The 112,276-nt window shown below is 72.6% G+C and carries 103 protein-coding genes and 1 pseudogene (2 of these 104 cut by a window edge); 44 read left to right on the top strand and 60 right to left on the bottom strand.

All coding sequences use genetic code 11. The annotated features are described in order from the left end of the window. Nucleotides 1-852, bottom strand: the 5' portion of a protein-coding gene (gene dapE / locus ACGFIR_RS19400) for a succinyl-diaminopimelate desuccinylase (protein WP_392998737.1). 222 nt of this gene lie to the left of the window's left edge; only the first 852 of its 1,074 coding nucleotides appear in the window; the start codon lies at nt 850-852; the stop codon falls past the left edge of the window. A gap of 118 nt (nt 853-970) precedes the next feature. Here dapE and dapD point away from each other — a divergent pair, with 118 nt between their 5' ends. After that, the gene (dapD, locus tag ACGFIR_RS19395; protein WP_392998735.1) at nt 971-1,927 is read left to right on the top strand and encodes a 2,3,4,5-tetrahydropyridine-2,6-dicarboxylate N-succinyltransferase; all 957 of its coding nucleotides are present in this window, start codon (nt 971-973) and stop codon (nt 1,925-1,927) included. Nucleotides 1,928-1,980: 53 nt separating this feature from the next. On the opposite strand, the gene ACGFIR_RS19390 is transcribed toward dapD, so the two are convergent. After that, the gene (locus ACGFIR_RS19390; RefSeq protein ID WP_393146297.1) at nt 1,981-5,316 is read right to left on the bottom strand and encodes a S8 family serine peptidase; all 3,336 of its coding nucleotides are present in this window, start codon (nt 5,314-5,316) and stop codon (nt 1,981-1,983) included. A 143-nt stretch (nt 5,317-5,459) separates the two neighbouring features. Between ACGFIR_RS19390 and ACGFIR_RS19385 the strand changes: the two genes are divergently transcribed. Then, the gene (locus ACGFIR_RS19385) at nt 5,460-6,017 is read left to right on the top strand and encodes a sugar O-acetyltransferase (protein ID WP_392998731.1); all 558 of its coding nucleotides are present in this window, start codon (nt 5,460-5,462) and stop codon (nt 6,015-6,017) included. Nucleotides 6,018-6,119: 102 nt separating this feature from the next. Then, on the top strand, nt 6,120-8,780 hold the full coding sequence (locus ACGFIR_RS19380; RefSeq protein ID WP_393146295.1) for a hypothetical protein: 2,661 nt from the start codon (nt 6,120-6,122) through the stop codon (nt 8,778-8,780). An 85-nt stretch (nt 8,781-8,865) separates the two neighbouring features. On the opposite strand, the gene ACGFIR_RS19375 is transcribed toward ACGFIR_RS19380, so the two are convergent. From ACGFIR_RS19375 to fdxA, 5 genes are read right to left on the bottom strand one after another with little or no spacing between them, the layout of a single operon-like run. Further along, complete coding sequence (locus ACGFIR_RS19375; protein ID WP_393146293.1) at nt 8,866-9,513, bottom strand: nucleoside/nucleotide kinase family protein; 648 nt, start codon at nt 9,511-9,513, stop codon at nt 8,866-8,868. After that, nucleotides 9,513-10,157 carry an SIMPL domain-containing protein gene (locus ACGFIR_RS19370; protein ID WP_392998725.1) on the bottom strand — a complete coding sequence of 215 codons (645 nt, stop codon included), beginning with the start codon at nt 10,155-10,157 and terminating at the stop codon, nt 9,513-9,515. Before ACGFIR_RS19370 ends, ACGFIR_RS19375 begins: the two co-directional genes overlap by 1 nt. A 41-nt stretch (nt 10,158-10,198) precedes the next feature. After that, the gene (locus ACGFIR_RS19365) at nt 10,199-11,230 is read right to left on the bottom strand and encodes a prephenate dehydrogenase (RefSeq protein ID WP_393146291.1); all 1,032 of its coding nucleotides are present in this window, start codon (nt 11,228-11,230) and stop codon (nt 10,199-10,201) included. 19 nt (nt 11,231-11,249) lie between these two features. Next, nucleotides 11,250-12,353, bottom strand: coding sequence for a succinyldiaminopimelate transaminase (gene dapC, locus ACGFIR_RS19360; protein WP_393146602.1), 1,104 nt, complete (start codon nt 12,351-12,353; stop codon nt 11,250-11,252). Beyond that, the gene (gene fdxA / locus ACGFIR_RS19355) at nt 12,350-12,676 is read right to left on the bottom strand and encodes a ferredoxin (RefSeq protein ID WP_091422126.1); all 327 of its coding nucleotides are present in this window, start codon (nt 12,674-12,676) and stop codon (nt 12,350-12,352) included. The genes dapC and fdxA overlap by 4 nt, the downstream gene beginning before the upstream one ends. Nucleotides 12,677-12,755: 79 nt before the next feature. Between fdxA and ACGFIR_RS19350 the strand changes: the two genes are divergently transcribed. Continuing rightward, a complete protein-coding gene (locus tag ACGFIR_RS19350; RefSeq protein WP_392998721.1) occupies nt 12,756-13,715 on the top strand; it encodes a GNAT family N-acetyltransferase in 960 nt (319 codons plus the stop codon). Nucleotides 13,716-13,924: 209 nt separating this feature from the next. Here ACGFIR_RS19350 and ACGFIR_RS19345 read toward each other — a convergent pair whose 3' ends face one another. The 3 genes from ACGFIR_RS19345 to mshB form a co-directional block, all read right to left on the bottom strand. Then, nucleotides 13,925-14,392 (bottom strand): hypothetical protein, encoded by a 468-nt coding sequence (locus ACGFIR_RS19345; protein ID WP_392998719.1) that lies wholly within the window; start codon nt 14,390-14,392, stop codon nt 13,925-13,927. Between the two features lie 79 nt (nt 14,393-14,471). Further along, entirely contained in the window at nt 14,472-14,909 is a 438-nt protein-coding gene (locus ACGFIR_RS19340; protein ID WP_392999406.1) for a hypothetical protein, read from the bottom strand. A 17-nt stretch (nt 14,910-14,926) separates the two neighbouring features. Continuing rightward, on the bottom strand, nt 14,927-15,853 hold the full coding sequence (gene mshB / locus ACGFIR_RS19335) for an N-acetyl-1-D-myo-inositol-2-amino-2-deoxy-alpha-D-glucopyranoside deacetylase (RefSeq protein WP_392998717.1): 927 nt from the start codon (nt 15,851-15,853) through the stop codon (nt 14,927-14,929). Between the two features lie 87 nt (nt 15,854-15,940). Here mshB and ACGFIR_RS19330 point away from each other — a divergent pair, with 87 nt between their 5' ends. Continuing rightward, nucleotides 15,941-18,085, top strand: coding sequence for a prolyl oligopeptidase family serine peptidase (locus ACGFIR_RS19330; protein WP_392998715.1), 2,145 nt, complete (start codon nt 15,941-15,943; stop codon nt 18,083-18,085). Nucleotides 18,086-18,185: 100 nt separating this feature from the next. Here ACGFIR_RS19330 and ACGFIR_RS19325 read toward each other — a convergent pair whose 3' ends face one another. The 5 genes from ACGFIR_RS19325 to ACGFIR_RS19305 form a co-directional block, all read right to left on the bottom strand. Then, a complete protein-coding gene (locus ACGFIR_RS19325) occupies nt 18,186-19,931 on the bottom strand; it encodes an ABC transporter substrate-binding protein (RefSeq protein ID WP_392998713.1) in 1,746 nt (581 codons plus the stop codon). Between the two features lie 108 nt (nt 19,932-20,039). After that, a complete protein-coding gene (locus ACGFIR_RS19320) occupies nt 20,040-21,026 on the bottom strand; it encodes an ABC transporter permease (RefSeq protein ID WP_392998711.1) in 987 nt (328 codons plus the stop codon). A gap of 12 nt (nt 21,027-21,038) precedes the next feature. Beyond that, entirely contained in the window at nt 21,039-22,040 is a 1,002-nt protein-coding gene (locus ACGFIR_RS19315) for an ABC transporter permease (protein ID WP_392998709.1), read from the bottom strand. Next, on the bottom strand, nt 22,037-23,122 hold the full coding sequence (locus ACGFIR_RS19310; RefSeq protein WP_392998707.1) for an ABC transporter ATP-binding protein: 1,086 nt from the start codon (nt 23,120-23,122) through the stop codon (nt 22,037-22,039). Before ACGFIR_RS19310 ends, ACGFIR_RS19315 begins: the two co-directional genes overlap by 4 nt. A 115-nt stretch (nt 23,123-23,237) precedes the next feature. Further along, on the bottom strand, nt 23,238-24,341 hold the full coding sequence (locus tag ACGFIR_RS19305) for an ABC transporter ATP-binding protein (RefSeq protein ID WP_393146289.1): 1,104 nt from the start codon (nt 24,339-24,341) through the stop codon (nt 23,238-23,240). A gap of 219 nt (nt 24,342-24,560) precedes the next feature. Here ACGFIR_RS19305 and ACGFIR_RS19300 point away from each other — a divergent pair, with 219 nt between their 5' ends. The 4 genes from ACGFIR_RS19300 (at nt 24,561) to ACGFIR_RS19285 (ending at nt 28,824) form a co-directional block, all read left to right on the top strand. After that, on the top strand, nt 24,561-24,692 hold the full coding sequence (locus tag ACGFIR_RS19300; RefSeq protein ID WP_392998703.1) for a hypothetical protein: 132 nt from the start codon (nt 24,561-24,563) through the stop codon (nt 24,690-24,692). Between the two features lie 261 nt (nt 24,693-24,953). Beyond that, entirely contained in the window at nt 24,954-25,760 is an 807-nt protein-coding gene (locus ACGFIR_RS19295; RefSeq protein WP_392998701.1) for a hypothetical protein, read from the top strand. A 12-nt stretch (nt 25,761-25,772) separates the two neighbouring features. Then, nucleotides 25,773-27,722, top strand: a complete 1,950-nt coding sequence (locus ACGFIR_RS19290) for a fumarate reductase/succinate dehydrogenase flavoprotein subunit (RefSeq protein ID WP_393146287.1) — start codon at nt 25,773-25,775, stop codon at nt 27,720-27,722. A gap of 4 nt (nt 27,723-27,726) precedes the next feature. Continuing rightward, nucleotides 27,727-28,824 (top strand): succinate dehydrogenase/fumarate reductase iron-sulfur subunit, encoded by a 1,098-nt coding sequence (locus ACGFIR_RS19285; RefSeq protein ID WP_393146285.1) that lies wholly within the window; start codon nt 27,727-27,729, stop codon nt 28,822-28,824. Nucleotides 28,825-28,900: 76 nt separating this feature from the next. On the opposite strand, the gene ACGFIR_RS19280 is transcribed toward ACGFIR_RS19285, so the two are convergent. Next, nucleotides 28,901-29,338 (bottom strand): (deoxy)nucleoside triphosphate pyrophosphohydrolase, encoded by a 438-nt coding sequence (locus ACGFIR_RS19280; protein WP_392998695.1) that lies wholly within the window; start codon nt 29,336-29,338, stop codon nt 28,901-28,903. A gap of 183 nt (nt 29,339-29,521) precedes the next feature. Here ACGFIR_RS19280 and ACGFIR_RS19275 point away from each other — a divergent pair, with 183 nt between their 5' ends. Beyond that, the gene (locus ACGFIR_RS19275; protein ID WP_392998693.1) at nt 29,522-29,827 is read left to right on the top strand and encodes a 4a-hydroxytetrahydrobiopterin dehydratase; all 306 of its coding nucleotides are present in this window, start codon (nt 29,522-29,524) and stop codon (nt 29,825-29,827) included. A 56-nt stretch (nt 29,828-29,883) separates the two neighbouring features. Here the strand turns inward: ACGFIR_RS19275 and ACGFIR_RS19270 are convergent, their stop codons facing one another. Beyond that, nucleotides 29,884-30,276, bottom strand: coding sequence for a VOC family protein (locus ACGFIR_RS19270; RefSeq protein WP_393146283.1), 393 nt, complete (start codon nt 30,274-30,276; stop codon nt 29,884-29,886). Beyond that, nucleotides 30,273-30,635 carry a DUF1801 domain-containing protein gene (locus tag ACGFIR_RS19265; protein ID WP_392998689.1) on the bottom strand — a complete coding sequence of 121 codons (363 nt, stop codon included), beginning with the start codon at nt 30,633-30,635 and terminating at the stop codon, nt 30,273-30,275. Before ACGFIR_RS19265 ends, ACGFIR_RS19270 begins: the two co-directional genes overlap by 4 nt. A gap of 86 nt (nt 30,636-30,721) precedes the next feature. On the opposite strand from ACGFIR_RS19265, the gene ACGFIR_RS19260 reads away from it, so the two are divergent. The 4 genes from ACGFIR_RS19260 (at nt 30,722) to ACGFIR_RS19245 (ending at nt 33,731) form a co-directional block, all read left to right on the top strand. Next, nucleotides 30,722-31,606, top strand: a complete 885-nt coding sequence (locus tag ACGFIR_RS19260; RefSeq protein ID WP_393146600.1) for a LysR family transcriptional regulator — start codon at nt 30,722-30,724, stop codon at nt 31,604-31,606. Between the two features lie 33 nt (nt 31,607-31,639). Beyond that, complete coding sequence (locus ACGFIR_RS19255; protein ID WP_393146281.1) at nt 31,640-32,377, top strand: class I SAM-dependent methyltransferase; 738 nt, start codon at nt 31,640-31,642, stop codon at nt 32,375-32,377. A 35-nt stretch (nt 32,378-32,412) separates the two neighbouring features. Then, on the top strand, nt 32,413-32,775 hold the full coding sequence (locus tag ACGFIR_RS19250; protein ID WP_088998502.1) for a PH domain-containing protein: 363 nt from the start codon (nt 32,413-32,415) through the stop codon (nt 32,773-32,775). 224 nt (nt 32,776-32,999) lie between these two features. After that, nucleotides 33,000-33,731 (top strand): class I SAM-dependent methyltransferase, encoded by a 732-nt coding sequence (locus ACGFIR_RS19245; RefSeq protein ID WP_392998685.1) that lies wholly within the window; start codon nt 33,000-33,002, stop codon nt 33,729-33,731. Nucleotides 33,732-33,807: 76 nt separating this feature from the next. On the opposite strand, the gene ACGFIR_RS19240 is transcribed toward ACGFIR_RS19245, so the two are convergent. The 3 genes from ACGFIR_RS19240 to ACGFIR_RS19230 form a co-directional block, all read right to left on the bottom strand. Beyond that, nucleotides 33,808-35,052 (bottom strand): RNA polymerase sigma factor, encoded by a 1,245-nt coding sequence (locus tag ACGFIR_RS19240; protein ID WP_392998683.1) that lies wholly within the window; start codon nt 35,050-35,052, stop codon nt 33,808-33,810. Continuing rightward, on the bottom strand, nt 35,045-35,380 hold the full coding sequence (locus ACGFIR_RS19235) for a YciI family protein (RefSeq protein ID WP_392998681.1): 336 nt from the start codon (nt 35,378-35,380) through the stop codon (nt 35,045-35,047). The genes ACGFIR_RS19240 and ACGFIR_RS19235 overlap by 8 nt, the downstream gene beginning before the upstream one ends. 76 nt (nt 35,381-35,456) lie before the next feature. Then, entirely contained in the window at nt 35,457-35,720 is a 264-nt protein-coding gene (locus ACGFIR_RS19230; protein WP_392998679.1) for a hypothetical protein, read from the bottom strand. Nucleotides 35,721-35,876: 156 nt separating this feature from the next. Here ACGFIR_RS19230 and ACGFIR_RS19225 point away from each other — a divergent pair, with 156 nt between their 5' ends. Further along, the gene (locus tag ACGFIR_RS19225) at nt 35,877-36,293 is read left to right on the top strand and encodes a GntR family transcriptional regulator (RefSeq protein WP_392998677.1); all 417 of its coding nucleotides are present in this window, start codon (nt 35,877-35,879) and stop codon (nt 36,291-36,293) included. A gap of 28 nt (nt 36,294-36,321) precedes the next feature. Here ACGFIR_RS19225 and ACGFIR_RS19220 read toward each other — a convergent pair whose 3' ends face one another. Together ACGFIR_RS19220 and ACGFIR_RS19215 are read right to left on the bottom strand one after the other, a co-directional pair. After that, entirely contained in the window at nt 36,322-36,933 is a 612-nt protein-coding gene (locus ACGFIR_RS19220; RefSeq protein WP_392998675.1) for a tyrosine-protein phosphatase, read from the bottom strand. Nucleotides 36,934-37,038: 105 nt separating this feature from the next. Further along, on the bottom strand, nt 37,039-37,449 hold the full coding sequence (locus tag ACGFIR_RS19215; protein WP_392998674.1) for a cupin domain-containing protein: 411 nt from the start codon (nt 37,447-37,449) through the stop codon (nt 37,039-37,041). 239 nt (nt 37,450-37,688) lie between these two features. On the opposite strand from ACGFIR_RS19215, the gene ACGFIR_RS19210 reads away from it, so the two are divergent. From ACGFIR_RS19210 to ACGFIR_RS19200, 3 genes are all read left to right on the top strand, one after another. Beyond that, nucleotides 37,689-38,024, top strand: a complete 336-nt coding sequence (locus tag ACGFIR_RS19210) for a YnfA family protein (protein ID WP_392998672.1) — start codon at nt 37,689-37,691, stop codon at nt 38,022-38,024. A 54-nt stretch (nt 38,025-38,078) separates the two neighbouring features. Then, a complete protein-coding gene (locus tag ACGFIR_RS19205; RefSeq protein WP_392998670.1) occupies nt 38,079-38,507 on the top strand; it encodes a hypothetical protein in 429 nt (142 codons plus the stop codon). An 85-nt stretch (nt 38,508-38,592) separates the two neighbouring features. Then, nucleotides 38,593-39,531, top strand: a complete 939-nt coding sequence (locus tag ACGFIR_RS19200; RefSeq protein WP_392998668.1) for an MBL fold metallo-hydrolase — start codon at nt 38,593-38,595, stop codon at nt 39,529-39,531. 53 nt (nt 39,532-39,584) lie between these two features. Here the strand turns inward: ACGFIR_RS19200 and ACGFIR_RS19195 are convergent, their stop codons facing one another. From ACGFIR_RS19195 to ACGFIR_RS19175, 5 genes are all read right to left on the bottom strand, one after another. Then, nucleotides 39,585-40,058 carry a hypothetical protein gene (locus ACGFIR_RS19195; protein WP_392998666.1) on the bottom strand — a complete coding sequence of 158 codons (474 nt, stop codon included), beginning with the start codon at nt 40,056-40,058 and terminating at the stop codon, nt 39,585-39,587. A 355-nt stretch (nt 40,059-40,413) separates the two neighbouring features. Continuing rightward, the gene (locus ACGFIR_RS19190) at nt 40,414-40,878 is read right to left on the bottom strand and encodes a hypothetical protein (RefSeq protein ID WP_392998664.1); all 465 of its coding nucleotides are present in this window, start codon (nt 40,876-40,878) and stop codon (nt 40,414-40,416) included. 181 nt (nt 40,879-41,059) lie between these two features. Continuing rightward, the gene (gene ychF / locus ACGFIR_RS19185) at nt 41,060-42,145 is read right to left on the bottom strand and encodes a redox-regulated ATPase YchF (protein WP_392998662.1); all 1,086 of its coding nucleotides are present in this window, start codon (nt 42,143-42,145) and stop codon (nt 41,060-41,062) included. Between the two features lie 154 nt (nt 42,146-42,299). After that, entirely contained in the window at nt 42,300-43,037 is a 738-nt protein-coding gene (locus tag ACGFIR_RS19180; protein ID WP_393146278.1) for a Type 1 glutamine amidotransferase-like domain-containing protein, read from the bottom strand. A 123-nt stretch (nt 43,038-43,160) separates the two neighbouring features. Then, complete coding sequence (locus ACGFIR_RS19175) at nt 43,161-43,643, bottom strand: hypothetical protein (RefSeq protein WP_392998658.1); 483 nt, start codon at nt 43,641-43,643, stop codon at nt 43,161-43,163. A 140-nt stretch (nt 43,644-43,783) separates the two neighbouring features. Here ACGFIR_RS19175 and ACGFIR_RS19170 point away from each other — a divergent pair, with 140 nt between their 5' ends. The 3 genes from ACGFIR_RS19170 (at nt 43,784) to valS (ending at nt 48,433) form a co-directional block, all read left to right on the top strand. Further along, a complete protein-coding gene (locus ACGFIR_RS19170; RefSeq protein ID WP_393146276.1) occupies nt 43,784-45,232 on the top strand; it encodes an AlkA N-terminal domain-containing protein in 1,449 nt (482 codons plus the stop codon). After that, nucleotides 45,229-45,729, top strand: coding sequence for a methylated-DNA--[protein]-cysteine S-methyltransferase (locus ACGFIR_RS19165; protein ID WP_392998654.1), 501 nt, complete (start codon nt 45,229-45,231; stop codon nt 45,727-45,729). The genes ACGFIR_RS19170 and ACGFIR_RS19165 overlap by 4 nt, the downstream gene beginning before the upstream one ends. 139 nt (nt 45,730-45,868) lie before the next feature. Continuing rightward, a complete protein-coding gene (gene valS / locus ACGFIR_RS19160; protein WP_393146274.1) occupies nt 45,869-48,433 on the top strand; it encodes a valine--tRNA ligase in 2,565 nt (854 codons plus the stop codon). 108 nt (nt 48,434-48,541) lie between these two features. Here the strand turns inward: valS and ACGFIR_RS19155 are convergent, their stop codons facing one another. From ACGFIR_RS19155 to ACGFIR_RS19135, 5 genes are all read right to left on the bottom strand, one after another. After that, nucleotides 48,542-49,228 carry a hypothetical protein gene (locus ACGFIR_RS19155; RefSeq protein ID WP_393146272.1) on the bottom strand — a complete coding sequence of 229 codons (687 nt, stop codon included), beginning with the start codon at nt 49,226-49,228 and terminating at the stop codon, nt 48,542-48,544. A gap of 96 nt (nt 49,229-49,324) precedes the next feature. Beyond that, entirely contained in the window at nt 49,325-50,035 is a 711-nt protein-coding gene (locus ACGFIR_RS19150; RefSeq protein ID WP_392998648.1) for an ABC transporter permease subunit, read from the bottom strand. 4 nt (nt 50,036-50,039) lie between these two features. After that, entirely contained in the window at nt 50,040-50,999 is a 960-nt protein-coding gene (locus ACGFIR_RS19145) for an ABC transporter ATP-binding protein (RefSeq protein ID WP_393146269.1), read from the bottom strand. Further along, complete coding sequence (locus ACGFIR_RS19140) at nt 50,996-51,877, bottom strand: ABC transporter permease (protein WP_392998644.1); 882 nt, start codon at nt 51,875-51,877, stop codon at nt 50,996-50,998. The genes ACGFIR_RS19145 and ACGFIR_RS19140 overlap by 4 nt, the downstream gene beginning before the upstream one ends. Further along, the gene (locus tag ACGFIR_RS19135) at nt 51,870-52,784 is read right to left on the bottom strand and encodes an ABC transporter ATP-binding protein (protein WP_392998642.1); all 915 of its coding nucleotides are present in this window, start codon (nt 52,782-52,784) and stop codon (nt 51,870-51,872) included. Before ACGFIR_RS19135 ends, ACGFIR_RS19140 begins: the two co-directional genes overlap by 8 nt. 187 nt (nt 52,785-52,971) lie before the next feature. On the opposite strand from ACGFIR_RS19135, the gene ACGFIR_RS19130 reads away from it, so the two are divergent. The 4 genes from ACGFIR_RS19130 (at nt 52,972) to galT (ending at nt 57,160) form a co-directional block, all read left to right on the top strand. After that, the gene (locus tag ACGFIR_RS19130) at nt 52,972-53,523 is read left to right on the top strand and encodes a DM13 domain-containing protein (RefSeq protein WP_393146267.1); all 552 of its coding nucleotides are present in this window, start codon (nt 52,972-52,974) and stop codon (nt 53,521-53,523) included. Nucleotides 53,524-53,630: 107 nt separating this feature from the next. Further along, on the top strand, nt 53,631-55,160 hold the full coding sequence (gene cysC, locus ACGFIR_RS19125) for an adenylyl-sulfate kinase (RefSeq protein ID WP_392998638.1): 1,530 nt from the start codon (nt 53,631-53,633) through the stop codon (nt 55,158-55,160). Nucleotides 55,161-55,265: 105 nt separating this feature from the next. Further along, entirely contained in the window at nt 55,266-56,087 is an 822-nt protein-coding gene (locus ACGFIR_RS19120) for a DeoR/GlpR family DNA-binding transcription regulator (protein WP_392998636.1), read from the top strand. After that, on the top strand, nt 56,084-57,160 hold the full coding sequence (gene galT / locus ACGFIR_RS19115; protein WP_393146265.1) for a galactose-1-phosphate uridylyltransferase: 1,077 nt from the start codon (nt 56,084-56,086) through the stop codon (nt 57,158-57,160). Before ACGFIR_RS19120 ends, galT begins: the two co-directional genes overlap by 4 nt. Nucleotides 57,161-57,731: 571 nt before the next feature. Here galT and ACGFIR_RS19110 read toward each other — a convergent pair. Continuing rightward, nucleotides 57,732-58,949, bottom strand: coding sequence for an NADP-dependent isocitrate dehydrogenase (locus tag ACGFIR_RS19110; RefSeq protein WP_132231004.1), 1,218 nt, complete (start codon nt 58,947-58,949; stop codon nt 57,732-57,734). A gap of 137 nt (nt 58,950-59,086) precedes the next feature. Here ACGFIR_RS19110 and ACGFIR_RS19105 point away from each other — a divergent pair, with 137 nt between their 5' ends. Continuing rightward, complete coding sequence (locus tag ACGFIR_RS19105) at nt 59,087-59,893, top strand: MBL fold metallo-hydrolase (protein ID WP_393146263.1); 807 nt, start codon at nt 59,087-59,089, stop codon at nt 59,891-59,893. 56 nt (nt 59,894-59,949) lie between these two features. Here ACGFIR_RS19105 and ACGFIR_RS19100 read toward each other — a convergent pair whose 3' ends face one another. Continuing rightward, nucleotides 59,950-60,900: a malate dehydrogenase gene (locus ACGFIR_RS19100; protein WP_392998630.1), complete on the bottom strand. Its 951-nt coding sequence runs from the start codon at nt 60,898-60,900 to the stop codon at nt 59,950-59,952. Nucleotides 60,901-61,067: 167 nt separating this feature from the next. Continuing rightward, nucleotides 61,068-61,928 carry a bifunctional methylenetetrahydrofolate dehydrogenase/methenyltetrahydrofolate cyclohydrolase gene (locus tag ACGFIR_RS19095; protein ID WP_393146261.1) on the bottom strand — a complete coding sequence of 287 codons (861 nt, stop codon included), beginning with the start codon at nt 61,926-61,928 and terminating at the stop codon, nt 61,068-61,070. Between the two features lie 430 nt (nt 61,929-62,358). Here ACGFIR_RS19095 and ACGFIR_RS19090 point away from each other — a divergent pair, with 430 nt between their 5' ends. The 5 genes from ACGFIR_RS19090 to ACGFIR_RS19070 all read left to right on the top strand — a co-directional run bounded on the left by ACGFIR_RS19090 (nt 62,359) and on the right by ACGFIR_RS19070 (nt 68,120). Then, nucleotides 62,359-63,963 (top strand): ABC transporter substrate-binding protein, encoded by a 1,605-nt coding sequence (locus ACGFIR_RS19090; RefSeq protein ID WP_393146259.1) that lies wholly within the window; start codon nt 62,359-62,361, stop codon nt 63,961-63,963. Nucleotides 63,964-64,048: 85 nt separating this feature from the next. After that, nucleotides 64,049-64,987, top strand: a complete 939-nt coding sequence (locus ACGFIR_RS19085; RefSeq protein WP_392998624.1) for an ABC transporter permease — start codon at nt 64,049-64,051, stop codon at nt 64,985-64,987. A gap of 33 nt (nt 64,988-65,020) precedes the next feature. Further along, entirely contained in the window at nt 65,021-65,977 is a 957-nt protein-coding gene (locus tag ACGFIR_RS19080) for an ABC transporter permease (protein WP_392998622.1), read from the top strand. 93 nt (nt 65,978-66,070) lie between these two features. Then, the gene (locus ACGFIR_RS19075; RefSeq protein WP_393146257.1) at nt 66,071-67,108 is read left to right on the top strand and encodes an ABC transporter ATP-binding protein; all 1,038 of its coding nucleotides are present in this window, start codon (nt 66,071-66,073) and stop codon (nt 67,106-67,108) included. Beyond that, nucleotides 67,092-68,120 (top strand): ABC transporter ATP-binding protein, encoded by a 1,029-nt coding sequence (locus ACGFIR_RS19070; protein WP_393146255.1) that lies wholly within the window; start codon nt 67,092-67,094, stop codon nt 68,118-68,120. The genes ACGFIR_RS19075 and ACGFIR_RS19070 overlap by 17 nt, the downstream gene beginning before the upstream one ends. A 143-nt stretch (nt 68,121-68,263) precedes the next feature. On the opposite strand, the gene purH is transcribed toward ACGFIR_RS19070, so the two are convergent. Then, nucleotides 68,264-69,835, bottom strand: coding sequence for a bifunctional phosphoribosylaminoimidazolecarboxamide formyltransferase/IMP cyclohydrolase (gene purH, locus ACGFIR_RS19065; protein WP_393146253.1), 1,572 nt, complete (start codon nt 69,833-69,835; stop codon nt 68,264-68,266). Continuing rightward, entirely contained in the window at nt 69,832-70,452 is a 621-nt protein-coding gene (gene purN / locus ACGFIR_RS19060) for a phosphoribosylglycinamide formyltransferase (RefSeq protein WP_393146251.1), read from the bottom strand. Before purN ends, purH begins: the two co-directional genes overlap by 4 nt. Before the next feature lie 181 nt (nt 70,453-70,633). On the opposite strand from purN, the gene ACGFIR_RS19055 reads away from it, so the two are divergent. Together ACGFIR_RS19055 and ACGFIR_RS19050 are read left to right on the top strand one after the other, a co-directional pair. After that, a complete protein-coding gene (locus ACGFIR_RS19055; RefSeq protein WP_392998612.1) occupies nt 70,634-70,933 on the top strand; it encodes a CD225/dispanin family protein in 300 nt (99 codons plus the stop codon). Between the two features lie 20 nt (nt 70,934-70,953). Beyond that, a complete protein-coding gene (locus ACGFIR_RS19050; RefSeq protein ID WP_392998610.1) occupies nt 70,954-71,562 on the top strand; it encodes a DUF4190 domain-containing protein in 609 nt (202 codons plus the stop codon). Between the two features lie 60 nt (nt 71,563-71,622). Here the strand turns inward: ACGFIR_RS19050 and ACGFIR_RS19045 are convergent, their stop codons facing one another. Further along, on the bottom strand, nt 71,623-72,897 hold the full coding sequence (locus ACGFIR_RS19045) for a DUF6350 family protein (protein WP_393146249.1): 1,275 nt from the start codon (nt 72,895-72,897) through the stop codon (nt 71,623-71,625). 158 nt (nt 72,898-73,055) lie between these two features. On the opposite strand from ACGFIR_RS19045, the gene ACGFIR_RS19040 reads away from it, so the two are divergent. Then, nucleotides 73,056-73,322, top strand: a complete 267-nt coding sequence (locus ACGFIR_RS19040; RefSeq protein ID WP_392998606.1) for a DUF4190 domain-containing protein — start codon at nt 73,056-73,058, stop codon at nt 73,320-73,322. Between the two features lie 93 nt (nt 73,323-73,415). Here ACGFIR_RS19040 and sucD read toward each other — a convergent pair whose 3' ends face one another. The 3 genes from sucD to ACGFIR_RS19025 form a co-directional block, all read right to left on the bottom strand. Next, the gene (gene sucD / locus ACGFIR_RS19035; protein ID WP_392998604.1) at nt 73,416-74,303 is read right to left on the bottom strand and encodes a succinate--CoA ligase subunit alpha; all 888 of its coding nucleotides are present in this window, start codon (nt 74,301-74,303) and stop codon (nt 73,416-73,418) included. A 2-nt stretch (nt 74,304-74,305) separates the two neighbouring features. Next, nucleotides 74,306-75,484, bottom strand: a complete 1,179-nt coding sequence (gene sucC / locus ACGFIR_RS19030) for an ADP-forming succinate--CoA ligase subunit beta (RefSeq protein WP_392998602.1) — start codon at nt 75,482-75,484, stop codon at nt 74,306-74,308. 467 nt (nt 75,485-75,951) lie between these two features. Further along, on the bottom strand, nt 75,952-76,356 hold the full coding sequence (locus ACGFIR_RS19025) for a cobalamin B12-binding domain-containing protein (RefSeq protein WP_132230988.1): 405 nt from the start codon (nt 76,354-76,356) through the stop codon (nt 75,952-75,954). A gap of 431 nt (nt 76,357-76,787) precedes the next feature. Between ACGFIR_RS19025 and ACGFIR_RS19020 the strand changes: the two genes are divergently transcribed. Continuing rightward, entirely contained in the window at nt 76,788-77,504 is a 717-nt protein-coding gene (locus tag ACGFIR_RS19020) for a M23 family metallopeptidase (protein ID WP_392998600.1), read from the top strand. Between the two features lie 272 nt (nt 77,505-77,776). Further along, nucleotides 77,777-78,547: a peptidoglycan DD-metalloendopeptidase family protein gene (locus ACGFIR_RS19015; RefSeq protein ID WP_392998598.1), complete on the top strand. Its 771-nt coding sequence runs from the start codon at nt 77,777-77,779 to the stop codon at nt 78,545-78,547. A gap of 220 nt (nt 78,548-78,767) precedes the next feature. Here the strand turns inward: ACGFIR_RS19015 and pcrA are convergent, their stop codons facing one another. Beyond that, nucleotides 78,768-81,161: a DNA helicase PcrA gene (gene pcrA, locus ACGFIR_RS19010; RefSeq protein ID WP_392998596.1), complete on the bottom strand. Its 2,394-nt coding sequence runs from the start codon at nt 81,159-81,161 to the stop codon at nt 78,768-78,770. Between the two features lie 189 nt (nt 81,162-81,350). Here pcrA and ACGFIR_RS19005 point away from each other — a divergent pair, with 189 nt between their 5' ends. Together ACGFIR_RS19005 and ACGFIR_RS19000 are read left to right on the top strand one after the other, a co-directional pair. Then, nucleotides 81,351-83,201 carry a bifunctional metallophosphatase/5'-nucleotidase gene (locus tag ACGFIR_RS19005; RefSeq protein WP_392998594.1) on the top strand — a complete coding sequence of 617 codons (1,851 nt, stop codon included), beginning with the start codon at nt 81,351-81,353 and terminating at the stop codon, nt 83,199-83,201. 268 nt (nt 83,202-83,469) lie between these two features. Then, entirely contained in the window at nt 83,470-83,859 is a 390-nt protein-coding gene (locus tag ACGFIR_RS19000; protein ID WP_392998592.1) for a chorismate mutase, read from the top strand. Between the two features lie 109 nt (nt 83,860-83,968). On the opposite strand, the gene ACGFIR_RS18995 is transcribed toward ACGFIR_RS19000, so the two are convergent. The 8 genes from ACGFIR_RS18995 to ACGFIR_RS18960 form a co-directional block, all read right to left on the bottom strand. Next, the gene (locus ACGFIR_RS18995; protein ID WP_392998590.1) at nt 83,969-84,982 is read right to left on the bottom strand and encodes an ABC transporter ATP-binding protein; all 1,014 of its coding nucleotides are present in this window, start codon (nt 84,980-84,982) and stop codon (nt 83,969-83,971) included. Further along, nucleotides 84,975-85,997 carry an ABC transporter ATP-binding protein gene (locus ACGFIR_RS18990; RefSeq protein ID WP_392999402.1) on the bottom strand — a complete coding sequence of 341 codons (1,023 nt, stop codon included), beginning with the start codon at nt 85,995-85,997 and terminating at the stop codon, nt 84,975-84,977. Before ACGFIR_RS18990 ends, ACGFIR_RS18995 begins: the two co-directional genes overlap by 8 nt. Nucleotides 85,998-86,023: 26 nt before the next feature. Then, on the bottom strand, nt 86,024-87,001 hold the full coding sequence (locus ACGFIR_RS18985; protein ID WP_392998588.1) for an ABC transporter permease: 978 nt from the start codon (nt 86,999-87,001) through the stop codon (nt 86,024-86,026). A gap of 72 nt (nt 87,002-87,073) precedes the next feature. Next, the gene (locus ACGFIR_RS18980) at nt 87,074-88,000 is read right to left on the bottom strand and encodes an ABC transporter permease (RefSeq protein WP_392998586.1); all 927 of its coding nucleotides are present in this window, start codon (nt 87,998-88,000) and stop codon (nt 87,074-87,076) included. Nucleotides 88,001-88,146: 146 nt separating this feature from the next. Then, nucleotides 88,147-89,790, bottom strand: coding sequence for an ABC transporter substrate-binding protein (locus ACGFIR_RS18975; RefSeq protein ID WP_392998584.1), 1,644 nt, complete (start codon nt 89,788-89,790; stop codon nt 88,147-88,149). A gap of 698 nt (nt 89,791-90,488) precedes the next feature. Beyond that, a complete protein-coding gene (locus ACGFIR_RS18970) occupies nt 90,489-91,646 on the bottom strand; it encodes a Cys-Gln thioester bond-forming surface protein (RefSeq protein ID WP_392998582.1) in 1,158 nt (385 codons plus the stop codon). Between the two features lie 190 nt (nt 91,647-91,836). Further along, a complete protein-coding gene (locus tag ACGFIR_RS18965) occupies nt 91,837-92,523 on the bottom strand; it encodes a response regulator (protein WP_392998580.1) in 687 nt (228 codons plus the stop codon). After that, a complete protein-coding gene (locus tag ACGFIR_RS18960; RefSeq protein WP_392998578.1) occupies nt 92,523-93,788 on the bottom strand; it encodes a PspC domain-containing protein in 1,266 nt (421 codons plus the stop codon). Before ACGFIR_RS18960 ends, ACGFIR_RS18965 begins: the two co-directional genes overlap by 1 nt. Nucleotides 93,789-93,959: 171 nt before the next feature. Here ACGFIR_RS18960 and ACGFIR_RS18955 point away from each other — a divergent pair, with 171 nt between their 5' ends. The 3 genes and pseudogenes from ACGFIR_RS18955 to ACGFIR_RS18945 all read left to right on the top strand — a co-directional run bounded on the left by ACGFIR_RS18955 (nt 93,960) and on the right by ACGFIR_RS18945 (nt 97,802). After that, complete coding sequence (locus ACGFIR_RS18955; RefSeq protein ID WP_392998576.1) at nt 93,960-95,615, top strand: PspC domain-containing protein; 1,656 nt, start codon at nt 93,960-93,962, stop codon at nt 95,613-95,615. Next, nucleotides 95,612-95,872, top strand: a pseudogene (locus ACGFIR_RS18950) (hypothetical protein); the annotation flags it as partial. The gene ACGFIR_RS18955 and the pseudogene ACGFIR_RS18950, both read left to right, overlap by 4 nt. A gap of 676 nt (nt 95,873-96,548) precedes the next feature. Next, nucleotides 96,549-97,802 (top strand): phosphatidylserine decarboxylase, encoded by a 1,254-nt coding sequence (locus ACGFIR_RS18945; protein ID WP_392998574.1) that lies wholly within the window; start codon nt 96,549-96,551, stop codon nt 97,800-97,802. Between the two features lie 57 nt (nt 97,803-97,859). Here the strand turns inward: ACGFIR_RS18945 and ACGFIR_RS18940 are convergent, their stop codons facing one another. From ACGFIR_RS18940 to ACGFIR_RS18930, 3 genes are all read right to left on the bottom strand, one after another. After that, complete coding sequence (locus ACGFIR_RS18940) at nt 97,860-98,774, bottom strand: CDP-alcohol phosphatidyltransferase family protein (protein WP_392998572.1); 915 nt, start codon at nt 98,772-98,774, stop codon at nt 97,860-97,862. 362 nt (nt 98,775-99,136) lie between these two features. Continuing rightward, on the bottom strand, nt 99,137-100,051 hold the full coding sequence (locus ACGFIR_RS18935) for an NUDIX hydrolase (RefSeq protein WP_393146247.1): 915 nt from the start codon (nt 100,049-100,051) through the stop codon (nt 99,137-99,139). Nucleotides 100,052-100,167: 116 nt separating this feature from the next. Beyond that, on the bottom strand, nt 100,168-101,115 hold the full coding sequence (locus ACGFIR_RS18930) for an NUDIX domain-containing protein (protein WP_392998568.1): 948 nt from the start codon (nt 101,113-101,115) through the stop codon (nt 100,168-100,170). Nucleotides 101,116-101,259: 144 nt separating this feature from the next. Here ACGFIR_RS18930 and ACGFIR_RS18925 point away from each other — a divergent pair, with 144 nt between their 5' ends. Further along, complete coding sequence (locus ACGFIR_RS18925; RefSeq protein ID WP_393146245.1) at nt 101,260-101,565, top strand: PspC domain-containing protein; 306 nt, start codon at nt 101,260-101,262, stop codon at nt 101,563-101,565. Between the two features lie 7 nt (nt 101,566-101,572). Here the strand turns inward: ACGFIR_RS18925 and guaA are convergent, their stop codons facing one another. Then, nucleotides 101,573-103,129, bottom strand: coding sequence for a glutamine-hydrolyzing GMP synthase (gene guaA / locus ACGFIR_RS18920; protein ID WP_393146243.1), 1,557 nt, complete (start codon nt 103,127-103,129; stop codon nt 101,573-101,575). Nucleotides 103,130-103,249: 120 nt separating this feature from the next. Continuing rightward, complete coding sequence (locus ACGFIR_RS18915; protein ID WP_392998562.1) at nt 103,250-104,947, bottom strand: FAD-dependent oxidoreductase; 1,698 nt, start codon at nt 104,945-104,947, stop codon at nt 103,250-103,252. 135 nt (nt 104,948-105,082) lie between these two features. Between ACGFIR_RS18915 and ACGFIR_RS18910 the strand changes: the two genes are divergently transcribed. Further along, nucleotides 105,083-106,207, top strand: coding sequence for an LCP family protein (locus ACGFIR_RS18910; RefSeq protein ID WP_393146241.1), 1,125 nt, complete (start codon nt 105,083-105,085; stop codon nt 106,205-106,207). A 62-nt stretch (nt 106,208-106,269) separates the two neighbouring features. Here the strand turns inward: ACGFIR_RS18910 and ACGFIR_RS18905 are convergent, their stop codons facing one another. The 4 genes from ACGFIR_RS18905 to guaB all read right to left on the bottom strand — a co-directional run bounded on the left by ACGFIR_RS18905 (nt 106,270) and on the right by guaB (nt 112,061). Next, nucleotides 106,270-107,736: a M1 family metallopeptidase gene (locus tag ACGFIR_RS18905; RefSeq protein WP_393146239.1), complete on the bottom strand. Its 1,467-nt coding sequence runs from the start codon at nt 107,734-107,736 to the stop codon at nt 106,270-106,272. A gap of 154 nt (nt 107,737-107,890) precedes the next feature. Further along, nucleotides 107,891-109,300: a M1 family metallopeptidase gene (locus ACGFIR_RS18900; protein ID WP_393146237.1), complete on the bottom strand. Its 1,410-nt coding sequence runs from the start codon at nt 109,298-109,300 to the stop codon at nt 107,891-107,893. A gap of 49 nt (nt 109,301-109,349) precedes the next feature. Next, entirely contained in the window at nt 109,350-110,468 is a 1,119-nt protein-coding gene (locus ACGFIR_RS18895) for a GuaB3 family IMP dehydrogenase-related protein (protein ID WP_392998554.1), read from the bottom strand. 30 nt (nt 110,469-110,498) lie between these two features. Next, entirely contained in the window at nt 110,499-112,061 is a 1,563-nt protein-coding gene (guaB, locus tag ACGFIR_RS18890) for an IMP dehydrogenase (protein WP_392998552.1), read from the bottom strand. Between the two features lie 186 nt (nt 112,062-112,247). On the opposite strand from guaB, the gene ACGFIR_RS18885 reads away from it, so the two are divergent. Next, nucleotides 112,248-112,276: the beginning of a DUF5319 domain-containing protein gene (locus ACGFIR_RS18885; RefSeq protein WP_334607541.1), read on the top strand. Its footprint extends 382 nt past the window's final position; 29 of the gene's 411 nt are visible here — the first part of the coding sequence; the start codon lies at nt 112,248-112,250; its stop codon lies off the right edge, out of view.

The following is a 112,276-nucleotide window of genomic DNA, read 5'->3' as shown; positions in this document are numbered from 1 at the left end:
CCCGGGCGGGGCGCCGGCGGCCGAGTCCGTGATCCGCACCTCGAAGCCGGCGAAGACCTCCCGCAGGTGCGCCTCGGCCTCCTCCGGGGTGCGGTCCGGCGCGAACCGGTAGTTGACCTCGACCTCGCACCGGTCGGGCACCACGTTGCCGGCCACGCCGCCGTGGATGCGGACCGCGTTCATGCCCTCCCGGTAGTCGCAGCCGTCGATGGTGACCCGGCGCGCCTCGTACGCGGTCAGCCGGTCGAGCACCTCGCCGGCCGCGTGGATCGCGTTCACGCCGTGCCAGGAGCGGGCCGAGTGGGCGCGTACGCCGGTGGTGGTGACGACCGAGCGCATGGTGCCCTGGCACCCGGCCTCGACGATGCCGTGCGTCGGCTCCAGCAGCACCGCGAAGTCCGCCTCCAGCCACTCCGGGTACGCCTCGGCGACCAGGAAGAGGCCGTTGTACTTCTGCTCGATCTCCTCCGCCTCGTAGAAGAAGTACGTCACGTCGTAGCGCGGGTCCGGCAGGTGCACCGCGAGGTTCAGCGCGTACGCCACCCCGGACTTCATGTCGGAGGTGCCGCAGCCGTACATCAGGTCGCCGCGCGTGGTCGACGGGAAGTTGTTGTTCAACGGCACCGTGTCCAGGTGACCGGCGAGCACCACCCGCTGGTCGCGGCCCAGTTCGGTCCGGGCCATCACCGTGTTGCCGTGCCGGTACGTCCTCAGGTGCGGCACGCCCCGCAGCACCTGCTCCACGCAGTCGGCGATGGCCTTCTCGTTGAGGGAAACGGACTCCATGTCGACCAACGCACGGGTCAGCGCCACCGGATCGGCCAGGACCTCGGGGGTCAGCGGGTTCTCCATGGTTCGCACGGTACCGTCAGATCCGGCGAGCGCGGGAAGCGAGCGTTCCGGGGAGGCCCGGGTGCGACGCGGGACGCGCGGGATTCGCCGGCCCGCAGCACGAACGAGAGGTGAATCAGTGACGTCCGAATCCGCCTGGGGCATCGGCCTGGCCACCGTGACCGCTGACGGCCAGACGCTCGACACCTGGTACCCGACCGGCAAACTGGGCCTCGGCGAACTGCCGCTGGTGGCCGGCGAGGACGAGGCGGACGTGCTGGACCTGCCGCCGGGAGCGGTCGGCGACCGGGCGCTGCCGGGCCTGCGTACCGTCCAGGTGGTCACCGTGATCGGCTCGCTGGACGACCCGATCAAGGATGCCGCCGACGCGTACCTGCGGCTGCACCTGCTCTCTCACCGCCTGGTGCGACCCAACGAGCTCAACCTCGACGGCATCTTCGGCAAGCTGGCGAACGTGGCCTGGACCTCCGCCGGGCCGTGCCCGCCGGAGCGGGTGGACGAGCTGCGGGTCATCGAGCGGGCCGCCGGCCGCCACCTGGCCGTCTACGGGGTGGACAAGTTCCCCCGGATGACCGACTACGTGGTGCCGTCGGGCGTACGGATCGCCGACGCGGACCGGGTGCGGCTCGGCGCGCACCTGGCGGCCGGCACCACCGTCATGCACGAGGGCTTCGTCAACTTCAACGCCGGCACGCTCGGCACCTCCATGGTCGAGGGCCGGATCGTGCAGGGCGTCGTGGTCGGTGACGGCTCCGACATCGGCGGTGGCGCCTCGATCATGGGCACCCTCTCCGGCGGCGGCACCGACCGGGTCCGCATCGGCGAGCGCAGCCTGGTCGGCGCGAACGCGGGCGTGGGCATCTCGCTCGGCGACGACTGCGTGGTGGAGGCCGGCTGCTACATCACCGCCGCCTCCAAGATCACGTTGCCGGACGGCCGGGTGGTCAAGGCCCGCGAACTCTCCGGCGTGGACAACCTGCTGTTCTGGCGCAACTCGGTCACCGGTGCGCTGGAGGCGAAGCAGCGCGCCGGCCGGGGCATCGAACTCAACGCCGCGCTGCACGCCAACGACTGACGGGTCGACCCCGCCGGGCCCGCGGTCGGCCGCGGACCCGGCGGGGGTACGCCTCAGCGCAGGCGGTACGCCTGGATGACGCGCTGGGTGACCGTGTTGCCGGCGGTGTCCCGGGCGGTGGCCCGCAGCGAGACGTGTCCGGCGCCGGACGGGTGCCGCACGGTGGCCGCCCAGCCCTGGCCGTCGGGCCGGACCCGGGCCTGCTGCCAGGTCTTCCCGCCGTCGTAGGAGACGTCGACGGTCAACGCGGCCACCCGGGCCGGGGGCGCGCCCGGCTGCCGCTGCACCGTCACCGGGATCACGAAGCTCCGGCCCGCCGGGGCGGTGTTGTCCCGGTCCAGCCGGGGCGCGAACCGGATCGCCGACGCCGGCAGCACGGCCGGGTCGTCCCCGGTGACGTGCCGGGACCGGAACGTCCAGGTGGCCGACACCTCGGTGGCGAGGTCGGTGAAGCTCCGCTTCGACGACGTCTCCAGCCGGTAGTCGGCCGCGCCCGGCGGCACCTCGAACCTGCCGTACGCCGGCTCGGGCGTCTGGCCGACCAGCGCCCCGTTGCGGTAGAGGGCGGTGCGGGCGGTGTCGGCGAGCGAGCCGCCCGGGTGCCCCTCGGCGTCACTGTGCAGCGGCAGGCTCACCTCGATGTGGTCGCCCTGCCGGACGATCCCGGCCGCCGGGAACGACGGCCCGTACGGCGCGCTGTTCCAGCTCTCCCGGTAGTGCCGCCCGGCCCGCAGGCTCCGCTCCTCGGAGTACAGGACGGCCTTGGTGTCGGGCCAGCCGTCCGGGTTCGGCACCCCGAAGAGCAGCTCGGTCGACCAGCGCACGTCCCGGGTGCTGTAGTGCTCGACCCGCTGCCCCGGCGTGGCGGTGGGCACGCCGACCGCCCAGCCGCCGAGGTCGGGATCCCGGTGCGCGAAGACCAACCGGTCGGTGACCAGGCCCGGGCTGCCGCCGTTGAACCGGTGGGTGACGGTGGCCAGGTCCTTCGCCCGGTAGTGCCGTACGAAGCCGGTCGGCAGCCGGCCGGGCACGGCCTCGCTGAGGGCGTAGAGGTAGGGGCTGCTCGCCGCCTCCAGGTCGGCCCACTGGCTGCTGACCGTGGAGAAGAAGCGGTCCCCCGGCGCCGGCTGCCCGAGCCCGGCGGTGAAGAGACCGTCGAAGTCGGAGTCGAGCAGGCCGAAGGAGTAGCCGCCCCCGTCGACGAGGAAGTTCGCCTCGACGACCACGAGCGCCGGGGTGGCCGAGCGCTGCGGGACGCTCATCCGGACCGGCTTGCCCCGCCGGGCGTCGAGGGTGAGCCGGGTGTCCCCGGCGACCGCCAGCTCCGGCTGGACGAGCTGGGTGGCCGCGACGTACTCCTCGCCCTCGACGTCGTACACCCAGCTCGCCAGCCCGTAGCGGCCCTTGGGGACGCGCAGTTCGGCGGTGCCGTCCGCGTCGTACAGCTCGTACGCGTCGAAACTGTCCAGCGAGACCAGCGTGGTGCCGTGCGCACCGGTGACCGCGCCGGCGCGGTTCAGGTGCCGGACGGTGACCGTGTAGCTCTCCACCTCCCGGTACACGGCCAGCGGCGTGCTGGCCACCACCGAGCCGGCGGAGCGGGCGACGATCCGGCCGGTGTAGTGGCCGTCCGGGCCGTCGACCCGGGTGTCGGCGGTGACGGTGGCGCTCGCCGTGCCACCGCCCGGCACGCTGATCCGGCTCGCGCCGAGGGTGAACATGCCGGCCGGCGCGGGTCTGCCGTCCGGACCGGTCGCCTCGACCGCCAGCTCCAGGTCGATCGTCGCGCCGTCGCTGCGCCAGGTCACGGTGCGGGTGATCGGGGTGTCGTCGTCGTGCGGCCAGAGTGCCCGACCCAGCGACACGCTCGGCGGGTCAGTGGTCAGGTTCTGCCAGACCGCCTTCGACAGGTCGACCCGCCCGGCCCCCTGCTCGTACGCGGTCAGCTCCGGGTTGGGCTTCGCCGAGGACATCAGGAGCGCCTTGAGCCGGCCGCCCTTGTGGTCGGGGTGCTTCTGGGCCATCAGCGCCGCCGCGCCGCTGACGTGCGGGGCGGCCATCGAGGTGCCCGACAGCGCCACGTACCCGTCGCCGGCCGGCTCGCCGATCACCCCGTCCCGGCTGCGCGCCGCCACGATCCCCACCCCGGGGGCGGTGATGTCGGGCTTGATCGCGTCGTCGCCCGTACGGGGACCACGGCTGGAGAAGTCGGCGAGGCTGTCGTCCCGGTCGACGGCGCCCACCGAGAGGGCGGCGTCGGCGGTGCTGGGGGAACTGACCGGGGCGAACCGGCCGGAGTTGCCGGCGCTGATGACGAAGAGGGCGCCGGTCTGCGCGGTGAGCGTGTTGACGGCCTCCTCCAGCGGGTCGAGCTGCGGGGTGTCGAAGCCGCCGAGGCTCAGGTTGATCACGTTGGCCCGCTGGTCGACCGCCGCCCACTGCATGCCGGCGAGGATCGCCGACTCCGGGCAGCCGTACGTCTCGCAGACCTTGCCGTCGAGCAGCGTCGCGTCCGGGGCGACGCCCCGGTGCCGCCCGTTGGACGCGGCGCCCGTGCCGGCGATGGTCGCGGCGACGTGCGTGCCGTGCCCGACCACGTCACCCGGCGCGGACTCCTCGGTGAAGTTCTGCCGCTGCGCCACCCGACCGGTCAGGTCCGGGTGCGTGGCGTCGATCCCCGTGTCCAGCACGGCGACGCGGATCCCCCGGCCGGTGAATCCGGCGCGGTGCGCCTCCGGCGCGCCGATCTGCGGCACGCTGCGCTCGAGCGTGAGCTGCCGCCGGCCGTCGAGCCAGATCCGGTCGGCGCCCCCTGCCGCGCCGACCCTCGCGCCGGGGGCGGCGACCGCCGCCCAGACCTCCGCCGCCCGCCGCTTGCTGGCGGTGGCGGCGAGCCCGCCGACGGCGGGCAGCTCGCGGGTGACCGTCACCCCGCCGGGCACGGCCGAGCGCCGGGCCGCGCCCTTGCCGCCGGTGATCAGCAGGGGCAGGTCGTCGCGCCGGGCGTCGTCGTAGCCGGCGGCGACCAACTCGGTGACGTCGAACAGCCGCGGGTCGACCCGCCCCTCGCGGATCGGCGCCACGGCGTCCTCGGGCACCACCGAGAGGTGGCCCCGGTCGCGTCGGGTCAGGAAGCGGACGTCCTCGCGCCCGGGTGCGGGACGCACGCTGGCCCGGGTGCCGGTGAGGGTGACGCGGTCGCCGGTGAGCAGTGTGACGGTGACCGGGCGGCTGGCCGCGCCCGCCGCCGGAGACGACGCGGCGGGGCCGGCGGTCGGCTCGGGACGGGCGGCCGGATCGGCGGGTGCCTGGGCCACGGCCATGCCGGGGGTGCCGAGCACCATGCCGAGCACCAGACCGAGACCGACCAGTTTTCTTCTTCGCTGCAACGGATCCTCCTCGTCGGGCGTTACTACCTGTAGAGAGAGACGCATTGACAGTCATCAGGGTTGCATACCGAGTATGCAAAATGAAGACACGAAGATGACGGACCAGCCAACAACCGGCCCCCCGCTTCGGGGATGATCGGCCGGTGACCTCCATGAAGGAACGCATGCTGGCCGGCGAGCCCTACATCGCCGAGGGCCCGGAGATCGCCGCCGACCTGGACCGGGCCACGCGGCTGATGGAACGCTTCAACACCAGCCCCGCCGCCGACCCCGAGGCCCGGCTCGCCGCCCTGCGCGACCTGCTCGGCGAGGTCGGCGAGGGCACCAACGTCCGGCCACCGCTCTACGTCGACTATGGCCGGCACGTCCGGATCGGGCCGCGCAGCTTCGTCAACTTCAACGCCGTCCTCCTCGACGTCGCCCCGATCACCATCGGCGCCGACGTCCAGATCGGACCCAACGTGCAACTGCTCACCCCCACCCACCCCGTCGAGCCCGGCCCCCGCCGCGACAAGTGGGAGGCGGCCAAGCCGATCACCATCGGCGACAACGTCTGGCTCGGCGGCGGGGCCATCGTGCTCGCCGGCGTCACCATCGGGGAGAACACCGTCGTCGGCGCGGGCGCCGTGGTGACGAGGGACCTGCCGGCGAACGTCGTCGCCGTCGGTAACCCGGCCCGGGTCGTACGCCAGCTCGACTGACCACGATCAAGCCCACCACCTGCACAAACACCCTCCGACCACTGGCGCGACACGCATGCCACCCGGCACTGTGGGTGGTGACGTCGTCACCAGGGGGCGGGCATGGACGATCGGGTTCTCGAACTGCGCGTACACGGGGTCTCGAACACTCCCCCGGGTCAGATCCTCGGCCTGCGTCCGGCGCCGGGGGCCGACGCGCCGCCCCCGCCGTGGCTCGTCGCGGGTGGACCGGTCACCGGTTTCTACCGCTCCCCTGCCGCCGAGCCGGCTGACCCGGTCGTCGTCGAGGCGTACAGCTGGGGGCAGTTGACCTCCGGCGCGCGGACTGCGCGGGACGTGGAGCGCGCACTGTGGACGCTGCTGCTCCCGTTCACGTTGGCCAACGTCGCGCTGCACGCCCGGCCGTCCGTCCCGGCCGACGCCGCCGCCGAACGCTGGAACAGCACCTCGGGGACCACGGCCTGGCTCATCCGGCTGTTCTGCCTGAGCCTCACCGGCACCCTCGCCCTCACCCTCACCGCCGTCGGGGTCGACCTCGTGGGCTGGCAGTGCGTCGACACGGACTGCCTGCGCCGCGTCCCCGGCCCGTGGGAGTTCCTGGGGCAGGGCTGGTGGAGCGAGGGCGCGCGATCGTTGGCCGTCGGCCTGCTCCTACCGCTCGGCGTGCTGGCCCTGATCGGGCTGGTGACCTGGCGGACCTACCAGTACGAGGCGCAGATGCCCGCCGAACCGGTGCTCCCGTCGGGGGCCCCGCAGCCGACCGGCGTACCCGCGGACGGGTCGGCGCAGCCCGCGTCGGGCCCGGCCACGCCCGAGCCGCCCCCCGGCCCGCCCGACAATCCGTTGCAGGACCGCACCTTCTGGATCGGCGAGGGCCAGTTACGCAGGGGTGCGGTGCTGCACCTGTGCACCGGCGTGGTCGTCTCCGCCGCCGTACCGCTGGGCGCGGTCCTCGCGATGGACCCGCCCCGGGGCGTACGGGCGGCCGTCGCCTGGACCACCGTGGCGGCGCTCGTCGCCGTCGTGCTGGTCGCGGTCGTGGCGCTCGCGAGACCCGGCCTGACCCGGCGCGCGGGAGCCACCCCGCTCGGCGGGTGGAGCGTCACGGTCGCCGTGCTCACCGCCGCGGGGCTGGTCGGGACGGTGCTGATCCTGCTGCTGCCCGAGGGTGCGGCGGGCACGCCCCTGCCCAACCTGCGCCCGGCGCCCGACTGCCTCCCGGACGCCGTCGCGTCGGCCGCGCCCGGATCGTCCGGCGGTCCGGGCACCTGCCCGACCGACCGGTCGTTGCCGGGCCTCGACTGGATCGTCGCCTGGCTCGGCACGGGACAGTTGCTGCTGCTGATCGCGATCGGCGCGGTGGCCCGCTCCGGGCGGCGGGCGCTGGCCGCGCCGGCGGCGGGCGGCCTGCTGCTCGTTCTCGGGTTCGCCTGGTTCACCGGCTGGCTGCCCGCGCTGCCGCCCCCGCCCGCGACGCTGGATTTCTGGGCGGTCGTCGTCCCGGTCGTCGCCCTGGCCGCCACCGGACTGCTGCTGCCGCGCATCCCTGCGCCGGCCGGGCGACAGCCCCTGTCACCCCACACCGACCTGGCCTGGGGCGGTCGCGCCCCGGCCGTCATCGCCGGCTTCGGCTGGGTCCTCTGCGTCTCCTACAGCGCCGGGCTGCTCTACTGGATCACCGGCCGACTGAACGGCGACCCGCACCCCGACGGGCCCGTGGTGACGCCCCCGGTCCCCGTGATGTGGGCCGGGCTCGCGTTCGCCGGCGCCCTGCTCGCGCTCGCCGCCACGGCCGCCCGGGCCGGTCTGCTCTACCTCCGCCTGCGCCGGCACGAGTACGCGGAGGCGACGGCACGCACCGCCACTCCCCTCTCGGCGCACGAGCTGCGGCGCTGCCGCGACGTCAGCGCGTGGCGGGCGCTGCACCGGCTGGTCGGCGACCATGCCGTACGGCTGGTCGGGTGGTACGCCGTCGTGTCCCTCGTGCTGACGGCCCTCGCCTGTGCCGCCCTGCTCGCCCGCAAACCGCCGCACCCCACGGACGCGACCGGCGGCGCGGCGGTGATCGCCTGGATCTCCGAGATGGGCGACCGGCTGCTCGGCTGGCTGCCGGTGCTGATCGCCACGGTGGGCCTGCTGGTCTACCGCAACGACGTCGTCCGCCGCTCGGTCGGCGTGGTCTGGGACGTGGGCACCTTCTGGCCCCGGACCGCGCACCCGCTGGCCCCGCCCAGCTACGCCGAGCGGGCGGTACCCGAGTTGCAGACCCGCGCCGCCGGGCTGCTGGCGCTCGCCGAGCACGATCCCCGCAGCGTGGACGGGATCATCCTCTCCGGGCACAGTCAGGGCACGGTGATCTGCGCGGCGGTGCTCCTCCAACTGCCCGCCCGGTCGCGGCGGAGGATCTGGTTCTTCTCGTACGGCTGCCAGCTGACCCGGCTCTACGGGCGGGTCTTTCCCGGATACTTCGGCCCGGACCGGCTGCCGGTGCTGGCCGAGGCGTTGACCTCGCCCGACGGCCGGATCCGCTGGACCAACTTCTGGCGGGACACCGACCCGCTCGGCTGGCCGGTCACGGCCGGGGAACGGGACCTGCCCGTACGCGACCCGGAGGCGCTGCACCCCAGCGACGGGGAGGTGGCCGACCCACCGATCCGCAACCACAGCGGCTATCCCGAGGCGCCCGAGTTCCACCGGGAACGCTCGCGGGTGGCGTGGCTGCTGCGCCGGGGCGTCCCGGCACCGAGGCGCGGCTCCGGCTGACCCCGCCTGACCCCGTCAGGACTGAGCGCGGCTCCTCGTCAGGGCTGAGCGCGGCTCCTCGTCAGGGCTGAGCGCGGCTCCTTCGTCAGGGCGGCGGTGGCTCGGCGAGCCGGACCACCAGGTCGGCGCGGCGCGCGGTGTCGGCCACCAGGGCGGCGTTGGCCTCGTCGCTGCCCGTCGCCCACTCCCGCGCCTGCTCCGGCGACCGCCCGTACGCCTCGTGCCGGGCGGTCAGCCGGCGCAGCCGCAGCTCGGCGTCCAGGTCCAGGAACCACGCCTCGTGCAGCAGCTGCCGCACCTCGTCCCAGGGCGTCCCGGCCATCAGCAGGTAGTTGCCCTCGGTGATTACCAGCCGCACCGACGGCGGCACCTCGATCGAGCCGGCCACCGGCTCCTCCAGGTCCCGGCGGAACGCCGGCGCGTAGACCGCCGTCGGCTCCAGCCGCCGCAGGCGGCGCAGCAGCGAGACGTAGCCGTTGGCGTCGAAGGTGTCCAGCGCCCCCTTGCGCTCCGCCCGGCCCAGGCGGCGCAGCTCGGCCTGGGCGAGGTGGAACCCGTCCATGGGCACCAGCCGGGCCGTCGCGCCGACCGCCTCGACGATCCGCTCCGCCAGCGTCGACTTGCCCGCGCCGGGCGGCCCGGCGATGCCGAGCAGTTGCCGCGGGCCGGCCTCGGCGAGGGCCTGCGCCCGCTTCACCAGTTCGTCGATCCCGACGACCCGGGGCGCGGCCATCAGCCGAGGACCGGCTCGCTGATCGCGAACCGCGCCTGCACCGCGGCGTGCACGGTCTGCGGTTGCGGGTCGAGTTCCAGCTCCGGCGTGCCGCCGCCGGCACCGCCGGCCGCGTACGCCATCCGGCTCATCATCGGCTGCTCCATGGCACCCGCGTCGGACAGCTCGATCAGGGCGGTCACCTGGGCGCCGAGCGCCTCGGCGTATTCGCGGGCACGCAGCAGGGCGTCGGCGAGGGCGGCGTGCCGGGCCTCCCGGTGGGCCGGGCTGTCCGGCCGCAGCGACCACCACGGCCCGGCGACCTCGACCTGGTCCTGGTCCGCCAGGCGCAGCATCAACTCGCCGAGCGCGGTGAAGTCGCTGACCGTCACGGTCGTGGTCACACTGCCGCTGTACGCCACCACCCGCTCGCCGGATCGCCGCGTCTCCGGCCGCACCCGCAGCTCGCCGGTCTCCCGCCGGTCGATGCCGGCGCCCTCGCCGTCGAGCAGCACCCGCACGGCGGCGGCCCGCTCCGCGAGCCGGGTCAGCGTGGCCTCCCGGTCCCGGTCGCGTGCCCTGGCGGTCACCGAGAACCGGGCGACCTCCGGAGCCACCTCCCGGTACGCCTCACCGCGCACCGTAACCACCGGCCCGTCCACCATGCCCTCACCCTAACCGCGCGTCCACCGGCCCGCCCGCCGTCTCAGCGCACGCCGGCCGGCGCTGCCGGCGGGAGGTGGCCCGTGTAACCCACCCGGCCGCCGTCGATCCGGCACCCGGTGAGGTAGCCGCCGGCGGCCCCCAGGCCCATCAGGTACGCGACCTCGGCGCGGTGGTCACCGTCGGCGGGGAACTCCCGCCGGTGGGCGAGCAGGTCACGGTCGAGAAAGGCGGTACGCAGGCCCTGCGCCCGCTGGAGGAGAGCGACCAGGGCGTCGTCGTCCCGGGCGCGTAACGCGGCGGCCAGCCCGTCGAGGAACGCGCTGACCTGGCCGAGTTGGCGTACCACCTGCTCGCGGTTGTCGAGCAGCATGTTGGCCGTACGCCGGGCCGGGGTGCCGGCCACCCGGGTGCCGTCACGGAAGCTGCCCGCCGCGAGGCCCAGCACGGCATCCGTGACGTCCGACCCCGCGACCGCGCCGGCGAGGCTGCCGGCGAGCAGGTGCGGGATGTGGGACGCGAGCGCCACCACCGAGTCGTGCACCGTCGGCGACATCGGCACCACCCGGGCGTCGAAGACGTCCACGATGAGGCTCGACAGCATCCGGAACGGCCCGATGCCCTCGGCCGCCGGGCAGAGCACCCACGCGGCGCCCGCGAAGAGGGCCGGCACGGCGGCGGTGATCCCGGACCGCTCGGTACCCGCCATCGGGTGGCCGGGGACGAACCGGTCGGTCAACCCGTGGGCGGCGGCGAAGGCGGCCACCGCGCCCTTCGTGCTGCCCACATCGGTGAGGACGCACCCGTCCCGGGTGTGCCGCACGGCGCTGAGCAGGGTCTCCGGCAGGCTCGGCAGCGGACCGCAGAGGAACACGACGTCGCGGTCACGGACCGCCTCGCCCAACTCGTCGGGGAAGGCCACCCCGCGTTCGCGGCCCGCCGCCCGGGTGGCCCGGTCCGGGTCCCAGCCGACGACGTCCAGCCCCGCCTCGTGCAGCCGGAGCAGGATCGAGCCGCCGATCAGGCCGGTGCCCACCACGGCGACCCGAAGCCGTCCTCGGGGACTGTCCGCCATCACGCGCCGCCGGTCCCGCTCAGGCGAGCCGGCCGGCGACCGCCGCCACGTGCTCGTCGGACTCGGTCAGGGCCACCCGCACGTGCTGCCGGCCGCCCGGACCGTAGAAGGCTCCGGCGGCGACCAGGATGCCCCGCCGGGCCAGCCAGTCGACCGTCTCCCAGCAGTCCTCCCCCCGGGTCAGCCAGAGGTAGAGCCCGGCCTCGGAGTGCTCGACGGTGAAGCCCGCGCCGGTGAACGCGGCGTGCAGGACGTCCCGCCGGGCCCGGTAGCGCTCCCGCTGCTCGTCGGCGTGCCGCTCGTCGCGCAGCGCGGCCACCATCGCCGCCTGCACCGGCGCCGGCACGATCATCCCGGCGTGCTTGCGGATCTTGAGCAGCTCCGCCACCAGCGCCGGGTCGCCCGCCACGAACCCCGCCCGGTAGCCGGCCAGGTTGGAGCGCTTCGAGAGCGAGTGCACGGCCAGCACCCCGTCGTACGACCCGCCGCAGACCTCGGGCGAGAGCACCGAGACGGGTGCGGCGGACCAGCCCAGCGGCAGGTAGCACTCGTCGCTGGCGACCACCGCGCCGCGCTCCCGGGCCCAGTCGACCACCTTGCGCAGGTGGGCGGCGGGCAGCACCCGGCCGGTGGGATTGCCCGGCGAGTTGACCCAGACCAGGCGCACCCGGGAGGTGGGGCCGACGGCGGTCAGCGAGTCGGCGCGTACGACGGTGGCGCCGGCGAGCCGTACCCCGTCCTCGTACGTCGGGTAGGCGATCGAGGGCACCACGACGACGTCGCCGGGGCCGATCCCGAGCAGGGTGGGCAGCCAGGCGACGAGTTCCTTCGAGCCGATCGTCGGAAGCACGCCGAGACCGTCGACCCCGGCGCCGCAGGCCCGCGCGGTCCAGGCCGCGATCGTGTCGCGCAGCACCGGGGTGCCGGCCGTCAGCGGATAGCCGGGGGCGTCGGACGCGTCGGCCAGCGCCTGCCGGATCACCCCGGGCACCGGGTCGACCGGCGTACCCATGGAGAGGTTGATCAGACCCTCAGGGTGCGCCGCGGCCAGCGTCGCCGCGGCGTCCAGAGCGTCCCAGGTGAACTCGGGCAGCCGCGACGAGACCGGCGCGGGCCGGCTCAGTGGCCCTCGCCGCGCGGCGGCTGCGCGGCGACGAAGGTGGCGTCCTTCTCCACCTTGCCGATCTTCGAGGCACCGCCGGGCGAGCCCAGCTCCTCGAAGAACTCGTAGTTGGCGCCGGTGTAGTCCTTCCACTGCTCCGGGACGTCGTCCTCGTAGAAGATCGCCTCGACCGGGCAGACCGGCTCACAGGCACCACAGTCGACGCACTCGTCGGGGTGGATGTAGAGCATCCGGTTGCCCTCGTAAATGCAGTCGACCGGGCATTCCTCGATGCAAGCCTTGTCGAGCACATCCACGCACGGTTCGGCGATGATGTAGGTCACCGGTCTTCTCCTCCGCAAGACACGCCGCGATCACCCGCGACGGTAAGAGCCTAGTATCTCGCCGGGGAGGGGGTCGATCGTGCTCCGACAGCAGGATGTGGGACACCGGATCGTGGTGCGCCGGATCGTGGGGGTTCGCGAAGGTCGGCCGCTCTACTCGGACGCCCTCGGCGAGCTGGTCGAGCTGAGTGACACCCACCTCACACTCGCCACCGCGCAGGGCCGGCTCCAGGTCCCGGTGGTCGAGGTGCACCGGGCCAAGCGGGTGCCGCCGGCCCGCCGGCCCACCGCCGCCGCCGTGGTCGAGCTGGAACTGGCCGCCGACGAGGCCTGGCCCGCCGCCGTACGGGGACGGCTCGGCGACTGGCGGCTGCGCGCCGCCGGCGGCTGGACCGGCCGGGCCAATTCGGCGCTGCCCGTGGGCGACCCCGACCGGCCGCTGCCCGCCGCCCTCGACGCGGTGCAGCGCTGGTACGCCGACCTCGGCCTGCCGCCGATGGTCAACACCCCGCTGCCCCTCGCCGCCCCGGTCGGCGCGGAGCTGGACGCCCGCGGCTGGGTCGGCCGACCGCCCGTACTGGTGCAGACCGTGCCGCTGGCGGGGCTGCCGCCGGCCGCGCCGGAGCGCGCCGGGGCACCGCCGGTCGTGCTGGCCACCGGCCCGTCGGACGACTGGCTCACCGTCGCCGCCGGCCGCAAGGGCGGCCTGCCGGACGCCGCCCGGCACGTGCTCACCGCCGTGGACCAGGTCCGCTTCGCCCACGTGTACGCCGACGGCGCGCTGCTCGCCATCGGCCGGGGCACGGTCACCGGGCAGGGACGCTGGCTCGGGCTCAGCCTGATCGAGGTGCTGCCCGAGGCGCGGCGGCAGGGCCTGGCGGGCCGGATCATCCGCGCGCTCGCCGACTGGGGCGCCGCGACCGGCGCCTCGCGCGCATTCCTCCAGGTCGAGCAACGCAACACCCCGGCGGTGGCCCTCTACCGCACCCTGGGCTTCACCACCCACCACACCTACCTGACCCGCACACCCCCACCCTGACCCCACCCGGCCCCGCTCCCGCTCCCCTCCGCCGTCCCCTGCCCTCCACCCGCCGCGCCCTTCTGCCCGCCTCGTCGATCATGAAGTTATTGCCAGCGGAAAGCGCTTTCAGTGGCAACAACTTCATGATCGACGCGGTGAGGCGGGGGTGGTGGGCGGGAGAAGGGGTGGGGTGGGGAAGGGGAGGGCGGGCTGGCCCGGTGGGTGGGTCAGCGGCGGACCACGCGGCGGGGCTTGGTGGCCCTGAGTTCGGCGTACCGCTTGAGCGACTGCGAGCGGTAGTCCAGGCCGAGCGCCGTGACCAGCAGGAAGCCGAGCAGCACGCCGACGCCGGCCGCCGCGAGGTAGAGCCAGATCTGGGCGAAGAACATGCCCGCGCCCCCGCCGAACGGGTTGTCCCCGACCAGCAGCGGCCCGACCAGCACCGTCAGCAGCAGCGCGATCCCGGCCGCGGCGGCCACGTCCGCGCCCCAGGCGGCGACCGGCCGACGCTTCCCCCAGAAGAAGGCGACCGCGGCCAGGACCAGCCCGATCACCACGAACATCCCCAGCGACACCCGGTCGGCGGCGGCCGTGTCATCGCCGTCGAAGCCGAACCGGGTGACCAGCCGGGCGACCACGTTGACCGCGAACAGTGCGACCGCGAGAATCCCGATCGCGCGCCACCGCTCCCTCATCGCACGCCTCCAGCCGTACCGCCCGCCCCGGCGGCGGGCATCCTTGGCACGAATGTCTACCACCGCAACCTGTGCGGCGTCAGTCCCCCGACCGGACCGGTGGCGGTGCCAGTACCTGCCGGAAACCCATCACCGCGAAGGTCATCGCGCCGGCCACGATCATCGCCAGGCCGACCCAGTTGTCGCCGGTGACGAGCAGGTCCCCCTCGGCGGTGCGGACCGCCGCGACCGCCATCAGGACGAACCACGGCGTCGCCGGCAGCGCCACCGCCCAGCGACGGCCGACGGTCTCGTGCGCGAACCAGCTCAGCGCGATGTTCGCGCCGATCGCCACGAGCACCGAGACGCCGATCAGGTGCCCGCCTACCCGGAGCGTGGCCAGCAGCAGCTCCAGCACCGCGGTGAGCGTCCCGGCGAGGACGGCGACCAGCCCGCCGGCGACGCGCAGGGCGAGGTCGAGCAGCCGCCGGGACTGCCCGGACGGTGGCGGCGCTGTCTCCTCCGGGGCGGCCGACATCGACGCGACGGGCAGGGTCACCGGAGACCGGCCGCCGCGACCGGGGACCGGTCCGGGCCGTCGGCGACGTCGAGCCCGGCGAAGAGGTCGTCCTCCCAGCCGTACGGGCCGCTGCCCGGTCCCTTCTGCCCGACGGCGAGGGTGTAGTACTCCATGCCCATGAACTCGCCGCCGAAGCTCCCGGCGATCGAGTAGAGCCAGGAGGTGTCGGGGATCTGCGTGGCGTGCGCCCGCATCGCCGCCTCCTTGGCGGCGTGCTGGTCGGTGGCGTCGATCCGCGCGGCGATCTGCTCGTCGGGCGTGCCGAAGGGCAGCTCGGAGATGTCCTGGATGCCGGCGAAGGGGTTGTCGGAGGACTCGACGAAGTGGCCCATCCCCGCCTCCAGCACGCTGAGCGGCATCGCGGTCCAGTAGACCTTCGCTGGGGCGAAGCCCTCCGCGCCGGCCAGCTCGTGGGCGCGCATCGCCACCCGGTGCGCCTGGATGTGGTCCGGGTGCCCGTAGAAGCCGTTGTCGTCGTACGTGACCATGACCTGCGGGCGTACCTCCCGCATGATCTCCACCAGGTGCCCGGCGGCCTCGTCGAGGTCGGCCTGCCAGAAGGCCCGGGGATGCTCGTTGGTGGCGAGACCCATCATGCCGGAGTCGCGGTAGCGCCCGGCGCCGCCGAGGAAGCGGTGGTCGGTGACGCCGAGCGCGGCGCAGGCGGCGTTCAGCTCGGCGATCCGCCAACCGCCGAGCTGGTCGGCCTCGGCGGCGGCGAGCTGTGCCAGCGCCGGCACGTGGATCTCACCCTCCTCGCCGAGGGTGCAGGTCACCAGGGTGACGTGGGCGCCGGCGGCGGCGTAGTGCGCCATCGTCGAGCCGGTGCCGATGGACTCGTCGTCGGGGTGCGCGTGGACCAGCAGGAGCCGGCGGTCAGGCAGCGTCGTCACGCCGGTCACTCTAACCGGCGGTTCTGCCCGGCCGGCCCTGACGCGTCCGCGCAGGTCCGCCACATCACCCCCCGTCACCGCTCTACGATCTGGGCTGTGGACTTTCCGGAGCTGGCCGCCCGCACCCGTCGGTTCAGCCGCGGAGCGCCTCGGGCGGTCACCGTGGCCGACGACGGCTCCCGGGTTCTGTTCCTGCGTTCGGCCGGCCCGGAGGACCCGGCCGACGCGCTCTGGCTGCTCGACGTGGCGACCGGCGAGGAGCGGCTGGTCGCCGATCCGGCGGCGCTGCTCGGGGCCGACGCCGACCCCGACGCGCTGAGCCCGGGCGAGCGCGCGCTGCGCGAGCGGCTGCGGCTGAGCGCCTCCGGCATCGGCTCGTACGCGCTGGACGGCGCCGGGCGGGTGGCGGTCTTCGCGCTGGCCGGGCGGCTGTTCCGGGCCGACCTGGTGCACGGCGACGTGGTCGAGGTGGCCACCGTCGGCCCGGTGCTGGATCCCCGTCCCGACCCCACCGGGCAGCGCCTGGCGTACGTCACCGACGCCGCCGAGGGGGTCCGCCGGGGTCAGCTGCGGGTGGTCGAGCACGACGGCACGGACACCCTGCTGGCCGGCGAGGACTCCGGGGTGACCTGGGGGCTGGCCGAGCACATCGCGGCCGAGGAGTTCCACCGCTTCCGCGGCTACTGGTGGGCGCCGGACGGCCGCTCGGTGCTGGCCGCCCGGGTGGACGAGTCCCGGGTGCAACGCTGGCACCTGCACGACCCGGCCGACCCGGCGAGCCCGCCGACCACGGTCGCCTATCCCGCGGCGGGCGGCGCGAACGCCGAGGTCAGCCTGCACCTGCTGGATCTCGACGACGGCTGGGTCGACGTGCACTGGGACCGGGAGACCTACCCGTACCTGACTGCCGTGCACTGGGCCGAGGGCGGCCCGCTGATCACCGTGCTGCGCCGTTCCCAGCAGCACGGCCTGGTGCTCGCCGTCGACCCGCGCACCGGCGAGACCCAGGTGCACGCCGAGCTGGCCGACCCGCGTTGGGTGGAGCCGATCCCCGGGACGCCGGCGCACCTGCCGGACGGCCGGGTGCTGGTCGGCGGCGAACTCGCCCACGACGGGTATGACGCGCGCTGCCTCTTCGCCGACGGGACCCTGCTCACGCCGCCGTCGCTCTACGTGCGGCGGGTGGTGGGGCGGCTGCCGGGTGGCAGCGGCCCGGCCGACCTGCTGGTGGAGGCGAGCGACGGGGAGCCGAGCGAGCGGCACCTGTTCCGGGTGCGTACCACCATCGGGGGCGGGGTGGACGCCCGCCGGATCACCACCGACCCGGGCTGGCACACGGCCGCCGTGGGCGGGGACGTGCTGGTGGTGGGGAGCGCCTCGCTCGACCACCCGGGCACCCGGTGGACGGTGTGGCAGGGCGAGCGCGAGGTGGGCGTGCTGCGCTCGCTCGCCGCCACCCCGCCGTACGCGCCGCTGCCGCTGCTGGAGCGGGTCACCGACCGGCGCCTGCCGACGGCCGTGCTCTACCCGGACAACTACGTCACCGGCCGGCGGCTGCCGGTGCTGCTGGACGTCTACGGCGGGCCGGGGCACCAGGAGGTGCTGGCCGCCCGTGGGGCGTGGCTGGAGCGGCAGTGGTGGGCCGACGCCGGCTTCGCGGTGGTCACCATCGACAACCGCGGTACGCCGGGCGTGGCCCCCTCCTTCGAGAAGGCGATCCACCGGCGGGTGGCCGACGTCGTCCTGCTCGACCAGGTGGACGCGCTCACCGCGTTGGCCGGCAAGCACCCCGACCTCGACCTGGAGCGGGTGGCGGTGCGCGGCTGGTCGTTCGGCGGCTGGCTGGCCGGGCTGGCGGTGCTGCGGCACCCGGAGCTGTTCCGCTGCGGCATCGTCGGGGCGCCCGTCACCGACTGGGCGTTGTACGACACCGCCTACACCGAGCGCTACCTGGGTCTGCCGGAGGACGGCACGGACATCTACGCGCACCATTCGCTTGTGGAACTGGCCGGCGAGCCGGTGTCGGACCCGGCGGAGGCCCGGCCGTTGCTGCTGGTGCACGGCCTGGCCGACGACAACGTGGTGGCCGCGCACACGCTGCGGCTGTCGGCGGCGCTGCTGGCGACGGGCCGCCCGCACTCCGTGCTCCCGCTGACGGGGGCCACCCACATGGCCGCCGGCGGCACCGCCGAACGCCTGCTCAAGCTGGAACTCGACTTCGTCCGCCGCCACCTGGCGTAAGGCGGTGCAGGAAGGGCACCTCCCCTGACGCTCAGCGTCGGGAAGGTGCCCTTCCTTGCACTTCAGAGCGCGCCGGTGGGAGCACCGGCGCTGCCCGGTGTCACTGCTTGACGTACGCGTCCACGAAGCTCGGCCAGCCGAAGATGCTGCCCACGAAGATGCCACCGGCCTTCTCGCCGTGCGCGACGGAGACCACCTCGGTGTACAGCGGCACCGCCGGCGCCGTCTCCTTCATGAGCCGCTCGTCGAGCTTGCTCCACTCCTCGGCCTGCTTGGCCGGGTCGAGCGCGAGGACCCGGTCGAACTCCGCGTTGATCGCCTCGTTGTTGAGCTGCGAGGTGTTGCTGTTGCCCTCGGCCTTGATGCCACGGCCGTCGAAGAGCACCGGCAGGATCGCCGCGCCGCTGGGCCAGTCGGCCGCCCACGAGTCGACCCAGAGGTCGTACGGGTTGTCCTTCTTCTTCACCGTGTCGAGGTAGCCGTCCTCGGGGATCGTCTTGATCGTCACGGTGAGGCCGACCTTCTCCAGGGCGTTCTTGATCTGGGTGGCCCGCTCCTGGGAGCTGCTCACGTCGGAGGTGAGCAGCACCAGGTTCTGCGTCTTGCCGGCGAGCACCTCCTTGGCCTTCTCCGGGTTGCCGCTGTCACCGGCCGGGTACGCGTCGAACTGCTTGTAGCCGAGCGTGGTGGGCGGCAGCAGCGTGGTCAGCGGCACGGCGCCGTAGGGGCCGCCGAGGTTCTTGGTGATGCTGGTGCGGTCGATCGCGTAGTTGATGGCCTGGCGCACCGCCAGGTCGGTGACGCGCGTGGTGTTGATGCTCAGCCGGTACGCGTTCGGCGTGGCGGCGACGATCATCCGCTCCTTGAGCTTGGGGTCGCCGGTGACCTTGGCGATCAGCTCGGACGGGACGCCGCCGGTGGCGACCGCCGCGGCGTCGTTGCCGGTGCCGGCGAGCACCCGGTTGGTCTGGGCGGCCTGGTCGGCGCCCAGGGACCAGATGAACTTGTCCGGGTACTGGTGGCGCACGGCGTCGGTGGCCGGGTCCCAGTGCTCGTTGCGCTCGAGCACGATCTCGACACCCGGCGTGTGCTTGGTCATCTTGTACGGGCCCGACGAGAACGGCTGGTTGTCCAGGTTGACGCCGGTGTCCTTGTCCGCCGGCAGCGGCGCGGTGGCCGGCAGCGAGACGGCGAACGGCAGGTCACAGCGGGGCTTGTTGAACTCGAAGCGCAGCGTCTTCTCGTCCGGCGTGGTGAGCCCCGGCGGCAGCGAGGTCTTGTTGGCCTTGAAGTCCCACTTGGTGTCGTACTGCGGGCTGTCGACCAGCCACTCCTGGATGTAGGTCGGGCCGCCGGTGAGGTCCGGGTCGAAGGACCGGGCGATGCCGTACGCGATCTCCTTGCTGGTGATCGGCCGGCCGTCCTCGAACTTCACCCCCTGCTTGATCTTGAACTCCCAGACCTTGCAGTCGTTGTTGACGTTGGTGCCGGGGGTCTCGGCCAGGTCGCCGACCAGCGTGACGTTGCCCTTGCCGTCGTCCTTGAACGTGGTGAGGAAGCGGGCGTAGAGCTGGCTGCCCATCAGGCCCGCGAACGAGTAGATCCGCTGCGGGTCCATGTGGGAGATCTTGTTCTGCCGCAGGATGTAGAACGTGCCGCCCTTGGCCGCGCCGGGCACCTCCGGCGCCGGGCCGAGAGAGTCCTTGGGGTCGGTCGCGATGGCGCCGGTGCGCGGCTTGGTGGTGTCCACCCCGCCGGTGTCGTCACCGGTGTTCTCGCTGCACGCACCGAGGGAAACCATCAGTGCGATCGCACCGCCCAGGGCGGTGACGCGTCTTGCTCGCATTCTCACTCCTCCGGATCGCCGATGAAGGAAAGCTTCGCCTAGCCTTCAATGACGGTAAATTTCGAGCGGATAACGGGGCTACAACGATCGGCACCCGGCGGACCGGGGTCAGCCGAGGCGCACCCGAGGGTCGACGAACGCGTAGAGCAGGTCGACGACCATGTTGGCGATGACCACGAACAGCGCGGCGATGAGCACGGTCCCCATGATCGTCGGCAGGTCACCCTGACGGACCGCCTCCACCGCCGTACGACCCAGTCCCTGGATGCCGAAGGTGGTCTCGGTGATCACCGTGCCGCCGAGCGCCGCGCCCACGTCGAGGCCGGCGATGGTGACGATCGGCGTGATCGCCGCGCGCAGCGCGTGCTTGCCGTACACCTTGCGTTTCGGCATGCCCTTGGCCCGGGCGGTACGCACGAAGTCCTCCGAGAGCGTCTCCAGCATCTGCGCCCGGGACAGCCGGGCGTAGATCGCGGAGAAGAGCAGCGCCAGGGTGACCCAGGCCAGCACCAGCCCCCGCGCCCATTCCAGGGGACTCTCGAACAGGGACGTGTAGCGCGGCGTGGGCAGGATCTTCAGCGTGTACACGAAGACCAGCAACAGGACCGCGCCGACGAAGTAGAGCTGGAGCGAGGCGAAGGTCAGGGTGAGACCTATCGAGATCCGGTCGAGCAGCGAGCCGCGCCGCAGCGCCGAGACCATGCCGAGCCCGACCCCGACGGCGAGCCACAGCACCGCCGCGGGCAGGACGATGCTCAACGTCACCGGCAGCACCCGGGCGAAGGTGTCGGTGACCGCCTCGCTGTTGACGTACGAGTAGCCGAGGCAGGGCGCCGCGCACTCGCCGCCCTGCGCGCTGCCCAGGTCGCGGCCGACGAAGATGCCCTTCATGTAGTCGGCGTACTGCTGCACCTTCGGCTCGTTGAGACCCAGTTCCGTCCGCACCCGTTCGAGGCGCTCGGCGTTGCAGTTCTTCGGGCACATGCCGGTCACCGGGTCGGCGGGCAGCGCGAAGAACAGCAGGAAGCTGACCACACTCACCGCGAACAGCACCGAGATCGCGAGCGTCACCCGCTTCAGCAGGAAGCGCACCATGCGCAGTACCCCTTACCGTGACGACTTCGGGTCGAGCGCGTCACGCAACGCGTCGCCGAAGAGGTTGAACGCCAGCACGAGCGCGAAGATCGTGATGCCGGGGAAGAAGACGTATGCCGGGTCGGTCTGCAGGTAGTCGATGCTCCGGAAGATCATCCGGCCGAAGCTGGGCACCGACTCGGGCAGCCCGACGCCGAGGAAGGACAGCGCCGCCTCGCTGGTCACGTACGACGGCACCAGCAGCGAGAACGACACCAGGATCGGGGCCCAGATGTTCGGCAGCAGCTGCCGGAAGAGCATGTGCCCGAGCCCCGCGCCGCTGGCCTTCGCCGCCTCCACGAACTCGCGTTCGCGCAGTGACACCACCTGCCCCCGGACCAGCCGCGCGGTGCTGGTCCAGCCGAACGCGGTGAAGACCACGATCAGCGTGGTGACCGCGAACCAGGTCGGCACCTCGTCACGCGGCCCGTAGAAGCGCAGCGAGAACGTCGGCACCACGGCCAGCGCGAAGATCAGGAACGGCATCGCCAGGGCCACGTCGGTCACCCAGCTGATCACCGCGTCCGCCACGCCGCCGAGGTAGCCGGCGAGGATCCCGAGGACCACGCCGATCGCCGTGGTGATCAGGGCGGCGCCGAGCGCGATCAGCAGCGAGGTGCGGATGCCGTAGATCATCCGGATGAAGATGTCCCGGCCCAGGCCGGGTTCCAGCCCGAACCAGTGGTCGCCGCTGATTCCGCCGACGTACCCCAGCGGCATCCCGGTGCTGTCCAGCAGGTCGCCGAACTGCTCGTTCGGCGTCACCCCGTAGAGCCGCTGGACCAGGGGCGCACCCAACGCCAGCAGCACGAAGACGACCAGCACGATCCCGCTGACCAGGGCCGTGCGGTCCTTCCGCAGCCGGCTGAGGACGAGTTGGCCGGGCGAGCGGCCGATCAGCGTCTTCTGCTCGCCGGTGTCCGCGCCGGACTCGATCTCGGCCAGCGCCGTGCCCTCGACCGGGGACAGGCTCACTTCGCCACCTCCTCGGCGGTCGTACCGGCCCCGGCGGTCCCGGGGTCCACCGACGGCGCGTCGTCACCGGCCGGCCCCGTCTCCGGGAAGTGGCAGGCGGTGGCCTGGTCGCCGCCGCGCGGCACCAGCGCCGGCTCCTCGGTGGCGCACCGCTCCTGCGCCTTCCAGCACCGGGTGCGGAAACGGCAACCCGACGGCGGGTCCAGCGGCGTCGGGACGTCCCCGGAGAGCCGGATCCGGCCCGCCGCGCCGAGCTGGGTGACGTCGGGGATCGCCGAGAGCAGAGCCCGGGTGTACGGGTGCTGCGGGCGTTCGTAGATGTCGTCCCGGTCGCCGATCTCCACGATCTTGCCGAGGTACATGACGGCGACCCGCTGGCAGAAGTGCCGCACCACGGCCAGGTCGTGGGCGATGAAGACGAACGCCAGGCCGAGATCGCGTTGCAGGTCGCGCAGGAGGTTGACCACCTGTGCCTGGATCGACACGTCCAGGGCGGAGACCGGCTCGTCGGCGACGATCAGCTTCGGTCGCAGCGCCAGCGCCCGGGCGATGCCGATGCGCTGCCGCTGGCCGCCGGAGAACTCGTGCGGGTAGCGGTTGTAGTGCTCCGGGTTCAGCCCGACCAGCTCCAGCAGTTCCTGGACCCGCTTCTTCACCCCGCCCGGCGGCTCGATCCCGTTGACCTGCAACGGCATCGCCACGATCCGGCCCACCGTGTGCCGCGGGTTCAGCGACGCGTACGGGTCCTGGAAGATGATCTGGAGGTCCTGCCGCAGCGCCCGCAGCTCGCGGCGGCCGGCGTGGGTGATGTCCCGCCCGGCGAACTCGATGCTGCCCGCCGTCGGCTCCAGCAGGCGGACCAGCATCCGCCCCGTGGTCGTCTTGCCGCAGCCCGACTCGCCCACCAGGCCGAGCGTCTCGCCCGGCCGCACGTCGAAGTCCAGCCCGTCGACGGCCCGGACCAGCCCGCCGCGCCGCAGGCCCTCGCGCACCGGGAAGTGCTTGGTCAGCCCCCGCACCCGCAGCAGCGGCTCAGCGGTCTCGGCCGGGCGCACCGGCCCGGTGTCCACCTGGGTGCTCATCGGAGCCCACCTCCGTTCGCGACTGCGGGACTCCGCTGCGCTACGTTCCTCGCGCTCACCCGGGCGCCACCTTCGTTCGCGACTGCGGGACTCCGCTGCGCTGCGTTCCTCGCGCTCACCGGGCGACTCCCACCTGGGCGATGTCCTCCGCGTACAGGCGCGTCCGGTCGTCGGCGGAGAGGTGGCAGGCGACCAGGTGGCCGGGCGCGCCGGCGGGACGCAGCTCGGGGACCTCCGTGCGGGACCGGTCGCCGTTGCGGTCGGCGTACCGGCAGCGCGGGTGGAAGGCGCAGCCGGACGGCAGGTTGATCAGGCTCGGCGGGTTGCCCCGGATCGGCACCAGGTCCGCGTCCGCGTCGCCGTGCAGCGAGGGCACGCTGGAGAGCAGACCCCAGGTGTACGGGTGCTGCGGCCGGCGGAGCACCTGCTCGACGCTGCCGTGCTCGACGGCCCGCCCGCCGTACATGACCAGCACCTCGTCGGCGACCTGGCTGACCACGCCCAGGTCGTGGGTGATCAGGATGATCGCGGAGTGGAACTCGGCCTGGAGGTCGGCCAGCAGGTCGAGGATCTGCGCCTGCACCGTCACGTCCAGGGCGGTGGTCGGCTCGTCGGCGATCAGCAGGTCCGGGTCGTTGACCAGCGCCATGGCGATCATCGCCCGCTGCCGCATGCCGCCGGAGAACTCGTGCGGGTACTGGTCGAAGCGGCGGGCCGGCTGCGGGATACCGACCCGGCCCAGCATGTCGACGGCGCGCTGGCGGGCCTCGCGCTTGCCGGCCTTCGGGTGGTGCACCCAGTACGCCTCGGCGATCTGCCTGCCCACCGTGTAGTACGGGTGCAGCGCCGACAGCGGATCCTGGAAGATCATCGCCATGTCCCGGCCGCGCAGCCGGCGTACCTCCTCGTCGGGCAGGCCGACCAGCTGTCGGCCGCCGACGGAGATCTCCCCGGTGATGCTGGTCCGCTTGGCGCTGTGCAGCCCGAGGATGGCCAGCGAGGTGACGCTCTTACCCGAGCCGGACTCCCCGACGATGCCGAGGGTGCGCCCCCGGGCCACCTCGAACGACACCCCGTCGACGGCGCGCACCACGCCGTCCTCGGTGTCGAACCGGACCCGCAGGTCGCTCACCCGCAGGTAGGGATCCTGGCCGGAGCGCTGCTCCGGCGCGCTGGGGCGGTCCGGTTTTCCGGACGGCGCCGACCCGGGACTGTCCACGACCGCCTCCCTCAGTGACGAAGAGAACTTACAGGAAACCACTGAGGGTGAAAATAAGCTACAAAGCCGGGTGCTGTCAGCGGGCCACAGCGTAACGAGTCCGCAACGGGCGTGAACACCCTCACCTCGCCATTCACGGGCGTTGACGTCCCGCACGCACAGCGGGTGCGACGATGGGCGCGGCAGCCCTGGAAGGATTCCCGCCGGCACGAGGCGGGGGTGACCATGACCGCGGCGGTGTTCGGCCACGACGGCCCGTGGCGCGAAGAGGAGTACCTCGCCCTCGGCGGGACGCTGGTGCCGACCGAGCCCGTCCGGGCCGCCATCCGGCCGGCGGATCTGCTCGCCTGACACCGCACGCCCCGCTCCGGTGAAGTTCTTAACATCCGGCCATCGATCACCGTCCAGGGCTTCCCACCAGCCCGGACACACGGGACACTGCCTTGCGCGGACGGCTCGCAGAGATCGGCGTAACGTGTGTCACTTAGCTGCGCCGAATCGTCGGCGTGGTCGTTGGTGTGCGCATGACGCGGCAGGCGGCGCGGGTTCGCGGTCCGCATGCCGACCGGAACTTGATCCGCCCCGTGAGGGTCCTGTCAGGGAGACGACTGAATGACATCAACGGCAACGAGGCCGCTGGGGGCGCGGGCGCGCGCCGCCATCGCGGCGAAGACGTTGCGTACCGACCGCTGGTGGCTCGCCCCGCTGATCACGGTGATCGGGCTCGGCGCATGGGTGGCGTACGCGACGGTCCGGGTCTTCATGCACAAGTGGTACTGGGTCGAGGACTTCCACTACCTGACCCCGTTCTACTCCCCCTGCGTGACCGACCGGTGTCTGCCGGAGGCCGCGCACTTCGGACGGTTCCTGCCCGGCTGGTGGATCATCCCGGACGCGGCGCTGACGCTGCCGTTCCTGCTGCTGTTCCGGCTCACCTGCTACTACTACCGCAAGGCGTACTACCGGTCGTTCTGGCTGTCGCCGCCCGCCTGCGCGGTCCCGGACGGGCACAAGTCCTACAGCGGCGAGACCCGGTTCCCGCTGCTCGGGCAGAACCTGCACCGCTACTTCTTCTACGCCGCCGCGATCATCTCGCTGATCAACACCTGGGACGCGATCCTGGCCTTCCACTCCCCCAAGGGCTTCGGGTTCGGGCTGGGCAACCTCATCCTGCTCGGCAACGTGGTCATGCTGTGGGCGTACACGATCTCCTGCCACTCGTGCCGGCACATCATCGGCGGGCGGCTCAAGCACTTCTCCAAGCACCCGGTGCGCTACCGGGCCTGGACCTTCGTCTCGGCCCTGAACGTCCGGCACATGCAGCTCGCCTGGATCACCCTCGGCACGCTGGCCCTGACGGACTTCTACGTCATGGCGCTGGCTGCCGGCTGGTTCAACGACCTGCGGTTCATCAACTAGAGGGCCTCTGACATGACGAATCCTCACGACCACGCGGGTTCCACCACGCGCATCGAACGACACCACTACGACGTCGTCGTGATCGGGGCCGGCGGCGCCGGCCTGCGCGCGGCGATCGAGGCCCGCCTCGCCGGCAAGAAGACCGCGATCATCTCCAAGTCGCTCTTCGGCAAGGCGCACACGGTGATGGCCGAGGGCGGCGCCGCCGCCGCGATGGGGAACGTGAACAGCCGGGACAACTGGCAGGTGCACTTCCGCGACACGATGCGCGGCGGCAAGTTCCTCAACAACTTCCGGATGGCCGAGCTGCACGCCAAGGAGTCGCCGCAGCGCATCTGGGAGCTGGAGACGTACGGTGCGCTCTTCGACCGCACCAAGGACGGGAAGATCTCGCAGCGCAACTTCGGCGGCCACGAGTACCCCCGCCTGGCGCACGTCGGCGACCGGACCGGCCTGGAGCTGATCCGCACCCTCCAGCAGAAGATCGTGTCGCTCCAGCAGGAGGACAAGCGCGACCACGGCTCGTACGACGCCCGGATCAAGGTCTTCTCCGAGACGACGATCACCGAGCTGCTGCTCGACGGCGACCGGGTCGCCGGCGCGTTCGGCTACTACCGGGAGTCCGGCGAGTTCGTCCTGTTCGAGGCGCCGGCGGTGGTGCTGGCGACCGGCGGCGTCGGCCGCTCCTACAAGGTCACCTCGAACTCCTGGGAGTACACGGGCGACGGGCACGCGCTGGCCCTGCGGGCCGGCGCGACGCTGATCAACATGGAGTTCCTCCAGTTCCACCCGACCGGCATGGTCTGGCCGCCCTCGGTGAAGGGCATCCTGGTCACCGAGTCGGTACGCGGCGACGGCGGCGTGCTGAAGAACTCCGACGGCAAGCGGTTCATGTTCGACTACGTCCCCGACGTCTTCCGCAAGCAGTACGCGGAGACCGAGGAGGAGGCGGACCGCTGGTACACCGACCCGGACAACAACCGGCGCCCGCCGGAGCTGCTGCCGCGTGACGAGGTGGCCCGGGCGATCAACAGCGAGGTCAAGGCCGGGCGGGGCACGCCGGCCGGCGGGGTCTACCTGGACATCGCCTCCCGCAAGCCGGCGGAGGAGATCCGCCGCCGTCTGCCGTCGATGTACCACCAGTTCAAGGAGCTGGCCGACGTCGACATCACGAAGGAGCCGATGGAGGTCGGGCCCACCTGTCACTACGTGATGGGTGGCGTCGAGGTCGACCCGGACAGCGGGGCCGCGTTCGGCCACGTGCGGGGGCTCTTCGCCGCGGGCGAGGTGTCCGGCGGCATGCACGGCTCCAACCGGCTCGGCGGCAACTCCCTGTCCGACCTGCTGGTGTTCGGCAAGCGCGCGGGCGGCCACGCCGCCACGTACGCCGACAGCCTCCCCGCGCGCCCGAAGGTCGGCATCGCCGCCGTCGAGGCCGCGGTGGAGACGGCCCTCGCGCCGTTGCAGCGGGACACCGGCGAGAGCCCGTACACCCTCCAGCAGGACCTCCAGGCGGTCATGGGCGACCTGGTCGGCATCATCCGCCGCGAGGGCGAGCTCGAAGACGCGCTGATCAGGCTGGCGGAGCTGCGGGAGCGGGTGGCGAAGGTCAGCGCGAGCGGCGGCCGGCGCTACAACCCGGGCTGGCACCTGGCGCTCGACCTGCGCAACATGCTGGTCGTCTCGGAGTGCACCGCGAAGGCGGCGCTGGAGCGGCGCGAGTCGCGCGGCGGGCACACCCGCGAGGACCACCCGGCGATGGACCCGTCCTGGCGCCGGGTCAACCTCGTCTGCTCCCTGGAGGGCGACACGGTGCGCCTGGAGCGCAAGCCGCTGCCGAAGATGCGCCCGGAGCTGATCGGCCTCTTCGACCGCGCGGAGCTGGCCAAGTACCTCACGGACGAGGAACTCGCCGAGTTCGACGCCCAAGTCGCCCACGTCGAGACCGAGAAGGAGCGCTGACGCAATGGGTAACCAGAACTCCCCGGGGCCGGGCAAGTCGGGCGCCAAGCGCCAGTTCCGCATCTGGCGGGGCGACGAGAACGGCGGCGAGCTCCAGGACTACATGGTCGAGGTGAACGAGGGCGAGGTCGTCCTCGACGTCATCCACCGGCTCCAGGCGACCGACGCCCCCGACCTGGCCTGCCGCTGGAACTGCAAGGCCGGCAAGTGCGGCTCCTGCTCGATGGAGATCAACGGCAAGCCGCGGCTGAGCTGCATGACCCGGATGTCCACCTTCACGGAGGACGAGACGGTCACGGTCACCCCGCTGCGTACCTTCCCGGTGATCCGGGACCTGGTCACCGACGTCTCGTTCAACTACGAGAAGGCCCGGGAGACGCCGGCGTTCGCGCCGCCGGCCGACCTGGCGCCCGGCGAGTACCGGATGCAGCAGGTCGACGTGGAACGCTCGCAGGAGTTCCGCAAGTGCATCGAGTGCTTCCTGTGCCAGAACGTCTGCCACGTCATCCGGGACCACGAGGAGAACAAGCAGGCGTTCTCCGGGCCCCGGTACTTCATCCGGGCGGCCGAGCTGGACATGCACCCGCTGGACGCGAAGAGCGACCGCAAGGAGTACGCGCAGGCCGAGCAGGGTCTCGGATTCTGCAACATCACCAAGTGCTGCACCGAGGTCTGCCCCGAGCACATCAAGATCACGGACAACGGGATCATCCCCATGAAGGAGCGGGTCGTCGACCGCAGGTACGATCCCCTTGTGTGGCTTGGTAGCAAGATCTTCCGGAGGGGTCAGGTGCCGCAGACCATCGTGACCAGCGAACACGTCGGTGGCGCGGTGCGCCAGAGCGCCGCCCACGGGGGCGTGCACTCGCACGCGGGCGGCTCGCACGACCCGCACGCCGAGGTGCAGGCGCAGCAGGGCGTCAACTGGCACCGCGAGGTGCCGAAGCCGACCGCGCCCGCCGTCGACGCGCACGGCAGGCTGCCGCTGACGGAGCTCACGTTCGACCGGGCCGCCGCGCCGTCGCCGTTCGGCGACGACGTGACCTTCCCGCTGCCGCCTGAGCACCTGAACTTCGCCCACCCGGAGCAGGACAAGCACTGAGTGCGCTGACGATGACGGGGGCCGCGGCTTGATGCTGCCGGCCCCCGTCCTCTTTCGGCCCGGGTGTCCGCTTCCGTCAGGCGGACAGGATGGGCCGGAGGGCGGCGACGATCGGCGCGTCGGCGGGGAGCCAGGTGACGCTGTCCAACTCGTCCGCCGCTAGCCAGCGCAGCGCCGAGTGCTCCAGGGCCTGTGGCTGGTCGTCGTGCAGCAGGCGGGCCGCGTAGACCTTGAGCACCGAACGACCGTGGGCCATCCGGACGTTGCGGCCCACCCGGTCGCCGATCTCCACACGGACGGCCAGTTCCTCGGCGCACTCGCGGGCGAGCGCGGCGGTCTCGCTCTCGCCCGGCTCCACCTTGCCGCCGGGGAACTCCCACATGCCCGCCACCTCGGGCGGGGCGGAACGGGCGCAGGCGAGCACCCGGCCGTCCCTGATGATCGCCGCCCCGACGATCACCTTGAGGTCCCGTCGCTCGGCCTGCCCACCGCCATTAGCCCGTTCGGTCCGCACGGGCATCCAGCGTGCCAGATCAATCGGCGGTTTGGGTACCGTGGCTGACCGTCAGGGCAGGAGAACCCGGAAGTGTGGGCGTGGACACACCCAGCATGCGAGGACAGACTAGAAGGCACCGACAAGACACGGGACGGCGACGATTTGGCCACAAGCCGGCAACGGCGCCTGGGAGGTGCGGTGATGCGCGCGCTGTTCAGCAGTCGATCCAAGCACGACTATCTCAGCGACGCCCTCACCCTCCTCACCGGCTGGATCCGGGAGGGTGAGCAGATCCGACGCACCCTCACCATCGACGATTCGCAGCACGCCGCCCTCACCGAACGGGTGAAGGTTGTCGCCGACGCACTGCACCTGCGCCCCGAGATCAGCCGCCGGGCCGACCAGACCCAGATCCGGGTCGGGCACGGCAGCGTGCCGCTGACCGAGGGCGAGGTCCTGCTGGCCGCGCGCATCGAGGACGCGTACCGGGCGGTCACCGAACCCTGATCCCTCCCCGGCCGGCACCGCCCGGGGCACCCCGCCGGGCCCGGGTCACCGGCCGGTCAGGCGTCGTCCCCGGGGTAACAGCGCAGCTCGACGACGTTGCCGTCCGGGTCCCGCACGTAGATCGAGGTGGCGTCGCCGCGCGCGCCGAACCGGCCCACCGGGCCCTCGATCACCGCGAAGGCGCCTGAGGCGATCACCTGCGCCCAGTCCAGCGGCTCCACCACCAGGCAGAAGTGGTCGACGTTGGTCCCGCCCCGGTCGCGGCGCACGAGGTCGATGATGGTGCCCGCGTCGACCCGTACCGAGGGGAACGGGACCTCGCCGGCCCGCCACCGGTCGACCCGTACCGGCGCCAGGCCGAGCTGCCCGCAGTAGAAGTCCAACGCGCGCTCGACGTCGGTCACGTTGAGCACCAGGTGGTCGAAGCCCGTGACCCGCACCGCGCTCATCTCGTCTCCAGCGCGTGCGCCTGGCGCAGCCAGTCGGTGAACAGGGCGGGGTCGACGTCGGCGAGGGTCCGCAGCTTCACGGTGGCCATCTGCCGGGCACCGGGGACGAGCCGCCCCGAGGGGTCGGTGACCTCGGCGCCGCGCCACAGCCCGAAGGTGACGTACGCGGCGTACGCCTTCACCAGGCAGACGGGGCGCCGGCCCGGGCGGTCGCCGAGACCCCAGACGGGGTGCCCGTGCCACATCGCGCCCGTCACGTCCGGCAGGGCCGCCTCGATGATCGGGCAGAGCTTCTCGCCGACCTCCCGCAGCGGGGCGTCGAGGGCGGCCAGGTAGTCGGTGACTGTCGTCGTTTCCATGCCACTCACGATCCGCCGGCGGGCGCGGCCGACCAAGACGCGATCGCACTACCATCGTTGAGCCGGATTCAACGATGGGGCGGGACGTGCTGGAACGACACGAGCTGGAGACCTTCCTGACCCTCGCCGAGGAGCTGCACTTCGGCCGGACGGCGGCGCGCCTGCGGGTGACCACCGGGCGGATCAGCCACGTGGTGAAGAAGCTCGAACGCCGCGTCGGCGCCCCACTGTTCGCCCGTACCAGCCGCGTCGTGCAGCTCACCCCGATCGGCCGTCAGCTCGCCGCCGACCTCGCGCCGCTGGTCGCCGGCATCGACGACGCCGTACGCCGGGCCGTCGAGGCGGGGCGCGGCGTGACCGGACGCCTACGGGTCGCCTTCCTCGGCGAGTGGACCGCGCCGACGCTGCTCAAGGCCGTCGCCCTCTTCTCGCAGCGCCACCCCGAGTGCCAGGTCGAGGTACGGGAGGTGCAGCTCTTCGACTCCCGGCAGAGCCTGCTCGACGGCTCCGTCGACATCCTGATGGCCGCGTACCCCTTCGACGGGATGGCCTGCGGCCCGGCGCTGCTGGAGGAACGGCGGTTGCTCGCGGTGGCCGCCGGGCACCCGCTCGCCCAGGAGGAGTCCGTCAGCCTGGAGACGCTCGGCGACCACCCGGTGGTGCAGTACCCGGCCGTGACCTCGGCGGGGTTCAAGCGCGACCGCACCCCCGAGCACACCCCGTCGGGCCGGCCCGTGCCGAAGGGACCGGCCGGCAACACGTTCTCGGAGATGCTGACGCTGGTCGCCATGGGTCGGGGGGTGCTGCCCGTCGGCGAACACACCCGCCGCTACTACCCGCGCCCCGACGTGACGTACGTGCCGATCCGCGACGCGCCACCGATCCGGCGGGGCCTCATCTGGCGGGAGAGCAACGGCACGGCCCGGGTCCACGAGTTCGTCCGCGCCGCGACCGACGCCAACGCGGCCTGACGGACGCCGGCCGGAATGGCATGATCGACGCCGATGAGGCACGGCGAGTTCCGTCATCCACGGCTGGTCCCGGTCTACGACGCCGAGTGCCCCTGGTCACGTGACGACGAGTGGTTCCTCGCCGTCGTCAGCGAGACACCCGGCGTACGGGTCCTCGACCTGGGCTGCGGCACCGGGCGGCTCGCCCTCGCGCTGGCCGACGCCGGCCACACCGTCACCGGCGTCGACCCGGCCCACGCCTCCCTCGACGCCGCCCGCGCCAAGCCGGGTGCCGAGCGGGTGACGTGGATCGAGGGCACCTCGGCCGTACTGGCGGACGGGTCCTTCGACGTGGCAGTGCTGACCAGCCACGTCGCGCAGTTCCTCGTGGCCGACGACGAGTGGGCGCGTACGCTCGCCGACCTGGCCCGGGCGCTGGTGCCCGGCGGCCGGCTGGTGTTCGACTCGCGCGACCCGGAAGACCGGCGGTGGGAACGCTGGAACCCGGTCGATTCGCGGCGGCGGATCACCCTGCCCGACGGTGGGGTGGTCCAGGCGTGGACACGCGTGCACGCGGTGGCCGGTGGCCGCGTCGACTTCACCCACCACTACCTCTTCGGCGACGGCGAGGAACTGCTCAGCTCGGCCACCCTGCGCTTCCGAACCGAGAAGGAGCTGCGCGGCTCGCTGCGGTCGGCCGGGTTCGCCGTCGAACGGGTCCTCGGCGGCTGGGGCGGGGAGCCCGTGGGCCGGGGCGATGGCGAGTTCCTCGTCCTGGCCCGTCGGGAGTGATCTTCGGTTGGCATGCCCGGCCTACCGTTGAGGGCATGGCGAACGCGACGTACGACCGCAAAGAACAGTTCCAGCAGATCCAGAGCGGCCTGCTCCACGGGGAGCAGATCATCGCCGTCTACGACGCAGTCGGCACCGGCACCGGCTTCATCGGCCTGACCGACCGGCGCGTCATCATCCAGGACCGCTCCTTCGTCGGCAAGCGGTACGCCATCACCAGCATCCCGTACTCGAAGATCACCAGCGTCAGCGTGGTCAGCAACAAGTCGTGGGGCGGCTCGTTCTTCTCGACCGGCGCCATCGCGATCCACGTCGGCACGCACACCTACGAGGTGGAGTTCCGGGGCGCCGACAAGAGCCACCACGTACACAACGTGATCCTGCACCACATCAGCTGAGCGGGGCGGCGAAGCCCACGGGCGGCGGGTAAATCGGTTGCCGGCGCCGTCCGGGGCCGGTTGGGTGGGGTCAGGCCGAGTGAAGGGAGACGACGATGTCCGACGCGTCGAGGTCCGTCCAGGCAGGAACCCCCGACCAACCGGAATCGAGGCTTCGTGTACACCCGCACTTCCGCACCACCCGCGCCGGAGGGCGCTGACCGCGTGCCCCGGGGAGGCCGATGATGTCGGTCTTCGACGATCCCGGTCTCTTCGGCCGGCAGTGGGCCGACACCTACGACGGTCCCGGCAGCCCGGACCCGGCTCCGGCGGTCGACTTCCTCGCCGCCCTGGCCGACGGCGGCCCGGTCCTTGAGCTCGCCATCGGTACCGGCCGGGTCGCGCTGCCGCTCGCCGAGCGAGGTGTCACCGTCGAGGGCGTCGAGGCGTCACCGGAGATGGTGGCGAAGATGCGCCCCAAGCCCGGCGGCGCCGACATCCCGGTCGCCATCGGCGACATGGCCGACGTGCCGGTCACCGGCCCGTACCGGCTGGCGTACCTGGTGTTCAACACCCTGTTCAACCTGGTCAACGCCGAGCGGCAGGCGGACTGCTTCCGCAACGTCGCCCGGGTGCTCGCGCCGGGCGGCGCGTTCGTCATCGAGGCGTTCGTGCCGGACCCGGCCGACTTCGACCGGGACGAGCAGGTCCAGATGCGGGCGGTGACCGAGGACTCTGCCACCATCCGTGTACACCAGTACGACCGGGCGGCACAGACGTTCGTCCGGCAGACCATCACGTTCGACCGGAACGGCGTCCACCTGCGGCCCTTCGCGATGCGCTATCTCTGGCCGGAGCAGGTCGACGAGTTGGCGGAGCGGGCCGGACTCCGGCTCGCCGAGCGCTACGCCGACTGGCACCGGTCGCCCTTCGGGCCGGACAGCGCCTCGCACGTCTCCGTGTACCGCAAGGGGTAGGCACACCGGGACGCAGCGCGGAGGAAGCGGCCGATCCGACGGAACGGCCGCTCCCTTCGCTGGTCGGCGCACCGGGTCAGTGTCCGGGCAGCAGGGTCGCCGCGCGATCCAGGAGGGCTCGCCGGGTGGCGCCGGAGTGTGCCTCGGCGGCCCGTCGGAACAGCTCGGCGGCCCGGTGCCGGTCGCCCTGCCGGGCGGTCAGCTCGGCCTCGGCGGCGACGGCGAGCGGATAGCCGTCCAGCGCCCCGCCGGCCCGGGCGGCGGCCAGCAGCGCCAGCCCCGTCGCCGGCCCGTGCGCGTAGCCGTGCGCGACGGCCCGGTTCAACTCCACCACCGGCGACGGCTGCCGCCGGGCTAGCCGGTCGTACGCCTCGGCGATCGCGATCCAGTCGGTGGCCTCGGCGGAGGCGGCGGTGGCGTGGCACGCGGCGATCCGGGCCTGGAGGGCGTACGGGCCGTCCGCCGTGACCCGGGCGAGGATGGCGACCCCCTCGGCGATCGCGTCGTGGTCCCAGCGGGAGCGGTCCTGCCGGTCGAGGGTGAGCAGGTTGCCGTCGCGGTCGCGCCGGGCGTCGCGCCGCGAGTGCTGGAGGAGGAAGAGCGCCAGCAGCGCCGCCACCTCGGGCTGGGCCGGCATCAGCCGGTCGAGCAGCCGGGCCAGCCGGATCGCCTCGTCGGCGAAGGCGGGCTCGCCGTCGGCGTCGTAGCCCTGGGTGAAGAGCAGGTAGAGCACGGCGAGGACGCCCGGGAGCCGCTCGGCGAGCGCCGGGCCGGTCGGCACCCGGTACGGGATGCCGGCGGCGGCGATCCTCGCCTTGGCCCGGGTGAGCCGCCGGGTCATGGTCGACTCGGTGACCAGGAAGGCCCGCGCGATGTCGGCCGCCGGCACCCCGCAGACCGTACGCAGCGTCAGGGCGACCCGCGCCTCCGGCGACAGGGCCGGGTGGCAGCAGGTGAAGACGAGCCGCAGCCGGTCGTCCACGATCTCCCCCTCCCCCGTCGTCCCCGGGCCGGGCTCCGGTCCGGTCAGCGTCAGCACTGCCAGCTCACGCAGCTTGCGCCGCTCGACCGAGGCCCGCCGGAGCACGTCGATCGCGCGGTTGCGGGCCACCGTCATCAGCCAGCCGCCCGGGTTGGCGGGCACGCCCTCCGCCGGCCACCGGGTCAGCGCGAGCGCCCACGCCTCCTGGGCGCAGTCCTCGGCCAGGGTCCAGTCGCCGGTCACCCGGATCAGGGTGGCGACGATCCGGGCGTACGATCCGGTGCTCGCGGCGGCGACGGCAGCCGCCACCGCGAGCGGGTCGGCGGGGCCGTCAGCCATCCAGGCCGACGACCGGGCGCAGTTCGAGCCGCCCCTGGCGGGCCATCGGGTGGGCGCGCGCCACCTCGATCGCCTCGTCCAGGTCGGCGCACTCCAGCAGGTCGAAGCCCACGATCACCTCCTTGGTCTCGGCGAACGGGCCGTCGGTGACCAGCAGCTCCCCGTTGCGGACGCGTACCGTCGTGGCCGCCGTCGTCTCCGCGAGCGCGTCGCCCGTCAGCCGCCGGCCCCGGGCGTCGTTCTCCTCGACCCACGCCTCGATGTCCGGCCAGTCGGCCCGGTCGGTGTCCGGCTCGCTGTCGGTGCAGACGAACATCAGGTACTTCATGCCGCTCCTCCGTGTCGGATGGTCACCAGGGTGACGAACGGGCGGCCCGGTTCCGGACACCCTGCGGCCGGCGATCTCAGAATTTCGCCGGGCGGCGGGTGCAGGGGCCGTCGTGGTCGGCCCGCAGCAGGCAGCGCCGGCCCTCGGGCAGCAGCGTGTCACAGAAGACCCGGTGCCGCAGGTGCTGCGCGTCCTCGGCGGAGACCGTGGTCTCGCCGGGGTCGGTCTGCGCGAGCACGCTCGCCCACCGCGCCACCACCCGAGCCAGGCGTACGGCGGAGAGCAGGTCCCTCGTGACCACCGGCAGGTGAATGACGAAACGCTCCCGGGCGACTCTCATGAGCAGTGACCTCCGGCGGTAAGGCGAGCATGACGGCGGGCCAGTCACCTAGTGACGGAGCATTTCCACCCGAGCACCAAGCGTTACTGGGACTATAGGCCCAGGGGCTCAGGGGCACAACCAGACCTGCCGACGGGGGAACAAGGCTTATGTGCCATGACCATCGATCCGCGCTCGCACACCCCGGTCTATGTGCAACTCGCCGAGCAGCTTCGGCAGCGCATCGAATCGGGCGAGTTCAGCCCTGGGGCAACCTTGCCGAGTGAGACACGGCTGACACAGGAGTACGGGATCGGCCGTGAAGCCGTGCGCATGGCGATCTCACTGCTGCGATCCGAGGGGCTGATCAGCACGGTAAGGGGCCACGGCAGCCACGTGCGCGAGACACCCGCACGCCGGCCGGTCGAGGTGCCCTCCGGTGGGACGGTGATCGCGCGGATGCCCACGGGTGAGGAGCGGCGGAGTTTGCAGCTCGACGAGGGTGTGCCGGTGCTGGAGGTCCGCCACCCCAAGGGCACCACGGAGGTGCTGGCCGGCGACCAGGTCGAGCTGACGCGCCCCGCCGCCGGCTGACTCACGCGCCGGGCAGCGACCGTCCCGACTACTCCCGCAACCGGGCACGTGCCGCCGCCACCGTCCCGGCCTCGACGCCGGCCCCGGTGAGGTACGACGTCGCTCCGCCGTAGCGGTCCGCCAGATGCGCCAGTGTGTGCAGCATCGCCCCGGGCGAGCAGCCGTCGGTGCACGCGTAGTCCCTGGCGACGACATCGGCGGCGACGCCCGCCACCGTCAGCAGGAGCGCCACCAGCACCCCCGTTCGGTCCCGGCCTTCGTGGCAGTGCACGACGACACCGCCCGGCGGCGCCTCGGCCACGGCCCGGAAGGCCGCGCCGATGCGCGACCGGTTGTGGTCGAGCATGGGGACGTAGGTGTCCGGCGGCGGCTCATAGCCCAGCACGTCGTTGAGCATCGGCACGTGGCGGTGGACCGGCTCGCCCGCGAACGGGCTGGGATCCCGCGCGCACTCCCACGACCAGCGCAGGTCGACGATGCGGCTGACCGGCCCGCGTCGAAGGGACTCGACGGCCGCAGGGGTCAGGAGGTGGTGGCCGTCCGACCGCAGCAGTGCGCCGGCACGGATCCGGCCACCGTCCACCGTGGGCAGGCCGCCGAGGTCACGGGCGTTCCGACAGCCCGACCAGTCGAGTTTCACCCGTCCACCTTCCCGTCCCCGCCGCAGCGGTGCCTCCGCCACCCGGGCGGCGTGGAGATCTTGGTAGATCCCGGCCCCTCCGAGGGCCGTTTCGTACCAAGATCGTCAGCCGATGTCCGCGACGTCCCAGGGGTGGGTGTCCGTCGGGTCGTACGGCGTGTCCGCCAGCTCGACGGCCTGCGCGTGCTCCTGCGCGTGGTAGGCGTGGGCGCAGCGCGGCTGCACGGTCACCAGGTCCCCCGCCCCGATCGTCAGCTCGGTCCGCTCGTCGGAGTCCAGGTCACGGAACACCGCCCGGAGCCGCCCGCTGATCACGTACAGCGTCTCGGTCTTGTGGACGTGGTAGTGGTTGCCGCGCGGCCGGGCGTCCGGCCGGAACTCCAGGTACGCCAGGAAGCGGTAGGTGCCGCCGTTGACGATCTGGGCCAGCTCGCCGGCCGGCGACTCGATCCGACCGCCACCCGCCGGGATCGGCGGTGACGTCAGCGGAAGCCTGCGGAGGCGTACCTTCTGCACCGCCCGATCGTAGGTCCGACCCGGCGACCTGATTGAGCGCGAATCCGCCTGCTGCTCGTTCTTCACGTTCGACCTCTCCCGGTCCGGCCCGGACGCGCTGACGCTGGACGTCCGGGTGCCCGCGGCACACGCCGACGTGCTCGACGGCCTCGCCGACCAGGCGAGGGCAGCGACCACCGGGCGGTGAGCACGCGGCTCCCGCCCGTGGGGCAGGTGGTGCTCCCGCTACCTTCGACCGCATGACGGTCGCCCGTTCCATCCTGCTGTTCCTGCTCGCCGCGCTCGCCGAGATCGGCGGGGCCTGGCTCGTGTGGCAGGGCTGGCGGGAGAACCGGGGGCTGCTGTGGGTGGCGGCGGGCGTCATCGCCCTCGGCTTCTACGGCTTCGTCGCCACCTTCCAGCCCGACCCGAACTTCGGCCGCATCCTGGCCGCGTACGGCGGCGTCTTCGTCGCCGGCTCCCTCGCCTGGGGCATGCTCGTCGACAAGTTCCGCCCCGACCGCTACGACCTGGTCGGCGCGGCCATCTGCCTGGTCGGGGTCGCCATCATCATGTACGCCCCACGCAGCGGCTGAGCCGCGCTCCCGCGACCGGGGTACGGATGACGCTGGCTGCTACCTTCGGCACCCATGGACGACTCGCCCCCGTGGTACCGGCCTGCGCCCGACGTGTTGCTCATGTTCGGCACCAGCATCACCCTGCTCGGGTACCTGACCCCGTGGTTCCGGATCAGCGAGAGGTACCTGTGGTCGTATTCGGGCTGGGCCTACCTGGAAGTCGGAGGCGGCTGGACCTGGTGGGTGGTGGTTCTTCTCCTGACCGCCCTCGGTGCCAGCTTCTGGGCCCGCCGGGCGGCGGGGTTCGCTCTGCTCACCGTTGGCGCGGCGGTGGCCGGGATGTTCCTCGCCAGCGCCGTGGTCGCGGTGAGCCTGGGTTCCCTGCCGGAACGCAGCAACATCAACTGGGTCGGTGAACTGCCCTTCGGGTGGGGGCTGCCCCTGATGGCCATCGGCTTCGGAACCGTCGTCGCCGGAGCCCTGGCCGCCGTCCGCCGCTGACGGTACGTACGCCGTCGTCCCGCCCGCCTCACGTGCGGTCTCACGCGGCCCACTGGTCTCCCGCTCGAACAGGTAGCGTCCGACCATGCGCCTGAGGTTCGGCCGCCCCGACATCGACGCCTACGCCGACCGGTTCGACGTCCCGCTGGCGGCCGAGGGCTTCAGCGTCACGTTCCTCGGCACCGCCAGCCTGCTGTTCGACGCCGGCGACACGGCAGTGCTGACCGACGGGTTCTTCTCCCGGCCGTCCCTGCTCCGGGTCGCCCTGCGCAGGCTCGCGCCCGACGACGCCCGCATCGCCGCCGCGCTCACCCGGCTGGGACTGGACCACGACCATGGCGGACGCAGGCTGGCCGCCGTGGTCCCGGTGCACACCCACTTCGACCACGTCCTGGACTCCGCGACCGTCGCCCTGCGCACCGGTGCGGTGCTCACCGGTGGCCTCTCCGCAGCCTGGGTCGGTCGAGGCGCCGGTCTCAGCGACGACCGCATCCAGGTCGTCACGCCGCGCGAGCCGGTGACCCGGGGCCCCTTCACCCTCACGTTCGTCGAGTCCGCGCACTGCCCACCGGATCGCTACCCCGGCGCCATCACCGCGCCCGTGGTGTCCCCTGCCAGGGCCGCCGCCTACCGGTGCGGTGAGGCATGGTCCGTGTTCGTCGCGCACACGAGCGGCCGGACGGCTCTGGTCCAGGGCAGCGCCGGCTACCGACCCTCGGCGCTGGACGGGTACCGGGCCGACGTGGTCTACCTGGGCGTCGGCCAGCTCGGCGCGCAGGACGAGGAGTACGTCCGTGCCTACTGGGCCCAGACCGTACGGGCTGTCGGGGCGCGGCGAGTGGTCCTCGTCCACTGGGACGACTTCTTCCGCCCGCTCGACCAGCCGCTGCGCGCCCTGCCGTACGCGGGCGACGACCTCGACCGCACCATGCGGGTCCTCGTCCGGCTGGCCGAGCACGACCGGATCGCGCTGCACCTGCCGACCGTGTGGCGCCGGGAGGATCCCTGGGCGGGACTCGGCTGACACCACAGGGGCCGGCCAGCATCCGGGGCTGCTGGCAGCTGACGGAATCCGCGTCAGTACGGCTGGCCGCACACCTTCCAGGCGCCGTCCTCCTTCACCAGCATGAACATGTGCTGGTCGGTGAAGCCGCTGTCCAGCGTCAGCGCCATGCGCACCGTCGCCGACGTGCGGCCGTTGACGCTCTGCACGTTCACGCCGTTCACCTTGTGACCGCGGATCTTCGGCTCCTTGGCGACACCCTGGGCGAACGCCTCCCTCGTGTACCCGGCGCGCGTGTCGCCGCACAACAGCTCGTACGCCGCGTCCGGGTCGCCCGCCTCCAGGTGGCTCACGAACGACTCGGCGGCCTGCCGCGCCGGATCCGTCGCACCCTTGACCCCCTTGTACAGGAAGAAGCCGCCGATGCCGGCGCCACCGCAGCACAGCACGAGGACCACGCCGACGACGATCAACACGGTGCGCAGCGTGCGCCGCTTCGGCGGCTGGGGCGGCTGGGGCGGCTGGGGCAGCTGGTACGGGTGGGTCATAGGTAGTGACAGTAGGGGCTACGAAAAGTCCTCGGGTACACCCTTACGGCGCTCCGATTGTGCCGAACAGGACATCCTCACCCCAGAAGACGCCACCTGCTTCTCGGAACGTCGCTGCCTCCGGGCGCCCCGGACGCCGATCCCCGTAACCACACCACCGATCGCGCACAGGCTCGGGGCGGAGAAAGGCCAACGCGCTTCGGGCACGTACGCCATGGTCATGGCGATTCCGGTGACGGCCATCACTGCACCGCCCACCATCAAGAGCAGATACACGAACCGTCGGCTCTGCATTGGATCAGTAAAGCAAGCATGGCAAGGCAGCCCTCGCGTCTGTTTCCTAACCGATAGTCACTCAGCCATTGCTGGGGCTGGAAATCCCTCGTTCCGCGAAGGACGCCGCGACGTCATTGAAGACCCTGACGGCAAGCTCCGGCTGCGCGAGGGCATCGGGCAACGGCAGCTCCAGCTGGGGGTCGTACCCGGGTAGGCCCGTGACCGCCTGGACGGCTTCGCCGAGTTGATACATCGCCGTGACGACCGCCCGAGCATCTCCGCCTCGGCACCAGAAGGGAACCGTGATCCCAGCCTCTGCTGCGTGGTAGCTGACCTGGATGCCAGTCGTCTCATGCGTCAGTTCGTAGTTGTGAGCCCCCTCGAAGACGAAAACCTCACCGAGCACCTGCCGCGCCGCCGCCACCAGTCGCGCCCAAGCCTCGTCGCTGGGGCGCTCGTCGCTGCCGGCCTCCTCTGCCGCGTCCAACGCGTCATCCCAGGACTGGTCGTCGCCTCGGGGCACGAAGATCAGGTCATAGCTCATGGCGAGGGACCGTACATCCGTCCGGCCTCGCCAGGGAGGGTCCCCGCCGTCGGCCACGGGATCAGCCTGCCGTCAGGTCCGCCCTTGGATCACTCCGACGCCTCCCGAGCCGGAGCGGAACCGGGGCTGTGTCCGGGATGTGCCCCGGGCGCGAACTCCTGATCTGCGGAAGCGTCCGCGCTCAGACGTTGAAGCGGAACTCCACGACGTCGCCGTCCTGCATGACGTACTCCTTGCCCTCGATCCGGACCTTGCCGGCGGCCTTTGCCGCCGCCATCGATCCGGCCGCGACCAGGTCGTCGAAGGAGACCACCTCGGCCTTGATGAAGCCGCGCTGGAAGTCGGAGTGGATGACCCCCGCGGCCTCCGGCGCGGTCGCGCCGACCGGGATGGTCCAGGCCCGCGCCTCCTTGGGGCCGGCGGTGAGGTACGTCTGGAGCCCGAGCGTGCGGAAGCCGACCCGGACGAGCTGGTCCAGGCCCGGCTCGGGCTGGCCGATCGACTCCAGCAGCTCGCGGGCCTCCTCCTCGGGCAGGTCCACCAGCTCGGACTCGATCTTGGCGTCCATGAAGACCGCGTCGGCCGGGGCGACCAGGGCGCGCAGCTCGTCGAGGAACTCGGCGTTGCCCAGCTCGGCCTCGTCGACGTTGAAGACGTACAGGAAGGGCTTGGTGGTGAGCAGGTGCAGCTCGCGCAGGTGCTCCAGCTCGATGCCCGCGTCCTTGGCGCCCGCGTAGAGGGTGACGCCGGTGTCCAGCAGTTCGACGGCCTGCTTGGCGGCGGTGACGGCGGCGGCCCGATCCTTGCGGAGCTTGGCCTCCTTCTCCAGCCGGGGCAGCGCCTTCTCCAGGGTCTGCAGGTCGGCGAGGATCAGCTCGGTGTTGATCGTCTCGATGTCGTCGGCCGGCGAGACCTTGCCGTCGACGTGCACCACGTTCGGGTCCGAGAAGGCCCGGACGACCTGGCAGATCGCCGAGGCGTCGCGGATGTTCGCCAGGAAGGCGTTGCCCCGGCCCTGCCCCTTGGACGCGCCGCGCACCAGGCCGGCGATGTCGACGAACGACACGGGGGCCGGCAGCACCTTCTGCGAGCTGAAGATCTCGGCGAGCTTGTGCAGCCGCTCGTCCGGCAGCCCGACCACGCCGACGTTGGGCTCGATGGTGGCGAACGGATAGTTCGCCGCGAGCACGTCGTTCTTGGTCAGCGCGTTGAACAGGGTGCTCTTGCCGACGTTGGGCAGGCCGACGATGCCGATGGTGAGACTCACGACGAGCCAGCTTACGCCCTTGCCCCACAGCCCCGACGAGCCAGGCCGGTGCCGGACCACGCCCGACCGATCCTGGTACGGGAGCGCCCCTCGAAGGGCAGTCTCGTACCAGGATCGGCCCGAAGGGCGCGGGGAGCGGGGCCGGTGCGGCGGGTCAGCAGGGGAGCAGGCGTGGTGGGATCGGGGTCTCCCGGGCGGTGCCGTCCTCGGCGCGACTGACCTCGTACGCCGAGACCCCCTCGCGGTCCGCGACCGCCTCGACCAGCCGGGTGCCCCGGTAGAGCAGGCCGGTGCCGTCGTCGGTGCAGTGGGCGGTCGGCAGCGTGCCGTCGGCGACCAGCCGGTGCATCAGCGGCCGGCGCTGCTCCTCGCTGTCGTAGTGCACGCCGTTGCCGTAGGGCAGCCAGCCCAAGCCGTCGGTGAAGCCGCGCAGGGTGGTGCCGAAGCTGTCGGTGGCCCCGCCGGCGTGCCAGCAGATCGAGCCGGCGGAGACGCCGCCGAGCACCACGCCGGCCTCCCAGCACTCGCGCAGGATCTCGCCGAGGCCGTGCACCCGCCAGACCGCGCAGAGGTTGGCGACGCTCCCGCCCCCCACCCAGACCACGTCCTGGGCGAGCAGGTGGGCGCGGAGGTCGTCGACGTTGGGCATCGGGAACAGCGCCAGGTGCGTCATGCGGAACCGGCTGCCGGCGAACGCCTCGTAGACCCGCGCGAGCGTGGTCGGCTGGTCCCCCTCGGCCTGGTTGAGGAAGCAGATCCTCGGCTCCGGCCCGGCCCCGGCCAGCTCGGCGGCGAGGTCGAAGACGGGGTTGACCCGCCGGGTGCCGCCCTCGTGGCGCGGCGCGTAGATGCCCATGCTGGTGGCGAGGATGGTCGGTTCGCTGGCGGGCACGGTCGTCCTTTCCGTCAGGGTCTGCGCTGCCCATCCTGCCCGAGGCCCCTTCCCCCCGCCGCCGGACGGGCCGGGCGCGGTCAGCCGGCGTCGACCAGGGCGCGGCGGGCATCTGCCGGATGGTCAGTCGCGGGGGCCGGCCTGACGGGGCACCACCGCCTCGATCCGCAGGGTGCCGGGGGCCAACTCCCCGGCGGCGGCCAGCGGCAGGGCGAAACGGGCCTCGGCGGCGGGGCCCGCCGCGTAGGACTCGCGGAGCATCCAGCGCACCTCGTCGGCCGTCCAGCCCAGCCCGGCGCGACCGGCGACCTCCCGGACCAGGCGCAGCGCCACCCTCGTGTCGTCGTCGTAGAACCGCATGCACCAGTGGTGCACCCACATGCCCAGCGCGCGCAGGCCGTCGGCGTCGAGCGAACGCACGAGGCGACCGCAGGCGGTGTCGCCGAACGCCCGCCCCGGATCGCCGGCCCGGTCCCGCTCGATCGCGCCGACGGCGGCCGGAGCGACCGCGCGCATCCGCTCGTAGAAGCGCTGCACCACCACGTCGTCCAGCGGCGGGTGCCCGTCCCGTGCCGACGCCGCCTCCCGACCCGCCACGCTCGCCATCGCCGCACCCCTTCTTGAGTTGGTGGCCGGACGGTACCGACCACAACCGACACTTTCGGGGCCGGCGTCCCGTTCGCTCGCGCACGGCCACGTCCGATTCCCGCGAGCCAGGGGCACCGGGCAGGAGCATCATCGGTGGCGTGGAGTTGGACTTCGAGCGGTGCTACCGGGCGGTCGACAGCCGCGACCAGCGGTTCGACGGCTGGTTCTACACCGGCGTGACGTCGACCGGGATCTACTGCCGGCCGTCCTGCCCGGCGACGACGCCGAAGCGGCAGAACGTCCGGTTCTTCCCCTCGGCCGCCGCCGCCCAGACGGCGGGCCTGCGCGCCTGCCGGCGCTGCCGCCCGGACGCCGCCCCGGGCTCCCCCCAGTGGGACGTACGGGCCGACGTGGTGGGCCGGGCCATGCGGCTGATCGCCGACGGGGTGGTCGACCGCGACGGCATCCCGGGGCTGGCCGCCCGACTCGGCTACACCGAGCGGCACCTGCACCGGATGCTGCGGGCCGAGATGGGCGCCGGCCCCCTGGCCCTGGCCCGGGCGCAACGCGCGCAGACCGCCCGCACCCTCATCGAGACCACGGGGCTGGGCATGGCCGAGGTGGCGTTCGCCGCCGGGTTCGGCAGCGTACGGCAGTTCAACGACACGGTCCGGGAGGTGTTCGGGGCGGCCCCGTCCGAGCTGCGCACCGCCGGCCGGCCGCGTACGCCCGGCGGGGCGGGCACGATCACGCTGCGGCTCGCGTACCGCCCGCCGTTGCACGCGCAGGCGCTGCTGGACTTCCTGGCGTTGCGCGCGCTGCCCGGCGTCGAGGAGGTGCGCGACGGGACGTACCGGCGGGGCCTGCGGCTGCCGCACGGCCCGGGCGAGGCGGCCCTGACGCCGGCGGACGGGCACGTGACGGCGACGCTGCGGCTGACCGACATGCGCGACCTCGCCCCGGCCGTGGCCCGCTGCCGCCGCCTGCTCGACCTCGACGCCGACCCGACCGCCGTCGACGGCACCCTCGCCGCCGACCCGGGGCTGGCCGGGGCGGTCGCCGCCGAGCCGGGCATCCGCCTCCCCCGCTCGGTCGACGGCTTCGAGATGGCCGTACGCGCGGTCGTCGGCCAGCAGGTCTCCGTCCGGTCGGCCCGCACCACCCTCACCCGCCTGCTGACCCACCTGCGCCCACCCGCGCCCGAGGGCCCCGACGGGCCGGAGCCGTGGCTCGCCGGCTTCCCCGCCGCCGAGGAGGTGCTCGGGGTGCCGGACGAGGTGTTCGGGATGCCGGCCGGGCGGCGGGAGACGATCCGGGGGCTGGCCCGCGCCGTCGCCGACGGGTCCCTGGACCTGGCGCCGGGCGGGGACCGCGAGGAGACCGTACGGCGGCTGCTGGCGCTGCCCGGCATCGGACCCTGGACGGCGGGCTACGTCGCGATGCGCGCCCTCGGCGACCCGGACGTCCTGCTCCCCACCGATCTCGCCGTACGCCGGGGCGCAGCCGCCCTCGGCCTGCCCGACGACCACCGGACCCTCGACACGTACGCCGACCGCTGGCGCCCCTGGCGCTCGTACGCGGTGATCCGACTCTGGAGAGCAGCATGAGCATGAACGACAGCACCGTCATCGACACCCCCGCCGGCCCGCTCAGCATCGTCGCCGGCCCGGCCGGCGCGGTCCGGGCGGCGGGCTTCACCGGCGATCCCGAAAGCCTGCTCCCCCTGGTGCACCCGACCATGCGGGCACCGCTGCGGCACCGGGCCGACCTCGGCCCCGTCAGCGCCGCCGTGGCGTCCTACCTCGACGGTGACCTGGCGGCGATCGACGCCGTGCCGGTCGAGCAGCACACGGGGGGCGCGTTCATGGCGCACGCCTGGCAGGTGCTGCGCGAGGTGAAACCGGGCGAGCCCGTGACCTACACCGGTTTCGCCGGGCTGGCCGGCCGCCCCGCCGCCGTACGCGCCGCCGCCGCGGCCTGCGCCCGCAACGCCGCCGCCCTGTTCGTGCCCTGCCACCGCGTGCTGCGTACCGACGGGACGCTCGGCGGCTACCGCTGGGGGCTGGACGTGAAGAGGTGGCTGCTCGGGCACGAGCGACGCTGACGGGAAGCCGACGGCCGTGTGCTCGCCAGCGGCGTGGGCCCGACGAGGCAGCAGGGAACTACGGCTGGCGCGCGCCGGGCGGCGTCGCCGGACACGTTAAGCCGTGGTCCGGCCGCCGGCCGCTGCCTACGATCGACCGATGACAGACACGGAGAGGACGGCCCGCGCCGGCGTCCCCGACCGTCCGAGCCTGGACGGCATCGAGGAGACGTGGGCGCGCCGCTGGCAGGAGGAGGGCACGTACGCGTTCGACCGCTCGAAGGAGCGCCCGGACGTGTACGCGATCGACACCCCGCCGCCGACCGTATCCGGCGAGCTGCACATGGGACACGTCTTCTCGTACACGCACACCGACGTGGTGGCCCGGTTCCAGCGGATGCGCGGACGCACGGTCTTCTACCCGATGGGCTGGGACGACAACGGCCTGCCCACCGAGCGCCGGGTGCAGAACGTCCACGGCGTGCGCTGCGATCCGGCGCTGCCGTACGACCCGGACTGGCGGGCCCCCGAGGCACCGGTGGACGAGGCGGCCCGCCGGGACCCGACCCCGATCTCCCGGCGGAACTTCATCGAGCTGTGCGAGCGGCTGACCGTCGCCGACGAGCAGGTCTTCGAGGCGCTCTGGCGGCGGCTGGGGCTCTCCGTGGACTGGTCGTTGACGTACACCACGATCGGCCGCCTGGCCCGGGCCACGTCACAGCGGGCGTTCCTGCGGAACCTGGCCCGGGGCGAGGCGTACCAGGCGGAGGCGCCGACGCTCTGGGACGTCGGCTTCGCCACCGCCGTCGCGCAGGCGGAACTGGAGGACCGGGAGCGGCCCGGGGCGTACCACCGGCTGCGCTTCGCCGGGCCGGACGGGCGCGAGGTGCTCATCGACACCACCCGTCCGGAGCTGCTGCCGGCCTGCGTGGCGCTGGTCTGCCACCCCGACGACGAGCGGTACGCCGACCTGGTCGGCGGCACCGTGCGTACGCCGGTCTTCGGGGTCGAGGTGCCGGTGCGGGCGCACCCGCTGGCGGACCCGGCCAAGGGCACGGGCGCGGCGATGGTCTGCACCTTCGGCGACCTGACCGACGTGACCTGGTGGCGGGAGCTGCGCCTGGACACCCGGGTGGTGATCGGCCGGGAGGGCCGGCTGCTGCCGGAGGCGCCGGCCGGGGTGCCTTCGGGTCCCTACGCGGCGCTGGCCGGGCAGACCGTCAACGGCGCCCGGCGGACCATCGTCGAGCTGCTGGCCGACGCCGGCGACCTGGTCGGCGAGCCGCGACCGATCACCCACCCCGTGAAGTTCTACGAGCGCGGCGACCGGCCGTTGGAGATCGTCTCGACCCGGCAGTGGTACCTGCGCAACGGCGGGCGCGACGAGGGGCTGCGCGCCGAACTGCTGGCCCGGGGCGGGGAACTGCGCTGGGTGCCGGAACACATGCGGCACCGCTACGAGCACTGGGTGGGCGGCCTGACCGGTGACTGGCTGGTCAGCCGGCAACGCTTCTTCGGCGTGCCGGTGCCGGTGTGGTACCGGCTCGACGACGCTGGCGAGCCGGACTGGTCCCAGCCTCTCACGCCGGAGGAGTCCGCGCTGCCGGTCGACCCGTCCAGCGACGCCCCGCCCGGGTTCGAGGAGTCCCTACGCGGGCTGCCGGGCGGCTTCGTCGGCGACCCGGACGTGCTCGACACCTGGGCCACCTCGTCGCTGACCCCGCAGATCGCCGGCGGGTGGGAGACCGATCCGGACCTGTTCGCCCGCGTCTTCCCGATGGACCTGCGCCCGCAGGGGCAGGAGATCATCCGCACCTGGCTGTTCTCCACCGTGGTCCGCGCCCACCTGGAGCACGGGGTGCTGCCCTGGCGGGACACGGTGCTCTCCGGCTGGATCCTCGACCCGGACCGGAAGAAGATGTCCAAGTCCAAGGGGAACGTGGTCACCCCGATGGCGCTGCTGGAGCAGCACGGCTCCGACGCGGTCCGCTACTGGGCGGCCAACGGCAGGCCGGGCATGGACCTCGCCTTCGACCCGGCCCAGATCAAGGTCGGCCGGCGGTTGGCCACCAAGCTGCTGAACGCCTCGAAGTTCGCCCTCGGGCTGGGCGCCGCCGACGCGTTGCGCTCCCCGGCGGCCGAGCCGCTGGACCGCGCCATGCTCGCCGAACTCTCCGGCGTGGTCGCCGCCGCGACGTCGGCGCTGGAGGCGTACGACCACACGGCCGCGTTGCAGGTCGCCGAGAGCTTCTTCTGGCGGTTCTGCGACGACTACATCGAGTTGGTGAAGGAGCGCGCCTACGGCTCCGGGCCGGGGGCGGACTCCGCCCGGGCGGCGCTGGCCACCGCGCTCTCGGTGCAGCTGCGGCTCTTCGCCCCGGTGCTGCCGTACGCGACCGAGGAGGTGTGGTCGTGGTGGCGCTACGGGTCGGTGCACCGCTCGACCTGGCCCACCACGTACGAGGTGGACCGGGCGATCCAGGGTGCCGGCGAACCGGAGCTGCTGCGGCTGGCCGCCGACGCGCTCAGCCAGGTGCGTCGCGCCAAGTCGGAGCGGAAACTGTCGATGAAGGCGGAGGTGCCGCTGGCCGAGGCGCTCGGCCCGGCGGCGCTGCTCGACCAGCTGACCGTGATCGCCGACGACCTCCGGGCCGCCGGCCGCATCGCCAAGCTGGACCTGCTCCCCGACCGCACCCCGGAACTCGTGATCGCCTGCGCGTTCTGACCCCCGCCCGCCCCGTCGCGCCCCACCCGGCGCGGCGGGACGGGGCTGGCGCGGCGGGGCGGGGCTGGCGCGGCACCGGGCTGGCGAGCCCATCCGGCGCGGTGAGGTCTACCAGCCGCGCAAAAGGCGCAGCCCGAGCAGGAAGGCGACGACGGCCGGGCCGACCAGCAGGGTGATCGCCTGGAGGCGGTACGGCATCCGGTGCCGGGTCAGCTCCACCGCGTTGCCCAGCACGATCACCCCGGCCAGCATCAGGAACGCCCCCCACATCCCGGCGGCCCCCACCCCGACCAGGCCGACGCGGATCAGTTGCAGCGTCCCGCCGAGCAGCAGGGCGCCGGCCAGCGCCAGCAGGGAGACCGTCCGGTGCAGCCCCCGGGCCAGCGGGTGGAACAGCCGCCAGTGGTAGGTGCCGGCGACCGCCAGGCAGGGCAGGATCACCATCAGGGGCCAGCCCCGCCCGAACACGCCGAACATCAGCAGCGCCCCGACCGCGAAGACCAGCGCGCCGAGGCAGGCGACCACGTAGCCGGCGAAGGCCCGCCCGCCGCCCCGGGCCAGCAGCGGCCCGCCGGTGGCGGCGATCAGCGCGCCGGGGATCAGCACGAACCCTGCCCACCAGTGGAAGTGCCCGGTGGCCTGCGCGGCCGTGGTGGTCGCCGCCGCCGCCAGTCCGGCCACCGCCAGGCTGACCATCCAGTGCCGGCCGGCATCCGGGTACGACTCCCGAGTCATGACCAGCCCCGTCTCCGCGCTCACCCCGTCAGCCTCGCCCAGCCGCCCGACCCGGTCCATCCGGACAGCCCTACCATCGCGGGTCGGGCCGCCCGGACGACCGTCACGTCGCGCCGCGGATCTCGGCGGGCGGCGGGGCGCCCGGACCGGCGGAGATCAGCTCGTCTCGCCGGCCACGCTGAACGAGCGCAGCCGGTCGATCGCCAGCACGGTGAAGCCCACGCTGATCAACGCGGCCATCACCGCCGCCACCGGCACCGAGACGCCGGCCTCCAGCAACCTGGTGGGGGCCATCTTGTCGGCGAGGCTGATCACGTACTGCTGGATGGAGAGCACCTTCGTGCCGCTGACGACGTTGCCGAGCAGGCCCTCCCAGATCAGCACGTAGACCAGGCCGAGCAGCACCGGCCGCCGGGTGATCATGCTGAGCGCCACGAACAGCGCCGAGTACGCCAGCGCACCGACCGCCGACGCGGCGGCGAGCGCCAACCCGAGCCGTACGGAGTCGGCCAGCACGCCCGCCACGTAGAGCGGCAGGGCCACGGTGACCGCGGTGACGCCGGTGGCCACCGCCAGCTTGGGCAGCACGATCTGCCAGCGCGGCAGCGGCTTGGTCAGGATGTGCACGACCGTGCCGTCGTCGATCTCGGCCCCGAGCACGCCGGTGCCGACGATCAGGGCGACCACCGGGAGCACCACGGCCAGGCCGAGGCCGACCAGCACCGGCGGGCCCCACTGGCCCGGGTCCACCCCGAGCGAGCGGGAGAGCACGGCGAGCAGCACCAGCACCACCGGGAGGGGCAGCAGCAGGAGGAACCGGCGACGCCCGAACAGCCCCCGCACGGTGATCCAGGAAACGGTAGACATGGGTTCAGGCCTCCACGAGGTAGGAGAAGACGCTCTCCAGGGATTCGTCCTCGGGCACCAACTGCCGCACCCGGATGCCCTTGGCCAGGGCGATCTTCGGCAGGACGCGGGTGAACGCGCCGTAGTCGCCGGCCCGCACGGTCAACCCGGCGCGGCCCAGCTCGACCCCCGTCACCGACGCCTCGGCCATCAGCGCCACGGCGAGCGCCCGGTCGTCGGTGGAGTGCACGGCGAAGACGTGCGGCCGGTTGGTCATCAGCCGGCGGATGGTACGGAAGTCGCCGGAGGCGGCCAGCCGGCCGGCGACCATCACCTGGACGGTGCCGGAGACCTGCTCGACCTCCTCCAGGATGTGCGAGCTGAACAGGATGGTGCGGCCGGCGTCGCCGAGGCGGTGCAGCAGCTCCATCATGTGCAGCCGCTGGCGCGGGTCCATCCCGTTGAACGGCTCGTCGAGCAGCAGCACCTGCGGCTCGTGCACCAGCGCCGCGGCCACCCGGGCGCGCTGCCGCATGCCCTTGGAGTACGTGCCGATCCGGCGGTCCTGCGCGCCCTCCATCTCCACCAGGGCGATCGCCCGGCGGGCCGCCTCCGCCGGGTCCGGCAGCCGGTGCAGCTTCGCGCTGGCCAGCACGAACTCGTACGCGGTGAGGAACGTGTGCACCGCCTCCCGCTCGCTGACCAGGCCGAGCCGACGGTAGACCTCGGGATTGCGCCAGGTGGGCCGGCCGTCCAGGCTGACCGCCCCGCGCGACGGGGCGAGGAAGCCCGCCATCATGTGCAGCAGCGTGGTCTTGCCGGCGCCGTTCGGGCCGAGCAGGCCGGTGACGCCGGGGCCGAGGCTCATGCTGACGTCGTTGACGGCCACCACGTTGCCGTACCAGCGGGAGACGCCGGCGAGGGCGAGGGTGCTGGCGGCGGCGGTCGGCGTCCCCGCCGCCTGGTCGACGCTGATCGTGGTCATCGGGCGGCCACCTTCCGGTATCGCAGCATCAGCAGGGCGACGCAGCCGGCCACGAGCAGCACGGCGGCGACCGCGTAGACCGGGCCGAAGTCGCCGATCGGCACTCCGCCCTCCCCCTCGAACAGCAGCAGGTCGCCGAGCGCCCAGGTGCCCACCCCGCCCACGATCGTCGAGGGCGAGGCCAGGAAGGCCAGTTCGTTGACCGTCTGGGAGGGCATGATCGACAGGGTGCCGACGATCGGGGTGGTCATCAGGAACACGGCCACGATCCCGCCGGCCGCGAACGCCCGCTTGCCGGTCAGGGAGGCGACCAGCAGCCCGACCGAGGCGAAGACCGCCGCCCAGAGCCCGGCGTAGAGCAGGCTGGGCAACAGGTCGAGCAGCTCGTTCCAGACGCCGCGCATGCCGTCGCCGGTGGTGAAGGCGGCACCCAGGAACATCACCAGCTGCGGCCCGCCGAGCAGCAACCAGAGCGCGGTCGCCAGCGCCAGCAGCTTGGCCAGCGGGTAGTCCGAACGCGGCAGCGGCCGGGAGAAGTAGAGCGGCAGCACGCCGCTGCGCAGGTCCCGCGAGACCAGCTCGGGAGCCACCACCGCGACGAAGAAGATGACCAGCCAGCTCATGTTGTCGGCGAACTGGGCGTACGTCATCACCGCCTCGCCGATCTGGCTACGCACCGCCGTGAGCCCGGCGGCCACCACGGTGACGATGGCGACCACCAGCCAGGGGAAGATCTTGGCCTTGGCGCTGCGGCCCAGCCCGAACGCCGTCCGCACGCCGTGCAGGTAGAGGGCGCCGAAGACGGCCCGGCGGCCCAGCCGGGGGCCGGTGTAGCGCTGGTAGCCGATGTCGTGGATGACGCCGGTCGGCTCAGGCATGGCTGGGCTCCCTCGTGGCGAAGAGTTCGGCCACCCGGTGCCGGCGCTGGTCCAGCCGGTGCAGCGGCAGGTCCAGCTCGGCGACCGCGCCGAGGATCAGGTCGTAGGTGGCGTCGTCGGCGAGCTCGACCAGCAGCAGGCGGCCGTCCCGGCGGACCGGCAGGTCGAGCGCCGCCAGCCGGGCGGCCAGTTCCTCCGTGCCCTCGCTGACCTCCACGGCGAGCACGTCGGTGGCCGAGGTCATGGCGGAGATGTGGTCGGCGCGCAGCAGCCGCCCGCCGTCGATGGCGACCAGGGTGTCGCAGATCCGCTCGACCTCGCCGAGCAGGTGCGAGCAGACCAGCACGGAGATGCCGAACTCGGTGCCGATGCGGTGCACCAGCGCCAGCATGGCGTCGCGGCCGGCCGGGTCGAGGCCGTTGGTCGGCTCGTCGAGGAGCAGCAGGTCGGGGTCGTGCACGAGGGCCTGGGCGAGCTTGACCCGCTGCTTCATGCCGGTGGAGTAGCCACCGACCGGGCGGTAGCGCTCCTCGTAGAGCCCGACGTGCCGCAGCGCCTCGGAGGCCCGCTCCCGGGCGACCGTACGCGGCAGCCCGCTGATCCGGCCGAGGTGGGTGACCAGCTCGGCGGCGGAGAGGTCCGGCGGCAGGGCGTCGTGCTCGGGCATGTAGCCCACCCGGGCGCGGACCTGGGCGGAGTCGGTGGTCGGGTCGAGGCCGAGCACCCGGACCCGGCCACTGGTCGGGGCGAGGAGGCCGAGCAGGATCTTGATCAGGGTGGACTTGCCGGCGCCGTTCGCGCCCACCAACCCCACGATCCCCGGCTCGACCGCGACGGTCAGGTCGGCCAGCGCGGTGACCCCACCCCCGTACGTCTTGGTCAGCGACTCGGTCGCGATGAGTGTCACGTCGTACAGCGTAGGAGGCGACGCCCGCTGTGGGCAGCGGCTCGCCCCCGGGCACTCCCCTGATCCTGGCGGCCCGCGTCCCCTAGGGTCCCTGCAGGTGGCGGGCCGCCGGCACTGTCGGCACGCAGCGACCTCAGCCAGGCCGGACGGGGCAGACAGGACGCGGCCGGGCCGACACACTGGACGCGTGACCCGACTGTTGCGCGCGCCGCTGACGTGGGTGGTGGTCGCCGTCCTCGCCGCGGGGTCGGCGTTCGGCCTCTACTGGTTCCAGCCCTGGAGGCTGGTCACCGACGCCGAGGTCGACGAGGCGCTCTCCAGCGTGGCGGCCACGCCGGCGCCGACGGGTTCCGCCACGGGTGCCGCGCCCGCCCCCGCCGGACCGGTCCTCGTCGGGCAGGGCGACTTCGTGACCCACGAGCACGACACGTCGGGCAGCGCGCGGATCGTCCGCACCCCCGACGGGCGGCATCGGCTGGAACTCGTCGGCCTGGCCACCTCCAACGGCCCTGACCTGCGGGTCTGGCTCACCGACCAGCCGGTGCGCAGCGGCACCGCCGGGTGGCGGGTCTTCGACGACGGCCGGTGGGTCGAGCTGGGCCGGCTCAAGGGCAACCGGGGCGACCAGGGTTACGACATCCCGGCCGACGTCGACCTGACGGGCCTGACCAGCGTCTCCATCTGGTGCAAGCGGTTCGCCGTCTCCTTCGGGGCCGCGCCCCTGACCCCGCCCCGCTGACCCACCGGCCGCCACCCCCTACCGTGGCGCCCGGGTGGAGTGGCGCTCTCGACCGATCGCAGGCCGGCTGAGAAACTGTGTGCCGACCAGCGTCGTTTGGGGGATGGATGAGCAACAGCTGGGTGCTGCCCGACGAGGTGCTCCGGGATGCGCCGGCGTACACGCCGCGCCCCGGCGAGCTGGCCGACCTGGAGCTGCTGCTGATCGGGGCGTACGCCCCGCTGGTCGGCTTCATGACCCGCGCCGACCTGGTCTCGGTGAGCCGCCGGGGCCGGCTCGCCGACGGCTCGCCGTGGCCGGTGCCGGTGACCCTCCAGGTGCCGACGGCGCTGGCCCAGGGCCTCGACCCGCGCGACGAGGCACGCCGCACCCTGGTGCTCACCGACGGCGAGGGCGCGCCGGTCGCGGCGTTGGAGGTCGCCGACGCGTGGCCGGTCCGCGACGGGGTGGCCGGCGTCGGGGGCACCGTCCGCCGGCTCGGCGACGGTGGCCACGGCCCGTTCCAGCGGCTGCGCCGCACCCCGGAGGAGGTACGCCCGCTGCTGCCGTCGGGGCGGGTGCTCGGGGTGATCGCCGACCGCCCGCTGCACCGGCCGCAGCTCGCCCAGATCGCGCACGCCGTCCGCACGCTCGGCGCCCACCTGCTGGTGATGATCCCGGTCGGGGAGGACGCCCTCGGCGGGTTGCCCCCGGAGTCGCTCGTCCGCAGCATCTTCGCGGCCCGCGACCGGATGCCGCCGGCCACGCTGGTCGCCGTACCGCTGTCGCGCCGGCGCGACGAGATCAGCGACGCTCTGCTGCGGGCCCGGGTGTCGGCGGCGTACGGCGTCACGCACCTGCTCTCCACCGGCGAGATGCTCTCCGGCGCCGGCCTGCGGGTGCTGGTGCCGCGCGAGCTGGCCTACGACAACCGCGACGGGCAGTGGCGCTGGCGGGAGGACATCCCGCCGCGCAACCGGCGCCTGGCGCTGACCCAGCCGGAGATCGACGACCTGCTGGACCGGGGTTTCCCGTTGCCCGAGTGGCACACCCCGCCGGCGGTGGCGAAGGAGCTGGCGCGGGCCCGGCCACCCCGGCGGCACCGGGGCCTGGTGATCTTCCTGACCGGGCTCTCCGGTTCGGGCAAGTCCACGATCGCCCGGGGCCTGGCCGACGTGCTGCGCGAGCAGGGCGACCGGAGCGTCACGCTGCTCGACGGGGACGTGGTCCGCCGCGAACTCTCCGCCGGGCTGGGCTTCAGCAAGGCCGACCGGGATCTCAACGTCCGGCGGATCGGCTGGGTGGCGGCGGAGATCGCCCGGCACCACGGCGTCGGCATCTGCTGCCCGATCGCCCCCTACGCGCAGGCCCGCGCGACCGCCCGGGAGATGGCGCTGGCCGCCGGCGCGGGTTTCCTGCTGGTGCACGTGGCCACGCCGCTGGAGGTCTGCGAGCAGCGCGACCGCAAGGGCCTCTACGCCAGGGCCCGAGCCGGCCTGCTCACCGGGATGACCGGCATCGACGACCCCTACGAGGAGCCGACCGACGCGGACCTGGTGGTCGACACCAGCGACCTGACGATCGACGAGGCGGTGGAGGCCGTCCTGCACCACCTGAACGAGACGGGCTGGGTCGAGCCCCGACACCCGTCCCTCTGATCGGCCCTCCGCCTGTCCGTGGTTCCCTGCCCCGCGCTAGTGTTCAAACTTGTTCGAACACGTTCAACCGCGTGAGGGTACGCGGCAGGCGCGGAGGTACCGGGAATGCTCGCTCAGCAACGGCAGGCGGCCATCCTGGACCGCGTCCGCGCCACCGGCGGCGTACGGGTCTCCGAGCTGGCCGCCGAGTTCGGCGTCTCGGACATGACCATCCGCCGCGACCTGGAGGCGCTGCACGAGCGCGGCCTGCTGGCCAAGGTGCACGGCGGTGCCACGGTGGCGGGCCCCGGCTCGACCGACGAGCCGGGCTTCCGGGCCAAGTCGGTGCGGCAGCTCGCGGAGAAGGCGGCCATCGCCGGCCGCGCCGCCGAGCTGGTCCGGCCCGGGGCGGCGGTCGCCCTCTCCGCCGGCACCACCACCGCCGAGCTGGCCCGCCGACTGACCGACGTCCCGGGCCTGACCGTGGTCACCAACTCGCTGCCGGTGGCCGAGATACTGCACGCCGGCGGCCGGTCGGACCAGACGGTGGTGCTCACCGGCGGGGTGCGTACGCCGTCGGACGCGCTGGTCGGACCGCTGGCCGTCGCCGCCATCCGGTCGCTGCACCTGGACCTGCTCTTCCTCGGCGTGCACGGGATCACCGAACGGGCGGGATTCACCACCCCGAACCTGATGGAGGCGGAGACCGACCGCGCCCTGGTGGCCGCCGCCGACCGGCTGGTGGTGCTCGCCGACCACACCAAGTGGGGCACCGTCGGCATCTCCTCGATCGTCGAGCTCTCCGCCGCCCACGTGCTGGTCACCGACGACCGGCTGCCCCCCGACGCGCGGCGGGTGCTCGCCGACCGGGTGGGCGAGCTGGTGGTGGTGCCCGCGACGGGCACGGAACGGGCGGCCACGACGAGCGCCGCGGGGACGTCGAGGTGAAGCGCACCGCGATCACGCTGGCCGACGGCCGGGAACTGATCTACTTCGACGAACGCGACGACGCCGTCCGCAACCAGCCCGACCGGCGCGAACTGCCCCCGCCGCCGCCCGCCTCGCAGCTGCGCCTGGACCCGTTGACCGACGAGTGGGTCGCCGTCGCCGTGCACCGGCAGAGCCGCATCTTCCTCCCGCCGGCCGACCAGTGCCCGCTCTGCCCCAGCACCGACGGTCGGCAGAGCGAGATCCCGGCGCCCGACTACGACGTCGCCGTCTTCGAGAACCGGTTTCCGGCGTTCAGCGGCCGGGTGGCCGACGAGCCCGCCGAGATCACCGGGTTCACCCCGGTCCGGCCCGGTCGGGGCCGCTGCGAGGTGGTCTGCTTCACCGACGACCACCACGCCTCCTTCGCCACCCTCCCGCCGCGCCGGGTGCGTACCGTCCTCGACGCGCTCGCCGACCGCACGTCGGCGCTCGCGCGACTGCCCGGGGTGGAGCAGGTGTTCTGCTTCGAGAACCGGGGCGTGGAGATCGGCGTGACCCTGCACCATCCGCACGGTCAGATCTACGCGTACCCCTTCGTGACGCCACGGACCCGGGCGCTGCTGGCCGCCGCCCGCCGGCACGCGGACCGCACCGGCGGGCGCAACCTCTACGCCGACGTGCTCGCCGCCGAGCGGGCCGCCGGCGACCGGGTGGTCGCCAGCAACGAGCACTGGACGGCGTACGTCCCGGCGGCGTCCCGCTGGCCGTTCGAGGTGCACGTGGCCCCGCACCGGCCGGTGCCGGACGTCCCCGCGCTCGACGACGCCGAGCGGGACGCCTTCGGGCCGCTCTACCTGGACCTGCTGCGCCGCTTCGACGGGCTGTTCGACGCGCCCATGCCCTACATCGCCGCCTGGCACCAGGCCCCGGTACGCGTCGACCGCGAGCTGAGCCACCTGCACCTGCAGTTGTTCAGCATCCGGCGCGCGAAGGACAAGCTGAAGTACCTGGCCGGATCGGAGTCCGCGATGGGCGTCTTCATCAGCGACGTCGCTCCCGAGCGCGCCGCCGAACTCCTGCGCGCGGCGTGACCGCCGAACTCCTGCCCAGGGTGTGACCGCCCGAACTTCCGCGCACCGGGTGGCAGGAAGGGCACCTTCCTGACGCCTGTCGTGGAGGAGGGTCCTTCCGCACGTCCGGGCCCGGCGAGCCGACAGCCGACCGCCGTCGCAGATTGGTGGGAAGACAGGGCGCGGGGGGCCCGGGACAGGGCCCCCCGCAGGGAAGGGACGGCTGGCTGTGCGCGACAGCCGGGAAGGCTGGCTGATCGGCACGCTTGCCGCGAGGCGACCGCGGTCAACCTTCCTGGACGCGACTGGCATCTCGTCCACCCAGGTCAACGAGGCGCGCCGAAGCAGGTGACGCGACCCGCGTGTCGCCCCGCCGACACGCCGCGAAAACGGGTGAGCCGAGGAGCCGGCGGGCGGCGGGCGGGACGGCCGGCGGGGAGAGCAGGCACCGTGGGAACGGTGGGAGCCCGCCGGGGATGCCGGCGGGCTCCTGGGTGCCGCAGCGGCAGCGCCACAGCGGTGACGCCACCGGGAGGCCCGTCGAGGGGTCACGCCGGCGGACCGGTTGCCCCTCGACGGGGCGGGTGGAGACTCAGGCGGAGAGCTTGCGGGCCAGGTTCTCGTCGAGCGCGTTCATGAACTCGTCGGTGGTCAACCACGGGGCGTCCCGCGAGATGAGCAGCGAGAGGTCCTTGGTCATCTGGCCGCCCTCGACGGTGTCGACGATGACCTGCTCCAGGGTGTTGGCGAACTCGGTGACCGCCGGCGTGCCGTCCAGCTTGCCCCGGTGGGCCAGGCCCCGGGTCCAGGCGTAGATCGACGCGATCGGGTTGGTGGAGGTCTTCTCGCCCTTCTGCCACTGCCGGTAGTGCCGGGTGACCGTGCCGTGCGCGGCCTCGGCCTCGACCGTACGGCCGTCCGGGGAGAGCAGCACCGAGGTCATCAGGCCCAGCGAGCCGAAGCCCTGCGCGACGGTGTCGGACTGCACGTCACCGTCGTAGTTCTTGCAGGCCCAGACGTAGCCGCCCTCCCACTTGAGCGCGGCGGCGACCATGTCGTCGATGAGCCGGTGCTCGTAGGTGAGACCGGCGGCGTCGAACTCGGCCTTGAACTCGGCCTCGAACACCTCGGCGAAGATGTCCTTGAACCGACCGTCGTACGCCTTGAGGATGGTGTTCTTGGTCGACATGTAGACCGGGTAGTTGCGGTCCAGGCCGTAGCGGAACGAGGCGCGGGCGAAGTCCCGGATCGACTCGTCGTAGTTGTACATGCCCATGGCGATGCCGCCGCCGGGGAAGTTGGCGACCTCCATCTCCATCGGTTCGCCGCCGTCGGCCGGGGTGTAGGTGATGGTCACCGTGCCCGGGCCCGGGACGACGAAGTCGGTGGCCTTGTACTGGTCACCGTGGGCGTGCCGGCCGATGATGATCGGCTTGGTCCAGCCGGGGACCAGCCGCGGCACGTTGGACATGATGATCGGCTCACGGAAGACGACACCGCCGAGGATGTTGCGGATCGTGCCGTTCGGCGACCGCCACATCTTCTTCAGACCGAACTCCTCCACCCGGGCCTCGTCCGGGGTGATGGTCGCGCACTTGACGCCGACGCCGTGCTCCTTGATGGCGTTGGCGGCATCGACGGTGACCTGGTCGTCGGTCTCGTCGCGGTGCTGGATCGACAGGTCGTAGTAGTGCAGGTCGACGTCGAGGTAGGGCAGGATCAGCTGCTCCCGGATCTGCTTCCAGATGATCCGGGTCATCTCGTCGCCGTCGAGCTCAACGACCGGGTTGTTTACCTTGATCTTCGCCATCGGCCGGCGCTCCTCTCGGGGGACACGTGCTCAAGCAGTACGAGCGTACTGGAAACTGGTCGGCAACCCTCAGCCGGCCTCGGTCGGGCCGGAATAACGACGTGCACGGCACGGGAGACCGCTGGCACCATCGCCGGATGCCACTGAGCCGCAACCTCGGGTCTATCACGGTCACCGCGCTCACCGACGGCGAGGGGCCGTTCTTCCAGCCCCGCGCGGAGGCGTTCCCGGACGCCACGGCGGAGCACTGGCGCGCGGCCGACCGGAGGGACCCGGCCACGGTGACCGCCGACGGGCGGTGGTGGCTGCCGTTCCGCAGTTTCGCGATCCGCGCCGGGGACGGGCCGGTGACCCTGGTCGACGCCGGGATCGGCCCGGCCGGCTCCCCCGCCTCGGGCTGGGCGCCGGTGCCCGGCCGGCTGCCGGCCGAGCTCGCCGCCGCCGGCATCGACCCGGCCGACGTACGCACGGTGGTGCTCACCCACCTGCACACCGACCATGTCGGCTGGGCGGTCACCGGCTCGCCGGGCACGCCGCACTTCCCGAACGCCGACTACCTGCTCCAACGGGCCGAGCTGGCCGCCGTGGGGCAGCTCAACCCGGGGCTGTCGGCCGGCCTCGTCGCGCCGTTGCGCGCCGCCGGCCAGCTCCGGGTGGTCGACGGCGAGGAGAGGCTCGACCCGACCGTACGGCTGCTGCCGACACCGGGGCACACGCCCGGGCACCAGTCGGTGCTGCTGGAGGTCGGCGACGAGCGGCTGCTGCTCACCGGCGACCTGCTGGTGCACGCCGTGCAACTGGTCGACCCCGGGCTGGCGTACGCCCACGAGGAGGACGCCGACGCGGCGCGTGCCTCGCGGGTGGGCCTGCTGCGCGACCTGGCCGCGCGGGGCCCCGCGGTGCTCGCCACCCCGCACCTGGGCGAGGCGTTCGTCGCGCTGTAGGACGCAGACGTCGAAGGGGCACGCCGGCGGACCGGCGTGCCCCTTCGACGGGTGGATCACATGTTGGCGACGTCGCCCTGCTTGGCGCGGACGGCCTCGGCGGCCTCCTTCAGGCTGGCCAGCTCGTCGGCGTCCAGGTCGGTCTCGACGACCCGCTTGACGCCCTCGGCGCCGATCTCGGCCTCGACGCCCAGGTAGACACCGGAGATGCCGTACTCGCCGTCGACCCAGGCGCAGACCGGCATGACCTCGCCGGAGTCCTCCGCGACGGCCTTGGCCATCCGGGCGGCGGCGGCGGACGGCGCGTAGTACGCCGAACCGGTCTTGAGCAGCGCGACCACCTCGGCGCCGCCGTTGCGGGTCTTGACGACCAGCTCCTCGATCTGCTCGGCCGGCATGGCCTCGCGCAGCGGCTTGCCGTCGACCGTGCTCTTGGAGGGCACCGGCACCATCGTGTCGCCGTGCGAGCCGAGGGTCAGCGTCTTGACCGACTTCACCGGTACGTTCAGCGCCTCGGCCACGAAGTTGCTGAACCGGGCGGTGTCCAGCATGCCGGCCTGGCCGAGGACCCGGTTCTTCGGGAACTGGGTGGCGAGCTGGGCCAGCGCGGTCATCTCGTCCAGCGGGTTGGACACCACGATGACGACGGCGCTCGGGGCGTACTTGGCGACGTTCTCGGAGACCTGACGGACGATCTTGGCGTTCGTCTCGAGCAGGTCCATCCGGCTCATGCCCGGCTTACGCGGCAGGCCGGCGGTGATCACCACGACGTCCGAGCCCTCGATCGCCTCGTAGCCCTCGCCGTTCGGGCCCGTGGTCACGCCGACCACCTTGGTCTCGAAGCCCTCGATGGCGCGCGACTGGTTGAGGTCCAGGGCGAGACCCGCGGGCTTGCCCTCCACGATGTCGGTGATCACGACGGTGTCGAAGACGTCGTACTCGGCCAGGCGCTGCGCGGTGGTGGAGCCGTAGAAGCCAGCCCCGACGACAGTGACCTTCTTACCCATGGTCGTCCCACTCCCTGCTACCAGTCGGTTTTCCGGACCGTATCAGTCATCCTGGCACCCCTCAGGGCAGGGGCGGCGGCCATCGCCAGGATGGGGCGAACGTCACCGTCGTCCCGGCTCCGGGGCGGGGCGGCCGGACGTCCCATTGGCTGGGAGCCGGACGGGGCTCAGCCGCGCTCGGCCCGCTCCACCACGTTGGTCAGCAGCATCGCGCGGGTCATCGGGCCGACACCGCCCGGCATGGGCACCAGCTTGCCGGCCACCTCCGCCGCCTCGGGGGCGACGTCGCCGGTGTAGCGACCCTTGCCGTCCGGGCCGATCACCCGGGTGATGCCGACGTCGACCACCACCGCGCCCGGCGTGACCATGTCGGCGGTGAGCAGGCCCGGCACGCCGGCGGCCACGATGACGATGTCGGCGGCCCGGGTGTGCGAGGCCAGGTCGAGGGTGCCGGTGTGGCAGAGGGTCACGGTGGCGTTCTCGCTGCGCCGGGTGAGCAGCAGGCCGAGCGGGCGGCCGACGGTGTTGCCGCGACCGACCACGGCGACCTTGGCGCCGCGCAGCGCCACGTCGTGCCTGCGGAGCAGCTCGACGATGCCGCGCGGGGTGCAGGGCAGCGGACCGTCGTAGCCGAGCACGAGCCGGCCGAGGTTGACCGGGTGCAGCCCGTCGGCGTCCTTGTCGGGGTCGATCAGCTCCAGCACCCGCTGGGTGTCGAGGTGGCCCGGCAGCGGCAGCTGGACGATGTAGCCGTGGCACGCCGGGTCGGCGTTCAGCTCGGCGAGCACGGCGTCGACCTGCGCCTGGGTCGCGTCGGCCGGCAGCTCGCGGCGGATCGAGGCGATGCCCACCTCGGCGCAGTCCCGGTGCTTGCCGTTGACGTACGCCTGGGAGCCGGGGTCCGCACCGACCAGGACGGTGCCGAGCCCGGGGGTGATACCGCGTTCCGCCAGTGCCTTGACCCGTGTCCGCAGCTCGTCCTTGATCTCGGCCGCGGTCGCCTTGCCGTCCAGAAGCGTCGCCGTCACGTCCAGATCGTCTCACGGCCCACGGCCGGCCATCCGACGACCTGAGCCAAGCCGACTCGCCGATCACGATGGGTGACGTGGGTTTAATCACCGTGAGTCACCATCGAGTGATGGGGGTCGCTCCCAGATCCGGACTCCCGGCACTTCGCGGGATGGTCGGACACGCCTCGCGCGAGCGGACGCAGGGTGGCAGCCCGTTCGCGACGGGAACCGGAAGCGTCGAGAGTTTTCACAGCTCAGCGCTCGGTTTCCGCGCCAGCGGCATTAGCAGACGCAGCCCGTCCCGGCAAGCCCTCCACCGGGACTCCGTTACCCGTTCGCAACCCGGTCGTTGTCGATCGCCGACCGGCGGCCTACCGTTGCCCAACGTTGCGCAGCGTACACCCAACGCCGGGCCTGACTGCGCAGCGTGAGGAGATGAGGAGGCTACATGCGTGTTCGTAGGTTCGCTGCCTGGACCGCCCTCCCGCTCGCGGTGACCCTGGGCCTGGTGGCCTGCGGCTCGGGCGGCGACGGTGGATCAGGCGAGAGCAACCCCGACGCGGCCGTGCGGATCGAGATCGCCGAGCCGCAGCACCTGGTGCCGACCAACACCAACGAGACGAGCGGTTCACAGGTGCTCGCCGCCCTGTTCAGCCCGCTCGTCGACTACGACGAGGCCAACAAGCCCTACGAGGTGGCGGCCGAGTCGGTGACGTCCGAGGACAACACGACCTGGACGGTCAAGCTGAAGGACGGCTACACCTTCCACAACGGCGAGAAGGTCACCGCCGACAACTACGTCGACGCCTGGAACTACGGCGCCTACGCCCCGAACGGCCAGAACTCCAGCTACTTCTTCGAGAAGATCGCCGGCTACGAGGACATGCAGGGCGAGACCCCGAAGGCGAAGACGCTCAGCGGGCTGAAGAAGGTCGACGACCTGACCTTCACCGTCACGCTGTCCCAGCCGTACAGCGAGTTCCGGACCATGCTCGGTTACACCGCCTTCTACCCGATGCCCAAGGCGGCGTTCTCCGCCCCGGGCGTGCTGGCCGAGGGGTACGAGCAGGCGCCGGTCGGCCAGGGCCCGTTCAAGATGAAGGGCACCTGGCAGCACGACGCCAAGGTCGAGGTCGAGAAGTACGACGCCTTCCCCGGCGAGAAGCCGAAGGTGGCCGGCGTCGAGTTCCGGATCTACCAGCAGCCGACCGCCGCGTACGCGGACGTGCTCTCGGACAACCTGGACGTCATCAAGACCATCCCGACCGAGAACCTCTCGACGGCCGACACCGACCTCGGCGACCGGTTCAAGCAGAGCCCCGCCTCGTCGTTCCAGTTCCTGGCCTTCCCGACCTTCGAGGAGGAGTTCAGCAACCCGGACGTGCGCAAGGCCATCTCGATGGCGATCGACCGGGACGAGATCACCAAGTCGATCTTCAAGGACTCGCAGCAGCCGGCCCGCTCGTTCGTCTCGCCGGTCGTCGCGGGCTACCGCGACAACACCATCGGCGAGGCCGGCGAGTTCGACCCGGCCAAGGCCAAGGCCCTCTACCAGGCCGCGGGCGGCCCCGCGAAGATCGAGCTGTCCTACAACGGCGACGGCGGCCACAAGGACTGGATCGACGCGACCTGCAACCAGCTCAAGGCCAACCTGGGCGTGGACTGCGTGGGCACCGCCGAGCCGAAGTTCGCGGACCTGCTGACCAAGGTGAAGGACAAGCAGCCCGTCGGCCTGTTCCGGATGGGCTGGGTCATGGACTACCCGTCCATGGAGAACTACCTCGGCCCGCTGTACAGCGGCAACGGCTCGTCGAACTACTACGGCTACGCCAACCCGGACTTCGACAAGCTCCTCGCCGAGGGCGCCAGCGCCGCGAACGAGGAAGAGGCGATCAAGAAGTACCAGGCGGCGGAGGACCTGTTGGCGCAGGACCTGCCGGTGATCCCGCTGCGGTACGGCCAGAACAACTTCGGCCACTCGACCAAGGTCACGAACGTGGAGATGGATCTCTTCGACCGGATCGACCTGCTGAAGATCGAGGCCGTCAAGTAACACCACGGCATGACGGGTCGGGCCATCGGCGTACGGTGGCCCGACCCGCCATCCTCTTCGCACTTTTTCCGCCAGACTGCCAAGTATGTTCCGCTTCATCCTGCGGCGTCTGCTCCAGATGGTCCTCGCGTTCTTCGGGACGACGCTGATCGTCTACGCGCTGATGTTCGCCGGCCAGGGCGACCCGATCCAGGCGCTCGCCGGCGAGCGCCCGGTCACGGCGGCGCAGCGGGCGTACCTGACGGAGAAGTTCCACCTCGACCGGACCGGGGTCGGTGGCTTCTTCTACCGCTACTTCGACTACCTCAAGAACCTGCTCCAGGGTGACCTCGGGCAGTCCCTCACCGGACGCTCGATCGGGGACATCCTGGCCGCCGCCTGGCCGGTCACGGTCAAGCTGGCGCTGATCGCCATGGCGGTCACCATCCTCTTCGGCGTCACCGCGGGTGTACTCGCCGGCATCCGGCGGGCCAGCATCTTCGACAACTCGACGCTGCTGCTGACCCTGCTGGTGCTCGGCATCCCGACGATCGTGCTCGCCCCGCTGGCGCAGTACCTCCTCGGCGTCAAGTGGCAACTCTTCCCGCCCACCGCCGGCGCCAACCCGGACCTGTACGCGCTCCTGCTGCCCGGCATCGTGCTCGGCTCTCTCTCGCTGGCCACCGCCCTGCGGCTGACCAGGACGTCGGTGGCCGAGAACCTGCGCGCCGACTACGTCCGCACCGCCCGGTCCAAGGGACTGGTGAGGCGGCGGATCGTCACCGTCCACGTGCTGCGCAACTCGCTCATCCCGGTGGTCACCTTCCTCGGCGTCGAGCTGGGCAACCTGATGAGCGGCGCGATCATCACCGAGGGCGTGTTCAACATCCCCGGGGTCGGCTTCAACCTCTTCCGCGGCATCCGCACGGAGGACGGCCCGCTGGTGGTGGGCATCGTCAGCGTGCTCGTCGTGGTCTACCTCGTCTCCAACCTGGTGGTGGACGTCCTGTACGCCGTACTCGACCCGAGGATCCGCTATGAGTGAGCAGGTGCGGGAGCACGCAGCGAGGTGTCGGCCATGAGTGACTTCGAGACCGTCGCCGCGACCGAGAACCAGACCGCGCGGCGGGGACCGTCGGGTGAGCCGGGCGCGCCGAGCCAGGTGGGCGTACCGCAGAAGCCCCGCAGCCTGGCCGGCGACGCCTGGCGCGACCTGCGCCGCAAGCCGATCTTCTGGATCAGCCTCGCCCTGGTGGTGCTGGTCGCCGCCATGGCGGCCGTTCCCGGGTTGTTCACGGCCAACGACCCGCGCGACTGCGTGCTGGCCCGCCAGCACGCCGGGCCGTCCGGCGGGGCCATCTTCGGGTACGACTTCCAGGGCTGCGACACGTACTCCCGGGCGGTCTACGGGGCCCGCGCGTCGCTGCTGGTCGGCGCGCTCTCCGCGCTGCTCACCGGCCTGATCGCGCTCACCGTCGGAATGCTGGCCGGCTACTTCGGCCGCTGGGTCGACGCGGTGCTCTCCCGGGTGATCGACATCGTCCTCGGCATCCCGCTCCTGCTCGCCGCGATCGTGCTGCTCAAGCGGGTCAACAGCGACAGCTCGGCGGTCCGGATCGGCGCGGTCGTCTTCGTGCTGGCGATCCTCGGCTGGACCACCGCCGCCCGCGTCGTCCGCTCCTCGGTGATCACCGCCAAGGAGCAGGACTACGTCGCGGCGGCCCGGATGCTCGGGGCCGGCGACGGCCGGATCATGCTGCGGCACATCCTGCCGAACGCGCTCGCCCCGGCGATCGTGGTGCTGACCATCGCCCTCGGCTCGTTCATCGCCGCCGAGGCCACGCTGAGCTTCCTCGGCATCGGGCTCAGGGCCCCGACCATCTCCTGGGGCATCGACATCGACTCCGGCCGGGTGCACATGCGGGAGGCCGCCACCCCGCTGCTGGTCCCCTCGACGTTCCTGGCGCTGACCGTCCTGGCGTTCATCATGCTCGGCGACGCGATCCGCGACGCCTTCGACCCGAAGCTGCGATGACGCGCCCACCCGTCGCGAACGAAAGGCGTGAACCATGCGAGCGCGAGGAGTGAGCGCAGCGAGCCCCGCAGTCGCGAGCGAAAGGCGTGAACCGTGAGTCAGTCCGCCGTCCGGCCCACGCCGGCCTCACCGACGCCCGAGGGTGGGCACCTGTTGGACGTACGGGACCTGCACGTCGAGTTCCGCACCGGCGAGGGCGTGGCCAAGGTGATCAACGGGGTGTCGTACCACCTGGATCCCGGTGAGACGCTCGCGGTGCTCGGCGAGTCGGGCTCCGGCAAGTCGGTCACCGCGCAGGCGATCATGGGCATCCTCGACACGCCGCCCGCCGTGATCCGCTCCGGGAAGGTCCTCTACCAGGGGCGGGACCTGCTGAAGCTGCCGGAGGAGCAGCGCCGGCAGGTACGCGGCAAGGAGATCGCCATGATCTTCCAGGACGCCCTCTCCGCGCTGAACCCGGTCTTCCCGGTCGGCTGGCAGATCGGCGAGACGCTGCGCCGGCGCGAGGGCATGTCCAAGGCGGACGCCCGCGGGCGGGTCGTCGAGCTGATGGACCTGGTACGGATCCCGGCAGCCGCCAGCCGGCTCGGCGACTACCCGCACCAGTTCTCCGGCGGAATGCGGCAACGCGTCATGATCGCGATGGCGCTGGCCATGAACCCGAGGGTGCTGATCGCCGACGAGCCCACCACCGCCCTCGACGTCACCGTGCAGGCCCAGATCATGGACCTGCTGGCGGACCTGCGCCGCGACCTCGACATGGCGATGATCCTGATCACGCACGACCTCGGCGTGGTGGCCGGCGTCGCGGACCGGATCGCCGTCATGTACGCCGGCCGCATCGTCGAGCACGCCGACGTCCGCTCGCTCTACCGGGCGCCGGCCCACCCGTACACGAAGGGGCTGCTGGAGTCGATCCCGCGGCTGGACGTACGGGGTCAGGAGCTGGCCACGATCAAGGGACTGCCGCCCAACCTGATGCGGATCCCGTCCGGCTGCCCCTTCCACCCCCGGTGCCCGTACGTGCAGCAGGTCTGCGGCGACGTGGTGCCGGACGACCTGGTCCTCGGCGACGGCCGGACCAGCGCGTGCCACTTCGCCCAGGAGGTGCGTGATGACAGCGCCCGCTAGCCCGACCAAGGTGCGCGGCGAGACGATCCTCGCCGTCGACGATCTCGTCAAGCACTTCCCGATCCGCCGGGGCGTGCTGTTCCAGCGGCAGGTCGGCGCGGTCAAGGCCGTCGACGGGGTCAGCTTCGAGCTGCGCCGGGGCGAGACCCTCGGGGTGGTCGGCGAGTCCGGCTGCGGCAAGTCGACGCTGGCCCGGCTGCTCATGCGGCTGGAGACGCCGACCGCGGGCCGGGCCACCCTGGAGGGACGGGACCTGTTCTCCGCCTCCGGTGCCGAGCTGCGCCGGCTGCGGCGCAACATGCAGATGGTCATGCAGGACCCGTACACCTCGCTGAACCCCCGGATGACGGTCGGCGACATCATCGGCGAGCCGTTCGAGATCCACCCGGACGCCGCGCCGAAGGCCAGCCGGCAGGGCCGGGTACGGGAGCTGCTCGACGTGGTCGGCCTCAACCCGGAGCACATCAACCGCTACCCGCACCAGTTCTCCGGCGGCCAGCGGCAGCGCATCGGCATCGCCCGCGCGCTCGCCCTGCGACCCGAGATCATCGTCTGCGACGAGCCGGTCAGCGCCCTCGACGTGTCGATCCAGGCCCAGGTGATCAACCTGCTGGAGAAGCTCCAGGACGAGTTCGGCCTGTCGTACATCTTCATCGCGCACGACCTGTCGGTGGTCCGGCACATCTCCGACCGGGTCGCGGTCATGTATCTCGGCAAGATCGTGGAGATCGGCACCGAGGACGAGATCTACGAGCGGGCCACGCACCCGTACACCCAGGCGCTGCTCTCGGCCGTGCCGGTGCCGGACCCGGAGGCCCGCGACCAGCGCAGCATGATCCGGCTCACCGGCGACGTGCCGAGCCCGGCCGACCCGCCGAGCGGCTGCAACTTCCGCACCCGGTGCTGGAAGGCGCAGGAGGTCTGCGCCATCGAGGAGCCCCACACGGTCCCCCGCGCGGCCGACCCGCACCCCTCGGCCTGCCACTTCGCCGCCCTCCGCCCCACCCCCTGACCCGCCCGCTCCCCCGCCCCCCGTCCGGGTCGATCATGCAGTTGCGGTGGGCGGACAGCACCTTTTCGCCCCTTCCGCGGGGCACCACAACTGCATGATCGACCCCTCAAGAAGGAAGGGGGGGGTGGGGGGGTGGGGGTGGGTCAGTGGAAGAAGTGGCGGGTGGAGGTCAGGTACATGGTGACGCCGGCCTCCTTGGCGGCGGCGATCACCTCGTCGTCGCGGATCGAGCCGCCCGGCTGCACGATCGCGCGGACGCCGGCGTCGATGAGGATCTTCGGGCCGTCGGCGAACGGGAAGAACGCGTCCGAGGCGCAGACCGAGCCGCCGGCGCGGTCCGCTCCGGCCCGGCTGACCGCGAGCTGCGCCGAGTCGACCCGGTTGACCTGGCCCATCCCGACACCGACGGTCGCGCCGTCCCTGGCGAGCAGGATCGCGTTGCTCTTCACCGCGCGCACCGCCCGCCAGGCGAAGGCCAGGTCGCGCAGGGTCGCCTCGTCGGCCGGTTCCCCGGTGGCCAGCCGCCAGTTGGCCGGGTCGTCGCCCTCGGCGTCGATCCGGTCGGCCACCTGCACCAGTACGCCGCCGGTGACCTGCCGCCACTCCGCCGGCAGCGGGTCGTACGCCGCCGCACGCAGCAGCCGGATGTTCTTCTTGGCCTGGAGGACCTCCACCGCGCCCTCGTCGAACCCGGGCGCCACCAGCACCTCGGTGAAGATCTCCGAGACCTGCCGGGCCAACTCCACGCTCACCGGCCGGTTGACCGCGATCACCCCGCCGTACGCGGACACCGGGTCGCAGGCGTGCGCCTTGCGGTGCGCCTCGGCCACGTCGGCCCCGACCGCGATGCCGCACGGGTTGGCGTGCTTGATGATCGCCACCGCCGGCTGGTCGGCGAAGTCGTTGGCCGCCCGCCACGCCGCGTCGGCGTCGACGTAGTTGTTGTAGGACATCTCCTTGCCGTGCAGCTGCTCGGCCTGGGCCAGCCCGGCCGGGCTGGCCGGGTCGACGTAGAGCGCGGCCGGCTGGTGCGGGTTCTCGCCGTAGCGCAGCACCGCCGAGCGGCGCAGCGCCAGCCCGGCGAAGTCCGGCCAGCCGTTCTCCTCGGGCGCCAGCGTGGTGGCGCACCACTCGGCCACCGCCACGTCGTACTCGGCGATGACGGCGAAGGCACGGGCGGCCAGCACCCGCCGCTGGGCCAGCGTGAAGCCGCCCCCGTCGAGCGCGGCGAGCAGCGCCGGGTACGCGGCCGGATCGGTCACCACGGCGACCGAGGCGTGGTTCTTGGCGGCGGCCCGCACCATGGCCGGACCGCCGATGTCGATCTGCTCGACGCACTCCTCGACGCCGGCCCCGGAGGCGACCGTGGCCTGGAACGGGTAGAGGTTCGACACCAGCAGGTCGATGCCCGCGATGCCGTGCTCGTCGAGCTGGGCGACGTGGGAGTCCTTGCGCAGGTCGGCGAGGAGCCCACCGTGCACCTTCGGGTGCAGCGTCTTGACGCGGCCGTCGAGGATCTCCGGGAAGCCGGTCACCGTCTCCACCGGGGTCACCGGCACGCCCGCGCCGGCGATGGTCGAGGCCGTGCTGCCGGTCGAGACGATCTCCACCCCGGCCGCGTGCAGCGCCCGCGCCAGCTCGACCAGGCCGGTCTTGTCGTACGCGCTGACCAGCGCCCGCCTGATCGGGCGGCGCTCGTCCTGAGTGGAACTCACGGAACAGTGACCTTTCTTCCGGTGATCGTCCAACCTTCGCGGACCAGGCGGCCCACCTGCTCGACGAGCTGGCGCCGCTCGGCTTCCTTGATGCGCTCGGTGAGCGTCTCGACGTCGTCGTCGTCGTGCACGGGCACGGCGACCTGCGCGACGATCGGGCCGGTGTCCATGCCCGCGTCGACGAAGAAGAGCGTGGCCCCGGTGACCTTCACCCCGTAGGCGAGGGCGTCGCGCGGACCGTGGATGCCGGGAAACGCCGGCAGCAGCGTGTTGTGGGTGTTCAGGTAGCGGTCGCCGAAGGCGGCCAGGAAGCGCGGGCCGACCAGCTTGAGGAAGCCGGCGGAGACGACCAGGTCCGGCCGGTGCTCGGCGACCCGGGCGGTCAGCGCCGCGTCCCAGTCCTCGCGGCTGGGGTGGTCGGCGATCCGCTCCACGAAGGTCGGCACTCCCGCCGCGACGGCCCGGTCCAGACCCGCGATGCCGTACCGGTCCGCGCCGACGGCCACCACCCTGGCCCCGTACGCCGGATCGGCACCCGCCTCTAGCAGGGACTGAAGGTTGCTCCCGGAGCCGGAGACCAGGACGACGATGCGGGCGACGGGCGCGGGCTCGGTCACCGGGCCAGCCTATCGGGCGTGCCGTCTGCTCCATCCGCTGGGCATTGCGACATTCACCGACGACGTGAATGGCCGGGACCAGGTACGCTGCCGGTCGCTCGGGCCGGCGCGCGTCAGGCCCGCACCCGTCAGTGATCCGACGCCCCAACGGGGTGTCGAGTGGAATGAGGAGTACGCCGAGATGCAGCCCGGATACCAGCCGCAGCAGCCGCAGATCAACAACAACATGACGATGTCGATCGTCGCCATCTTCCTCTTCTGGCCGCTGGCCATCCCGGCGATCATCAACGCCTCCAAGGTGAACCCGCTGCTCCAGCAGGGCGACTACGCCGGGGCCCAGGCCGCCGCCGCCGAGTCGAAGAAGTGGTCCAAGTGGGCCCTCATCGTCGGCATCAGCTGGTACGTGATCGTGCTGCTGTGCTGCCTGCTCGGTGGGCTCGCCGGCGTGGTGGGCGGCAGCACCTCCACCAGCAGCTACTGACAGATCGGACGAGGAGTCGCATGCAGCCCGGCTACCCCGGACAGGATCCGTACGGTCAGCAGCCGCACCAGGATCCGACCGCGCCGCACCACGACCCGTACGCCCTGCCGCCGACGGCGCCGTACGGTCAGCAGCCCGTCTCCGGGCAGCCGCAGGATCCGTACGCCCCGCAGGACCCGTACGCCGCTCCGCCGAACCCGTACGGTCAGCAGCAGCCCACCTCCGGCCAGCCGTACGGCCAGCCGGACCCGTACGGGCAGCAGCCCAGCTCGGGCCAGCCGTACGGCCAGCCGCCGTACCAGGACCCGTACGGACAGCAGGCGTACGCGCCGCCGCCCATGTACCCGAACGCGGGGTTCGCGGGTAAGGGGCCGGGACAGCAGGAGAACACCCTCGGCCTGGTGTCCATGATCATCGGCATCGCGTCGATCCCGCTGGTCTGCTGCTACCTCGGCATCCCGCTGGGCATCGGCGCGCTGGTGACCGGGTGGATGGGCAAGCAGAAGGCCGACCAGGGACTCGCCGACAACGGCGGTCAGGCCCTCGCCGGCCTGATCTGCGGCGCCGTCGGCATCGTGCTCAGCCTGCTCCAGTTCGGCTTCCTCGGCCTGGGCTTCTTCATCCCCTGACCGGCATGCGACAAGGGGCGTCCCGGCTCGGCCGGGGCGCCCCTCCGGTTTTGTCGGCCCTCAGCGGGGCGTGCGGGACAGCGCACGGGTCGCGGCGGCGCCGATCACCGCCCCGACCGTGATGACCGCCGCCCCCACCGCCGCCACCTGCCAGGCGACGGGCCCCACCTCGGCCAGCCGGCCGCCGCCGAGCGACCCGGCGGAGGCCGCCGCGGCGACGCCCAGCAGCAGGCCGGCCACCGGACCGGCGAGCGCCGCCGGCCCGAGCAGCGGTCCCCAGCGCAGCGGCGCCCGGTCGTCGGCGGCGATCCGGAGCAGCCGGCGGGCGAGCAGCCAACCCGCGGCCATGCCGGCGAGGACCGGCACCGCGAGCAGCGCGGCCCCGAGGCCGTCGACCGGCCCGCGCGGCAGCCCGGCCAGCAGCGGTACGGCCGGCAGCGCCCCCACGGAGACCTCACTGGTGCGTACGGCGGTGTCGGTGCCGACAGCGAAGCCGGGGCCGAGCAGGTAGCTGACCGCCCAGATCGTGGCGTTCGGCGCGTAGGCGAGGCTGACCAGCGTGATCCCGGCCTGGCCGGCGACCCCGGTGTTGTAGGCCCCGATCAGGTCGGCGGCGTCCCCGCCTCCGGTGGCCACGGCGAGCCCCGCCGCACCGGCTCCCGCGCCCAACAGCAGCAGCCCGGCGACGAGCCCGGTGCGGATGCCGTCGCGCAGCGGCTCCGGGGAGCGCGCGGCGAGCAGACCGGCCACGTGGGTGGTCCGGGCCGCGCCGACCAGGGCCGCGAGGGTGCCGAACAGCAGGAGGGTCAGCCCGGCGCGGACCAGGGGGACGCCGGCCAGGGCCGCGCCGAGCACCCCGAGCAGCGCGTACGCGACGCCGACCGCGCCGGCGGCGAGGAGCGCCTGCCGGGGTGACCGCCCGCCGCGCGCGCCGATGGCCCGGCTGGTGTGCACGCCCGCCCGGGTCAACCGCCAGAACACCAGTGCGGTCAGCGCCAGCGGGGCCAGCCCGAACGGACCGGCGACGGTCTCCAGTGGGACGCCGTGCCCGAGCAGCCAACCGGCCAGGCCGGCGCGGAGCGCGTCCGACACGGACGCCGCACCCTCACTGAGCTGGAACAGCCAGAGCACGACCACGACCGGCAGCCACGAGGTGAGCGCCGCCCAGCCGGCGGCCACCCCGGCGGCGACGGCGAGCGGGGCGCGGCTGCGGCGCGGCTCGCCGGCGCGCGGCGCGGGCACCCGCCGGCCGCGTCCGACGGGCGCGGCGGGCCGGGCGCCGGGGCCGACGCCGGTGCCGGGACGGCTGGGCTGATCAGGGGTGACGGAGGACATCGCGTCTACTCTGGCATGCCGGGCCGGCAGCGGCAGTCCGATACCGCCCCGCAGCGGCGACGAGTTCCGTGATCCACCATCTCCGGCCCCCGATCCGGTCTAGCCTCGGGCGCAGGGACGCGACCGAGGGTCGTGACACCGACGCCCGGAGGAGAGCCGTGAACACTCCGTATCCACCGCCCCCGCCGCCGCCGGCCGCGGCCGGGAGCGACCGCACGGTGCTCTGGGGCGTGCTCGGCATCATCCTCGGCCTGCTCTGCTGCGGCATCCTGGGGATCGTCTTCGGTTACCTGTCGATCCGGGACGCCAAGCGCTTCGGCCAGTCCCCCGTGCTCGGCTACCTGGCGATCGCGTTCGGCGTGCTCAACATCATCGGTAGCGGCATCCTCTGGGCCGGCGGCAACTACCCGCTCTACAACGACTGAGGCCATCCCGGCGCCGCTGCCGGTCACGTCGCGCCGGCAACGACGGAGGGCCGCCCGCGAACGGTCGGCCCTCCGGTCGTACGTCAGCCGGGCTCAGCCCGCGGACATGATCTCCCGCATGAGCTTGGCGGTCTCGGTCGGGGTCTTGCCGACCTTGACGCCGACGGCCTCCAGCGCGCTCTTCTTGGCGTCGGCGGTGCCCGCCGAGCCGGAGATGATCGCACCGGCGTGCCCCATGGTCTTGCCGGGCGGCGCGGTGAAGCCGGCGATGTAGCCGACCACCGGCTTGGTCACGTTCGCCTTGATGAACTCGGCGGCCCGCTCCTCGGCGTCGCCACCGATCTCACCGATCATGACGATCGCGTCGGTGTCCGGGTCGGCCTCGAACGCGGCGAGCGCGTCGATGTGCGTGGTGCCGATGATCGGGTCACCGCCGATGCCGACGCAGGTCGAGAAGCCGATGTCGCGCAGCTCGTACATCATCTGGTAGGTCAGCGTGCCGCTCTTGCTGACCAGGCCGATGCGGCCGGTGCCGGTGATGTCGGCCGGGATGATGCCGGCGTTGGAGGCGCCCGGCGAGGCGATGCCCGGGCAGTTCGGGCCGATGATCCGGGTCCGCTCCCCCTTGGCGACGTTGTACGCCCAGAACGCGGCGGTGTCGTGCACCGGCACGCCCTCGGTGATCACCACGGCCAGGTCGATCCCCGCGTCGATCGCCTCGACGACCGCGCCCTTGGTGAACTGCGGCGGTACGAAGATCACCGTGACGTCCGCACCGGTCTGCGCCATCGCGTCCGCGACGCTGGCGAAGACCGGCAGCTGGGTGCCGTCGAAGTCGACCGTCTGGCCCGCCTTGCGCGGGTTGACGCCGCCGACGACGTTGGTGCCCGCGGCGAGCATCCGCCGGGTGTGCTTGGAACCCTCGGAACCGGTCATCCCCTGGACGATGACCTTCGAGTCCTTGGTCAGCCAGATAGCCATTGTCAGACCCCCGCAGCCGCCAGCTCGGCGGCCCGCTCGGCCGCGCCATCCATCGTGTCGACCCGCTGGACCAGCGGGTTGTTCGCGCCGTCGAGGATCGCCCGGCCGGCCTCGGCGTTGTTGCCGTCGAGGCGGACGACCAGCGGCTTCGTGACCTGCTCGCCGCGCTGCTCGAGCAGGGCCAGCGCCTGCACGATGCCGTTGGCGACCTCGTCACAGGCGGTGATGCCGCCGAAGACGTTGACGAAGACGCTCTTCACCGACGGGTCGGAGAGGACGATCTCCAGGCCGTTCGCCATCACGGCGGCGCTCGCGCCACCGCCGATGTCGAGGAAGTTGGCCGGCTTGACGCCGCCGTGCCGCTCACCGGCGTACGCGACCACGTCGAGGGTCGACATGACCAGGCCGGCGCCGTTGCCGATGATGCCGACCTCGCCGTCGAGCTTGACGTAGTTGAGGTCCTTCTCCTTGGCGGCCTGCTCCAGCGGGTCCACCGCGGCCTGGTCGACCAGCGCCTCGTGGTCCGGGTGCCGGAACGCGGCGTTCTCGTCGAGGGTGATCTTGGCGTCGAGCAGCAGCAGCTTGCCCTCACCGGTCTTGGCCAGCGGGTTCACCTCGACCAGCGTGGCGTCCTCGGCCACGAAGGCCTTCCACAGGCCCACGGCGACCTCGACGACCTGGTCGGCGACCTCCGCCGGGAAGCCGGCGGCGGAGACGATCTCGCGCGCCTTCGCCTCGTCGACGCCGGTGTTGGCGTCGATCGGGGCCTTGACGACCTTCTCCGGGGTCTCGGCGGCGACCTGCTCGATGTCCATGCCGCCCGCGACGCTGGCGATGCAGAGGAAGGTGCGGTTCGCCCGGTCGAGCAGGTACGAGAAGTAGTACTCCTCGGCCACGTCCGCGGTCACGGTGATCATGACCTTGTGGACGGTGTGGCCCTTGATGTCCATGCCGAGGATGTCGGTGGCGCGGGCCACCGTCTCCTCCGCGCCCTCGGCCAGCTTCACGCCGCCGGCCTTACCGCGGCCACCGACCTTCACCTGCGCCTTGACGACCACCCGACCGCCGAGGCGTTCGGCGATCGCGCGGGCCTCCTCCGGGGTCGTGGCGACGCCGCCAGCGAGCACGGGCAAGCCGTGCCGCTCGAACAGGTCCCGCCCCTGGTACTCGTACAGGTCCACGTTTGCGCGTCCCGTCCCGTCTCCGCGGCGCGCCGTCGCGCCGCCACCAGCGTATGGAAAACAGTTTGACGCCTGTCATCGCTTGAAACAGGCCATTGGGCGCAGCCTAGCGAGGTGGACACCGCCGGCAACCGAGCGGGTGCGCGTTGTGCGGTAATGCACAATCGGCCGTGTCGCGCGGCCTTTCCGCGAGTTCCGCGTGATGTCAGCCGTCCGGGGGATGTTCCCGGGGCTGCGTAACCCCTTTGTGGAGGCGTCGTTGAGTCAGGTGTCGGAGCGCTGCACGCAGCGCGGCGACGGGAGCGGCCGATGCCCTGTCGGTCGAGGGGTGGCGGCGGGGCATCGTGCATAGAGGGGCCGGACGTGTGAGGGGTGCGTCCGGCCCCTCCCCCTGTCCGGGGTCGGCCGTCGACCAGCCACGCGCGCGGTTGCTGGCGCCCGGCGCCGAACGGGCTGCCGGGCCCTCGTCAGGCGACCGGCTGCGCGACGTTCTGCCGGACCCACTCCACGATCGACTGGGTGGTCGCGCCCGGCGTGAAGATCTTGGCGACGCCGAGCCGCTGCAACTCGGGAATGTCGGCGTCGGGAATGATGCCGCCACCGAAAACGACGATGTCGCGGGCGTCACGCTCACCGAGCAGTTCCACCACCCGCCGGAACAGCGTCATGTGCGCCCCCGACAGCACGGAGAGCCCGACCGCGTCGGCGTCCTCCTGGATGGCGGTCTCCACGATCTGCTCCGGCGTCTGGTGCAGGCCGGTGTAGATGACCTCCATGCCGGCGTCCCGCAGGGCACGCGCGACGACCTTTGCACCACGGTCGTGGCCGTCCAGGCCCGGCTTGGCGACGACGACCCGTACACGAGAGCTCATCAGCGCATCCCTTTCACCGGCTCCGCGGCTTCACTGAACGAACGGTAACCCGCTCACCCCTGCCCGGGAAATCCGGGCGGCGAACTCGCGGCGCGCGCGGCGGGTGACGATGGCCACCGGCGCCGGTACTGCGGATCATGACGCCGCCCGGCGTCAAGCCGGACGACTCCGCCGTTCGGTCACCGTGCGCGACGAACGGGCAGTTACGGAGGCACCGTTCGACGGGTATGAGCCGTGACAATCACGGACGGAAAGGGACAGATCACGTCGGCAATTCGGCGCTTCGGCTTGTGACGGGACTGGTGGTTGGCTAACGTGTCCACGGTTGTCATCAGGTCCACGGACGGGTGACGACGCGGCCAGGCGACGTTCACCGGAACTTCACGGGCGTCGAGGAAGCCGCTTCGGATCCCCGACAACGGAGGGTGTGCGTGCGCCAGCGCCTGTCGTCTGAGCCCGATCGATATCGCGGTCGCCGCCGCGTACCCACCCCCCCGCGGAGCCGCTACGCGGCCGTCGTCACCACCGCGTTCGTCGGCGCCGGCATCGTCGCCATCGGCGCGGGTGCCCTGCCGGACGCCAAGAGCGTCAGCCCGTCGGTCCTCGACGAGCTCAAGGCCGCCTCGACCATCAACCAGGACGCCGCCGCCCGCGCGGAAGCCGCCGACCGTTCCAGCCGCGACAGCGACCGGGCCGGAGCCGAGAAGTCCGCCGAGCCCGAGGTCTGGCTCCTCCCCCTCCAGGGCTACGAGTTCAACTCGCCCTACGGCATGCGGTGGGGCAAGCTGCACACCGGCGTCGACCTGGTCGCCGCCGAGGGCACGCCCTACGTCGCCATCCACGCCGGCACCGTCACGAAGGCCGGTTGGTTCGGCGGCTACGGCTACACGGTGATCGTCCAGCACGCCGACGGCAGCGAGGCGATCTACGGCCACTCCTCCGCTCTGAGCGTGCAGGAGGGGCAGCAGGTGAAGGCGGGCGACCAGCTCGGCCTCGTCGGCAACACCGGCCACTCCTACGGCTCCCACCTGCACCTCGAGGTGCATGTCAAGGGCGAGCCGCTCGACCCGGTGCCGTGGCTCAAGGAGCGCGGAGTGGACATCCAGCTACAAGTAGAGGCGTACTACAGCGAGGTAGCCGCGTCCTGACGCTGCGCACCGCCCGTCAACCGCCCGGATCTGTCGATCCGGGCGGTTTTTCGTTGCCCCGGTTCGCGCAAAGTGAGCCGAGTCACCCACGCGACTGTGACCGGCGACACGCACCGGCATGATCACTTTTGCGCTCGAAAACCCTGAACGGGGACGCATCGGACGACGAGAGTCGCCGCCGACCCGCCGCGCTCCTGTCCACTACCCGTCACGCACCGTCGCGACACCAGTATTTCGAGGTCAAGTGCCCCCTCGATCAGTGAAGGTCCGCCGTGCAGGAAGACATTCGGAACGAGAACACCCCCGACGCCCCCGCCCGGCACCGGAAGCGGGTCGGCGGCCGCACCCGCGTGATCATCGCCGCGGTGGCCCTGACGGGCCTCGGCCTCGGCGGCGCCGCCTTCGCGGCCACCGGGAACGACGGCCCCTCCGTCCCGGCCGCCGCCGTGGACACCGCCGCCCGCGCGGAGGCCGCCGACCGCGCCGACCGTTCCGCCCGCGAGACGACCGCCCCGGCCGCCCCCTCCGCCACCCCCTCGGCGAGCCCGACGCCCAGCCCGACGAAGGCCAGCCCGGCGGCGAAGCCCAAGCCGAAGGCCACCACGGCCAAGCCGAAGCCGAAGGCGACCAGCAAGCCGACGCCCGGTTGGGTCATCCCGATGCAGGGCGCGGCCATCACCTCCTGCTACGGCCCGCGCTGGGGCACCCAGCACGCCGGCATCGACTTCGCGCTGCCCGCCGGCACCCCGGTCCGCGCGGCCTTCGGCGGCACCGTCACCAAGGCCGGCGACGTCGGCGACGGGTACGGCATCTCCGTCTTCATCGACCACGGCAACGGCTACCTGACCCACTACGCGCACCTGAGCACCACGAAGGTGGGCGTGGGCGACAAGGTCAGCACCGGGCAGACCATCGGCCTGGAGGGCTCCACCGGTGACTCCACCGGCCCGCACCTGCACTTCGAGGTGCACCAGGGCCAGATGTGGAACCAGATCGACCCCGCGCCGTTCCTGCGCGCCCGGGGCATCGACGTGGCCTGCTGACCCGCGTGTGCCGCCACGGTCCGGTCCGGCGCGCCGCCGGATCGGGCCGTGGCGGCACACGCGATGAAGACCGGCGGCGCCACGCTCCGACGCGTCACCGGATCGGGCCGTGGCGGCAACACACGATGGCGACCGGCCAGCCGGAAGCTCCCACCGGCCGGGCCGCTGGCGCGCCCGCCGCCCCCGGACCGCCCCGCGGCTGGTGCCCGGTGCCGGAGGCTCAGAGCTTGTCGATCGGGGCGTGCCGGAGCACCAGCCACATCGTCTGGTCGCCGAAGTCGATCTGCGCCCGCGCCCCCGGGCCGTGCCCCTCCACGGCGAGCACCCGGCCCAGGCCGTAGCGCTGGTGGTTGACCCGGTCGCCGACGGCGACCTTCGGCCCCTGCGGCAACTCGCTCGCCGTGGTCAGGCGGCTGGCGTCGACCCCCAGCCGCTTCGCCAGCTGCGCCGCCTTCGGCGTGCCGCCGTTGAAGCCCCCACGCCCGCCGGGCACCCGGTCCGCGCGGCCACCCACGCCGCCGCCACCGCCGGCCCACGAGGTGTACGACCCCTCGGTGCGCTCCCAGCGCACCAGCTCCGGCGGCAGCTCCTCCAGGAACCGCGACGGCGGGTTGTAGGCCGGCTGCCCCCACGCCGAGCGGGTGACCGCCCGGGAGAGGTAGAGGCGCTGACGGGCCCGGGTGATGCCCACGTACGCCAGCCGGCGCTCCTCCTCCAGCTCCCGGCTGTCGCCCAGCGAGCGAAGGTGGGGGAAGACGCCGTCCTCCAGACCGGTCAGGAAGACCACCGGGAACTCCAGGCCCTTCGCCGTGTGCAGCGTCATCAGGGTGACCACGCCCTGGTGGTCCGGGTCGTCCGTCGGCACCTGGTCGGCGTCGGCGACCAGCGCGACCTGCTCCAGGAACCCCGCCAGGGTCGCCCGCTCCCCCTCCTCGCCGGTCGCCTCGATCCGCTCGGTGTACTCCCGGGCGACGCTGACCAGCTCCTGGAGGTTGTCGACCCGGCCCGCGTCCTGCGGGTCGAGGCTCTCCTCCAGCTCGGTCAGGTAGCCCGAGCGGGTCAGCAGCGCCTCCAGCACCTCCTCCGGGGTGCCGGTCTCGGCCAGCTCGCGGGCGCCGTCGAGCAGGGCGACGAAGTCGGCGATGCCGTTGGCCGCCCGGGTGGAGATGCCCGGAGCGTCCTTCGCCCGCCGCAGCGCCGCGCCGAAGGAGATCCGGTCCCGGCCGGACAGCGCCTCCACGCACGCCTCGGCCCGGTCGCCGATGCCCCGCCGGGGGGTGTTGAGGATCCGGCGCAGGCTGACGGTGTCGTCGTCGTTGACCACCGCGCGCAGGTAGGCCAGCGCGTCGCGGACCTCCTTGCGCTCGTAGAAGCGCACCCCGCCGACCACCTTGTAGGGCAGGCCGACCCGGATGAACACCTCCTCGAAGACCCGGGACTGGGCGTTGGTGCGGTAGAAGACGGCAACGTCGCCGGGGCGGGTCTCGTCGGCGTCGACCAACCGGTCGATCTCGCGGGCCACCCAGTCGGCCTCGGCGTGCTCGGTGTCGGCCACGTAGCCGACGATCGGCTCGCCGGCCCCCGCCTCGCTCCACAGTCGCTTCGGCTTGCGCGACGTGTTCCGGTCGATCACCGCGTTGGCCGCGTTGAGGATGGTCTGGGTGGAGCGGTAGTTCTGCTCCAGCAGGATCGTGCGGGCGTCGCCGAAGTCGCGCTCGAACTCCAGGATGTTGCGGATCGTGGCGCCCCGGAACGCGTAGATCGACTGGTCGGCGTCACCGACCACGCAGAGCTCCGCCGGCTCGATCCCCTCCGTGCCGGCGACCAGCTCCTTGATCAGCACGTACTGGGCGTGGTTGGTGTCCTGGTACTCGTCGACCAGGACGTGCCGGAACCGCCGGCGGTAGCTCTCCGCGACGTGCGGGTGGGACTGGAGCAGGTGCACGGTCGTCATGATCAGATCGTCGAAGTCCAGCGCGTGCGCCTCGCGCAGCCGCCGCTGGTAGAGCGTGTAGGCCTCCGCCAGCGCCCGCTCGTTGGGGCCCTTGGCCCGCCCCGCGAACTCCTCGGGATCGACCAGCTCGTTCTTCAGGTTGGAGACCTGGGCGGCCAGCCCGCGCGCCGGGTAGCGCTTCGGGTCGAGGTCCAGCTCCCTGGCGACCATCTGCATCAGCCGGCGGGAGTCGTCGGCGTCGTAGATCGAGAAGGTCGACTTCAGCCCGGCGTGCTCGTGCTCGGCACGCAGGATGCGTACGCACGCGGAGTGGAACGTCGACACCCACATCAGGCGGGCGCGGGGACCCACCAGGTTGGCGACGCGCTCCTTCATCTCGCCGGCGGCCTTGTTGGTGAAGGTGATCGCGATGATCTCGCCGGGGTGCACGTCCCGGGCGGCCAGCAGGTAGGCGATCCGGTGGGTGAGCACCCGGGTCTTGCCCGAACCCGCACCGGCCACGATCAGCAGCGGCGAGCCGGCGTGGGTGACGGCGTCGCGCTGCGGCCCGTTGAGGCCCTCCACCAGGGCCTGTGGATCGAGGTGGACGGCCGCCGGCCGGGGCCGGTGCGGCGCCGTCGGGGCGGGCGGGGACGCGGGGATGTCGAAGAGAGGATGCATCGCACGGCGAGTCTATGCCGCCCGGCGGACACTTCCCCGCCACGTACCGTCGGGTCGCAGGAAGGGTCCTTTCTTACCACCGGTCGAGACGAAGCTGTCACCTTGTCGTGTCTGGTGCCGCCGTCCCCCATGCACAACGATGACGGTGAAAATCCGGCTCCTCCCCCGTACACGACTGGGAGAACGACCATGACTCAGCCGCGTTCGCGCGGTCGGGCGGCGCTGCGCCACCTCGCCGCGCCCACCCTCGCGTTGGCCGTCGTCGCCACGCTGTCCACCGCTTCCCGGCCCGCGCCGGACCCCGCCACCGACCAGGCGGCCGGCCTCACGCCCGTCTCGGTCTCCTACGCCGTCCCGACCGGCGGCGAGGTCAAGGGCAACTTCCTGAGCTACAACGACTTCCACGGCGCCATCGACCCGCCCGGCGGCAGCGGCGCGACGGTCAACGGCACCCCCGCCGGCGGCGTGGAGTACCTCGCCACCTGGCTGAAGAAGCTGCGCGCCGAGGCCAAGGCCGAGGGGCGCGTCACGACCACCGTCGGGGCCGGCGACCTGATCGGCGCCACCCCGCTCGTCAGCGCCGCCTTCCACGACGAGCCGACCATCGAGCTGATGGACGAGATCGGGCTCGACGTCAGCTCCGTCGGCAACCACGAGTTCGACGAGGGCGTCGACGAGCTGATCCGGATCAACAAGGGCGGCTGCCACCCGGTCGACGGCTGCCAGGACGGGGACGGCTTCGCCGGCGCCAAGTTCACCTACCTGGCCGCCAACACGGTCAGCAGGAAGACCGGCCTGCCGATCCTGCCCCCGGTCGACGTGAAGTTCGTCGGCGGGGTGCCCGTCGGCTTCGTCGGCGTGACCCTGGAGGGCACCCCGGGCATCGTCAACCCGGCCGGCATCACCTCCGTGAAGTTCACCGACGAGGTGCAGACCGCCAACAAGTGGGCCGGCGTGCTCAAGCTCTTCGGCGTCAAGGCGATGGTGCTGCTGGTGCACGAGGGCGGGGCCCAGTCGCCGCCGCCGGCCACCCCCGGCGTCTCGGACTGCGCCAACTTCTCCGGCCCGATCGTCGACATCGTCCGCGGCCTGCGGCCGGAGTTCGGGCTGGTCGTCTCCGGCCACACCCACCGCTTCTACTCCTGCTCGCTGCCGAACTCCTCCGGCGCCCGCAGCGTGGTCACCAGCGCCGGCAACAACGGCCAGCTGATCACGGACGTGGACTACTCGCTGGACCGGCGCACGGGCCGGTTCACCGGGATCTCCGCCCGCAACGTCGTGGTCGAGAACGGCGTACGCAAACCGGACGGCGGCTGGCAGGAGAGCGCGCCGGGCACGTACGTGCGCAACCCCGACCTGGTGGACCCGGGCGCGAAGGCGCTGGCCGACAAGTACCGGAGGGCCGTCGCGCCCATCGCCAACCGGGTGGTGGGCCGGATCTCGGCCGACATCGTCCGCGACGTCCGGCCGAACGGGGAAAGCCCGCTCGGTGACGTGATCGCCGACGCGCAGCTCGCGTACACCCGCTCGAACGGGGCGCAGATCGCACTGATGAACCCGGGCGGCATCCGGGCGTCCCTGCCGTACGCGGCCTCGGCCGGCGACGAGGACCCTGGCGAGATCACCTACGGCGAGGCGTTCACCGTCCAGCCGTTCAACAACCTGGTGGTCACCCAGACCCTCACCGGCGCGCAGCTGCGCAACGTGCTGGAGCAGCAGTTCGTGGGCTTCAACGGGCAGACCACCCAGCGCATCCTCCAGGTGTCCGCCGGGCTGACCTACTCCTACGACAGCACGGCCCCGGTGGGCTCCCGGGTCAGCGCCCTGGCGTTCGACGGCGCGCCGGTCGACCCGGCCGCCAGCTACCGGGTCACCACGAACGACTTCCTGGCCAACGGCGGGGACGGCTTCACCGAGCTCCAGGCCGGCACCAACCGGACCACCGCCCCCGGCTTCGACGTCGACGCGCTGATCGCCTACCTGGGCGCCGGCGCCCCGGTCGCTCCCGGCCCGGCCGACCGCATCACCCGCCTCGGCTGAGGCGCGGGCGGTCCCGGCGTCGCGACGGCACCGGGACCGCCCGTCCGGTCACGGGTTGCGCCGAATCCTTGCGCAGGCCGGGCCAGGGTCGGCATACTCGACGACATGTTCGGTCAGCGCTTCTACTTTTACTACGGCACCGGGAGTCCGGCAGCCGTAGGTCGCGCCTGATCAACCAGACCTACGAGAAAGCCCCGGGCTCCTGGAGCCCGGGGCTTTCTTCGTCCCGGGATCCGGGCACCGGGCACCTGACGGCGAGGGGTACCCGATGATGACAGACGTGGTGGAGTCCAACGGCAGCCTGCGGCGCCCCGAGACGGGCCGACCCGGCCCGGGTGCCTCCGGTTCCCCGGCCGACGCGCCGGAAAACGCCGGCGCCGGGCCGGAGGCGCGTACCGGCACTCCGGAGCCGACCGCGGCGGCCCGGATCGTCGAGATCCGCGAGCGGATCGACGAGATCGACCGGGCGTTGATCGAGCTGTGGCAGGAGCGGGCCCAGCTCTCGCAGGAGGTGGGGGTGACGCGGATGGCCTCCGGCGGCACCCGGCTGGTGCTGTCCCGGGAACGGGAGATCCTGGAGCGCTTCCGGGTCGCCCTGGGCGCCGACGGTACGCAGCTCGCACTGCTGCTGCTCCGCGCCGGCCGCGGCCCCCTGTGAGGCGTACGCCGACCGTGGCCCCCTCGCCGGCGTACGCCGGCGCGGTCGCCGGAAAAGACGGAACCGCCTGCCGCCGTCGCGATGACGTCGGCAGGCGGCTCCGCGGGGCTCACGCCTCGTGCGTCTGCACGATCTCGCGCTTCTCGGCGAAGTGGCAGGCGCTCGGGTGGTCCGAGCCCGGCCGGACCTCCAGCAGCGGGACCTGCTCGGCGCAGATGTCCTGCGCCTTCCAGCACCGGGTGCGGAACCGGCAGCCCGAGGGCGGGCTCACCGGCGACGGCACGTCACCGGTGAGGCGGATGATCGCCTTGTTCTCCCGGACGGTCGGGTCCGGCACCGGCACGGCCGAGAGCAGCGCCTGGGTGTACGGGTGGGTCGGCCGCTCGTAGATCTCGTCCTCGGTGCCGATCTCCGCGATCTTGCCGAGGTACATGACCGCGACCCGGTCCGACAGGTGCCGGACCACCGACAGGTCGTGCGCGATGAAGATGTACGACAGGCCGAACTCGCCCTGGAGCTTCTCCAACAGGTTCATCACCTGGGCCTGGATCGACACGTCCAGGGCGCTGACCGGCTCGTCGCAGACGATGATCTCGGGCCGCAGGGCGAGCGCGCGGGCGATGCCGATGCGCTGCCGCTGACCACCCGAGAACTGGTGCGGGTACCGGTTGATGTGCTCCGGGTTCAGACCCACCAGGTCGAGCAGTTCCTTGACCTTGCCCTGGCGGGTGCCCTTCGGCGCCACCTCCGGGTGGATCTCGAACGGCTCGCCGATCAGGTCGCCGACCGTCATCCGGGGGTTCAGCGAGGTGTACGGGTCCTGCATCACCAGCTGGATCTGCCGGCGCAGCCGCCGCAGCGCCCCGCCGGAGAACTTGGAGATGTCCTGGCCCTTGTAGTGGACGCTGCCGGCGGTCGGCTTCTCCAGGTTCATCAGGACCCGGGCGAGCGTGGACTTGCCGCAGCCCGACTCGCCGACGACGCCGAGGGTCTCCCCGGCCTTCAGCTCGAAGGAGACGCCGTCGACCGCCTTGACGTGACCGATGGTCTTCTTGAACACCACGCCCCGGGTCACGGGATAGTGCTTGACCAGGTCACGGACCTCGAGGATGTTCTCAGTCACGGTTCACCAGCTCCTCGGCGAAGTGGCAGGCGCTGGCCCGGCCGGAACCGACCTGCAGCAGCGGCGGGACCTTCTCCCGGCAGACCGGCTGTGCCATGGGGCAGCGCGGGTTGAACGGGCAGCCCGACGGGATGTTCATCAGGTTCGGCGGGAGGCCCTTGATCGTCCGGAGCTGCTGCCCCTTCTCGTCGAGTCGCGGGATCGAGTTGATCAGGCCGATCGTGTACGGGTGCGCCGGCTTGGCGTACAGGTCGTAGACGTTGGCTTCCTCGACGATCCGGCCCGCGTACATGACCGCGATCCGGTCCGCGACGTCGGCGACGACGCCGAGGTCGTGGGTGATCAGGATCATGCCCATCTGCCGCTCGCGCTGGAGTTCGGCGAGCAGGTCCATGATCTGCGCCTGCACCGTCACGTCGAGCGCGGTGGTCGGCTCGTCCGCGATCAGCACCTCCGGGTCCAGGGCGAGCGACATCGCGATCATCGCGCGCTGCCGCATACCGCCCGAGAACTGGTGCGGGTAGCTGCTGAACCGGCCCTTGGCGTTCGGGATCTTGACCTGGTCGAGCATTTCGATCGCGCGCTTCTTCGCGTCGGCGCGGCTCATGCCGCGCCGCACCCGGAACTGCTCGGCGATCTGAAAACCGACGGTGAAGACCGGGTTCAGCGCCGAGAGCGCGTCCTGGAAGATCATCGCGATGCCCTCGCCGCGGATGCGGCGCCGCTCCTCGAAGGACATGCCGAGCATGTCCTTGCCGTGGAAGCGGACCTGCCCGCCGGTGACGAAGCCCGGCGGCGTGTCGAGGATGCCCATGACGGTCTGCGCGGTGACGCTCTTACCGGAGCCGGACTCGCCGAGCACGGCGAGGGTCTCCCCCGCGTCGACGTGGTACGTGACCCCGTTGATGACCTTGGCGACGCCGTCCCGGGTACGGAACTCCACCCGGAGGTCGTCGACCTCGAGCAACCTGCCCGAGGGGCGGCCGGACGCACCGGCCGCGGACTGCTCGGACACCAGAATGTCGGACAACTGAATCTCCCCTAGCGGAGTTTCGGATCGAGGGCCTCGCGGACCGCCTCACCGAGCATCACGAAGCTCAGGACGGCGGTGACGAGGAACGCGGCGGGGAAGAAGAGCAGGTACGGCGCGACGCGGAGGAGGTTCTGCGCCTCGTTGATCATGATGCCCCAGGAGACCACCGGGCTCTTCAGGCCGACACCCAGGAAGGACAGCGTCGCCTCGGCACCGATGTAGGAGCCGACCAGGATCGTGCCGTAGACCAGCAGCGGGGCGAGACAGTTCGGCAGCAGGTGCTTCATGATGATCCGGCCGGTGCCGGCACCCAGCGCGCGGGCGGCGACGATGTAGTCCGCTTCCTTGGTGGCCAGCACCGAGGAGCGCATCAGCCGCATCACGACCGGCCAGCCCAGCACGACCAGGGAGATGCTCACCAGGGCCATGATCTCCGCCTTGGTGTTGCTCGTGCCCGACCCGTTGAAGGTCGTCAGGATCACGATGGCACCCAGCACGAACGGCAGCCCGAAGAAGACGTCGGCGATACGGGAGAGCAGCGCGTCCACCCAGCCGCCCCGGTAGCCCGCGACGATCCCCATCGCGCCGCCGAGAAGCAGCACGCCGAGCACGGAGAGCAGGGACACCACGATGGAGGCGCGGGCGCCGTAGATCACCCGGGCGAAGACGTCGCGGCCCTGGAAGTCGTAGCCGAACCAGGCCTCGGAAGAGGGGCCGACGAGGCTGTTCTGCAGATCGCCGTTCTCCGGGTCGCCGGAGGTGAACAGCGACGGGAAGATGGTCATCAGCAGGAAGAGGAAGATGAACGCCGCGGAGATCCAGAACAGCGGCTTGCGGCGCAGGTCGCGCCAGGCGTCGCCGAGCAGGCCGCGCGGCTTGTCCTTGCGGGCGTTCTCCGGCAGACCCGCGTTGGTCGGCGCCCCGATCTCGTCGGGTGCCTGCGCGGGCGGCGTGCTGACGATCGAGGCGGCACTCGGGTCACTCATGCCAGCACCTCGCTCCGCTCGGCGCGGACACGAGTGACCTCGCACGCGGCAATGATGATTCGTTCACTGCGCTCACTCATAGCGGATCCTCGGGTCCAGGGCGGCGTAGAGCAGGTCGACCAGCAGGTTCATCAGCAGGTAGACGAGCACCAGGACCACCACGATGGAGACAACGGTAGCGCTCTCCTTGGTAATGATCGCGCGGTAGACCTGTCGGCCGATCCCGTTGATCTGGAAGATGCCCTCGGTGACGATGGCCCCGCCCATCAGGGCGCCGAGGTCGGTGCCGAGCAGGGTCACCACCGGGATGAGCGAGTTGCGCAGCAGGTGCACCCCGACCACCCGGCGCATCGGCAGGCCCTTGGCGATCGCCGTGCGGACGTAGTCGGCGCGGCGGTTCTCCGCGATGCTCGTGCGGGCCAACCGCGCGACGTACGCCATCGAGGCGCTGCCCAGCACGAAGCCGGGGACGATCAGTTCGGAGAGCCGCATCTCGTTGGAGACGGTCGGCTTGACGATGCCCCACTGCACGCCGAGCAGCCACTGGGCCACGAAGCCGATGACGAAGATCGGCAGCGCGATCAGGAAGAGGGTGGAGACGAGGACCAGGTTGTCCAGGAAGCCGTTGCGGCGCAGGCCGGTGAGCACGCCCGCGGTGAGGCCGATGACCGCCTCGATGGCGAGCGCCACCAGGGCCAGCTTCAGGGTGTTCGGGTACGCGGTGGCGATGATGTCGCCGATCTGCCGACCGCCGAACGTCTCCCCGAAGTCACCCTGGAAGAGGTTCTTCATGTAGTTGCCGTACTGCACGAGCAGCGGCTCGTCGAGCTTGAACTTCTCCGTCATCTTGTTGACGAAGCTGTCGGGGCAGGGACGCTCGCCGCACTTGCCCGCGAACGGATCGCCGGGCACCGACCACACGAGCCAGTAGATCAGGAACGTCGTCCCGATGAAGACCGGGACGAGTTGGAGTAGCCGTCTCAACAGATAACGGCCCATGGGGTGGTCCTCCAGACAGGGGGCGCGCGTCGGACGGCCGACACGGGGATGACAGACGTGGCGAGGAGCGTGGTGACACCCCTCGCGGAACGGCCCGGGTCGGGCTCACCGGTAGGTGAGCCCGACCCGGGGTCAGACCGTTCGGATCAGAGCTCGACCGAGGTGAGGTCAAGCTCACCGACGTTGGAGAGCTCCAGCTTCTTGACCTTCTCCGAGTGGCCGGACTGCTGACCACCGAAGTAGACCGGGATCGAGGGGACGTCCTGGTCGATCAGGGCGACCGCCTCGGCGTACTTGGCGTGCGCGGCCTCCAGGCTCGGCGCGGAGGCGGCTTCCTTGGCCAGCGCGTCGACCTGCGGGTTGCTGTACAGACCGTCGTTCGAGGAACCGCCGGTCACGTAGAGCGGGCCGACCCAGTTCTCGACGTCCGGGTAGTCCTGCTGCCAGCCGGCGCGGTACATGCCGGTCATCTTGTGGGCGTTGATGTTCTGGCGGAACACCGCGAAGGTCGGGACGCCCTCGGCGCGGGCGTTGATGCCGAGGTTGGTCTTGACCTGCTGCGCGACGGCCTCCATCCACTCCTTGTGGCTGGCGTCGGCGTTGTAGAACATGACCAGCTCGCCGGTGAAGCCGCCGGCCTCCGCGAGGAGCTTCTTGGCCTCCTCGACGTTGAACTGGCAGGAGGTGCAGTTGCCCGCCTTGGCGCCCGGGGTCAGCGGGTTGGCCCAGCTGTCGGCCGGCTTGCGGTTACCGAAGAAGATCTTGTCGCTGATCTCCTGGCGGTTGATCGACATCGAGATCGCCTTGCGCAGCTTCGGGTTCTTGAAGCGCTTGTCGTAGATCGGGAAGGCGATGATGCCGGTCGACGGCGTGGTGGAGGCGATGCCCCGGGCACCCAGGTCCGTCTTCCACTTGTCGCCCGCGAGCGCGGACACCGGAACCTGCTGCTGGAAGTCCAGGTTACCGGCGAGCAGGTCGTTGTAGGCCGCCGTGTCGTCCTGGTACATCTTGACGGTGACGTCCTTGATCTTCAGCTTGTCGTTCAACGAGTACTCGTCGAAGCGGGTCAGCTTGATCTCGACGTCGTCTTCCCACGACACGAACTTGATCGGGCCGTTGCCGATCGGCTTCTTGCCGAACGCCTCGGCGCCCTGGGTGAAGAACGCGTCCGGCAGCGGCATGAAGGTGCTGTAGCCGAGCTTGGTCGGGAAGACCGCGGTCGGCGCGGCGAGGGTGACCTCGAAGGTGAAGTCGTCGACGACCTTCAGGCCGGACATCTCCTTGGCCTTCGGCTCCGGGGCCTTCTGCGGGCCCTCGGCGCCGTCCGGGTCCTCGGTGTGGACGTCCTCGAAGCCCTGGATGTCGGCGAAGAAGCTGCCGTTCTGCGCGCCGTTCGGCGAGTAGGCGCCCCAGTTCCAGGCGTCGACGAAGTTCTTGGCCTTGACGACGGTGCCGTCGTGGAACTTCGTGTCCTTCTTGATCTTGATCGTGTAGACCTTGGAGTCGGTCGTCTCGATCGACTCGGCGACGGCGTTGCGCGGGGCGCTGCCGTCGTTCGGGTACTCGACCAGACCGGTCCAGATCCAGTCGATGATCGCCCCACCACCGGTCTCGGTGGTGTTCGCCGGGACCAGGCCGACCTCCGGCTGCGTGCCGTCGATGATGATCGCGCCGTCGCTGCTCGCGCCGGCGTCCCCGCCGTCGCTGTCGCTGCTCGAGCAGCCGGACGCGACGAGCGCGAACGCCGCGCCCAGCGCGACGGCGCTACTCGCCCGCTTCGAGACTCTCATTCCGAGGGGCCTCCTCTTTCTGAACCTGGATCCGTCGTGGGTTTCACGCACGTATGGGGGGTGACACACCCGGCTGCCCGCAGTGCGGGAACCGGTTTCACCGCAGTGAATTCGGGACAAGAATGATGTACCGATCCGCCGGGCCACCCCGCCCGCCGCGCTCGGCACCGCGCACACCAGACACCACGGAGCGCCATCGTCAGGCGGGCCCGTGGTGTCAGGCCGTACGGAGTGCCTCACACGAGGGGTGAGGTGCTGCCACTGTGACACCAACCGGCCCGTTCCGTGAAGGTGCCGTTATCAAGCCGTTAGTTGGTCGCCGTGTTGCCGATACTTGAAAAAAGATCATGATGTACGCCGGTAATACCGCTCTGAGCAGTAACGACATGGTTCGGCGGGGGTGCCGACCTGGGCGCTGACCCGGCGGCTGTGACCTTCCCCGCGCCTGGTCCGGCACGATCCGGGGTCGTCCGGGCGTTGGCCGTTTCTGACCATCCGGACGATGCCGACGTCGGCTGTGCGGATGCCATGGCCGACCGGGTGGACGAGGGCGCGCGGTGCCGTGCGCCTGTTCCCGCCCGACGGGCCTTCGGCGGCCGGACGAGCCCACGCGGCGCGATCCCGCCGGGAGGGGCGGAGCAGCGAACGGCCCCGGCACCGCGCGGGGCGGTACCGGGGCCGGGGAACTGACGCGTCGATCAGGCCGTGAAGCGCAGCTTGCGGCGGCGGAACAGCAGCACGGCGACGGCACCGGCGGCCAGCAGCGCCACGCCGGCGGCGATCGAGGCGGCGATCGGGGAGCCGGTCAGCGGCAGGTCGCCACCGTTGCCCGCGGGCGAGGTGGACGGGGCCGGGCTGTCGGTCGGGGCGCTCGGCGACGGCGACTCCGCGGGGGTGCTCGGCGACGGCGACTCAGCCGGGGCGCTCGGCGACGGCGACTCAGCCGGGGCGGCGGCGAACGCGGCCTCGGCCTTGGCGGTCACGGTCTCACCGGTGCTGCCACCGAGGATCAGCTTTTGCGCGGCGTAGTTGCCGGTGAAGAGGAACACCCGGCCGAAGGAGACCGAGCCCTGGGCGGAAACGGTCACCTTCACCGCACCGGCGCCGTCCGCGGTCAGCCAGAACTGCCCACCGTTGGTGGTCGTGGTGACCGGCTTGCCCTCGGCGTCGACCGCCGAGCCGCCGCTGACCGCGACGGTGATCTCGCCCGCCGGGCCCTTCATGGTGAAGGGGCCGGCCTTCTCGCCGACCGTGGCCTTGGCGCTCGCCGGGTCGACGCTCAGCTCGGCCTTCGGCTCGGGCTGGTCGGTGGCGTTGGCGACCAGGTAGTCGTGGACCTTCTTGACCACGTCGTACTGCTCCTTGACGAGCAGACCCTTGCCGTCGACCCAGTCACCGAGCGTGATGCCGTCGCTGAACTTCCAGATGGCGGTCTGGGTGCCGAAGTAGAGCAGCTGGTCGACCTCCGCCTCCGCCGGGGCGGCGGCGCCGGCGGCGGTCAGCAGCTTGGCGGAGTCGGCGTTCGGGTAGCCGTGGGTGAGCACCCACTGCACCTTGCCGAGGTTCTTCACCTGGGACTCGCTCCAGGTGCCCTCCTCGTACTTGCCGTCGATCGCCACCTTGGTGTGGTAGTCGATGCAGAAGGCGGGGACGAGCTTGCCGTCGATCTTGAGCGCCAGCGACCGCTGCGTGCCCACCTTGCCGTTGAGCATCAGCTTGGCGCTGAAGCCCGTCGCCTTGGCCACGCCGTCGGCCGGAGCGGCGGCGGCCGGCACTGCGGAGCCAAGTGCCAGCGCGCCACCAGCGACGGTCGCCAGGGCGATTTGCGCCCAGCGCCGTCCTCGTTGTCCGAACATCAGATTCGTGCACCTCTCCCCAGGGGTGACCCGCGCACGGCGGGTTGCGTGAAGCCGCCGTTCCCGCGGGATGCGCACCACCCGCACGCGAGAACGCGACGGGGCATTATGGGACGGAAATTGATCGCTTGTCAGCCCCGGTGCGCCGCATTCACCGCTTGTGTCCCAAATGACGGGGAAAAGAAATGGATCACACGAGCCGGCGGTCCGCCGCCCAGCGGGACAACTCGTACCTGTTGGACATCTGGAGCTTGCGCAGCACGTTCGACACGTGGGTCTCCACCGTCTTGATGGAGATGTAGAGCTCCTTGGCGATCTCCTTGTAGGCGTACCCCCGGGCCAGCAGCCGCAGCACCTCGCGCTCGCGGTTGGTGAGCTGGTCCAGCTCGGGGTCGGACACCGGCGCGTCGGGGCGGGCCGCGAACGCGTCCAGCACGAACCCCGCCAACCGGGGGCTGAACACCGCGTCGCCGTCGGCCACCCGGCGGACCGCGGCGGCCAGCTCGTCCGGGGAGATCGTCTTCGTGACGTAGCCCCGCGCACCGGCGCGGATCAGCCCGATCACGTCCTCCGCCGCGTCCGAGACGCTCAGCGCCAGGAACCTGACCTGCGGGTGCGTACGCCGCATCGCCTCCAGCACCGCCCGGCCCCCGCCGTCGGGCATGTGCACGTCGAGCAGCACCACGTCGGGCGACGTGGCGGCGATGCGGGTGACCGCCTCGCCGACGGTGCTCGCCTCACCCACCACCTCGACGTGCGCGCCCAGCTCGGCGCGGACCCCCGCGCGGAACATGGCGTGGTCGTCGACGAGGAAGACCCGCAGCCGCTCGGTACGGGCAGCCGCCCCCTCGACCGGTTCCATCGACTGCTCGGTCATCACTTGTCCCTCTCCGCCGTTGCCGGGTCCCGGGTGATCGGCAGGATCAACCGGACCTCGGTGCCTTCCCCCGGCCCGGAGCGGATCTCCGCCCGGCCGCCGTGCCGCTTCATCCGCCCGATGATCGAACCCCGGACCCCGTGCCGGTGGTCCTCCACCGTATCCGGGTCGAAGCCCTTCCCCCGGTCCCGGACGAAGACGCTGACCTGATCGGGCTCGACCTCCGCGTAGAGCGAGACGGTCTGCACGCCGGCGTGCCGGGCGGCGTTCACCAGCGCCTCGCGCGCCGCGGCCACCAGCGCGCCGACCCGCTCGTCGGTCTCCCGGTCGCCGACCACCACCGCCTCCACCGTGATCGCGAACGTGTCCTCGACCTCGGCGGCAGCCTGCTCCAGGGCGGCGGCGAACCGCTCGGTGGGCGAGCCGGTGGGCTTGTAGAGCCAGTTGCGCAGCGAGCGCTCCTGCCCGCGGGCGAGCCGCTGGACGGTCTTCACGTCGCTCGCGTTGCGCTGGATCAGGGCCAGGGTGTGCAGCACCTGGTCGTGGACCATGGCGGCCAGCTCGGCCCGTTCCTGCTCCCGGATGCGCCCCTCGCGCTCCGACCGGAGCTGGTTGTACGTCCGCCACAGCACCGGCGCGGCCACCACGCCGACCCCGGCGAGCCCGACCAGGGCGAAGATCACGCCGTTGAGCACGGCGTCGAAGTTCTGCGCCGGGGAGTAGACCGCGGCGACACCGATGATGCCCACCGCGACCAGCACCCCGCCGCCGATGAACCGGAGCACGAAGGCCCGGCGGTCGCTCTCCTCCACCACCGCGCCCAGCCACGGCACCGGCATGGAGTCGCCCCACTGCCGGCGCCGCTCGGGGGCGGACTGGTGCCAGATCACCCCGGCGCCGACCGCGATGATCGCCACCAGCCAGCCGGCGGTGCCCGTCGCACCGATCGAGTCGAAGACCATCACCTGCACCAGCAGTACGCCGAGGCCTATCGCCACGAACGGCAGGAGCTGGGCGACGTCCCTGCGGGGCGGTACGGCGGTGTCGCCCGGGCGCAGCGGCACGACCGCCCAGAAGGCCGCGTAGAGCAGCAGACCGAGCCCGCTCAGCCCCAGCAGCACCATGAAGGCGACGCGTACCCGCAGCACCGAGATGCCGAGGTGGTCGGCGATGCCGGCGGCCACCCCCGCGGCCATCCGGTGCTCGGGGGCGCGGTAGAGGCGGGGTGGCTGGGTCACGGCGCTGATCGGGTACTCCCTGGTCACGGCGGGCATGGGGCCGGAGCCGGCGCGCTGTCGGCGCCGGATCGATCGTCACACGGCGCGCCACCACCCGACCACGGGGACGCCCCCGACATTCGGGCCGCCGGATTCTCAGGGTGGGGTCAGGGTCGGGTCCTGAGGCCACCCGGCGGGTCGGGGCAGCAGGATCGAGGCATGACCGAGGAAGCTGCCCAGTCCGCCAGCCCCGGGGCGGCACAGCCGGGCGGGCCACCCCCCGCCGCGACACCGCCCGCCGGCTCCGCGGCGCCGCCCCCCGGGGCCCCGCCGACCGCCGCCGGGCACGCGGGGGGAACACCACCGCCCGGGGCCGGGCCCGGACCGCAGCCGTCGTTCGGCGGCGCCGGCTTCACCTCGCGGTACGGGCTGGTGCGCCCCCGCGACGGCCGCTACCTGGCCGGCGTCTGCGCGGCCATCGGCCGGGCCACCAACACCGACCCCGTCCTCTGGCGGGTGCTGCTGGCGGTGCTCGGATTCTTCGGCGGCATCGGCATCCTGGTCTACGTCACCGCCTGGCTGATCATCCCCGGCGAGGGGGACGGCGCCTCTCCCGTCGAGTCCATGCTGGGCCGGGGGCGCTCCAGCATGTCCCCGGTCACCGTGATCGTGCTGAGCATCCTGGTCGCGATCAGTTTCGGCTACATCGTCACGGACGCGTTCCGGGCGGTGCTGCTCGGTGTCACCATCCTGATCGGCGGCGCGCTGCTGCTGAACCGCGACCACCGCGACATCCAGGGCGGAGCCGTGGGCGTACCGCCCGCTCCGCCCACCGCACCGCCCGGGCCGGTGCCACCGGTCGGCTACCCCGCCCCGGTCTCGGACGCTGCCCAGCCGGCCGTGGCCGTGCCGCCCGGGGCGGGCCCCGTCCCGCCCCCGCCGGGTCCCGCCGCCCAGGCCGCCTGGAGCGCCCCGGTCCCCGGCCGGCCGACCGAGCCCACCGCCGAGCTGCCCGCGTGGCCACCGGCCGCTCCGGCCCCCGCCCGCCCCTCGACGGGTACGCCGACCGCCGGCTGGCCGCCGGCCCCGCCCACCTCCGGCTGGCCCGCCGCGACCTCGGCGGCTTCGGAGCCGACCCACCCGGTGCTCCCGCCCCGGCCCCCGAGCTACCGGCCCCCGTTCGCCCCGCACGGCCCGTACGCCGGGCCGACCGTGGTGCCGCCCGTGCTGCCGAAGCCGCGGGTGAAGCCGCCGAAGCGACCGCGCGAGCGCTCCCCCCTCGGCGCGGTGACGTTCTCGCTGATCTTCCTCGCCCTGGGCGTGGTCGCCGTCGTCGACCTGCTGGACTTCTACGACGTCGGTGCGTCGGCGTACTTCGCGGCCACGCTGGTCACCATCGGGCTCGGCCTGCTGGTCGGCACCTGGTTCGGACGGGCCCGCTGGCTGATCGCGCTCGGCTTGGTGGCCGCCGCCGCGCTCGCGACGGCCACGGTCGCCGAGTCGTACGACCGGATCCGGGGCGTCGACGGCAACGTCACCTGGGCGCCCGCCGACCACCGCGACCTCGCCCTGCGGTACGAGAACAGCTTCGGGGACACGGTGCTGGACCTGCGCGCGGTCGACTTCGACAAGAAGAACACCGAGATCACCGTCGCCGTCAACTTCGGCGAGTGCACGGTGGTGGTGCCGCCGAACGTCGACGTCACCACGGTGGCCGACGTCAACGCCGGCGACGCGGTCGTCTTCGGCAAGCGCTCCGGCGGGCTCGCCGGCAAGTTGCGGGAGGCGACAGACCTGGGCCCGGACGGCCCCGGCGGCGGCACGCTGCGGCTCTACATCCACGTGAACGCGGGCAACCTGGAGGTGACCCGGTGAAGGCCCACCGCACCGACCTCGTGTCGTTCGCCTTCGGGCTGATCTTCCTCGGACTCGCCGCCTGGTGGCTGCTCGCGCAGTTGCTCGGGCTCGCCCTCCCGCCCGTCGGCTGGTTCCTGGCCGGCGCGCTGTTCCTGATCGGACTGCTGGGCCTGGTGGGCGCGTTGCGCTCCGGGCGGTCCGCCGACGCGACCCCGCCCGCCGGGACCGACGCCGGCCCCGACGCGCCCCCGGCCCCGACCGGGCCCGCCTCGGCCCCGCCGTCGCCGGAGCCGGCCGGTTGGGCGGGGCCGGACCGACAGGCCACCGAGGTCGACCCGACGCGCTGGGATCTCGACCGGCCGACGGCGGCCGACGAGCCGGCGGCGTGGGGCGGCCCGTTGTCCGGCTGGGGCGAGCGCTCCGACTGGGGTGGTCGCTCCGACTGGGACGTGTCCGCGCCGCCGACCGGCACCCCGACGCCGGGCGGACCCACCTCGGGCGGACCGACCTCGGGAGGCCCCACGCCGAGCGGACCGACCTCGGGAGGCCCGACGAGCGGCGGGCCGGCGAGCGGCGGACCGACGAGTGGCGGGTCCGCGCCCGGCGGGCCGATGCCGGGCGGGCCGGTTACCGGGCCGCGCGCAGGGGACGAGGCCGACGAGTGGCCGACGGAGGCCGTCACGGACACCCGGCCCGAGGCCGTCGAGGACCGCACGGCCGACGTGGACGACGTCCCGCCCGGGCGGACCGACGGACCGACGGCCGGCGACGAGCGCACGCGCGGCTGACCACAGCGGTGCGGCCGGTGTCGGCGGCGGCCTATGCTGGCCGTGGAGAACTCGCCTCCGCCGGCCGACCCGCGCCGACCTGGCCGCCGCGCCGGCCGGACCCGCGCCGCCGTGGCGGTCCCGCCGCGATTCCCGTCTCTACCCCGTCAGGAGTCCGTCCGACATGACGCAGTCCCCCGCCGTGCGCACCTTCGGCCGGTCCGCTCCGGTCCGCATCGGCGAGCGAGCCGCCCGTACCCTCGTCTCCGAACTGGCCCGGATCAACGACCCGAAGGGCGCGCTGCTGGTCGGCGCGACGCCGGAGTCCGCGGTGCTGGCCGCGGCGGTCGACGCGCTGCTACCCGGCGACACCCTCACCCTGGTGCCCGCCGGCTCGACCACCCCGGCGGCCCTGCGGGAGCACGTCACCGCGCAGGGCCGCTGGGTGGCCGACCGGGTCCGCGTGGTCGACACCCTTGCCGAGGCCGAGCCCGCCGCCGTGGTCGTCGCCGGGGAGCCGCTCACCGGCACGGCCGAGGAGACCCGCGCCGCCGTCGAGGGCCTGACGAAGTACCTGACCGACGGCGCCGTGCTGAGCGTGGCCACGACCGCCACGCCGGGGCGCACCGCGGGCGCGGCCGCCGAACTGGACCGGCAGGGCGCGCTGTACGGCGTCGGCGTCGACCTGGTGCTGCGCAACACGCCGCCGCTGCGGGTGTACCGGCTCCGCTACACCCCGGCCGACGCCGCGTCGGCGGCCCGGCTGGCCCCGGCGTACCGCCCGTCCAGCGTCCCGCTGACCCGCGGCATGCACATCGACTCCAACGGGGTGGCCGCGGCCGGCATCGCGCTGGGCCTGGCGGCGGTGGCCCGGGCGACCCGGCCGAAGTCGAAGCTCTGGCTGCTGCCGGCCCTGGCCGCCGCCCCCGTGGCCGCCTTCTTCCGGGACCCGGAGCGCGACGTGCCGGAGGACCCGTCGGCGGTGGTCGCCTCGGCCGACGGCCGGGTGCTGTCCGTGCAGCGGCTGCACGACGAGCGCTTCGGCGAGGGCGAGTGGCTGCGCATCGCGGTCTTCCTGTCAGTGCTGGACGTGCACGTCAACCGCGCGCCGGTGGCCGGCAAGGTGGTCGACTACTTCGTCGCCGACGGTGGCTTCGCCAACGCGATGAAGCCGGCGGCCGAGCATAACGTGGCCGCGTACACGGTGCTGGAGACCGCGCACGGCACGGTGGTGGTGGCGCAGCGCACCGGCCTGATCGCGCGGCGGATCGTGCAGCGGGCGCCGATCGGCGCCCTGCTGGCCCGGGGTGAGCGCTTCGGCCTGATCCGGTTCGGCTCGCGCACCGACGTCTACCTGCCGGTCGACGCGGCGGAGCCGCTGGTCGGCCCCGGGGACAAGGTCGTCGGGGGCTCGACGGTCATCGCCCGCTGGCACTGACGGACGACACGGAGAAGGGGCGCCGCGGATCGCGGCGCCCCTTCTCGCGTACGTGGGTCAGGCGGTGCGGCGCTGACGCAGCCAGAGGACCGGGCCGCTGACCAGGTAACCGACCACGATCAGGGCGAAGGTGAGCCGGATGTCGATCAGCGCGCCGATCACCGGGGCCAGCCACAGCCACGGCGGCAGCTTCACCAGCCGGGCGAGCTTGGCGTACGGGAAGCTGGAGACCATGGCGAAGGCGAGCATCGCCACTCCTGCCACCTGCACGATGCCCGGTACGGGCAGCCCGATGGCGACGGTCAGGGCGAGCACGGCGGCCGCCATGGTGGTGGGTACGCCGCAGAAGAACCTGCCGTCCTTCGGCGAGACGTTGAACCGGGCGAGCCGGATCGCCGCGCACGCCGCGACGAGGGCGCAGGCCACCGCGGCGGCCGGCGTGGAGACCGAGCCGGCCAGCGAGGCGTAGACCACCACCGGGGCGGCGAGGCCGAACGAGCACATGTCGGCGAGCGAGTCCATCTGCGCGCCGAACGGGCTGGCCACGCCGAACCTGCGGGCGAGCGCGCCGTCGAGGCCGTCGAAGATGACGCAGGCGATCAGGCAGAACGCGGCGACGCGTACGTCGCCCTGCATGGCCAGGAAGATGGCCGCCATGCCGAGCATCAGGCTGCTGAGCGTGCAGGCGTTGACCACCGCGAACTTCATCCGGCGGGCGAGGGTCCGCTCGCCGGGGAGCAGCGGGATCGACATCGCCGGCTCGTCGACCGGTGTCGTGGGGCCGAGGGCGGGGCTGACCGGGACGACCGGGGCGACCTCGGCGCGCTCGACCCGGGTCAGCCCGTAGGGGCGACGCGGCCGGTCGACGTAGCGGTGCTCGGGCATCGAGTGGTCGCCGCCGTGCAGGTCACCGTCGCGGCGCCCGACGCGGACCAGCAGCACCTGTCGGGCGAGTGTGCCGCTGCGGCGCAATGGGCCCGCCCAGCGACGCCCTGCGGGACGCGGACTGTCAGTGGTACGACGCCGGCGCCAAGGGGCTCTCGGCACGTTTCCTCCATCACCGGATCGGTCTGCCGCCGCGAGGGCGGGTGTCCGGCTGTCTCGTGCCGGACCTTTCTGGCCCGGCAGCCGTTTTGCGGAGTACACCATCGCATAGGGGAGCGTGGGTTGGCGATAGCTGCCGGCGGTACTTGCAACTGGTCTAACCGTGCAAACCGCTCTCTTATTCCCATCCCGGGCTTCATCGCCCGTTTCCTCCACCAACCCCACCTCGAATGTACCGGACCCCGTCTCCCTCGGCTCGGTGAGCGGGTGCCGGCGGCGTCGATGTCCGGTTACGGACGATCCTCCGTCGGGGTGAGCGTCAGGGCGGTCAGCTCGGTGAGCGGCAACCCGGCGAGCTGCTCGGGCGTGAACCAGGCCGCGCGGGCCGTGGAGCCGCCGGCGAGCTCGGTCACCCGCGCCTCGGTGGGCACGTCGACCGCCACCCGGTAGACCACCCGGACGCCGTGCCAGTCGAGCGGGCGCCCCTCCGGGCCCAGCGCGGCCGGGTTGTGCAGGTTGTCGACGCCGATCAGCTCGACCACCCGACCGAGTTGGCCGGATTCCTCGACCAGTTCGCGCAGCAGGGCGGAGACCGGCTGCTCCCCGTGGTCGGTCCCGCCGCCGGGCAGGTGCCACCGGCCCGCGCCCGGGTAGCCGTCGGCGATCATGGTGAGCAGCACCCGACCCGCGGGGTCGGTGACCAGGCCGTACGCGCCGAAGCGCTGCCGCCGGTCGGCCGAGGGCTCGGGCTCCGTCGCCACCGCACGGGGCAGATCGGACGGCAGGGGCGACGCGGGCAGACCGAGCAGCTCGGCCGTGAACGGCATCAGCGGCATCTGCCCCGCCTCGGCGGTCGTGAACCAGCCCAGTTCGTCGGTGCCGCCGGCCGGCTCGGGTCGCGGTCGCCCGCCCCGCGCGACGACGTCGAAGACCAGGCGGTCGGTGTGCACGGCGACGCCGACGTCGCGGAAGGTCGTCACGTCGGCGAGCACCGCCCGCAGCGCGGTCACCTCGACTGTGAGGCCGGTCTCCTCGGCGAACTCGCGGACCACCGCGTGCGCCGGGTGCTCGGCGTGCTCGATCCCGCCGCCGGGCAGCTGCCAGACGCCCGGGCACGGGCACAGGGCGGAACCCCGCACCAACAACACCCGCCCGTCCGAGCCACGGCACACCCCGTACGCGCCGACCCGTCGCTGTTGCTCCACCCGCCCGTGCTCCCCCGCCCGCCCCGACCCGCTCCGTCGATCATGACGTTAGTCGCCGGGCGGCCGACGCGCCGCCCGGTCGACGCACGGGACCGGGGCGAGGGCGGGAGGGTGAGTCAGGCCAGGCGGGCCGCCTGGACGGCTTCCGCCGTCACCTCGGTCAGGCGGTCGGTGGGGAGGGCGCCCAGTTCGTCGCGGGCGAACCAGCGGGCCTCGCAGGTCGAACCGCCGACGTCGGCCACGGTGGGCGGGGCCGGCTTGTCGACCACGACCCGGTAGAAGGCGCGTACGCCGTGCCAGTCGATCGGGTAGCCCTCCGGGCCGAGGGAGGCGGCGTCGCGGTGGCTGGCCACGCCGAGCAGCTCGACGAGGCGGCCGTTCTGCCCGGTCTCCTCGACCAGTTCCCGGATCAGGGCGGCGCCGGGCTGCTCGCCGTAGTCGGTGCCACCGCCGGGCAGGTGCCAGCAGCCCGCGCCCGGGTAGCCGTCGGAGACGCGGGTGAGCAGCACCCGGTCGTCCGGATCGGTCACCACCGCGTACGCGGCGAAGCGCTGGGCGCGGTGCAGCCCGTCGGGACCGGGAACGGCGTAGAACGAGGGGAACTCCGGTGCCTCGTCCGGCACGATGTCGGCCGACGACGTGGGCAGGCCCAGGGCGCGTGCGGTGAACGAGCGCAGCGGCAGCTCGCGCGCCTCCTCCGGGGTGACCCAGCGGGCCAGGTCGGTGGGCCGGTCGACCCGGTCGGCGAGCGTCCCGCCCCGCACCGAGACCTGGAAGATCAGGCGGTCGGTGTGGATGGTGATGCCCCGCTCCGGCAGCGCCCGCATGTCGGCGAGCACGTCGTGCAGCCCGGCGACGGTGACGGAGAGGCCGGTCTCGGCGGCGGTCTCCCGGACGACGGTGTGGTGCGGGTCCTCACCGTGGTCGACCGCCCCGCCGGGCAGGGACCACGTGCCAGGGGTGCCGGAGCGCTCCGATGCGCGGACCAGCAACACCCGGCCGACTGAATCAGCACAAACTGCGTATGCCGCGATCCTGCGGAGCGGCTCCAGCATGGTGGTCACGGGGCCAAATTCTCCCCGGCCCGGATCACCTGCATCGAAAAGAGTCAGATTCCTGACTGAAAGCTCGCGTCTCAGGGGCGAGTCAGGGTATGGATCCGGGCGGTCACCGAGGCTGGTCCGACGGCGGGCGCGGACCGTGGAGGCATGACCTACACCGCCCCTTCCCAGCCCCCGTACAAGCAGCTCCGTCGCCCCATAACGGACCGGATGATCGCCGGAGTGGCCAGCGGCCTCGGCCGGTACTTCGCCGTCGACCCCACCCTGGTCCGGGTGGCCTTCGCGGTCGCCGGCCTGCTCACCGGCGGGCTCGCGCTGCTCGCGTACCCGATCATGTGGTTCCTGATGCCCGAGGAGCCGGCCGGCGCGCCCGCCTGGCCGCATCCCGCGCCCACCGTGCCACCGGCCGCCGACGCGCAGCCGGCACCGCCGGCCTACCCGCCGGCGGCGTGAGGCGCGGTCACTCCCACTCGATGGTGCCCGGCGGCTTGCTCGTCACGTCCAGCACGACGCGGTTGACCTCGGCGACCTCGTTGGTGATGCGGGTGGAGATCCGGGCGACGACCTCGTAGGGCAGGCGGGACCAGTCGGCGGTCATCGCGTCCTCGCTGGAGACCGGCCGCAGCACCACGGGGTGCCCGTAGCTGCGGCCGTCGCCCTGCACCCCGACGCTGCGCACATCGGCCAGGAGCACCACCGGGAACTGCCAGACACCCCGGTCCAGGCCGGCGGCCGTGAGCTCCTCCCGGGCGATCAGGTCGGCCTGGCGGAGCAGGTCGAGCCGCTCCCGGTCGACCGCGCCGATGATCCGGATGGCCAGGCCGGGGCCCGGGAACGGGTGCCGCCAGACCATCGCCTCGGGCAGGCCCAGCTGGAGGCCGAGCGTGCGGACCTCGTCCTTGAACAGCGTGCGCAGCGGCTCGACCAGCGCGAACTTCAGGTCCTCCGGCAGGCCGCCGACGTTGTGGTGGCTCTTGATGTTGGCGGTGCCGGTGCCACCGCCGGACTCGACCACGTCCGGGTAGAGGGTGCCCTGGACGAGGAACTCGACGTCGCCGTGGGCGGCGACCTCCCGGGCCGCCGCCTCGAAGACCCGGATGAACTCCCGGCCGATGATCTTCCGCTTCTGCTCCGGGTCGGTCACCCCGGCCAGCGCGCCCAGGAACCGCTCCTGCGCGTCGACCACCTTGAGCTTGATGCCGGTGGCGGCGACGTAGTCCTTCTCCACCTGCTCGGCCTCGCCGGCGCGCAGCAGGCCGTGGTCGACGAAGACGCAGGTGAGCTGGTCACCGACCGCCTTGTGCACCAGCGCGGCGGCGACGGCCGAGTCGACCCCGCCGCTCAGGCCGCAGATGACCTCCTTGTCGCCGACCTGCTCGCGGATCCGGGCGACCTGCTCGTCGATGATGTTCGCGGGCGTCCAGGTCGGCGCGATGCCGGCGATGTCGTAGAGGAAGCGGCGCAGCATCTCCTGGCCGTGCGCGGTGTGCCCGACCTCCGGGTGGAACTGCACGCCGGCCCGGCGGCCGGCCAGGTCCTCGAACGCGGCGACCGGCGCGCCCGCCGACTCGGCGGTCACCGTGAAGCCCTCCGGGGCCTCGGTCACGCAGTCGCCGTGGCTCATCCACACCGGCAGGTCGGCCGGCAGGTCGCGCAGCAGCACGCCGGGGTCGAGGAGGCGGGGGCGCAGCGGGGTGCCGCCGTACTCGCGGTTGCCGGTGCGGGCCACCGTGCCGCCGAGGGCCTGGGCCATCGCCTGGAAGCCGTAGCAGATGCCGAAGACGGGCACCCCGGCGGAGAACATGCCGGCGTCGATCTGCGGGGCGTCCGGCGCGTAGACGCTCGACGGGCCCCCGGAGAGGATGATCGCCGCCGGATCCTTCGCCAGCATCTCGGCGACCGGCATCGAGTGCGGCACGATCTCGGAATAGACGTTGGCCTCACGCACCCGACGCGCGATGAGCTGGGCGTACTGGGCTCCGAAGTCCACCACGAGGACGGGGCGAGGCGTGCTCATGTGCAGAAAGCCTACCGACCCGGCCCGCCCGCTCCACCGCGCCCCGCCGCACGTCACACCACCGCTGGTGATCTCGGGCCGGCCGCCCCGACGACCGGCGCGAAACAGGCGACACCGAGATCAGGGACGCAGGGCGCCCGGGGCGTCCGGTGGGACGGCGGGATGGCGCGGCGGGACCGGGGAGAGGCGGCGGTACGGCGAGCCCACGGGCGGCCTCGGGTCCTCCTCGCCCTTGTTCGGCCAGAAGGACATCGCCCGCTCGGCCTGCGCCGTGATGGTGAGCGACGGGTTCACCCCGAGGTTCGCCGAGATCGCCGCCCCGTCGACCACGTGCAGCCCCGGATGGCCGAACACCCGGTGCCACGGGTCGATGACGCCGTCGGCCGGGGTGGCGCCGATCACCGCCCCGCCGAGGATGTGCGCGGTCAGCGGGATGTCGAACGGCTCGGTCAGCGCCCCGCCGGGCGTACCGCCGATCTCCTCGGCCAGCAGGCGGGCGGCCTGGTTGCCGGCCGGGATCCAGGTCGGGTTGGGCGTGCCGTGCCCCGGCCCGGAGACCAGGCGCCGGCCGAGCAGGCCGCGCCGCAGCCGCGTGGTCAGCGAGTTGTCCGCCGACTGCATGACCAGGGCGATCACCGTACGCTCCGACCAGCCCCGCACCGAGGCCAGCCGGGCCGCCGTGCCGGGCTGACGCAGCAGGACCCCCACCCAGCGGCGGACCCGGCGCGGCCCGCCGTCGACCAGCAGCGACTGGAGCAGCCCCATCGCGTTCGAGCCCCGGCCGTAGCGGACCGGCTCGATGTGGGTCTGCGGGTCGGGGTGGAACGAACTCGTGATCGCCACGCCCTCGGTGAAGTCGAGCCCCTGCTCACGGGCCCGCCGACGGGGCACCGAGGCGCCGAGGATCGCCTCCGAGTTGGTCCGTGTCAGCTCGCCGAGGCGGGGCGAGAGCGCGGGCAGCGCCCCCTGCGCCTTCATGGTGTGCAGCAGCCGCTGGGTGCCGAGCGCGCCGGCGGCGAAGACCACCTGGTCGGCGTGGAACACCTGCCGCCGCGTACGCAGCCACGCCCCGGTACGCACGGTGTGCACCGCGTACCCGCCCCCGTCGACCGGGCGGACGGCGGTGACCGTGGTCAGCGGGTGCACCCGCGCGCCGAGCCGCTCGGCCAGCCACAGGTAGTTCTTGACCAGCGTGTTCTTCGCGCCCAGCCGGCAGCCGGTCATGCACCCCCCGCAGTGCGTGCAGCCGGTACGCTCCGGCCCGACGCCGCCGAAGTAGGGGTCGCTGACCCGCTCGCCGGGGCGGCCGATGAACACGCCGACCGGGGTGGCGTGGTAGGTGTGCCCCACCCCCATCCGGTCGGCCACCGCCCGCATCGCCCGGTCCGCGCGCGTGACGTGCGGGTACGTGGTGGCGCCGAGCATCCGCTTCGCCTGGTCGTAGTGGCGGGCCAACTCGTCGCGCCAGTCGGTGACGTCGCGCCACTGCGGGTCGGCGTAGAAGGCGTCCAGCGGCTCGTAAAGGGTGTTGGCGTAGACCAGCGAGCCGCCGCCGACCCCGGCGCCGGCGAGCACCAGCACGCCGCCGCCGGCCTTCCGGTCGGCCGGGCGCAGCAGGGTGATCCGCTGGAGGCCGTAGCAGCCGAGGCGCGGTGCCCACAGGAAACGCCGCAGCCGCCAGGAGGTCTGCGGGAACTCGTCGTCGGCGAACCGCCGCCCGGCCTCCAGCACCCCGACCGAATAGCCCTTCTCGGCCAGCCGCAGCGCGGTGACGCTGCCCCCGAAGCCGGACCCGATGACGAGCACGTCATACCGCATTACCGCATCATTACCGCTGAGTAGCCATCGCGCCAGCGCCCGATTTCGCGGGATCATGCACCCGGTCCATGATCCGGAGACTCACGCCACAACTCGGGGCACCCGGCGGGGCGTTGTCATCAACGGGGGTGTCGCATGACGGAGCGGGCAGGGGCAGCACGCCCCCGATGGCTGCTGGGGCTGGCCGCCCTGGCGGCGGTGGTCCTGGTGGCCGCGGGTGCCCTGGTGGTCACCCGGCTCGTCCGCGACGACGCCCCGCAGCGCGGCATCGGGCCGGCGGGCGCCACCGGGACGCCGCAGGCGAGCCCCACCCCGAGCCCGAGCCCGACCGCACCGCCGGGCGCCGACATCACCGGCCCGCTCAACCTCCTGCTCGTCGGGGTGGACACCCGGGTCAGCGTGCCGGGCTGGGAGCCGCACGGCGACGCCGTACTGGTGCTGCACGTGCCGAAGGGCCTCGACCGGGCGTACCTCTTCTCCCTCCCCCGCGACCTGCTGGTCGACATCCCGGCCTTCCCGAAGGCCGGCTACCGGGGTGGGAGGACCAAGCTCACCCACGCGATGAGCTACGGCAGCCGGGTGCCCGGCAAGCCCAGACAGCCGAGCACCGCCCAGGGGTACGAACTGCTGCGCAGCACGGTCAGCGGCTACACCGGGCTGCGCTTCGACGCCGGCGCGGTGATCACCTTCAACGGCTTCGACCGGCTCGTGGACAGCCTCGGCGGGGTGGACCTCTACATCGACCAGCGGGTGGTCTCGCTGCACCGCCGCCCCGACGGGCGGCACCGCGAGGCCGCACCGGGCGGCGGCGGCTACGTGGGGCCGCAGATGGTCTACGAGAAGGGCGAGCGGCACCTCACCGGCTGGCAGGCGCTGGACTACGCGCGGCAGCGCTACACCACCGGCGGTGGCTACGCCCGGCAGCGCCACCAGCAGCAACTGCTCAAGGCGCTGGCGACGAAGATCGTCGACCAGGACCTGGCCCGGCAGCCGGAGCGCGTCCAGCAGGTGGTCGACGCGCTCGGCGACAGCCTGGTCTACGCGGGCGGGCCGCGCGTCGTGGACGTCGCGTACGCCCTCGGCGGGCTCACCCCGGACCGGTTGGTGCTGGTCGACCTGCCCGGCGCGGCCGTCGGCCGGGGCGGCGCCTACCGGGGCGAGGAACTCACGCAGACCGGGCGGAAGTTCATCACCGAGCTGCGCGCCGGGCGGGCGGACGCCTACCTCGCCGCCAACCCGAAGCTGCGCGTCACGCGCTGACCGCCGTCACCGGCGCTCGGGCTGACGGGGCCGCCCCCGCCGCTCGCGCGGGTCGGACGCCGTCACCGCCGCCGCTCGGGACGGTCCGGTCGCTGCGTGCCGTACAGCCACGCCTCGAAGAGGTCGTCGAGCTGCTGACCCGAGACCCGCTCGGCCAGCGCGACGAACTCGGCCGTGGTCGCGTTCGCGTCGCGCTTCTGCGCCGCCCACGTCCTGAGGATCTCGAAGAACGCCTTGTCGCCGACGCTCACCCGCAGCGCGTGCACCGTCATCCCGCCGCGCTGGTAGACCGACTCGCTGAACAGGTTCGCCACCCCCGGCTCGCCCGGCGGCGTCCGCCACACCTGGCCCGGGGAGCCCGCGTACCGGGCGTCGAACTCCTGCTGGGCGCTGCGCCCGCCGTCGTGTTCGGCCCACAGCCACTCGGCGTACGTGGCCAGGCCCTCGTTGAGCCAGATGTCCTGCCACTTCGCCAGCGACACACTGTTGCCGAACCACTGGTGCGCCAGCTCGTGCGCGACCACGCCCGTGTTCTCGCCGCCGGAGAAGAAGCCCGCGGAGTAGACCGGGCGGCTCTGCGTCTCCAGGGCGTACCGGATCCGGGCGTCGGAGATCACCACGCCGCCGTACGCCCCGAACGGGTACGGCCCGAAGACGCTCTCCAGGTAGTCGGCCACCCGCACGGTGCCGGCGATCGACCGGTCCGCCGCGCCCTCCGGCAGGTCGGTGGTGACCGCGTGGAACACCGGGCGGCCCTTGTGCTCGCCCTCCGTGATCCGGAACCTGCCGATGACCAGGGTGCTCAGGTAGCTCGCCATCGGGCTGCGCTCGGCCCACTTCCAGGTGGTCCAGTCGCCGGTCGTGCTCTTTCCCGCCGGCACACCGTTGCTGACCGCCGTCAGCCCCTTCGGCACGGTGATCTCGAAGTCGTAGGTGGCCTTGTCCGAGGGGTGGTCGTTGACGGGGAACCACGTGCTCGCCGACTCGGGTTGGCCGAGCGCGATCGCCCCCTCGTCGGTGTGCAGGAAGCCGCCGCTGCCGATGACCTCGTTGCGCAGCGGCTCCGGCTTGCCCTCGTACGCGACCTCGACGACGAAGCCGTTGCCCGCGATCAGACCACGGGCCGGCGTCACCACCAGTTCGTCGCCCTTGCGGCCGTGCTTCGCCGGGGCCCCGTCCACCGTCACCGACCGCACGGTCAGCCCCGCCAGGTCCAGGTTGAACGCGGACAGGTCGCCGGTCGCCGCCGCCTGCACGGTGGTGGTCCCGCTGAGCTGGTCCTCGGCCGGGTCGTACCGCACCTTGACCGTGTAGCGGCTGACGTCGTACCCGCCGTTGCCGTAGGTCGGGAAGTACTCGTCGCCGACGCCGGCCGCACCGGGTTTGAACTGGCGCGTCGCGGCGGGTGGGGCGGCGGCCGGCGTCGGGGCTGGTTCCGGCTCGTCTGACGACCCGCAGCCGGCCAGCCCGAGCGTCCCGGCCAGCAGCAGGCCGGTGCCCGCGCACAGCGTCCGCCGTGACAGCGTCATCGCCTCGTCCCCTCCCTGCGTCGCCGCCCCACCGGCGACCGTGGTGGACCCGCGCCGGCCGGTGCCGCTCGCTCGGCACCCGGCGACGGCCGGTCGGGCCGGCGGTGCCGCGCCGGGTCCGGCCGCAGCCTACCGAGCGCCGGCGGGAGCCCTGTCAGGGCAGTGCGGGGGCGCTGCCGCCGACGAGCCAGGCGTCGAAGAGCGGGCGCAGCGGTTTCCCGGCCACCCGCTCGGCCAGCGCGACCAGGTCGTCGGTGGTGGCGTTGCCGTCGCGCCGCTCGGCCGTCCAGGTCCGCAGGATGCGGAAGAACGTGTCGTCGCCGACCGTACGGCGCAGCGCGTGCACGGCGAGCGCCCCGCGCTTGTAGACGGCCGCACCGAACAACCGGGACCGTCCGGGGTCGACGGACGGCCGGGACCAGTCGGTCGCGGCGTACTCCAGCTCGAAGTTGCGCTGCGCGCTGCGACCGCCGTCGTGCTCCTCCCACAGCCACTCCGCGTAGCTGGCGAAGCCCTCGTTGAGCCAGATGTCGCTCCACCGGCTCAGCGTCACGCTGTTGCCGAACCACTGGTGGGCCAGCTCGTGCGCGACCACGCCCGGGTTGGGCCGGCCGCCACGAAAGAAGCCCGGCCCGTAGACCGGTCGCGACTGAGTCTCCAGCGCGTAGCCGATCCGGGCGTCGGTGACCACGATCCCGCCGTAGGAGTCGACCGGGTACGGCCCGAAGCGGCTGGCCAGGAAGTCGGCGATCTCGCCGGTACGGGCCAGCGAGGCGGCCTCCGGCCCGTCCGCCGGCAGGCTCGCCGGCACCGCCGTGACCATCGGCCTGCCGGCGTGCGTGCCGCTGCGTACCCGGTAGTCGCCGATCACCAGGGTGCTCAGGTAGCTCGCCATCGGGGTCCGCTCGGCCCAGCGCCAGGTGGTCCAGCCGGCGGCGCTCGTCCGCTCCCCCGGCACCCCGTTGCTCAGCGCGGCCAGCCCGTCGGGCACGGTCACCTCGATGTCGTACGTGGCCTTGTCGGACGGGTGGTCGTTGACCGGGAACCAGGTGGCCGCCGACCAGGGCTGGCCGACGACGATCGCGCCGTCGTCGGTGTGCAGGAAGCCGCCGCTGCCGAGCTGCCCGTCGGCCTTCGCCGCCGGCACGCCGGAGTAGTCCACCTCGACGACGAACCGGGCGCCCCGGGAGAGCCCGTCGCGCGGGGTGACCACCAGCTCGTCGCCGTCGCGCGCCGCCCCGGCCGGCCGGTCGTCGACGGTCACCCGCGACACGTCCAGGCCGGCGAGGTCCAGGTTGAACCGGGACAGCGCGGCGGTCGCGGTGGCCGTGACCGTGGCCCGCCCGGAGAGCCGGTCGGACGCCGGGTCGTAGCGCACGGCGAGGCGGTAGCCCGCGACGTCGTAGCCGCCGTTGCCGGCCCCCGGGACGTACGGGTCGCCGAGGTCGGCCGCCCCCGGGCGGAAGCCGTCCCGCTCGTCGCCGTCGGTGCAGGCCGCGAACGCCAGGGCCGCGACGACGGCGACGGCGAGCGCGGGGCGGAACCGACGGCGGGTACGACGCACCGGCCGAGCCTATCGGCGCGGCCGGTGCGGATGGTGCTGCTTGCGCAGGTCAGCGGTCGAGGACCAGGCCGACCTTCTGGAACTCCTTGAGGTCGCGGTAGCCGCACTTGGCCATCGCGCGGCGCAGCCCGCCGAAGAGGTTGAGCTGGCCGTCCGGCTCGTCGGCCGGGCCGAAGAGCAGCTGCTCCATCGAGCCGAGCGGATCGCCGGCCGTCTCGAACGCGCCCCGGGGCAGCGACGGGTGGCTGGCGGCGGAGTGCCACCAGGCGCCACCGGCCGGCGCCTCGGCACAGAGCGACAGGGGCTCGCCGAGCATCACCGCGTCCGCACCGCAACCGAGGGCCTTGGCGATGTCGCCCGAGGTCTCGATGTCGCCGTCGGCGATCAGGTGCACGTACCGGCCACCGGTCTCGTCGAGGTAGTCCCGGCGGGCCGCCGCCGCGTCGGCGATCGCGGTCGCCATCGGCACCCGGATGCCCAGCACCGACTCGGTGGTGGACCACTCGTCGCCGCCGATGCCGACGATCACGCCGGCGGCGCCCGTACGCATCAGGTGCAGCGCGGTCTTGTAGTCCGTGCAGCCACCGACGACGACCGGGAGGTCGAGGTCGGCGATGAACTCCTTGAGGTTGAGCGGCTCGTCGGTGGTCGAGACGTGCTCGGCCGAGACGATGGTGCCCTGGATGACCAGGATGTCCACGCCGGCGTCGAGGATCACCGGGGCCAGCGCCAGGGTGTGCTGCGGGGAGACCCGCACCGCCACCGTGCCGCCGCCGGCGCGCAGCTCGCGCACCCGCTCGGCGATCAGGTCGGGGCGGATCGGCTCCGCGTAGACCTCCTGGAGCCGCTTGGTGGTACGGGCGTCCTCGTCGAGCCCGGACAGTTCCTCCAGGACCTTGGTCGGGTTCTCGTAGCGGGTCCACAGACCCTCGACGTTGAGTACGCCGAGACCGCCCAGCTCGCCGAGCCGGACGGCCGACGCCGGGCTCATCGTCGCGTCCGAGGGGTGCCCGACGCAGGGGATGCCGAACTGGTAGGCGTCGAGCTGCCAGGCGGTGGAGACGTCGTCGACGTCCCGCGTCCGGCGGCTCGGCACGATGGCGATGTCGTCCAGGTGGTAGCCGCGCTGCGCGGTCTTGCCCAGCCCGATCTCGACCACGTCACGCATGGGGGACTCCAGTTGTCGCAGGGGGGATGGTCAGCGGGAGTGGTAGTTGGGCGCCTCGACCGTCATCTGGATGTCGTGCGGGTGGCTCTCCTTGAGCCCCGCCGCCGTGATCCGGATGAGCTGGCCCCGGCGGTGCAGCTCGGGGATGCTCTCCGCGCCGACGTACCCCATCGCCGCGCGCAACCCACCGGTCAGCTGGTGGGCGACCGCGGAAAGCGGGCCCCGGTAGGGCACCTGGCCCTCCACGCCCTCGGGGACCAGCTTGTCCTCGGCCAGCACGTCCTGCTGGAAGTAGCGGTCCTTGGAGTACGACTTGCCCTGGCCACGGGACTGCATCGCGCCGAGGGAGCCCATGCCCCGGTAGGCCTTGTACTGCTTGCCGTTGATGAAGATCAGCTCGCCGGGGCTCTCCTCGCAACCGGCCAGCAGGCTGCCCAGCATCACCGTGTCCGCGCCCGCCACGAGCGCCTTGGCGATGTCGCCCGAGTACTGGATGCCGCCGTCGCCGATCACCGGAACGCCTGCGGGCCGCGCGGCGCGGGCGGCCTCCATGATCGCGGTGATCTGCGGTACGCCCACCCCCGCGACGATGCGCGTGGTGCAGATCGCGCCCGGCCCGACGCCGACCTTCACGCCGTCGGCCCCCGCGTCGACCAGCGCCTTCGCGCCCGCGTAGGTGGCGACGTTGCCGCCGACGATGTCGATCGTCACGTCCTTCTTGAGCTGGCGGACCATGTCCAGCACCGCCCGCTGGTGCCCGTGCGCCGTGTCCACGATCAGCACGTCGACGCCCGCGTCGACCAGCGCGCGAGCCCGCTTGTACGCGTCGTCGCCGACCCCCACCGCGGCGGCGACCCGCAGCCGGCCGGCGTCGTCCTTGGTGGCGTTCGGGTACTGCTCGCTCTTGGTGAAGTCCTTGACCGTGATCAGTCCGCGCAGCCGGCCCGAGTCGTCGACGATCGGCAGCTTCTCGACCTTGTGCCGGCGCAGCAGGTCGAGGGCGTCGTCCTTGCTCACCCCGACCGGGGCGGTGATCAGCGGGATGCGGGTCATGATCTGGTGGACCGGCGTTGCCGGGTCGGAGACGAACCGCATGTCGCGGTTGGTGACGATGCCGACCAGCTGGCCCTCGCCGTCGACCACGGGCACGCCGGAGATGCGGTAGCGCCCGCAGAGGGCGTCGACGTCGCGCAGGGTGTCGTCGGGGCTGGCGGTCACCGGGTTGGTGATCATGCCGGACTCGGAGCGCTTGACCAGGTCGACCTGGAGCGCCTGGTCCTCCAGGGAGAGGTTGCGGTGCAGCACGCCGATGCCGCCCTGACGGGCCATGGCGATCGCCATCCGGGCCTCGGTCACCGTGTCCATCGCGCTGGACAGCAGCGGGATCGAGAGGCTGATGTTGCGGGTCAGCTTCGTCACGGTGTTGACCCGGCTGGGCACCACGTCCGACTCGCCCGGCTGGAGCAGCACGTCGTCGAAGGTCAACCCGAGCGGGACCACCCGGGCGGAGCCCGCGGGCAGCTCCGGCAGATGGCCGCCCAACTCCCCGCTGTCGGCGCCGGCCGGAAGATCGGTGTTGGGCGAAAATTCCACGATTGCTCCCCTGAGCTGCTCGGATGGGCTTCAGCGAGGTGGCGCGGGCGGGCACCGGCACACGCCGGGTGACGGGCGCGTCGTCTCATCGTACCCACCGACCCGGGCCGTCCCCGGCCGGTGGCGGCGCAGGTCACCGGTGGCCGGGGGCGGACGCGGCCGTGGCGTTGGGTCTACGGTGAGGGGGTGCACGACGAGCCCATCGACCCCTTCAA

It is taken from the genome of Micromonospora sp. NPDC049051, assembly GCF_043197575.1.
Lineage (GTDB): Bacteria > Actinomycetota > Actinomycetes > Mycobacteriales > Micromonosporaceae > Micromonospora.
This window is presented reverse-complemented; position numbering and strand designations above follow the sequence as displayed.

Bases quoted from the DNA above. Each gene is read 5' to 3' on its own strand.
- ACGFIR_RS19380 (WP_393146295.1), top strand. From the start codon at position 6,120: ATGGACGATCGGGTTCTCGAACTGCGCGTACACGGGGTCTCGAACACT.
- ACGFIR_RS19375 (WP_393146293.1), bottom strand. From the start codon at position 9,513: ATGGCCGCGCCCCGGGTCGTCGGGATCGACGAACTGGTGAAGCGGGCG.
- ACGFIR_RS19370 (WP_392998725.1), bottom strand. From the start codon at position 10,157: ATGGTGGACGGGCCGGTGGTTACGGTGCGCGGTGAGGCGTACCGGGAG.
- ACGFIR_RS19365 (WP_393146291.1), bottom strand. From the start codon at position 11,230: ATGGCGGACAGTCCCCGAGGACGGCTTCGGGTCGCCGTGGTGGGCACC.
- ACGFIR_RS19345 (WP_392998719.1), bottom strand. From the start codon at position 14,392: ATGAGGGAGCGGTGGCGCGCGATCGGGATTCTCGCGGTCGCACTGTTC.
- ACGFIR_RS19340 (WP_392999406.1), bottom strand. From the start codon at position 14,909: ATGTCGGCCGCCCCGGAGGAGACAGCGCCGCCACCGTCCGGGCAGTCC.
- ACGFIR_RS19325 (WP_392998713.1), bottom strand. From the start codon at position 19,931: ATGCGAGCAAGACGCGTCACCGCCCTGGGCGGTGCGATCGCACTGATG.
- ACGFIR_RS19320 (WP_392998711.1), bottom strand. From the start codon at position 21,026: ATGGTGCGCTTCCTGCTGAAGCGGGTGACGCTCGCGATCTCGGTGCTG.
- ACGFIR_RS19310 (WP_392998707.1), bottom strand. From the start codon at position 23,122: ATGAGCACCCAGGTGGACACCGGGCCGGTGCGCCCGGCCGAGACCGCT.
- ACGFIR_RS19295 (WP_392998701.1), top strand. From the start codon at position 24,954: ATGACATCAACGGCAACGAGGCCGCTGGGGGCGCGGGCGCGCGCCGCC.
- ACGFIR_RS19290 (WP_393146287.1), top strand. From the start codon at position 25,773: ATGACGAATCCTCACGACCACGCGGGTTCCACCACGCGCATCGAACGA.
- ACGFIR_RS19285 (WP_393146285.1), top strand. From the start codon at position 27,727: ATGGGTAACCAGAACTCCCCGGGGCCGGGCAAGTCGGGCGCCAAGCGC.
- ACGFIR_RS19275 (WP_392998693.1), top strand. From the start codon at position 29,522: ATGCGCGCGCTGTTCAGCAGTCGATCCAAGCACGACTATCTCAGCGAC.
- ACGFIR_RS19270 (WP_393146283.1), bottom strand. From the start codon at position 30,276: ATGAGCGCGGTGCGGGTCACGGGCTTCGACCACCTGGTGCTCAACGTG.
- ACGFIR_RS19265 (WP_392998689.1), bottom strand. From the start codon at position 30,635: ATGGAAACGACGACAGTCACCGACTACCTGGCCGCCCTCGACGCCCCG.
- ACGFIR_RS19255 (WP_393146281.1), top strand. From the start codon at position 31,640: ATGAGGCACGGCGAGTTCCGTCATCCACGGCTGGTCCCGGTCTACGAC.
- ACGFIR_RS19250 (WP_088998502.1), top strand. From the start codon at position 32,413: ATGGCGAACGCGACGTACGACCGCAAAGAACAGTTCCAGCAGATCCAG.
- ACGFIR_RS19245 (WP_392998685.1), top strand. From the start codon at position 33,000: ATGTCGGTCTTCGACGATCCCGGTCTCTTCGGCCGGCAGTGGGCCGAC.
- ACGFIR_RS19240 (WP_392998683.1), bottom strand. From the start codon at position 35,052: ATGGCTGACGGCCCCGCCGACCCGCTCGCGGTGGCGGCTGCCGTCGCC.
- ACGFIR_RS19235 (WP_392998681.1), bottom strand. From the start codon at position 35,380: ATGAAGTACCTGATGTTCGTCTGCACCGACAGCGAGCCGGACACCGAC.
- ACGFIR_RS19230 (WP_392998679.1), bottom strand. From the start codon at position 35,720: ATGAGAGTCGCCCGGGAGCGTTTCGTCATTCACCTGCCGGTGGTCACG.
- ACGFIR_RS19225 (WP_392998677.1), top strand. From the start codon at position 35,877: ATGACCATCGATCCGCGCTCGCACACCCCGGTCTATGTGCAACTCGCC.
- ACGFIR_RS19210 (WP_392998672.1), top strand. From the start codon at position 37,689: ATGACGGTCGCCCGTTCCATCCTGCTGTTCCTGCTCGCCGCGCTCGCC.
- ACGFIR_RS19205 (WP_392998670.1), top strand. From the start codon at position 38,079: ATGGACGACTCGCCCCCGTGGTACCGGCCTGCGCCCGACGTGTTGCTC.
- ACGFIR_RS19200 (WP_392998668.1), top strand. From the start codon at position 38,593: ATGCGCCTGAGGTTCGGCCGCCCCGACATCGACGCCTACGCCGACCGG.
- ACGFIR_RS19195 (WP_392998666.1), bottom strand. From the start codon at position 40,058: ATGACCCACCCGTACCAGCTGCCCCAGCCGCCCCAGCCGCCCCAGCCG.
- ACGFIR_RS19190 (WP_392998664.1), bottom strand. From the start codon at position 40,878: ATGAGCTATGACCTGATCTTCGTGCCCCGAGGCGACGACCAGTCCTGG.
- ACGFIR_RS19175 (WP_392998658.1), bottom strand. From the start codon at position 43,643: ATGGCGAGCGTGGCGGGTCGGGAGGCGGCGTCGGCACGGGACGGGCAC.
- ACGFIR_RS19165 (WP_392998654.1), top strand. From the start codon at position 45,229: ATGAGCATGAACGACAGCACCGTCATCGACACCCCCGCCGGCCCGCTC.
- valS (WP_393146274.1), top strand. From the start codon at position 45,869: ATGACAGACACGGAGAGGACGGCCCGCGCCGGCGTCCCCGACCGTCCG.
- ACGFIR_RS19155 (WP_393146272.1), bottom strand. From the start codon at position 49,228: ATGGACCGGGTCGGGCGGCTGGGCGAGGCTGACGGGGTGAGCGCGGAG.
- ACGFIR_RS19150 (WP_392998648.1), bottom strand. From the start codon at position 50,035: ATGTCTACCGTTTCCTGGATCACCGTGCGGGGGCTGTTCGGGCGTCGC.
- ACGFIR_RS19145 (WP_393146269.1), bottom strand. From the start codon at position 50,999: ATGACCACGATCAGCGTCGACCAGGCGGCGGGGACGCCGACCGCCGCC.
- ACGFIR_RS19140 (WP_392998644.1), bottom strand. From the start codon at position 51,877: ATGCCTGAGCCGACCGGCGTCATCCACGACATCGGCTACCAGCGCTAC.
- cysC (WP_392998638.1), top strand. From the start codon at position 53,631: ATGAGCAACAGCTGGGTGCTGCCCGACGAGGTGCTCCGGGATGCGCCG.
- ACGFIR_RS19120 (WP_392998636.1), top strand. From the start codon at position 55,266: ATGCTCGCTCAGCAACGGCAGGCGGCCATCCTGGACCGCGTCCGCGCC.
- ACGFIR_RS19110 (WP_132231004.1), bottom strand. From the start codon at position 58,949: ATGGCGAAGATCAAGGTAAACAACCCGGTCGTTGAGCTCGACGGCGAC.
- ACGFIR_RS19105 (WP_393146263.1), top strand. From the start codon at position 59,087: ATGCCACTGAGCCGCAACCTCGGGTCTATCACGGTCACCGCGCTCACC.
- ACGFIR_RS19100 (WP_392998630.1), bottom strand. From the start codon at position 60,900: ATGGGTAAGAAGGTCACTGTCGTCGGGGCTGGCTTCTACGGCTCCACC.
- ACGFIR_RS19090 (WP_393146259.1), top strand. From the start codon at position 62,359: ATGCGTGTTCGTAGGTTCGCTGCCTGGACCGCCCTCCCGCTCGCGGTG.
- ACGFIR_RS19085 (WP_392998624.1), top strand. From the start codon at position 64,049: ATGTTCCGCTTCATCCTGCGGCGTCTGCTCCAGATGGTCCTCGCGTTC.
- ACGFIR_RS19080 (WP_392998622.1), top strand. From the start codon at position 65,021: ATGAGTGACTTCGAGACCGTCGCCGCGACCGAGAACCAGACCGCGCGG.
- ACGFIR_RS19070 (WP_393146255.1), top strand. From the start codon at position 67,092: ATGACAGCGCCCGCTAGCCCGACCAAGGTGCGCGGCGAGACGATCCTC.
- ACGFIR_RS19055 (WP_392998612.1), top strand. From the start codon at position 70,634: ATGCAGCCCGGATACCAGCCGCAGCAGCCGCAGATCAACAACAACATG.
- ACGFIR_RS19050 (WP_392998610.1), top strand. From the start codon at position 70,954: ATGCAGCCCGGCTACCCCGGACAGGATCCGTACGGTCAGCAGCCGCAC.
- ACGFIR_RS19045 (WP_393146249.1), bottom strand. From the start codon at position 72,897: ATGTCCTCCGTCACCCCTGATCAGCCCAGCCGTCCCGGCACCGGCGTC.
- sucD (WP_392998604.1), bottom strand. From the start codon at position 74,303: ATGGCTATCTGGCTGACCAAGGACTCGAAGGTCATCGTCCAGGGGATG.
- ACGFIR_RS19025 (WP_132230988.1), bottom strand. From the start codon at position 76,356: ATGAGCTCTCGTGTACGGGTCGTCGTCGCCAAGCCGGGCCTGGACGGC.
- pcrA (WP_392998596.1), bottom strand. From the start codon at position 81,161: ATGCATCCTCTCTTCGACATCCCCGCGTCCCCGCCCGCCCCGACGGCG.
- ACGFIR_RS19005 (WP_392998594.1), top strand. From the start codon at position 81,351: ATGACTCAGCCGCGTTCGCGCGGTCGGGCGGCGCTGCGCCACCTCGCC.
- ACGFIR_RS19000 (WP_392998592.1), top strand. From the start codon at position 83,470: ATGATGACAGACGTGGTGGAGTCCAACGGCAGCCTGCGGCGCCCCGAG.
- ACGFIR_RS18985 (WP_392998588.1), bottom strand. From the start codon at position 87,001: ATGAGTGACCCGAGTGCCGCCTCGATCGTCAGCACGCCGCCCGCGCAG.
- ACGFIR_RS18980 (WP_392998586.1), bottom strand. From the start codon at position 88,000: ATGGGCCGTTATCTGTTGAGACGGCTACTCCAACTCGTCCCGGTCTTC.
- ACGFIR_RS18975 (WP_392998584.1), bottom strand. From the start codon at position 89,790: ATGAGAGTCTCGAAGCGGGCGAGTAGCGCCGTCGCGCTGGGCGCGGCG.
- ACGFIR_RS18970 (WP_392998582.1), bottom strand. From the start codon at position 91,646: ATGTTCGGACAACGAGGACGGCGCTGGGCGCAAATCGCCCTGGCGACC.
- ACGFIR_RS18965 (WP_392998580.1), bottom strand. From the start codon at position 92,523: ATGACCGAGCAGTCGATGGAACCGGTCGAGGGGGCGGCTGCCCGTACC.
- ACGFIR_RS18955 (WP_392998576.1), top strand. From the start codon at position 93,960: ATGACCGAGGAAGCTGCCCAGTCCGCCAGCCCCGGGGCGGCACAGCCG.
- ACGFIR_RS18945 (WP_392998574.1), top strand. From the start codon at position 96,549: ATGACGCAGTCCCCCGCCGTGCGCACCTTCGGCCGGTCCGCTCCGGTC.
- ACGFIR_RS18925 (WP_393146245.1), top strand. From the start codon at position 101,260: ATGACCTACACCGCCCCTTCCCAGCCCCCGTACAAGCAGCTCCGTCGC.
- guaA (WP_393146243.1), bottom strand. From the start codon at position 103,129: ATGAGCACGCCTCGCCCCGTCCTCGTGGTGGACTTCGGAGCCCAGTAC.
- ACGFIR_RS18915 (WP_392998562.1), bottom strand. From the start codon at position 104,947: ATGCGGTATGACGTGCTCGTCATCGGGTCCGGCTTCGGGGGCAGCGTC.
- ACGFIR_RS18910 (WP_393146241.1), top strand. From the start codon at position 105,083: ATGACGGAGCGGGCAGGGGCAGCACGCCCCCGATGGCTGCTGGGGCTG.
- ACGFIR_RS18905 (WP_393146239.1), bottom strand. From the start codon at position 107,736: ATGACGCTGTCACGGCGGACGCTGTGCGCGGGCACCGGCCTGCTGCTG.
- ACGFIR_RS18895 (WP_392998554.1), bottom strand. From the start codon at position 110,468: ATGCGTGACGTGGTCGAGATCGGGCTGGGCAAGACCGCGCAGCGCGGC.